A 112,170-nucleotide genomic window follows, 5' to 3' on the forward strand; every position below is an offset into this window, starting at 1 on the left:
GATAGCCGTTGAGCATGGGCAGGTCGGCGCCGTTCATGGCGTAGGCCAGCATGACTTCGCCGTCCAGCGCATGGGCGGCGTCCAGCGCCTTGATGAACTCCGGCGTGCCGGGCAGCACCGGGCGGTCCATGCCCTCGAACGTCACCTGGCGCGCGCCGGCGCGGATGCCGGCTTTTTCCAGCACGCGCTTGAGCGGGATGCCCAGCCAGCGGGCATTGCCCATGGCGCCGTTGCCCAGTTGCCCCCCGCCCACGCGTGGCGCGAAGAAGCCGCGGCTGTTGCCCGAGCACTGGGTGACAGCCACCAGTTCCACGGGCTTGCCGAACTGCTGCTTCAGGTCCGCCAGCGACAGCTCCAGGGGTTTGTCCACCAGCCCGCTGACCTTGATGCGGTAGGTGTTCAGGTCGATGGCGGTGGGGATGTTGCCCAGGTGGTAGCGCACGAAGAACGCGTCGTTGGGCGTGATGATGTTCTCATTGAAGACCGCGAACGGCGTTTCCAGCTGCGGCGGGCGCGAGGTCTGGCGGATCAGGGGCCGCTTTTGCGGATAGGCGATCAGGTCGCGCTCGCCGTTGGCGAACGGCAGCGTGACGGTGGCCGGCGCCGCCAGGCTGGTCAGCGCATGGCCGGCCAGCGTGCCGGTGGCGCCCAGCGTACAGGCCTGGCGCAGGAAGCGCCGGCGCCCATTCGGGTCGGATGTGCTCATCTTGGTGTCTCCTCGTTCTTGTCAGCGCCCTGCCCCGGCGCGTTCAGACGAGCCTACGCGCGGCGGCCTGACAAATGCGTTAACGTCCGCGCTGCCCGTTTCAATTTCCGCGTTTTTCGCACCGATGACCCTGACCTTCAACAAGCGCGCCTTTGCCGCGCTGCTGGCCGTAACCGCGCTGGAAGCGCTGATCGCCACCCTGGGCGCGCCCTATCCCCTGTTGCGGGGCTTCGTGGGCGACGTGGTGGCGGTGGGCTGGGCCTATCTGGTGTATCGCAGCTTCATCCGCGCCGGCGTGCTGCCGCTGGCGCTGGCCGCGCTGTGCACCGGCTACGCGGTGGAACTGGGGCAGTACCTGGCCCGGTATTTCGGCTGGCGGCTGGAGCAGCCGGTATTGCGCGTGATCCTGGGCAGCGTGCCCGACTGGTGGGACATGCTGGCCTATACGCTGGGATTCTTCCTGGTGCTGGCGCTGGCCGCCTGGAACCGGCGGCGGGGCGCCGCGTTGCGCGGCGCCTAGGCGCTTTTCGTCTTTGTGCCCGGCCGAATCAGCCGGGCTTCCATCAGGGAATCAGCCTGCCTGGCAGACCGGCCCGTCGTCGTGCGCGTGCGCGGCGGGCTTGGCTGCGCGCAGCGGCTGCAGGCGGGCGTTGCGGAACGGCGCGAAGAGCTCGGCCCAGGACGAAGGAAACAGCGGGGTGGCGTGGCGCACGGCGTCGCGGCGAGCGTAATGCGTCAGCAATTGTTGGCCGATCGGGGCGTCTCCCAGGGGATGGCGGGTATTCATGGTATTTCCGTATTGCATTGAAAGTGTATTCATTGTACCAGTGCGTGCGCATTCCGGCCAGCCCCCGCGTGCGCACGCCAAGTCATTGATCCATAAAGACTGTCCCTGTTTATTGGGCAGCGTTTGACCAATCTCCGGGATTGCCCTAGCAGTTCAAAATAGTAGACGGTATACAATGTTCAACATGCCCGGGCTTAGACCAGCCTGGAATCCTCACCAATGGACCTGGAGCGAGTCATGGCTGAACTGATGAACCGAGATGAATTCCGTACCGCGTTGGAAAACGCGATCAAGGGCAAGAGCGCCAACGCTTCGCCCTTTTCCATCGCCTGGGCAGAAGGCAAGCTCAGCCGCCAGCATCTGCAGCGCTGGGCCGAGAACCACTACCACTACGTGGGCCCGTTCGCCGACTACCTGGGCTATCTGTACGCCCGCACGCCCGACTCCTACACCGAGGCCAAGGACTTCCTGCTGGCCAATATGTATGAAGAGGAAATCGGGGGCGACCGCCACACGGACCTGCTGATCCGCTTTGCCGAAGCCTGCGGCACCACCCGCGAACGCGTCACCAACCCCGACAACATGTCGCCCACCACGCGCGCCCTGCAAAGCTGGTGCTACGCCGTGGCCATGCGCGAGGACCCCATCGTGGCGGTGGCCGGGCTGGTGGTGGGCCTGGAATCGCAAGTGCCGTCCATCTACCGCAAGCAGACCCCGACCCTGCGCGAGAAGTACGGTTTCACCGACGAGGAAGTGGAGTTCTTCGACCTGCACATCGTGTCCGACGAAATCCACGGCGAACGCGGCTACCAGATCGTGCTGGAGCACGCCAACACGGTGGACCTGCAGCAGCGCTGCCTGAAGATCTGCGAGATCGGCGCGCAGATGCGGCTGCTGTACACGACCGCGCTCTACACCGACTACGTGCAGCAGGAAATCACGCTGCCCGAACTGGGCCTTGCCGCCTGAGCACACCGCAAGGCCGTCTGGCGCTTTCGTGCCGGACGGCCGCGGCCCCGCAGAACCCAGAGCAGAGTATCCATGCCTACCATCGTGTTTCATAAGGGCGGCCAGACCTACACCGACGTGGTGAAGGACAACACCAACCTGGTGGTGCGGGCCGGCATCAAGCAGTTTCCGTATCCGCATCTGCGCTACGAATGCGGCATGGGCAAGTGCGCCAAATGCGCCTGCCGCGTGCTGGCCGGGGCCGAGCATCTGCCGCCGGTGAACTGGAAGGAAAAAAAGCAGCTGGGCGAACGCATCGACCAGGGTTACCGGCTGGCGTGCCAGCTCTGGCTTACCAGTGACATCGAGCTGGTCCAGGACGTGGAGGCATAGCGGCAATGGACCCGGTATACGTCATATTGACCACCAAGCCCGGCGTATTCCGCACGGAAGCGGACGATGGCGCGGTGGATATCCTTGAAACCTACGATTACGCGTTCTACGGCCGCGCGCTGGCCGTCTACCGCATCGCCCGCCTGCATGGCGACACCAAGCTCATCGTCACCGAGGAAACGCCGCCCTACGTGGTGAACCGCGTGCCCTCCAAATTCCTGGAGAAGTTCGCGTCGGTGGAAGCCGCCCGCAAGGAACTGGCCCACCTGACGCGCTTTGGCAGCATGGAATCGACCTTGACGCTGCGCTCCGGCGCGGTCGCCGCGGAGCACTGAACAACATGGTCCAGATCACATTCATCTCCAATGGCGGCAAGGTCGCCACGGCGCCCGAGAACAGCAATCTGCTGCGCGTGTCGCTCAAGGAAAAGGGCGGCATTCCCTTCAAGTGCGGCGGCGGCCTGTGCGGCACCTGCAAGTGCCGCATCGAGGAAGGGCTGGAAAACACCGACGCCATCAAGCCGAAGGAGCGCAAGCATCTGCGTCCCGAAGACTTCGAGGCCGGCTACCGCATGGCCTGCCAGACCTTCGTCAATGGCGATGTGAAGGTGTCGTGGGTGATCCAGAACGGCAAGGGCGTGGTGGTCGGCGCGGCGTCCGATCCCGTGGAAGCGGCGACCTGAGGGCTGCAAGGCCCTGGCCGACCGGCGCTGGCTCCTGGCCGCGCGGCCGGCTCGGTGTGATGAGTTTCAGGCGCGGTAGGCCCGTTCAGGCCACCGACGCGTGCGGCTGCTGCTGGGCTTCCGTATAGGCCTTGGCGGCGTTATGCACGTGCTGGCTGGCCAGCAGCGCGGCCAGGTCGCCGTTGCCGGCGATGACGGCGTTGAGGATCTGGGAATGCTCATCCCAGTTCTGCTTGGCGCGCAGCATATTGCTGGGCGCGAACAGCAGCGCCGTACGGTCGCGCAACGAACGCATCAGGTCGGTCAGCACCACGTTGCCGCCGATGGTGGCCAGCATTTCGTGGAACTGGGAATTCAGCGCCAGGAACTTGTCCAGCTGTTCGCCGCGCGCCGCTTCCGTGCCTTCGCGCAGGAAGGCCTGCAGGCGTTCCACGGTTTTCTCATCGCGGCGCTGCGCCGCGAGCTTGGCGTTCAGGCCTTCCAGCGTGGCGCGCACCTCCACCATGTCGTAGGCGACGGCGTCGGACAGCACCGACACGGACGCGCCGCGGCGCGGCTCGATGGTCACCAGGCCTTCGGCGGCCAATGCGCGCAGCGCTTCGCGCACGGGGATGCGCGAGACGCCCATTTCCTCGGACAGGCGGCCCTCGACCAGGCGGTCGCCGGGCGTGAACTCGCCGCTGAGGATGCGCTCGCGCAGCTTGTCGCGGATGACGGCAAACAACTGCGGATGCTGCTCGCCGATCTTCAGCGAGGCGGAATGCTGCGTTGCTGCGGCTTGCGGGCTGACGGGTGAGGTTGTCATGGCGAGCAGGTTTGGCTTAATGGATACAGTCTCCATTGTATTACCGGGTGTAGCTGCATGGCTTGGGGGGCGCACCGCATCAGTGTCCCCAAAAAGCCTTGGCCAGTACGCCCAGCGCGCCCAAGGCGCATACCGCCAGCAGCACGCCGCGCACCGCGCGCGGCGGCAGACGGTGGCGCAGCCGGTTGGAGACCGCAAAACCGGCCAGCAGGAAAGGCGCCAGGCTGAGCGCCAGTCCGGCGTGATAGCCCGTATACCGCTTGGCCCATGCCAGCATGGCCAGCGAGAAGATCGATCCCAGGAACAGCACCATGCCGAGCGTGGCGCGCAGGCGCGGCGGCGCCGCGTGCTGCATCACGATGGCGATGGGCGGCGCGCCCACCGAGGTCATGGTGCCCATGATGCCCGAGGCCACGCCCGCGCCGGACACGCGTCCGGGCGTGGCGGAAAAGTGCAGGCCGGCCGCGCTCAGCGCCACGGCCACCAGGATCAGGGCGGCGAACAGCACCCCCAGCGCCTGCGGCGCGAAGCGCGTCATGGCGTAGATCGCGATCAGCGTACCGACGGCGCGTCCCGCCAGCGCGTAGGACACCGAAGGCCAGTCGATGGCGGCCCGCTCGCGCAATGCGGTCAGCAGCGAAATGAAGCCGCCCAGCGTCAAGAGCGGCCCCGGCGCCAACTGCGGAAAGAACATGGCCGCCACCGGCGCGGCGAACATCGCGAAGCCCACGCCGCCCACGCCCTGCGCGATCGCGGCGCCGAACACCACGGCGGCCATGGTGGCGTACTGCAGAAGATCGGGATACGGCAGGGAGGATGGCATGCCTGGAGTAGTCTTTACTATGTATACGATAGTCTATCCAGGATTTTTCCGAATTTCATGAAGTGCTTCAAAAACTAGGGTAATCCCCTGATTTTTCGGCGCTATTCATGGATTTTTCAGAATTATCGCTTTCCCTAGGCGCTGCATATTTTGATTGGTATGGCTACAAACGAAATATAGTATACCGAATGTGGCGACATAACTGCCACGCATACAAGGGGAATAGCACATGCAAGCGGACGTAGTGCTCAACGCTGCTCACTGGATGTACCTGATCAGCGTGGCCGCCATCATCCTGACGATGATTCTGCGGGCCAACGTGGTGGTGCCGTCGGTCATCGGCACCTTTCTGGTGGTGCTGGCCATCACGGGCAATCCGATCAGCGCCCTGATAGGCATCTTCTCGGCCAGCTTCGTGGCGGCCAAGGAGCTGTTCAACATCTTCCTGGTGATCACCTTCATGACGGCGCTGCTCAATGCGCTGAAAACCCTGCAGGCGGACGTGCGCATGGTGCAGCCGTTTCGCCGCGTCATGCGGGGCGGGCATTCGTCCTTCCTGATCATCGCCCTCTGTACTTATGTGATCTCGCTGTTCTTCTGGCCGACGCCGGCGGTGCCGCTGGTGTCCGCCATCCTGCTGCCCGCGGCCATCGCGGCGGGCCTGCCGCCCTTGGCGGGCGCCATGGCCATCGCCATCGCCGGCCAGGGCATGGCGCTGTCCTCGGACTACGTGATCGGCGTGGCGCCCAGCATCAGCGCCAAGGCTGCCGGGGCGGCGGTTAGCGCCGCCGTGGTCGCGGACCGCGCGCTGGTGCTATCGCTCATCACCGGCGGGGTCGCGCTGGTGGCCGCTTACCTGCTGATCCGCAAGCACATCGTGCCGGCCGATGCGGGGCTCCTGTCCGCCTGGCAGGCCCGCGCGCAGGACGGCAGCCTGGCGCGCATCGAACAGTCCGGCTCCTTCGACAAGGCCGAGCTGGCCCGGGGCACCATGGGCGCGGACCCTGCCTTGCCCAGCGGCCCGGCCCTGAGCGACGAAGAGCGCCGCCGCGTGCGCTGGTCCAAGACCTTTGCCGTGGTGACGCCGTTGGCCTTTCTCGCGGTGATCGCGGTCATGGTGCTGCCGCGCCTGTTCCCGTCCCTGCCCGCGCTGCGCGGCGGCGATGCGGCGGCGCTGGTGGGCGGCGTGGCCTTTGTCGTGATGATGCTGGTGACCCTGGCCGCGGAAGGCCCGCGCAAGATGCTGGACGTCTGTCCGGAACACGTCACCGACGGCTTCGTGTTCGCCTTCAAGGCCATGGGCTCGGTGCTGCCGATCGCGGGTTTCTTCTTCGTGGGCGCCAATGAAACCGCCGCGCAGATCCTGGGCGTGCCGCAAGCGCAGGCGCCGGGCCTGCTGTTCGAGGTGATCTCCGCCGGCCAGCACCTGATCCCTGAAAACCATTTCCTCGTGGCGTTCGGCGTGCTGCTGGTCGGGATGATCACCGGCATCGACGGATCGGGCTTCGCCGGCCTGCCCCTGACCGGCACCCTGTCCGGCGCCCTGGGCCCTGTAGTGGGCGTGGACCCGGCGACGCTGGCGGCAGTGGGCCAGATGGGCGCGGTCTGGACGGGCGGCGGCACGCTGATCGCCTGGTCCTCGCTGATCGCGGTGGCGGGCTTTGCGCGGGTGAACGTGTTGTCGCTGGTGCGCGCCTTGCTGGTGCCGGTGCTGCTGGCGCTGTTCGTCTCCACGATCTGCGCCGTGCTGATCTGGAGCTGATACCTGTTTGTGGCGCTGCTTTGGGGGTCCCTGCGGGGACCCTTTTTTCCAGGTGGCGACCTGTCCGGAGCAGGGGTTTACACGTATCGATCCATATTGATTAAAGTATACAATGTTCATAAGCCAACCCGCCCAGGCACTCGCGGCCAGACGGGCGCAGACTAAGGAAGAGCTTCCGTGGACGATCTCTCGCAGCAAACATTCCTGAACCACATCGGCGGCAGCTGGGTGCCCAGCGGCACCGGCAAGACGGCGCCCAACATCAACCCGGCCGACACCAGCGACATCGTGGGCCGTTTCCAGGTGTCGGACGCCGAAGACGCCCGCCAGGCGGTGGCATCCGCCGAGGCCGCCTTCGCCGGCTGGCGCGATACGCCGATCTCCAAGCGCGCCGCCATCCTGTTCCGCGCGGCCCAGTACCTGGAAGACCACGCCAACGACATCGCGCGCGAATTGACCCGCGAAGAGGGCAAGAGCCTGAACCTGGCCCGGGACGAGGTGCTGCGTTCGGCGCAGACGATCCGCTTCTACGCAGTGGAAGGGCAGTCATTCACGGGCGAAACCTATCCCAACGACGATCCGGACATGGTGGTCTACAGCCAGCGCGAACCGCTGGGCGTGGTGACGGTGATTTCCCCCTGGAACTTCCCCATTTCCATCCCCGCCCGCAAGATTGCCCCGGCGCTCATCACGGGCAATACCGTGGTGTTCAAGCCCTCGTCCGACGCACCCATGTCGGGCTACCGGCTGACCGAAGCCTTCGTGCAGGCAGGCCTGCCGGCCGAGGTGCTGAACTTCCTGACCGGCCCGGCCGGCGCCGTGGGCGAGGCCATCACCGGTGCGCGCGCGGTACGGGCGATTTCCTTTACAGGCTCCACCGCCGCGGGCGAGCAGATCCACCGGACCGCCGGCCTGACCACCCGCACGCAGATGGAACTGGGCGGCAAGAATCCCTTGATCGTGCTGGCGGACGCCGACCTGGACCGCGCCGTGGACCTGACTGTGAAGGGCGGCTTTTCGCTCAGCGGCCAGGCCTGCACCGGCACCAGCCGGGTGCTGGTGGACAAGCGCGTGCGCCAGGCCTACACCGACAAGCTGCTGGCCCGCATCAAGACGCTGACCATAGGCAACGGCCTGGACGGCAACTTCGACCTGGGGCCGCTGGCCACCGCCAAGCAGCTGGACAACGTGCTGGGCTACGTGGCGGTCGGCAAGCAGGAGGCCACGCACCTGTACGGCGGCGACCGCCTGACGGGCGCCGGGTTCGAACGCGGCTATTACGTGTCGCCCGCGCTGTTCACCGACGTCACGCAGCAGATGCGCATCGCCCGTGAAGAGATTTTCGGCCCGGTGATCGCGCTGATTGAAGTGGACGGCTACGAAGACGCCATTGCCCGCGCCAACGACACCGAATACGGCCTGTCGGCCGCCATCGCCACCACCGATGCGCGCTATGCCCACCGTTTCGCCCGCGACATCCAGGCCGGCACGGTGAAGATCAATCGGACCACCACCGGCAACCTGATCAACGCGCCGTTCGGCGGACTCAAGCACTCCAGCACCTCCACGTTCCGCGAATCGGGGCGCGTGGGACTGGAGTTCTACACGCAGATCAAGACTGTCTACCGCGCCGGCTGAGGCTGCGGTCCCTACACGCAAGCAAAGGAGGTCATCCCCATGAAGCAGGTCTATCGTCTGGAACTTGAAGAAGCGCGCATGATGGTGCGCGCGGCCATCGCCAAATCGGAAGAGATCGGCGTGCTGGAGACGATTTGCATCGTCGACGACGGCGGCTATCCCATCGCGCTGGAACGCATGGACGGCGCCCGCATCACCGGCCCGCAGATTGCCTGGAACAAGGCATTCACAGCGGCCGGGCACAAGCGTTCCACGCATCTGTTCAACACGCCGCCCAACGGTCCCGCGCTGCCCGGCAACGAAGCGTTCGGCATCCAGTGGAGCTTTGACGGCAAGTTCGCCGTGTTTGTCGGCGGCTTTCCCATTGTGGTCAACAACGAAGTGATCGGCGGCGTGGGCCTGAGCGGCGGCAACGGCGAACAGGACACCAAGGCTGGTCTGGCCGCGCTTGCGGCACTGGCGACGCTGCTGGAGCCGCGCGGCATGAAAGTGCTGGTCGAGGCTGACATCAAGAAATAAGCGAGGCCGGCCATGGCATACCGCGTGCACATCCTGCAAACCGACGAGTCGTTCCAGGTCGAAGAAGGCGAATCCGTGCTGCAGGCCGCCGAACGCTCGGCGGTGAAGCTGCCGCACGAGTGCACCTTCGGCGGCTGCGGCACCTGCCGCATCAAGCTGGAATCCGGCGCCGTGGAGTACGAAGAGTTCCCCATGGCCCTGACACCCGAAGAAGCGGCCGAAGGCTACGCGCTGGCCTGCCAGGCCCGGCCCCTGGGCGATCTTTGCATCAGCGTGGCCAGCAGCCGGCAGTCGTTTCCCGAACCGCGCCGCCTGCCCGCCACCATCCACCGCATCGAGCGCTTCTGCGATGACGTCATCCACCTGACGCTGGCGCTGCCAGAAGCGGGCCTGGAGTACGTGCCGGGCCAGTACATGAACGTGGTGCTGCCCGACGGCGAGACGCGCAGCTTTTCCATGGCTTCCGCACCCGCCGGCAACCTGGTGGATTTCCATGTGCGTCGCATTCCCGGCGGCCGTTACACCGATCAGTGGCTGGGCCAGGCGCAAGCCGGCGCCGGCGTGGAGATCGAAGCGCCGCTGGGCGTATTCAGCTACCACGAGGAAGACTGGCGGCCGCTCATCATGATGGCCACGGGGACCGGCATCGCGCCGATCAAGGCCATTCTGGAATCGCTGCTGGACAACGAGGACTGCCCGCCCGTCACGCTCTACTGGGGCATGCGCACCGAAGCAGACCTGTATCTGCGCGACGAGATCGAAAGCTGGGCGGGGCGGCTGTACGAATTCAACTTCGTGCCGGTGCTGTCGCGCGCGGGCGCCGATTGGCAGGGCCGCCGCGGCCATGTGCAGCAAGCGGTCCTGGAGGACCACCAGGATCTGTCCGAGCACGCCTTCTACCTGTGCGGCGCGCCAGACATGATCCACCAAGCCAAGAGCCTGCTGGCCGCGCGCGGCGCCAGCCTGGATCACATGTACTCCGACAGCTTCACCTTCCAGCACGCGCTGGCCGCGGCCTGAGCGGCCGCGCCTAGCGGTACACCAGCACCGGCAGCTTGGTGCGCGCCAGCACGCGCTGGGTTTCGCTGCCCAGCAGGAAGCCCGTCATGCCGTGGCGGCCGTGCGAACCCATGACGATCAGGTCGCAGCCCTGGTTCTGCGCCGCCTCGACGATGGCTTCGTGCGGATGGTCGTTGACCGTGACCACGGCATTGCACGGCACCAGCGCGTGGCGCGCTTCCATTTCCAGGTTGTCCAGGTAGGTTTGCGCATTCTTGCGCGCCTGGTCGGTGTGGTGCGCCTGCGTGGTGCCCAGCATTTCGGCCTGGTAGACCAGCAGATGGTCCTCCGGAATGGCGCGGATGAGCGTGACGGTGGCTCCCATTTCCTTGGCGAAAACAAGAGCGCGCTTGAAAGCCGATTCAGACAGCAGGGAGCCGTCCACGGCGACGAGCAGGTGCTTATACATGTTGCCTCTCCTTTAGGAAAAGGAATCGGGAGCAACTAGCCAATCCAGTATAGGCTCGCCGCCAGGTGCAAGCCAGTCCTGCATACGGACGAGGCGTCCGGGCGGCAGTCTTCGCATATTTCCCAAAGCGGCCGAACCCGCGCTTCAACATAACCTCATATCGACTAAGTATTTTTCGGCGCCGCGCGGCGATGACAGAATCGGTTCGACTTCTTGAACCCACCGCCGGAAACGACCCTTCATGTCATCGCCACGTCACCAGGCTCACGCCCGCGTCCTTGCCATCGCCGGCAGTCCATCGCAGCGCTCCCGTTCCTCGGTGCTGCTGCGGCACGCCGCCGGGATCCTGCAGCGGCGGGGCTTGAGCGTGGGAGAACTGGGCTTGCGCGATATCCCCGCCGAAGACCTGATAGAAGGCAACTACGCCGGCCCCGCGGCCAACGCGCTGCGCGCACGCGTGGCGGCGGCAGACGCGGTGGTGATTTCCTCGCCGGTCTACCAGGCTTCCTTTTCCGGCGGGTTGAAGGCGGTGTTGGACCTGCTGGATCCCAAGGCGTTGGCCGGGAAGGTGGTGTTGCCCATCGCCACGGGGGGCAGCCCGGCGCATCTGTTGGCGCTGGAGTATGGCTTGAAGCCCGTGCTGTCAGCGCTGGGCGCGCGCCACATCCTGGCGGGCGTCTACGCCACCGATACGCAGGTTCGCCTGGACGAATTCGGCGCGCGCGAGATAGACGGGGAGGTCAGCCGGCGGCTGGATGACTCGGTGGAGCGTCTGTCCGAGCTGGTCTTGCCGCGCGTCGCCGTTTCCAGCCCATCCTACGATCTGGGCCGGCTCGCGTTGGCGGGCGCCTTCAGCGTCTGACCGATGCGCCGCGCCCACGCCCGCAACGCTCCCGACGCCCCGGCTCTGCGCTGGCTGGGAGGCGCGCTGCTCGCCGCACTTTGGCTGGGCGGCAGCGAGACGGCCAGGCCGGCGCTGCCGGCGTTGAGCCTGCTTGCGCCGCTCCTGTACCAGACGGTGCGCGGCATACGCGCGGCGGATCCGGCGCTGGTCGAAACCGGTCGGTCTCATGGCTTGAACGGCTGGGCGCTCTATTGGCATGTGCTGCTGCCGGGCGCATTGCCGTTCATCCTGACGGGCCTGAGGCAGGGGCTGGGACTTCTATGGCTGACCCTGATCGCATTGGAACTGTTCGCGACGCCGACGCGACTGGGAATTCCGCAATGGCTGGGCAGCGGTCCGCCGGGTGCGACGACGCTGTTGCTGGCGATTGCGCTCTACGCGGCTCTCAGCGTGGGCTCGGGGGCGCTGGTAAGCGCGCTGGAGCGCTGGCTGCTGCGCTGGAGGCCGCGATGATGTTCATCAATCCCAACGAATTCGAGCTATTGCAGCACCTGGACGTGCGCCAGCCGACGGAGCCGGACGAAGCGCCCGAGGCCGAGCCGCAGGCTGCGCTGCGCGTGACCTTGCGCAAGCTCGCCAAGCGCCACGGCGACCGCATTGCCTTGCAGCCGCTGGACCTGGAGATCGCGGCCGGCGAGTTCGTGGCCGTGGTCGGGCGCGCCGGCAGCGGCAAGAGCACCTTGCTGCATCTGCTGGCCGGCAAGCTTGCGCCCAGCGGCGAGCAAGGTGGCGAGCCGGGCCGTCCGCCGCTGCTGTTCGACAACTTTCCCGTCTGGGAGCCCGACGCCCGCGTGCGTCTCTTGCTGTCGGACTCACGCCTTTTGCCCTGGAAGACCGTGCTGCACAACGTCGCCCTGGGATTGCCCGACACGGGGCCGGCGGCCGAAGCGTTGCGGCAGGTCGGACTGGACGGCCGCGGCGGCGAGTGGCCCGCGCAACTATCCGAACCGCAGCGCCAGCGCGTGGCGCTGGCCCGGGCCCTGGCGCGCCGTCCCGGCTTGTTGTTGCTGGACGAGCCTTTCCAGGAGCTGGATTCGCTGAGCCGCATCGAGGCGCAGCGGCTGCTGGAGGATCTCTGGCGCCAGCAGGGCTTTACCGCCGTGCTGTCGACCGACGACGCGGCCGAGGCCGTGGCGGTGGCGGACCGCATCCTGGTGCTGGACGAAGGCGGCGTGGCGCTGGACGAGCGCGTCGACCTGGCGCGTCCCCGCGTGCGCGGTTCGGCCGCTGTCGCCGCCCTGGAGGCCCGCGTGCTGCGCGCCGCCTTGCGTCAACAAGACACGCCGGACGCTGGCCGTCCCTTGGCGCCCGTCATCCAGATCCGGCACCTGAGGCTGGCGGTCTGAGACCGCGCCCGGCGATTCCCCCATGGGCGGCATGACACCGCCCTTTACCCCAGGAGCAAGACCATGAGCATTCAATCCATCAACGCCCGCAACCAGTTCCGCGGCAAGATCAAGGAGATCATCCTGGGTCCGGTGGTGTCCGAGGTGGACGTGGATACGCCGGCCGGCATCGTGACCTCGGTGATCACTACGCGGTCGGTCAAGGAGCTGGGCCTGGAGGTCGGCACCGAGGTGCTGGCTTTCGTCAAGGCGACCGAGGTTTCCGTCGCCAAACTGTGAACCGAGGCAGACCCACGCCGGCGCTTCCCCTGCGCCGGGGTTAGGCATATATTGTCAGCGCGATATCCGGCAGTTCCTCCTGGCTTGTGGCTTTACGCTTGGCGATACACGGAGAACGGAAAATGCGTCGACTGCAACAATGGTTCATCGGCTGGTTATGCCTGGGGTTGGCGGTCTGCCTTCCCGCCACGGCGCAGACCAAGCTGGACAACGCGCAACTGGATCAGTTGATGGCGCCCGTGGCGCTGTATCCGGATTCGCTGCTCTCGCAAATCCTCATGGGTGCGACCTACCCCGACGATGTCGCGGCGGCCGCCAAATGGTCGGCCGCCCACACCTCGGAATCCGGAGACCAGGCCGTCAAGGCGGTCGAGGGCGAGTCCTGGGATCCCAGCGTCAAATCCCTGGTGGCCTTCCCCTCGGTCATGGACATGATGGGCCGCCAGCCTGACTGGGTGAAATCCGTGGGCGACGCCTTCCTGGCGCAGCCCGACGCCGTCATGGATTCGGTCCAGCGGCTGCGCGTCCAGGCGCAGAAGGCCGGCAACCTGAAGAGCACGCCGCAGCAGAAGGTCACCTCCAGCACCACCAACGACAAGACCGTCGTGGTGATCGAGCCGGCCGATCCGCAGGTGGTGTACGTGCCCAGCTACAACCCGACGGTGGTGTACGGCACCTGGGCCTATCCCTCCTATCCGCCTTACTACTATCCGCCGCCTCCGGGCTCGGTGTTCGCCACCTCGCTGGTGGCCGGCATCGGCTTCGGCCTGGGCGTGGCTGCGGTCAACTCCATGTGGGGCGGGTTCGACTGGGGGCATAACGACGTCGACATCGACGTCAACCGCTACAACAACATCAACGTCAACCAGCGCATCGACCGCAACAACATCAACAACAATAGAACGACCTGGCAGCACAACCCGGCCAACCGCGGCAATACGCCGTATGCCGACCAGGCCAGCCGCCAGCGCTTCGACAGCCAGCGTCAGGCCGGCGTGCAGAACCGGGCGCAGGGGGGCCGCGCGCCGGGCGCAGCGGCAGCGCCGAACTCCCGCGATGCCGCGCGCCAGCGCGCGGCGCAGTCGTTCGAAGGCCGTACCGGGCAGTCCATACCCGGCCATTCCGAACCGGGCGCGGGGCGCGGCCAGGGGGCGGGCAGGGGAGACGCCGCGGCCAATCGCGGGCAGGGACAAGGGCAGCGGGCCGGACAAGGCGGGCAGGGCGGACAAGGCGCCCGCGACCGGGCGCAGGGCGGCGGGCAGGCGCAGCACAGCCGGCCTGCCTCCAGCGTGTCCACGCAGGACCGCCAGGCCGCGGCCCAGCGCCAGCGCGCCGACGAAGTGGCCGCACGCGACCGCGGCCGCGCTTCCAATAGCGCCAACGCGCTGAGCGGCGCCGGCAACGGCGACCAGATGCGGCAGCAGCACACGCGCAGCGAGATGAGCCGCGGCGGCGGTGGCGGCCCGCGCGGCGGCGGACATGGGGGCGGCGGACGCGGCGGTGGCGGCGGCGGACATTTCGGCGGCCGGAGATAAGCATCATGGACAAGGGAACTCTCATGACCATTGCTCGTTTGCGCGCGCTGGGCGCCGCGTCGCTGCTGGCGCTGGGCCTTGCGGCCCCCGCCGCGGCGCAAAGCCTTTATCCGAGTCCGCAGGCCGCCGCCGACGCCTTCGTCGACGCCATGGCCACCAGTGACCTCGACAAACTGGCCAAGGTGTTGGGGCCGAATCATCGCAAGATCGTGCCGGGCGGCGTGGCGCAGGACGACATCTACCGTTTCCTGGCGGCCTGGTCGCGCAAGCACGAGATCGTGGCCGATGGCGGCCGTTCCTGGCTGGCGGTCGGGGATTCGGGCTGGACGCTGCCCGTACCCATCGTGCGCGCCGGGCAGGGCTGGCGTTTCGACCCGGCGGCGGGCACGGCGGAAATCCGCCGCCGCGCCATCGGCCGCAACGAACTGACCGCCATCGAAACGCTGCGCGAGCTGCAGGCCGCGCAGGGGCGATACAAGGACAGCGTGGGCCAGGGACGCTACGCGAGCCGCCTGGTCAGCCGTCCGGGACAACGCGACGGGCTGTACTGGCCCGAGGTGCCGGGCGCACCGCAGCAGGCCTACGGGTTGGACGCGCTCAGCATGGGGCCGGAGGTGCCGCTGGACGACGCTTACTACGGCTACCGGTACAAGGTGATACCGGGCGCGGACGGAGGCTCGTACCGAATCGTGGCCTGGCCGGCGCGCTACGGGCAGACGGGCATTGACTCCTTCGTCGTCGGTCCCGACGGGCGCGTGTTGGAAGCCGACCTGGGACCCGCGTCCGCGGCACGCGCCGCGGCCTTGCGGGAACGCGATATCAGTGCCGGAACCTGGACCGACGCCGACGCGCAACCCGTTGGCAGCAAATGATTTTTCCGGCTTCCGAAGAGTAATCGGGACACGCCTGTTGCTGGGTCGCAACAGGCGTGTCCGTTTGTCCGCATCGGGTAGCGCGACGCCCTTTTGTCAGCCCGCTGTGCCTAAAATGGCGAGCACCGGGACCCTGCCCGATACCCCTTTGCCGGACCTAGAAATTGAACCCCATGCATTTTGTCCGCTACGCCCTCTTCGGCGTAGGGATGGCGCTTAGCGCCGCGGCGGCCTCGGCCCCGATTTTCGTCCTGAACTCCCTGGACGCCAACGTCAGCATCGTCGATCCGGCCACCTACAAGGAATTGCGGCGCGTGCCCACGGGCAAGGAGCCGCATCACCTGTACCTGACTCCCGACGAAAAGTCGCTCATGGTGGCCAACGCCACCAGCGATTCGATCACGCTGATGGATCCCAAGACCGGTGAAGTGCAGCGCACGCTGACCGGCATCGTCGATCCCTACCAGCTGCAGTTCTCGCCGGACATGAAGTGGTTCGTGACCGCTGCCAACCGCCTGGACCACATCGACATCTATTCCTGGCATCCGCTGGAAAAAGGCTTCGACCTCAAACTGGTCAAGCGCATCCAGGCTGGCAAGACGCCCAGCCACATCATGATCGACAAGGCCAGCACCACGGCCTACGTGACGCTGCAGGACAGCGATCAGCTCATCGCCATCGACCTGGCCACGCAGACGCCGAAATGGACGGTGTCGGTGGGCAAGACGCCTGCGGACGTATTCCTGACGCCCGACCAGAAAACCCTGCTGGTGGCGCTGACCGGCGACTCCTACGTCGAGGCCTACGACGTCAGCAACGGCCCGGCCAAGCTGGTGACGCGCATCAAGACCGCCGCGGGCGCCCACGCCTTCCGCGCGCAGGGCGACCACCGCCACCTGTTCGTCAGCAACCGCACCGCCAACTCCATCAGCCGCATCGACCTGCAGACGCTGGCCGTCACCGACACCTTCCCGGTGCCCGGCGGTCCCGACTGCATGGACGTGCTGGCCGATGGCAAGACCCTGCTGGTCACTTCGCGCTGGGCCCGCAAGCTCACCGTGGTGGACCTGGAGCAGAAGAAGGTGGTCAATCAGGTGCCGGTGGGCAAGTCGCCTCACGGCGTCTGGACGCTGAACCATGCTCCTACGAGATAAGCGCGTCCACGCCGCGGTGATGCTTGCGCTGGCCTTTCCCAGCATGGGAATGGCAGCGCCAGCGACCTGCGACAAGCCTGTCTACCTGACGTTCGATACCGGCCACATGGGCGTGGCCCCGCTGATCGCGGACGTATTGGCCCGCCACAACGTCAAGGTCACTTTTTTCCTGGCCAACGAGCGCACGCTGACCGACGGCTCCAGCCTGGATGACGTGTGGGCGCCCTGGTGGAAGGCGCGCGCGGCGGAAGGCCATGTCTTCGGCTCGCACACCTATGACCACGTCTATTGGCAGGCGGATCTTCCTGGCGGCAAGTTCCGCGTCAAGCCCAGCGCCGGCCCGGACGCGGGCAAGCGCGCCGAATGGACGCCCGAGCAGTATTGCGCCGAGATCAAGCGGTCCGTCACCCGTTTCCATCAGATGACGGGCAAGAACATGCTGCCGATCTACCGCGCGCCGGGCGGCAAGACCTCGCCTGCGCTGCTGAAGGCGGCCAAGGCCTGCGGCTTCGAGCACGTGGGCTGGGCGCCCGCCGGTTTCCTGGGCGATGAACTGCCCAGTGACAAATACCCCAACGCCCGCCTGCTGGACCAGGCGCTGCGCACCATCAAGCCCGGCGACATCCTGCTGGCCCACCTGGGCATCTGGTCGCGCCAGGATCCGTGGGCGCCAGCCGTGCTGGAGCCGCTGATTGAAGGTTTGCAGCGCAAGGGCTATTGTTTTGCTACCTTGGACACGCACCCGTCCTATCGCGATTGGATCGCTAATCATCACTGATCATGGATACGCTTAGTCAATTGTTCGGAGAGTGCCAGCAATGGCTCTTCGAAACGGCGATTCAGCCCGCGCTGTTCCACCTGGGCATGAGCAACTTCATCGAGGACGGCTACGACGCCACCATGTGGCTGCTGGTCGGCCTGCTGCAGATTGTCGTGCTGGTCCTGGTGTTCGGTCCCCTGCAGCGTCTGCGCCCCGTGGAGGCGGTTACCGACCGTCGCCAGATCGGCATCGACGTGCTGTACACGCTGATCCACCGGCTGGGCGCTTTCCGCCTGCTGCTGTTCTTCACCATCGACCCATTGTGGGACAGCGTGTTTGGTCAGCTGCACGTCTGGGGTTTCGCGCCTTTCCAGCTGGATCAGTACTGGCCCGGCGTGACGGACAAGGCCTGGGTCAGCCTGATCATCTACCTGTTGCTGTTCGACGCGGTGGACTACATCTACCACCGTGCCCAGCACCGTTTCGGCTGGCTCTGGGCTTTGCACGCCGTGCATCACAGCCAGCGCCAGATGACCATCTGGAGCGACGACCGCAACCACCTGCTGGACGATATGCTGCGCGACGTGCTGGTGGTGTTCGTGTCGCAACTGGTGGGCGTGCCGCCGGCGCAGTTCGTCATGGTGGTGGCCATCACTCAGCTGGCGCAGAGTTTCTCGCACGCCAATCTGCGCATGCATTTCGGCGTCATCGGCGAGCGCCTGCTGGTCAGCCCGCGTTTTCACCGCCACCACCATTCCATCGCCTACGACGCCTCCACGCCGGGTCCGGTGGGCGGCTACAACTTTGCGGCGCTGTTTCCCATCTGGGACGTACTGTTCCGCACCGCCCGCTTCGGCGTGGGCTACGGCCCCACGGGCATTCATGACCAGCAGGCGGAACTGGGCGGGCGCGATTACGGCCGCGGCTTCTGGTCGCAGCAGTGGCTGGGCTTGAAACGCATGGTGGGCCGCGACCGCGAACCCGCCGCCGCGCCGCCGTCGCCTCCGGCCTCGGTTGAACGCGCCTGAAAGCGGCCTGGCCTCAAAGGCCGCGCATGAAAAAACGAGCCCGCTGGGCTCGTTTTGTTTTGGGCGGGCAGGGAATTCCGTTTCAGGGTTGCGCGTCGTGCGTGGTTTCGCGCTTGATCTCGCCGTGCCGGCGTTCCATTTCCTGGCGCAGTTCGCGGCGCAGCCGGGCGGCTTCCATGCGTTGCTTCTCTTCCAGGTTGCGCGGTTCCAGCGGCGGCACCGCGGTCGGCGCGCCCTGATCATCCACCGCAACCATCGTGAAATAGCAGCTGTTGGTGTGGCGCACGAGCTTCTTGCGGATGTCCTCGGTGACGACCTTGATGCCGATTTCCATGGACGTGCGGCCGGTGTAGTTCACCGCCGCCAGAAAGGTCACCAGTTCGCCCACGTGGATCGGTTCGCGGAACACGACCTGGTCCACGGACAGGGTCACCACATATTGGCCGGCGTACCGGCTGGCACAGGCGTAGGCCACCTGGTCCAGGTACTTGAGGATGGTTCCGCCGTGCACATTCCCTGAGAAATTCGCCATGTCCGGCGTCATCAGGATGGTCATCGACAATTGGTGGCTAAAGGCTTCGTCCATGGCGGGCGTTCAATCTTGGATAAAACGCCTATGGTAGCGGCAGGCGCCTGTCATGGCTGCGTCTTTTCAGCGGCTTCCGGGGTTTCTTGCGTCGCTTCTTCGGGCGGGGCGTCGCGCAGCAGGGCGGGGGGCGTCCACAATCCGTCCAGCAGGGCGGGTTCCGGCGCATACACGCGCAGCAGCACGCTGACCGCGCCGGCGGCAGGCAGCGGCAGCCAGTTGGACTGTTCCTCGGGCGCGGGCGGCGCATGGCTGATGCGCAGGTCCAGCGAACCGTCGGCGTTGTAGCGCAGCGGGTCGCGGTCGCCCAGCGCGTAGCGGTTCAGCGGATTGGCCGACGGCATGCCTTGCGCGTCATAGGCCGCCAGCGACCACAGCGCCGCGGCGGGCGGCAATTGGCCGCCTTCGAAATGCAGCGTGTAGCCATGCGCGCCATCCAGCGGTGCGCCCTGGCTGTCGGCCGCCAGCAGCAGCACGCTCAGGTCTTCGGGCAGGCCCGCGCCCGGCTGCGCCTGCGCCGCCAGGGCGCGCCGCAGATAGGAATTGCCGTAGACGCCGATGCTGGCGGTTTCCTGGTGCCAGCCGTTGACGCTGCGCACCGTGGCGCCGGCTGCCGCCGTCATGCGCTCGCGCGCCGCCCGCAGGCCGCGGCGCAAGCCCTGTTTGGCAGGATGGTCGAGCTGGGCGAAGTCGAATGGCCGGCCGGCGACCAGCCCGGCGCCGCGCAGCCTGGCCAGCACCGGCTGGTCGGTGGCATGCGGCGGGTTCTTGCGCAGCAGCTCCGCCGCATATTCGAAGTAGGCGTCGGTCGGCATGGATTCGACCTGCTCGCGCACGGGGATGCGCAGATTCAGGGAAGGATCGGCCTTCAACCGCTGCGCCTGCGCGGGCAGGTTCCATTGCGCCAGCGGCGTCACCAGGAAGCCGTCCTGCAAGGCGTGGACCGCGGGGTAATCGGCAGGCCCATCGGCCTGGATCAGATTCTTGGCCCAAACATAGGCGGTGGGCGCGTCGATGCGCGCCATGCCCGAGGGCAGCACGCCGTTCCAGCCCGGCGGAACGATCACGGTATTGCCCTTGGCCGTGCCGGTGCTGCGCTTGCCCAGCGTGGCGAACACGTCGGTCCACATGTCCAGCAGCGTCAGCGTATAGAGCCGGCCTTGGGTATCCGGCACCGACAGCACCACCGGCCCGGACGTCAGGTCCAGCCAGCCGACGCTGCGCAGCATGTCGGGGTTGGCCCAGGGCGTGGCGGCGCCCGGCTGCGGCAGCGCGCGCGCGTGCAGAAAGGTGTTGGCCGGCGCGCCGTCGTTGCCGCGGGACGGATGGGTGAACTGGCGGCGGGTCAGGTCCATCGTGACCAGCGGATAGAAGTACAGATAGCCTTCCATGCCCGCCTGGTGGGCGGCCTCGGTGGCCGCCGCCGCGGGAGTCAGCGCGGCCGGGGCCGCGCGGGTCAGCGTGGCGGGCGCGAGCGCGGCGGTGATGGACAGGGCCAGGGCAACAAGGCGGCGCATCGGCGCTCCTACGGTCATGCGGAAAACAGGAGGGAAGGCTGGAGGCGCGGCGTCCCCGAATGGGGAGCGTGGGGGCCAGTCCAGACAGCCGGGAATGGTAGCAGCCGCAGGATCATCCAAAATCTGCGAAAAAACCCTATTTCGCCGCCAAATTTCAGACATAAGGAAGCTCTCTTTGGGGCCGGATGCCATGGCGCGTCCGTCCCGCAAAGCCTATACTTGGAAAAATATCCTTGGAAACCGTAGGGCTTTTTGCTTCGGCCAGCCAACGGCTTCCTCCATTTCACCAGGAGAGGAGTGTTTCATGGTCAACATGAATCGCCGCCAGTTCTTCAAGGTGACCGGTGCGACGCTGGCAGGCTCCAGCCTGGCTTTGCTGGGGGCAGCCCCCGGCACGGCCATGGCCGAAGTCCGCCAGTACAAGCTTGCGCGCATGACTGAAACGCGCAACACCTGTCCCTACTGTTCGGTCGCCTGTGGACTGCTGATGTACGGCTTGGGCGACGGCTCCAAGAACGCCCGTGCCAGCATCATGCACATCGAAGGCGACCCCGACCACCCCGTCAACCGCGGCACGCTCTGTCCGAAGGGCGCTGCCCTGATCGACTTCATCCACAGCCCCAACCGCCTGAAGTACCCGGAATACCGGGCGCCGGGCTCGGACAAATGGGTGCGGATGTCGTGGGACGACGCCCTGACCCGCATCACCAAGCTCATGAAGGCGGACCGCGACGCGAACTTCGTCGAGAAGACCGCGGACGGCAAGACCGTCAACCGGTGGCTGACCACCGGCATGCTGGCGGCCTCGGCAAGCAGCAACGAGGTCGGCTACATCACGCACAAGACTGTGCGCAGCATGGGGATACTGGCGTTCGATAACCAAGCCCGTGTCTGACATGGCCCGACGGTGGCAGGTCTTGCCCCGACGTTTGGCCGTGGAGCGATGACGAACCATTGGGTCGACATCAAGAACGCGGACGTAGTACTGATCATGGGCGGCAATGCCGCCGAGGCCCACCCTTGCGGGTTCAAATGGGTCACGGAAGCAAAGGCCCATAACAAGGCAAAGCTGATCGTCGTGGATCCGCGCTTTACGCGCTCGGCATCCGTGGCGGACTTCTACGCGCCCATACGCACCGGCACCGATATCATCTTCTTGGGCGGCGTCATCAAGTATCTGCTGGACAACGACAAGATCCAGCATGAGTACGTGCGCAACTACACGGACTTTTCCTTCATCGTGCGCGAGGACTTCGCGTTCGACGCAGGCCTGTATTCCGGCTACGACGCCGAAAAGCGCACCTACAACAAGGCCAGCTGGGACTACGAGCGCGGCGACGACGGCTACGTCAAGACGGACCCGACGCTGGCGCATCCGCGCACCGTCTACCAGTTGCTGAAGAAGCACTACTCGCGCTACACCGAAGACATGGTCGAGCGCGTCTGCGGCACGCCCAAGGACAAGTTCCTGAAGGTCTGCGAGATGCTGGCTTCCACTGCCACCACCAACCGCGCCGCGACCATCCTCTACGCGCTGGGGTGGACGCAGCACTCCATCGGTTCGCAGATCATCCGCACGGGCGCGATGGTGCAGCTGCTGCTGGGCAACATCGGCATCGCCGGCGGCGGCATGAACGCGCTGCGCGGGCACTCGAACATCCAGGGCCTGACCGATCTGGGCCTGATGTCGAACCTGCTGCCCGGCTACATGACCCTGCCCAACGAGCCCGAGCAGGACTACGGCAAGTACATCGAGTCGCGCACGCAGAAACCCCTGCGGCCCAATCAGCTTAGCTACTGGCAGAACTACAGCAAGTTCCACGTGAGCCTGATGAAGGCCTGGTGGGGCAAGTCCGCCACGGCCGAAAACAACTGGGCGTTCGACTACCTGCCCAAGCTGGACAAGCTCTACGACATGCTGCAGGTCTACGAGCTCATGAACCAGGGCAAGATGAATGGCTACATCGCCCAGGGCTTCAACCCCCTGGCGGCCGCGCCCAACAAGGCCAAGCTGAACGCCGGTTTCGCCAAGCTGAAGTTCCTGGTCATCATGGATCCGCTGGTCACCGAGACCTCCGAGTTCTGGCGCAACGCGGGCGAGGCCAACGATGTGGATCCGTCCAAGATCCAGACCGAGGTCTTCCGTCTGCCGACCACCTGTTTCGCCGAGGAAGACGGCACGCTGGTGAACTCCGGCCGCTGGCTGCAATGGCACTGGAAGGGCGCGGAGCCTCCGGGCGAAGCCAAGAGCGACATCGAGATCATGGCGCTGCTGTTCACGCGCCTGCGCAAGATGTACCAGGACGAGGGCGGCAAGTATCCCGATCCCATCGTCAATCTGTCGTGGCCGTACTCCAATCCGCAGAATCCCACCGCCGAAGAGCTGGCCAAGGAATACACCGGCAAGGCACTGGTGGAACTGACCGACCCCAAGGATCCGTCCAAGGTCACCCGCAAGGCCGGCGAGCAATTGGCCGGCTTCGCGGAACTGCGCGACGACGGCTCCACCATCAGCGGCTGTTGGATCTTCGCGGGCGCCTGGGGCCCTGGCGGCAACCTGATGGCGCGGCGCGACAACAGCGATCCGACCGGCATCGGCCAGACCCTGAACTGGGCCTGGGCGTGGCCGGCCAATCGCCGTATCCTGTACAACCGCGCCTCCTGTGACGTGGCGGGCAAGCCCTTCGATCCACGCCGCAGCCTGATCTCCTGGAACGGCAAGTTCTGGACCGGCGCGGACATCCCCGACTTCAAGGGCGATGAAAATCCCGACGGCGGCATGGGTCCGTTCATCATGAACCCCGAGGGCGTGGCGCGCTTCTTCGCGCGGGCGGGCATGGCCGAAGGGCCGTTCCCCGAACACTACGAACCCTTCGAGACGCCGCTGGGCTACAACCCGCTGTATCCGAAGGCCAAGGGCGTCACCAGCAATCCGGCCGCGCGGGTCTTCAAGGACGACCTGGCCGCGATGGGCACCGTGGACAAGTTCCCCTACGTGGCCACGACCTACCGCCTGACCGAGCACTTCCACTACTGGACCAAGCACGTCCGCATCAACTCGATCCTCCAGCCGGAGCAGTTCGTGGAGATCGGCGAGGCGCTGGCCAAGGAATTGGGCATTGCCAACGGGTCGCGCGTGAAGGTGTCGTCCAACCGCGGCTACATCAAGGCGGTGGCGCTGGTCACCAAGCGCTTGCGCGCGCTGACCATCGAGGGCAAGACCGTGCACCACGTGGGCATCCCCATCCATTGGGGCTTCGTGGGCCTGGCCAAGCCTGGCTTCCTCACCAACACCCTGACGCCGTTCGTGGGCGACGGGAATTCCCAGACGCCGGAATTCAAGTCGTTCCTGGTGCAGGTCGAGAAGGCCTAAGGAGACCGACATGTCCATGCAATCCCTAGACATCAAGCGGCGCTCCGCCACCACCACGCCGCCGCCGGGCATCCGCGAGCCCGTCACGGGCTCGGTGGCCAAGCTGATCGACGTCTCCAAGTGCATCGGCTGCAAGGCTTGCCAAAGCGCCTGTATGGAATGGAACGATCTGCGCGACGAGATCGGCACCAACGTGGGCGTCTACGACAACCCTGCCGACCTGACCGAGCATTCCTGGACCGTCATGCGCTTCTCCGAATACGAGAATCCGCAAGGCGACCTGGAATGGCTGATCCGCAAGGACGGCTGCATGCACTGCGAGGATCCGGGCTGCCTGAAGGCCTGTCCCTCGCCGGGCGCCATCATCCAGTACAACAACGGCATCGTGGATTTCCACGAAGAGAACTGCATCGGTTGCGGCTACTGCATCACTGGCTGTCCGTTCAACGTGCCGCGCATCTCCAAGAAGGACCACAAGGCGTACAAGTGCACCCTGTGTTCCGACCGCGTGGCCGTCGGTCAGGAGCCGGCCTGCGTCAAGGCCTGTCCCACCGGCGCCATCGTCTTCGGCACCAAGGAAGACATGACGCAGCACGCCGAGGAACGGATCGTCGACCTCAAGTCGCGTGGCTTCGACAAGGCCGGCCTGTATGACCCGCAGGGCGTGGGCGGCACCCACGTCATGTACGTGCTGCATCACGCCGACCAGCCCGGGCTGTACCACGGGCTGCCCAAGGACCCGCAGATCAGCCCCATGGTTTCGCTGTGGAAGGGCCTGGCCAAACCGCTGGGCGTGGCCGCCATGGCCCTGACCGCGCTGGCGGGCTTCTTCCACTACGCCCGCGTTGGCCGCAACGAGGTGTCCGAGGAAGACGAACGCCGTGCCGAAGAGGAGGTGCGCCATGAGTGAAGACCGCCATCACCGCCGGATCAAGCGCTACACGCCAGGTGAGCGCACCAACCACTGGATCATCGCCTTCACGTTCATCCTGTTGGCACTGTCCGGGCTGGCGTTGTTCCACCCGTCCATGTACTGGCTGACCAACCTGTTCGGGGGCGGTCCCTGGACGCGCATCCTGCATCCCTTCATCGGGATCGTGATGTTCGTCTGCTTCGTCGTGTTCGCCGGCCACATGTGGCGGCACAACCTCATGACGAAGGCCGATCGCCAGTGGATGCGGCAACTGAACGACGTGGTCGAGAACCGCGAGGAAAAGCTCCCGGAAGTCGGCAAGTACAACGCCGGCCAGAAGCTGCTGTTCTACGTGTTGATCCTCTGCATGCTGGGCCTGTTCGTCAGCGGCATCGTGATCTGGCGCGAGTACTTCGCGTTCTACTTCCCGATCTGGGTCATCCGCGCCGCCTCGGTGGTGCATGCCGTCAGCGCGCTGGTGCTGATCTGCGCCATCATCGTGCACATCTACGCTGCCATTTGGGTCAAGGGTTCGCTGACCGCGATGCTGCGCGGGTATGTGACGGCGGGTTGGGCGTGGAAGCATCACCGCGCCTGGTTCCGCGAACAAATCAGAAAATAAAGCTGACGGGGCGCGCTGGCAGGCGCGTCCCGCTTGCTCTGCGGCAAATGGGCCTCTCCTGGCGCCCACGCATCCGCCCAACGGCTGCTATCCTTCTCCTTGAAGGCTGGCAGCCGTGTTTTTTTATCTGGAGACGCAAGTGCAGCGAATTCTTCCGCGCGGCGAGATCGAAGCGCTAGACCATAACCGCATTCCCCAAGTCAGCCTGCCGGACCGCGCGTCGGTTTTTGCCACGCGTGCAGCCCGCTTGCGGCAGCTGGCGGCGGATAGCCCGGTGGCCGACTACCTGCTGCTGATGGCGCATCTGGTCGACGCCCAGCACCGCGCCCTGCAGGATTGCGCCGCGCCCGCGGCCTCCGAGGAGCGCATTTCGCTGGCGCAGGCGCATGGCATGCCGCCCCTGCAGGCCGTGGGCTGGCCGCGCGACCCCTTGTGGCGCAACATCCTGGGCCAGCTGCTGGACCACGTCGCCAGCGCCAAGGACGTGCCGGCCGAGGCCATCGAAGTCTGCGCCGGCCTGCGCCGCGCGCTGACCGAGTCCCCGGAGTCGCTGGAGGATCTGGCCGAGGCCGTGCTGTCCGAGCAGGACCAGGGCGTGGACGGCGCCGCCGCTCCCTTCGTGATGGCGGCCCTGCAAGTCTATTGGACCGATCTGGCCAGCCGTTTCGACGAAAAGCAGTTGCCAGTGGCCAGTCCCTTCGGCGTCTGTCCCGTTTGCGCCAGCCTGCCGGTGGCCAGCGTGGTCCGCGTGGGCGGGCAGTTCGAAGGCTACCGCTACCTGTGCTGCAGCCTGTGCGCGACCCAGTGGCACATGGTGCGGGTGAAATGCTCGCACTGCGAAGACGTGGAATCGGTGGCCTACCAGGCCATCGAGGGCCGCACGCCCGCCATCAAGGCCGAAACCTGCGACCACTGCCACACCTATCGCAAGATCTTCTACCAGGACAAGGACCTGCAGGTGGAGCCCGTGGCCGACGACCTGGCCAGCCTGATGCTGGACGTGCTGGTCGGCGAGGCCGGCTATTCGCGGGCCAGCGGCAATCCGTTGCTGTGGCACGGATCGGAGCCGGGAGCAGAGCAGTAATGGCCGCGCCAGCGCCCGCAGACGGCGTGGCCGCGGTCTCGGAGATCCCGTCGCTGGACCGGTTGCTGAATGCGCCGGCCATGCGCGCCGCGCTGGACGGGCACGGCCGCACGCAGGTGGTGGCGGCCCTGCGCCGCGACCTGGACGCGATGCGCGAACGCGCGCTGGCCGGCGGGTTGCCGCGCCAGGAACTGGAAGCCGACGCCGTGGCGGCGCGCGTGGCCGCGGCCCTGGCCCGCGCCGCCGAGCCCAGGCTGCGGGCCGTGTACAACCTGACCGGTACGGTGTTGCACACCAATCTGGGCCGGGCGCTGCTGCCCGACGAGGCGGTGGCGTCGGTGCTGCGCGCCCTCACCACCCCCGCCAACCTGGAGTTCGATCTGGACACCGGCGGGCGCGGCGACCGCGACGACCTGATCGACGAACTGTTGTGCGAACTGACGGGGGCCGAGGCCGCCACCGTCGTCAACAACAATGCGGCCGCCGTATTGCTGATGCTCAATGCCCTGGCAGACCGGCGCGAAGTCGTGGTGTCCCGGGGCGAACTGGTCGAGATCGGCGGCGCGTTCCGCATTCCGGACATCATGAAGCGCGCCGGGGCCAAGCTGGTCGAAGTCGGCACCACCAACCGCACCCATGCCGCCGATTACGAAAACGCCATCGGCCCGCGTACCGCCATGCTGATGAAGGTGCATTGCAGCAACTACGCGGTCACCGGTTTCACCAAGAGCGTGAGCGTGGCCGAGGTGGCGGCGCTGGCGCACGCGCGCGGCCTGCCCGCTACCGTGGACCTGGGCAGCGGCACGCTGGTCGACCTGACCCAGTTCGGCCTGCCCAAGGAAGACACCGTGCGCGAAACCATCGCGGCCGGCGCGGACCTGGTCACCTTCAGCGGCGACAAACTGCTGGGCGGCCCGCAGGCCGGCCTGCTGGTGGGCCGCAAGGACCTGATCCGCAAGATCAAGAAGAATCCGCTCAAGCGCGCGCTGCGCGTCAGCAAGCTGACGCTGGCGGCCTTGGAGCCGGTGTTGGGCCTGTACCGCGCGCCCGAATTCCTGGCCGATCGCTTGACCACGCTGCGCTTGTTGACCCGCCCGCAACGCGACATCCAGCCGCAGGCCGAGCGCCTGCGCGGCGTCCTGGCGCATGCGGCGGGCGAGCACTACGCGGTAGAGGCCGTGTCCATGTTCAGCCAGATCGGCAGCGGCGCCTTGCCCGTGGACCAGCTGCCCAGCTACGGCCTGGCCGCGCGCTACACCGGCAGCGGCCGCGCCGGCCGGCACCTGGACAAACTGGAGACGCAATTGCGCCGCCTGCCCGTGCCCGTGATCGGCCGCATTGCGGACGACGCCCTATGGCTGGATCTGCGTTGCCTGGAAGCGCGCGACGAACCGGCCTTCGCCGCGCAACTCGCGGAGCGCCTGGCGTGATCATCGGCACCGCAGGCCATATCGATCACGGCAAGACCACGCTGGTGCGGGCGCTGACCGGCATCGATACCGACAGGCTCAAGGAAGAGAAGGCGCGCGGGATTTCCATCGAGCTGGGCTATGCCTACACCCCGTTGCCCAACGGCGACGTGCTGGGCTTCATCGACGTGCCCGGGCACGAGAAGCTTGTGCACACCATGGCGGCCGGCGCCAGCGGCATTGATTTCGGCCTGCTGGTGGTGGCGGCGGACGACGGCGTCATGCCGCAGACGCACGAACACCTGGCGATCCTGACCCTGCTGGGCGTGGAACGCGGCGCGGTGGCGCTGACCAAGACCGACCGCGCCGATGCCGGGCGGCTGCAGGCAGTGCGCGCGGAAATCGCCGAACTGTCCGCGGGTACCTTCCTGCAGGATGCGCCGCTATACGCCGTATGCGCGTCGCAGGCCGGCGACCCGGGCGTGGCGGAACTGAAAGACTATCTGCACGGCGAGGCTCAAGCCCTGCGCCAGCGCGACAGCGCGGGCCTGTTCCGGCTGGCCGTCGATCGCGTGTTCACCCTGGCCGGCCACGGCACGGTGGTGACAGGCACGGCCCATGCCGGACTGGCGCGGGCGGACGACGACGCTGCCGACCTGCGGCTGATGCCTGCCGGCACACGCGTACGCGTGCGCAGCATCCATGCCCAGAACCAGCGCAGCGAAACCGGCGCGGCCGGCCAACGTTGCGCCTTGAATCTCGCCGGCATGGACAAGAACGCCATCGCGCGCGGCGACTGGATCGCGGATGCGCGCTGCTTTTTGCCGTCGCGCCATGTCGACGTGGCGCTGACGCTGCTGGCAACCGCCGACGCGCCGGTGCGCGCATGGGCGCCGCTGCATGTGCACATCGGCGCCGCGCGCCACGTGGCGCACGTGGTGCCGCTGAGCGCGGAATCGCTTGCCCCGGGACAGTCCGGCTGGGTGCAGCTGGTGTTCGACGAACCCGTCTGCGTCATGCCGGGCGACCGCTACATTGTGCGCAACGCGCAGGCCACGCGCACGGTCGGCGGTGGCCGGGTGCTGGACCCGAACGCTCCTGACCGCAAGCGCCGGTCCGCCGCGCGCATGCAGTGGCTGCAGGCGCTGGCGGCCATGCTGGACGGCGCCGGCCTGCATCCCGTGCTGGAGCACGCTGCGCTGGGGCTGGACGAAGACGCCTTGCAGCGTCTGACGGGCAAACCGGTAAATGAGATCGCTGCGCCGCCCGTTGCGGTATGGCTGGAGGCGCGCACGCCGCAGGCGCCGCGCACCCTGATCCTGACTGCCCATTGGGATGCGCTGCGCGCGCGCGTGGAACAGGCGCTGGCGGCCTTCCATCAAGGCGCGCCCGACGAGCCAGGCCCTGACGGCCCGCGCTTGCGCCGCATGGCCATGCCCGTCGGCCCGGATGCGCTGTGGCAGGCGGCGCTGGACGATCTGCAGCGCGATGGCCGCATCGTGCGCAATGGCCCCTGGCTGCACCTGCCGGGTCATAGCGCAACCTTGGCGCCCGAGGAGTCGGCGCTGGCCGGGCGCGTGCTGCCTCTGCTGGCGGCCGGCGCTTTCGACCCGCCCTGGGTGCGGGATCTCGCCCGCACGCTGGGCGAGCCCGAGGACCGCATGCGGCAGCTGCTGCGCAAGCTGCTGCGGCGCGGCGACGTGGCCCAGGTGGTGAAGGACCTGTTCTATCACCGCGACCAGGTGGCGGCGTTGGCAGCGCTGGCGCAAGGCCTGGCGGCGCAGCCCGCGGGCTTGAACGCCGCGTCGTTCCGCGACGCTACGGGCCTGGGCAGAAAGCGCGCGATCCAGATCCTGGAGTTCTTCGACCGCGTGGGGTACACGCGGCGTTTGCGCGACACGCACGTGTTGCGCCAGGAAAGCGCCTACGGAAGCCCGCGGCAGGCGCAGTAACCCGGTATCATGGGCGGCCACCGTGGAAGGCATTCGTGCCCGGTGGCACGGCTGGGCTTCAAACCCAGTTGGGGGCGTCAGACGTTCCCAGGTAGGTTCGACTCCTGCTGCCTTCCGCCATCCCTTGCGCGGCGCGCTAAGCCCGCAGCATCCCTGTCACCACGCCGCCTACCCGGTCCGATTTCCAGTCCAGTTGTCCCAGATGCCAATATCGGACGGATCCGCCGCGGTCCACCAGATAGTTTGCGGGCAGGCCGACTGCATCCCATTGCTTTGACGCCGTGCTGTTCCTGTCGTGCAGCACGGTACCCGCGACCGGCCATTTCGCCAGAAAGGCGTTGATCCTGGCTGCCGAATCGCCGACGTTCACGGCCACCAGGCGCAGGCCTTCTTCGCGGTGACGTTTGGCCATGGCGGACATGATGGGGATTTCATCGCGGCAAGGGTCGCACGAGGTGGCCCAGAAGCTGACGATGATCACGTTGCCGCGCCAGGCGGCGAGCTTCTTTTCGCGGCCGGCCAGATCGGGCAGGGCCAGCGGCGGCGTGGATGCGGTCCAGGGCGCCCAGTCCGGGCCGGTGGCCTTCTTGAGCGCATCGTCGCTGGCGGCCCGGGCATACCAGGGCAGGGCCGCCAGCGACAGGCCGGACTGCAGGAGTAGACGGCGGCTGATCATGGCGGTCCCCGTGGGTGGGCAGCAGGCGGACTCAGAGGGAAAGCGGCCTGGCGCTGAGCTTGTAGCTGAAGCTGGCGGGATCCAGGCTGTCCAGCCGGCCGTCCGAGGTTTCGCCGTTGGGATACATCAGGAAAGGCACGGGACCGTGGGCAGCGCCCGGCAGAACCACGTCGTGGCCGTGGTTGTATGCCACCCAGTTCATCTCCCAGGCGCCGAACAGCATGACGCGCGCGGCGCGAACCTTGGCATCGGTCAGCGGCAGTTCGCCGGGAGGCTCTTCCAGCATGACCTTGCGCACATCGGCAGGGTCCACCGGCACCCAGCCGTAGCCCGCGGCATAGAACTCGGCGCGGCAATGCTGCGCCTTGGTGACGTCGCCCGCCTTGCCCAGGCTTTTGTAGCCGAACTCGGAATCCGCGACCCGCAGGCCATAGGCATCGCGGGCCGGTATGCCGGCGGCGCGGGCCAGTGCGACAAACAGGGAGTTGATGTCGGCGCACTTGCCGTTCAGATCATTGGCCGTGAGCATGTAGCGCACGTCGCCCACGCCGCAGCCGCGGGTGGACGCGGTTCTGCAGGTGTTCTCGACCACCCATTCGTAGATGGCGCGGGCCTGCGCCAGATCGCCGCGGTGGCCGCGGGTGATGCGGTCGGCGGTGCTCTTGACGATGCCGTCGGTAGGCAGCAGCGCGGTAGGCTGGAGGAATTCGCGTAGCGCGGCCGCGCTTTCACGGGGAACGTCGGCCGCGGGCGGCTGGCTCAGGTCCACGCGCCGGTTGCGGGTCTGGAAGCGGCTGGTGACCGTGACCTGGCGCGGCCCCTGCGCGTCCGGCCATTGCACGGCCAGCATCTGCACGCCGTAGCCGGGCGCCTGGGTCAGTTGGGCCACGCCGCCGCCGCTGACCTGCCAGGCGCTCTGCGCGCCGCGCTGGTAGGCGGTGTCAGTGGCGTAGGGTACCGGGATCCAGATGCGCGCGAGCGCGCCCGGATCCTGCACGGTGATGTCGGTGGTCAGTTCGAAGGCGCGCCATCCGGCGCTGACAGGGGCGAGTCCCGCGTGCGCCGCCCTGGGCAGGGCCGCGCTGGCGGCGCACAGGGCGCCCGAGAAACGGAGGAAATGTCGGCGATCCATATAGCCCTCACTCACGGTGAAGATTGGCTGTCGGTGCGCCCGGGGCCGGGCGGCCGTCCGTTGCTGCGTGCTGCCGGATCATCATAGGGCCAATCCCGGGGGCGGTGCTATCCTTTTCCACTGACCTATGGAGATTCAGATGACCACCCAGGATGTTGCCAGCGCGGCGGTGCCGCGATTGACTTCGCTTTCGCACGGCGGCGGCTGCGGCTGCAAGATCGCACCCGGCGTGCTGTCCGAGTTGCTCAAGCGCTTCGGCCCGGCGGTCAGCTACCCTGATCTGCTGGTGGGCACCGAGACGGCCGACGACGCGGCGGTCTACCGGCTGAACGACGAGCAGGCGCTCATCGCCACCACCGATTTCTTCATGCCCATCGTCGACGACCCCTACGACTTCGGCCGCATCGCCGCGACCAATGCGCTGTCGGACGTCTACGCGATGGGCGGCACGCCCATCATGGCGCTGGCCATCGTGGGCATGCCGATCAACGTGCTGCCGCATAGCGTCATTGCCGACATCCTGCGCGGCGGCGAATCGGTCTGCAAGGACGCCGGCATTCCGGTGGCCGGCGGCCACAGCATCGACTCCGTCGAACCCATTTACGGCCTGGCGGCGATGGGCCTGGTGCATCCCGGCCGCATCAAGCGCAATGCCGACGCGCGCGCTGGCGACGTGCTGATCCTGGGCAAGGCATTGGGCGTGGGCATCCTGTCGGCCGCGCTGAAAAAGAACCGGCTGGACGACGCCGGCTACCGCGCCATGATCACCGAGACCACGCGTCTGAACCGGCCGGGGCCTGCGCTGGCCGCCATGGAAGGCGTGCACGCCATCACTGACGTGACGGGCTTCGGCCTGTTGGGACATACGCTGGAAATGGCGCGCGGCGCGCAGCTGACGGCGCATGTGCGGCGCGATGCGCTGCCCTGGCTGCCCGGCGTGCAGGCCTTTGCCGCGGACGGCGTCATCACCGGCGCGTCCGGCCGCAATTGGGCTTCCTATGGCGCGTCCGTGCGCCTGGGCGAGGGCGTGAGCGACACGGAGCGGGCCTTGTTGACCGATCCGCAGACCGCCGGCGGACTGCTGGTGGCCTGCTCGCCGGACGCCGCGCAGGCCGTGCTGGACCTGTTCCGCCAGCACGGCTTCGAGCAGGCGGCCATCATCGGCGACATGCGGGCGGGCGAGCCGGAAGTGCGCGTCGACTGAAGGCCCCTGGCTGGCCTGGGCGCTAGCGCGCCTGGCCGGCGCGGCCCAATTCCTGCACCTGGTAGTTGATCTGCCAGTGCAGCAGCTCCGTGTAGGCGTTCAGGCGAACCTGCTCCGCCCATTGTTCCGCCGTCGCGTCCTGCTCTTCCTCCAGCGCCAGCCCTGATGGACCTGCCCAGGGCAGGATGCGGCCGGGTTTGCCCGGCCGGAATACGCCTTCATCGGTCAGCAGCACGTGCTTGCTGTTGAAGCCGAAGCACCAGGCCGGATCGGGCTGGGCGGCCAGCAGGTCGCAGCCACTGCGGAAGTAGGCTGTTTGCGGCAGGCTCAGGTGATACAGCGTGGGCAGAATGTCCTTGTGGCTGCCCACGCGCGCCGGGTCGTAGCGCGCCTGCGCCCGGTAGGCCGGCGGCACGTACAGGTAGAACGGCACCGCGCGCGCCAGCGCCGCGTCCTTCGGGTCCTGATAATCGATACCCAGGATGTTGTGGTCGCCGGTCACGGCGACGATGGTCCGGGACGCATAGTCCGATGCCTTCAGGCGCGTCAGGAAGCGACCCAGCTGATCGTTGGCGTAACGCAGCGTGTCGAATGCGGCAGCCAGCGCATCCCAGGTCTTGAAGTAGGGCAGGCTGGCCACATCGTCCAGGGGCAGGCCGCCGCGCTGCCCGCCGTCGGGCACGATGAACGGCGGATGGTGAGTGGTGGACAAGGCGACGATGAAGAGCGGCTGGCTGTCCTGAGTGCCTTGCGCCAGCCGTTCTTCGATATAGCGGAACATGTACTCGTCCGGTACGCCCCAGGTTCCGGTCCGTGCTTGGGGATAGCGCACCTTGAGGGTCTGCTGGTCCACGAATTCATGTGCGCCCAGCTTGGTGGCGAAGACGCCGAGGTTGCGCCATGTGGCGGCGCCGGACGTAACGAAGACGACCCGGTAGCCGCGCTGCAAAAAGGGCGTGAAGGCATTGCTGGCGAATGGCGCGTCCACCGCCGACGATTGGCCGACGGCCGCAATGGGGCTACGCACCAGCAGGAGGCTCAATGATTCGATGGTGCCGTTGCCTTCGGCCACGAAGCGCTCGAACACCCAGTCCTCGCTCCAGTGCGGACGCAGCGCGCCGAGCACGTCGCGCCCCGGACGGTCATACGAGTTCAGGTGTGCCCCCATGCTCTCCATGACCTGCAGCACCACGTGCGGAGGCCGCGCCGCAGCCGCCGGATTGGGCCCGGTTGCGGCCATGAAGGGCCGCAGGCCAACATCCGGCCAGCCCAGGAAGCGCTCATAGAGCTGGCGCCCCTCTCGCAAGGTGACGGGTTCGAAGCGCTTGTCGTTGCCGCGGTCGGACAGGGCCCAGGAAAAGGCCGAGACGCCATTGGGCGCGATGTCGTTGAGCAGGCGCAGCGACGAGATGCTGGTGTCGTCCTTGTTGAGCGGAAACTTGCCCAGTGATCCTCTGCAGGCCAGCACGGTGACGCCTATGATCAGCGCAAACCGCAACAGGCTGGGGATGAACGCGCGGCGCTTGAACAGCATGCCTTGCACCCAGCCACGCCAACGGCGGCCGAGCCACCAGGTTCCCGCCAGCACCGCCGCCAGCAGCAGGCCAGCCTGTGCCAGCGGGTAGCCATGCCACAGGGTCATCAGGATGGCCTGGGTGTCGTCGTCCACCAGCCCGAACACGAAGATGTCGATCGAACGGGAAAATGTGGCGAAGTAGAAGACGCTGATGATCGTGATGGCCGCGAACAGCGTCGCCATGGCTGCGCCCAGCCCCGGCAGATGGCGCTGCCAGCGCCGTTGCAGGCCGGGTCTGGCCGCCGCTGCCATGGACAGCAGCAGCAGCGCCGAACAGGCGATGCTGGCGACCTTGATGTCGAACAATAGCCCTGTCGCCAGGGTGCGCCGCACGTCCTGCGGCAACGCGTCATAAGTCCCCGGCGCGGCATAGCGCAGCAGCAGGTAGCCGCGCCCGGCGCTTTGCGCCAGGACGCTGATCAGCCAGGGGGCCAGCAGGACCAGAAAGGATCGTTGAAAATTGACGAACCAGTCTTGCCACCCGAACGCCGGACGGAAAAGCCTAATCAACATCTTGGGAGCAGGGTTACGGACCAGCGCCGCAATCTACCGGAGCAGCCATCCCAAGTTATGAAGATCTGTATGGATTTTGTAGCGCGGCGCGGCGCCTACACGGTTAGGTCGCGCGCGGTGGCTTCGGCCTGTTCGATCAGCCAGCGCGTGACGACCTCGGCGTCCGGCGTGGCGCGGCGTGTATTGCGCACCAGCCAATAGGCGTGCTCGGTGGCGCTGGCGGCCTGGCCGCCGACGGCCTCCAGCCGTTTGTCCGCCAGCATCGGCGCGATCAGCGCCAGCCGGCCCAGCGCGATGCCGTGGCCCGCCAGCGCCGCGTGCACGATCTGGTCATACTGGTTGAAGCGCAGCATGCCCCGGGCGGGCACCCGGGCAAGGCCGCGCGCATTCAGCCATTCCGACCATTGCAGCCAGGGGCGCGTCGGGTCGTCGAATTCCAGCAGCACATGGCGTTGCAGTTCCTCGGCATCCAGCAGGCGGGCCTTGAGCGAGGGGTGGGCCACCGGCACCACCGCCTCGCCGAACAGCCAGGCCGCGCTGTCTGGCACGCCATCGCGCAGGCTGTAGCGAATGGCGATGTCCACGCTTTCGCGGTCGATGTCGATCAGCCGGTTGTCGGCCGCCACGCGCACGTCGATGTGCGGATGCGCCGCCTGGAAGTCCCCCAGACGAGGCAACAGCCACAGCGAGGCCACCCCGATGGTCGTGGTGACGGTAACGGGCGTGCGGCGCTCGGGTGCGCGCAGCTGCTCGGTCAGGTCGCCCAGCTGGCTCAGCCACACGTCGGCCATTCGGAACAGCTGCGCGCCCTCGGAGGTGAACGACACGCTGCGGAATCCGCGCACCAGCAGGGCCACGCCCAGGTGGGCCTCCAGCGCCCGGATCTGGCGGCTCACGGCCGACTGGGTCACATGCAGATCCTGCGCGGCCAGCGTGATGCTCATGCGGCGGCCCACGGCCACGAAGCCTCGGACCAGATCAAGCGGCGGGAGTTTGGCCAGCGGATATGGCATTCGTAAAACTCATGCGTATCGGACGGAAATGTCGCTTGAGCAATAGTACCTCCAGGGCGTTCAATAGGACTCAGACGACGGGTGTAAGGGCGCAAAGCCCGGCAATCCGCCGCGATCGCCGCCGCCGCGGCCCAGGGGTACGCCATGATCCAGGTATGTTGCACTGCGGGAATGTCATTCCGTTTGGCCGGCGGCTCGACTATGCTGCTCAAGCACGCCTCGGGCGTCCGCATCGTGTGTCACGCCGGCACCTTGTGGCTTTCCGAGTACCGGCGCTTCGATGACAGCGTGCTTCAAGCCGGGGATTCCATCACCGTCGGCAGCGATCGCGATGTCGTTCTCAGCGGCCTGCCGGATGCGCAGGTCGCGCTAATTTCGTAGCAGCTTGCCCCGGAGCTCCAGTCATGACCGCGTCCCTGCCCGACACGCCCCGCATCGAGATGTGGTTCGATTTCGCCAGCCCGTACAGCTATCTGGCCATCGAACGCATCGACGCCCTGGCGCAAGAGGCCGGGGTGCGGGTCGATCTGCGCCCTTTCCTGCTGGGTCCTATCTTCCAGGCCCAAGGCTGGAACGACACGCCTTTCCGGCTGTTTCCGGGCAAGGGCGCCTACATGATGCGCGACATCGCCCGCCTGGCCGAAAAGTACGGCCTGGTCTACAACCGTCCCCGCCTGTTTCCGCGCATGAGCGTGCTGCCCGCCCGCATCGCGCTGCTGGGGCAGGACGAGCCCTGGGGCCGCGATTTCTGCGTGGCGGTGTTCCGCGCCAATTTCCAGCACGACCTGGACATCCAGTCCGAGGACGTAGTGCACGGGCTGCTGACGGACCTGGGGCTGGACGCCGCGGCGCTGATCGCCCGCGGCAAGTCCGAAGCGGCCAAGGAGGCGCTGCGCCGCCAGGTCGACCGTGCCCGCAACCTGGGCCTGTTCGGCGCACCCACGTTCTTTGTGGACGGAGAGATGTTCTGGGGCAACGACCGCCTGGAAGACGCGCTGGAATGGACCCGCCGCGAGGCGCCCGCCAGCGCCTGGAATGCATCGGCCACGCGCGCCTGAGCGCTGCGCAAACAAGTTTTTTCGTCAACCCAACTTCTGCAATGAAAAACGCCAGCAGTGCCTATCGCGGCGCGCCCATGCCGGGCGGCCGTTCGTTCACGCAATTCCGGGCCGCGCGCATCCGGCGCGTGTCGTTCCAGTGGAAACAGGCCGCAGCAGTCGGCATGCCGGACAAGGGCAGTCCGCAAGGCGGCTCGCGGGGCCGCTAGGGCCCCGCGCCGTACGCCGGCAGGGGCCAGTCAGCCCTTGCTGACGGGCGCCACCCGCGCCCACTCCTCGTCCGAGTACAGCCGCGAACGCAGCAGGAAGCGCTTGCCTTCCGCGCTGTCCAGCGAAAACGCGCCGCCCCGGCCGGGCACGGCGTCGATGATGAGCTGGGTGTGCTCCCAGTACGCGAACTGGTCCTCGCCCATGTAGAACGGGCAGCCTTCCAGTTCGCCGAGCAGCACGTCCGAACCGCCCACCATGAATTCGCCCTGGGCGTAGCACATGGGCGAACTGCCGTCGCAGCAGCCGCCGGACTGGTGGAACATCAGCGGGCCATGCTTGGCCCGCAGAGTCTCGATCAGGCTGCGCGCCTCGTCGGTGGCGACCACGCGCGGCGTTTGCTCTGCCATGTCAGGCTCCTTTGAGGCGCGCCGGGCCTCGCGGCCCGGCGCCAGGCCATGGCGGGGTCAGAAGAAACCCAGCTTCTTCGGCGAGTAGCTCACCAGCAGGTTCTTGGTCTGCTGATAGTGGTTGAGCATCATCTTGTGGTTCTCGCGTCCGATGCCCGATTGCTTGTAGCCGCCAAACGCCGCATGCGCCGGATAGGCGTGATAGCAGTTGGTCCACACGCGGCCGGCCTTGATCGCGCGGCCCATGCGATAGCAGGTGTTGGCGTCGCGCGACCACACGCCCGCGCCCAGGCCGTAGAGCGTGTCGTTGGCCAGGGCCAGCGCATCGTCGGCATCCTTGAAGGTCGTCACGGCCACCACCGGCCCGAAGATTTCCTCCTGGAACACGCGCATCTTGTTGTGGCCCTTGAACACCGTGGGCTGCACGTAATAGCCGCCTTCCAGCGCGCCCTGCATCTGCGCGCGCGAGCCGCCGGCCAGCACGTCGGCGCCTTCCTGCTTGCCGATGTCCAGGTACGACAGGATCTTCTCCAGCTGCTCGGTGGATGCCTGCGCGCCCAGCATGGTGTCCGCGTCCAGCGGATTGCCTTGCTTGATCTCGGCCACGCGCTTGAGCGCACGTTCCATGAACTTGTCGTACAGGGATTCCTGGATCAGCGCGCGGCTGGGGCAGGTGCAGACCTCGCCCTGGTTCAGCGCGAACATGACGAAGCCCTCGACCGCCTTGTCGAGGAAGTCATCGTCCTGCGCGGCCACGTCGGCAAAGAAGATGTTGGGCGACTTGCCGCCCAGTTCCAGCGTGACCGGGATGATGTTCTGCGAGGCGTACTGCATGATGAGCCGGCCGGTGGTGGTCTCGCCGGTGAAGGCGATCTTGGCGATGCGCTTGTTGGACGCCAGCGGCTTGCCGGCTTCCAGGCCGAAGCCCGTGACCACGTTCACCACGCCGGGCGGCAGGATGTCGCCGATCAGTTCCATCAGCAGCAGAATGCCCAGCGGCGTCTGCTCGGCGGGCTTGAGCACCACGCAGTTGCCTGCGGCCAGGGCCGGCGCCAGCTTCCATGCCGCCATCAGGATGGGGAAGTTCCAAGGAATGATCTGGCCGACCACGCCCAGCGGTTCGTTGAAGTGATAGGCGACCGTGTCGTGGTCGATCTCGGACAGCGAGCCTTCCTGGCTGCGGATGCAGGAAGCGAAATAGCGGAAGTGGTCGATTGCCAGCGGAATGTCGGCGGCGCGCGCTTCGCGGATGGGCTTGCCGTTGTCCCAGGTTTCGGCCGTGGCCAGGCGTTCCAGGTTCGCCTCCATTACATCGGCGATCTGCATCAGCATGCGGGCGCGCTGCGCGGCCGGGGTCGCTCCCCATTTGGGCGCGGCGCGGTGCGCGGCGTCCAGCGCCAGTTCAATGTCGCGCTCCTTGGAGCGGGCATTGCGCGTCAGCACCTGGCCCGTGACCGGCGTGACGTTGTCGAAGTATTCGCCGTCGGAGGGCTTCTGCCATTTGCCGTCGATGAAATTGTCGTACTGGGTTTTCAGGTCCAGGCGGGTGCCGTAGGAGTCGGGGGTGATGCGGGTCGCGATGTCCATGCTTGTCTCCGGTATTGTGGGGGTGCGGCAGTCGGCTGCCTGTCCCGTATCAAGCAAGGAGCGTGCCAGTCGGTGCTTCCCCGCTGGACAGCCCGCGGCTTGCATGCGAAAGTAGGTTTCAGAACGGGCAATATGCAGTAGAGCCCCTCGAGGGCCGGCCCGCCGCCGGGCCGTCCCAAGGCGGGCCAGTCCCCTTGGGGGCAGCAAGCCCGCGTAGCGGGTGCGGCGTGGGGGCCTTCCCTGTCGCTTTTTGCGACATCGTCGCGGAACAGGTGTCGCAGAACGCCTGTCCCAGGAGACATGCATGGCCACTCAATCCCGTCAGCATGCGCTGACGCAAGCGCGCCTGCTGTTCAACCAGCAAGGCGCGGTGCCCGGCGGCGTGGTCGCCGAGCCCATCCTGCGGTCGTGGCGGCGCTGCGCCGACCTGGGCTTCGACATGCGCGGCGTGCGCCGCGCCGAACTCATGACCCAGGGCGAGCTGCGCGAGGCCCAGCAGCGTAACGAGGCGCTGCGCCGGCTGTCCGAACCCGCCATGTCCATGCTGCGCCGCCAGGCTGGCGGCAGCGGCGGCCTGGTGATCCTGTCCGATGCCCAGGGCCTGGTGCTGGATTCCGACGGCGACACCGGTTTCGCCCAGCGCGCCTCGCGCGTGGCATTGATGCCCGGCGCGCCTTGGGACGAAGCGGCGGCAGGCACCAATGCCATCGGCACCGCCCTGGTGGAAGGCCGGCCCATCGCCGTGCACGGGGCGGAACACTATTTCGAACCCAACCGCATCCTGACCTGCGCTGCTGTCCCCATTACCGACAGCGAGGGCCGCACGCTGGGCGTGCTGGACCTGTCCAGCCCGGCGCGCGACCTGCGGCCCGACGTGCTGGAACTGGTGCGCGCCGCCGTCGACCTGATCGAGCACCGCTTGTTCGAACAAGCCTACGAGCAGCACGCCGTGCTGCGGCTGCATGTGGATCGCTCCGGACTGGGCGCGCCCGGCGAGGGCTTGCTGGCCTTCCAGGGCGACCTGCTGATCGGCGCCAACCGCCGCGCCTTGCAGGCGCTCGGCCTGGCGCCCACGGCTCTGGGCGTGTACCGCTACGGCGACGTGTTCGACGGCGACATGGAACGCTGCCCCGACGCGGCGGGCCGGGTGCAGGCGCGTTCGGGCGTCGTGTACCACGCGCGCTTGCGCTGGCCGCGCTCGCGCGCCCCGCAAGCGCCGTCACTGCCGTCACTGCCGCCCGCGGCCGGCTCGCGCCCCGCTGCGCCGAGTTTCGATGCCTCAACCCTGGGCGCGCTGGCGCGCGCCGTGCACTTGTCGGATGCGGGTGTGTCGATTCTGCTGCAAGGCGAAACCGGCGTCGGCAAGGAAGTGTTCGCGCGTCAGCTGCATGCGCGCAGCAAGCGCGCCTGCGGGCCGTTCGTGGCGGTGAACTGCGCAGCGTTGCCTGAGAGCCTGATCGAATCCGAACTTTTCGGCTACGAAGACGGCGCCTTCACCGGCGCGCGGCGCCAGGGCAGCAAAGGGCTGCTGCGCCAGGCGCACGGCGGCGTGCTGTTCCTGGACGAGATCGGCGACATGCCGCTGATGCTGCAATCGCGCCTGCTACGTGTGCTGCAGACGCGCGAAGTCTCGCCGTTGGGCGCGGCGAGGCCGGTGGCCGTGGACTTTGCACTGGTATGCGCGACGCACCGGCCGCTGGCCCATGAAGGGCCCGATGCGCCGGTGCGCCCGGACCTGTATTTCCGCATCGCCGAATACACCGTCACGCTGGAACCGCTGCGCGCGCGCGCCGACCGCCTGGAACTGCTGCGCGGCCTGTGGGCGGCGCAAGGCGCGGGGCCGGTCCTGCCGCCCGACATCGAAGCAACCCTGGTTGCGTACGCCTGGCCCGGCAATTACCGGCAACTGGTGGCCGTGCTGCGCACGCTGCACGTGCTGGCGGGACCTGCCGGTGTCGTCGAGGCCGACATGCTGCCTGCCGATATCCGCGGCGCTGCACCGCCGCCGCCCGCTGCGGGCGTCGATGCCCCGACCAATCTGCAAGCCATGACGGACGCCGCGATCCGCGACGCCCTGGCCGCCCACGGCGGCAATGTCAGCCGCGCAGCGCGCGCGCTGGGCGTACACCGCAGCACGCTTTATCGCCGCCTGCCGCGTCCGGTCTAGCGGAATTTTCCGTTCCTTGCGCGCGCGGCTGCGCCGATGTTTTCCACGTGTACGCAAGGCGTGCACAAAAACTATCTTTTGAAGATAGGTTAACTATCCCAGCACACGGGAAGAACTGCTTACGATGCCCGCATCCCCTTCAACCCAGGTGATGACATGGCAAGCAACGAGCTGTTCTACGACGACTTCGAAATAGGCCGTCTCTTTCCTCCCAGCCGCTACAGCATCGGCGCCGCAGACAGCGACGCTTTCATCGGCACCTTCGAACACACTCCGGTCCTCGACGGCAGCGGCCGCGCCGTATTGGCGCAAGGCGGCGCGCCCGTGCGCAGCGTGCATCCGGTGCTGGTCGGCAGCTTTCAACCGCAGCACGCGGCCTTTGCCTGGCCGACTGGCGTGCTGCACGCCCGCGAGAAAGTCCGTCTGCTGGCGCCCGTGTATCCAGGAGAGGAGCTGGAGGCCAGCGTGCTGGTGAAGGACAAGTACCTGAAGAACGACAAGCGCTTCGTGGTGCTGGAGATCACCGTCCGCAAGCTGGAAAACGCGCGCGTCGCTCTGGTGGCGGAGCGCAGCCTGGTTTGGCCCAACTGAGGAGGCCGGCATGGAATTCAAGGTAGGCGACAAGTTCCGTAGCGTTGCGCGCGGCGCGGAACAGGAAGACATCAACCGCTTCGGCGCGCTGCACGGTACCACCGGCAGGACGCACACCGATCCCGAATATGCGCGCAACAGCGTTTTCGGCGGAGTCATCGTGCAGGGGGCGCTGGTGATGGCGCCAGTTCTCGACATGGCCGCCGATCTGCTTGGCGATACGTGGCTCGACGGCAGTGAGATCGAGGCGAAGTTCGTGGCGTTCACGCGGCCGGGGGAGGCCGTGGACGTTGCATTCGAAGTGACCCGCAGCGAACCCGGATGGCTGGAGCTGGCCTACGCCTGCACCCTGGCTGACGGAAAGAAGGTCCAGGTGGGAACCATCACCCGCCGCCGCGGCTGAACCCGGCCGCAACACATAACAAGCATAAGGAGACAATCTTGAAACGCATCCTGCAGAGCCTTGCCCTCTCTTGCGCGGCCATGGCCGCGACGGCCGCCTGGGCCGCGCCGTATCCCGACAAGCCTATCCGCATGATCGTGCCGGCCGCGGCCGGCGGCGCCGCCGATACGCTGGCGCGCATGATAGGCCGTGGATTGACGGAGAAATTCGGCCAGCCCGTGGTCATCGAGAACAAGCCCGGCGCGGCCGCCATCGTGGGCATGTCCGCCATCGCCAAGGCGCCCGCCGACGGCTACACCCTGGGCATGACCTTCTCGGGCGCGATGTCCATCAATCCTTCGCTGTACCAGCAACTGCCCTATGACCCGGTCAAGGACTTCGCGCCCATCACCATCGTGGCGGTCTCGCCCCTGGTCATTGCCGTCAGTCCCAAGCTCGGACCGAAGTCCCTGGGTGAATTCCTGGCCCTGGCTAAGAAGGATCCTGGCAAGCTGACCTTCGGGTCGGCCGGCACCGGATCGACGCAGCATCTGTCCATGGAACTGCTCAAGTCGACTGCGGGCGTGGACATGCTGCACGTGCCTTACAAGGGCAGTTCGGCGGCGCTGGTCGACGTGCAGTCGGGCCTGATCTCCGCGGTCAGCGACAACGCGATCACGTTGGTGCCGTTGATCCAGTCGGGGCAATTGGTGCCTCTCGCGGTGGAAACCGCGCAACGCATCCAGTCGCTGCCCCAGGTGCCAACCGTGGCCGAATCCGGCTATCCGGGATTCCAGGCGGCAGGCTGGTATGGACTGCTCGCGCCCGCCGGCACGCCGCAGCCGATCGTCGCGCAACTCAACGCGGCGCTGCGCGAGATGGTGGACAAGCCCGACTTCACGCAATGGCTGCGGCAACAGGGTATGGAGCCGCAGACCGATACGCCCGAGGGCTTCGGGCGTTACATCAGCCAGGAAAAGGACAAGTGGGCCCAGGTCATCAAGACGGCCAAGGTGCCGCTGCAGGCATCGCGCTGAACACCGGCGGCGAGGCCGCCATCACTCCAGGACAACCATGCAAGCCGTAACTTCCACGCTTAGCGGAAACATCCGCGTCATCGTCATCGACAACCCTCCGGTCAATGCCACGTCCCAGGCGGTGCGCGCCGGCCTGCTGCAGGCCATGGAGCAGGCGGCAGGCGATGACGATACCCGGGCCATCGTCATCGCCTGCGCCGGCGCTACCTTCGTGGCCGGGGCCGATATCAAGGAGTTCGGCAAGCCGCCGCTGGACCCGCACCTGTCGCAGGTGATACACGCCATCGAATCCAGCGCCAAGCCGGTGGTCGCGGCGATCCACGGTTCCGCGCTGGGCGGGGGGCTGGAACTGGCCCTGGGCTGCCACTACCGGGTGGTGGATGCGCGAGCCCGCCTGGGCCTGCCCGAGTCCACCCTGGGTATCATCCCCGGGGCGGGCGGTATTCCTCGGCTGCTGCGCCTGGCGGGCGTCGAGAAGGCGCTGGACATGGCTGCGGGCGGCAAACCAATAGGCGCGGCCGAGGCGCTGGAAGCCGGTTTGGCGGACGCGTCAGCACAGGAGGATGTCCGGGCCGCCGCCATTGCGTACGCCCAGCGCTTGCTGGCGGAGGGCCAGGGCGCGCGGCGCACGCGGGAATTGCCGGTTCCGGCCTGCGAACCTCAGTTGTTCGAGGCCGCACGCGCCAGGTTCCAGGTCAGCCATCGAGGCCAGTTGGCGCCGCAGGCTTGCGTCGACGTGGCCATGTGCAGCGTCGCTTCGAGTTTCGAGGACAGCGTGGCCTATGGCCGCGAGCGCTTCCGGGAACTGGTGGCGTCGCCGCAGGCGCAAGCCTTGCGCCACGCGTTCTTCGCCGAGCGCATCGCGACCAAGCCCGCCGGCCTGCCCGCCGAGGACGCGGCGCCGGTGCGCAAGGCCGGCGTGGTCGGCGCCGGCACCATGGGCACGGGCATCGCCATGTGCTTTCTGAATGCGGGCATCCCCGTCGTGCTGGTCGAGCAGAACGAAAAGGTGCTGGCGTCCAGCGTCGAGACCATAGGCAAGACCTATAGCAACGATGTGGCGAAGGGCCGCATCACCGAAGCCACGCAGCGTGCGCGGAGCGGCGCGCTGACGCCGACGCAGCAATACGAGCCGCTGTGCGACTGCGACCTTGTGGTGGAGGCCGTCTTCGAGGACATGGGCGTCAAGCGGCAGGTACTGGCCAGCATCGAAGAGAACCTGCGGCCGGATGCGCTGATCGCCACCAACACCTCGTTCCTGGACATCGATGCGTTGGCGGCGGACCTGCGCCGCCCGGAGAACGTCGTCGGCATGCATTTCTTCAGCCCTGCCCACATCATGAAGCTGCTGGAAAACGTGCGCGGCGCGCGCAGTTCGCCGCGCGCGCTGGCCACGATCCAGGCCTTGGGCAAGCGCCTGGGTAAGGTGGCGGTGATGGTGGGGGTGTCCGATGGTTTCGTCGGCAACCGCATGCTGGCGCGACGCACCCGCGAGTGTTACTTCATGCTGGAGGAAGGCGCGTTGCCCGAGCAGGTCGACCGCGTGCTGTGCGAGTTCGGCTTTCCGATGGGACAGTTCCAGCTGAACGACCTGGCGGGCCTGGACGTGGCCTGGCGCAACCGCCAAAGCCGGCTGGACCGTTTGAGCCCACGCGAGGTGGCCTGCAACATCCTGGACGAGATCGTCGCGGAGGGACGGCTGGGGCAGAAGACCGGCGCAGGGTTCTATACCTATGATACGCAGCGCAAACGGTCGGTGGATCCGGCCATTTCCGAACTGATCGTGCGCAACGCGGAACGGCGCGGCATCAGGCGGCGCGAGATTTCCGACGGAGAGATCCTGGAGCGCTGCCTCTACGCCATGATCAACGAGGGGGCGCTGATCCTGGAGGAGGGCGTCGCCAGCCGGCCGGAGGACATCGACACCATCTGGCTCAACGGCTACGGCTTTCCGCGGTTCCGCGGCGGCCCGATGTTCCATGCGGACCAGATCGGCGCGGCGCGCCTCTGCGAGCGCATCCGCCATTACGCCAGCCTGGCAGGCGAGCAGTACTGGACGCCCGCGCCGCTGCTGCTCGCCCAGGCGCGCGACGGCGGCGGCTTCTACCCTCGCTGAGGCTTTCCCTTCTGTCATCCACGTACACACATCCTATGTCTAACAGAGAACCTCCGCTTAGCGGCATCACCGTGCTGGACATGACCCGCATCATGGCGGGTCCCTGGTGCACGCAGAACCTGGCCGACCTGGGCGCCGAAGTACTGAAGATCGAACGCCCGCTATCGGGCGACGACACCCGCGGCTGGGGGCCGCCCAACCTGATGGACGCCGAAGGCCGGCGCACGCAGGAGTCGGCGTATTACCTGGCCGCCAACCGCAACAAGAAGTCGTTGGCCCTGGACATCGCAACCCAGGCTGGCGCGGACGCGGTGCGCCGGCTGGCAGCCGGATGCGACATCTTCGTCGAGAATTTCAAGGTGGGCGGCCTGCGCAAGTACGGCCTGGACTACGCCAGCCTGCGGGAGCTGAACCCGAGGCTCATCTATTGCTCCATCACGGGGTTCGGCCAGGACGGTCCCTACGCGGAAAAGCCCGGTTATGACTTCGTGATCCAGGCGCTGGGCGGTCTGATGAGCATCACTGGGGAAAAGGACGCGCTGCCTGGCGGCGGTCCGCAGAAGGCCGGCAACGCCGCCGCCGACCTGATGGCGGGCATGTACGCCACCAGCGCCATCCTCGCGGCGCTGCATGAGCGCGGCCGCAGCGGCCTGGGCCAACAGATCGATATCTCCATGCTGGATTGCCAGGTGGCGGCGTTGGGCGTGCAGAACTTCAACTACTTTCTGTCGGGCGAGGTGCCCCGCCGTGAAGGCAACGCACATGTCAACCTGGCCCCTTATCAGGTGTTCGAGGCGGCGGACGGGCATGTGGTGCTGGGCGTTGGCAACGACGGTCAGTTCCAGAAATTTTGCGCCGCGGCGGGCCGGCCCGATCTGGCTGAAGATGAGCGCTACCTGACCAATACCGGGCGCGTGCTCGCCAAGGGCGTGCTCATTCCCGAACTCGAGCGGCTGTTTCTCACGCGAGGCCGCGACGAATGGGTCGGCCTGCTGGATGCCGCAGGCGTGCCGGTAGGCGTGATCAACGACATCGCCCAGGTTCATGAGGATCCGCAGGTGCGCGCCCGCGGCCTGAAATTCTCGTTGCCGCACCCAGTCTGCGGAAGCGTGCCGCAGGTCCGCAGTCCGATGCGTTTCTCGGAAAGCCCGGTCGCCTACCGCAACGCGGCTCCCTTGCTGGGAGCCGATACGCAGAGCGTCCTGAGCGCCAGGCTCGGATGCAGCGACACTGAAATCGCGGCGCTGCAGCAGCCCGCAAGCCAGGGAGAATCGCGATGAACAGCGCAGCCGCCAATGCAGGCACCCAGAAGCAGTACTTCGACCACCTGGCGCAGGGCCGCTTCCTGATCCAGCGCTGCGCCGATTGCGCGCGGCACGTGTTCCAGCCGCGCGAAATCTGCCCACATTGCGGCAGCGAGGCGCTGACCTGGGTCGCACCGACGGGTCGGGCCATTGTCTACAGTTGCACCACTGTCGCGCGCAAGCCCGAGGCCGGCGGCGACTACAACGTTGCGCTGCTCGATCTGGAGGAGGGCGTGCGGATGATGTCCAACGTCGTGGGCATGCCGCCTGACCAGGTGCGCATCGGCATGGCCGTAAGGGCCGTAATCGGCGAACGCGACGGCGCCGCCGCCGTGTTGTTCGAGGAGGCGCAGCAATGAACTACCGGCAATTGCGGGGTAAGACGGTCATCGCCGGCGTTGGCCACTTCGGCCTCGGCCAGGCGCCGGGCTACACGGACATGGAGCTGCTGGTGCGGGCCGCCCATGCGGCGGTGCGGGATGCGGGCTTGCAGATGCGCGACATCGACGGCATCGCGACCTCCAGCGTGGCGGCCAGCATGTGGCCTATGTCCGTCATCGAGACCCTGGGCATCCGCCCCACCTACATCGATGGAACCTGCCTGGGCGGCTCCAGCTTCATGTCCTACATCCTGGCCGCGGCCCATGCGCTGGATTCGGGGCAGTGCAATGCCGTGCTGGTCTGCTACGGCAGCGCGCAGAAGACCGCTGCCGTCGGACGCTCGGCGATTGCGACCACGCGCAAGGCGCTGGACCCTCAGCCTTACGAAATGCCGTATGAACCTTTGAATCCGCCCAGCGCCTACGCGCTGGCCGCCAGGCGCCACATGCACGAGTTTGGCACCCGGCGCGAGGATTTGGCCGAAGTTGCGGTGGCGGCGCGCCGCTGGGCGCAACTCAATCCCGAAGCATATTCGCGCGATCCACTATCAATTGATGAGGTGCTGAGCGCGCGCCGGGTATCGGATCCGCTGACTGTCCGCGATTGCTGCCTGGTGACGGATGGCGCGGGCGCCTTCGTGATGACGCGGGCCGACCGCGCCCGGGATCTGCCACAGCCTCCCGCCTACATCCTGGGCAGCGCGACCGCCGTATGGAACCGCCAGATATCCGCGATGGAGAGCCTGACCACCACCGCGGCGCGCCAGTCGGGCGCGCTGGCGTTCGAAATGGCCGGCTATCGTCCAGCCGACATCGACGTGGCGCAGCTATACGACGCCTTCACCATCAACACCATCCTGTTCCTCGAAGACCTGGGATTCTGCGCCAAGGGCGAGGGCGGGGCCTTCGTGCGCGGCGGCGGCATTGCGCCGGGTGGCAGGCTGCCGGTGAACACAAACGGGGGCGGGTTGTCCTGCGTCCATCCGGGCATGTACGGGGTGTTCCTGGTGATCGAAGCGGTGCGCCAGTTGCGCGGCCAGGCGGGCGAGCGCCAGGTCCGGGATGCGCGCCTGGCCCTGGCGCACGGCAACGGCGGCACGCTGTCCAGCCAGTCCACGGTCATCCTGGGCGCCGAGGGAACCTGCTGAGGCCCCGTCTCAGGCGGCCCGCGCGATCTCGTAGATTTCCTCGATCAGGGCGGCGCGGACCGATTGCCGGTTCCATAGCAGGCCGACGCTGCGGAAGTGCTCGTCGTCCGGCAGGGGGATCTTGCGCAGCCCGGAGTCCGGGCGCAGTTCGCCTGCGCCGTCCGGCACCAGGGACACGCCCAGTCCCTGGCCTACCAGCAGCGCGATGACCTCGATGGAAGCGGTTTCGATGCGTATCTTGGGCCGTATGCTGTGCTGGCGGAAGTAGTTGGCGGCGAGCTGCCCGCCCCACAGCTTGCGGTCATAGCAGATCAGCGGATTGGCGCGCAGCAGCTGGTGCGGGTCGGTCTCGGCGAGCGAGGCCGGCGCCAGCACCACCAGCGGCTCGTCACGCACCCGGCGCCATTCCAGGTTCTTGGGCATCTGGAACTGCGGCTGCAGTATCAGTGCCGCGTCCATCTCTCCGTCGCAGATCTTGCTGTAGAGATTGACGGAATAGCCCTTGACCAGGCTGATTTCGAGATTGGGATGCCGGTCGATGAGACGCGCCAGCAGCGTGGGCATCAGCGTGGTCATGGCCGAATCGAACGCGCCCAGGGTCAGGTGGCCGAACACCACCGGCCCCTGGGACGCGGCCTTCAGGTTGCGCACCTCTTCCATGACGTGCTTGGCCTGCGCCAGGATCTGCGCGCCTTCGACCGTGGGTTTGACGGTGCGGCCGGAACGCACCACCAGCTTGAAACCCAGTTCGTCCTCGACCTTCTTGATGCGCTGATTGACCGCCGCCGGTGTCAGGCCGTTCTTGCGCGCAACCTCGGCGATCGAACCCTGCTCGATGACCTGGATGAAATTGAGCAGGAAGGTGGTGTCCATGGGCTCCCGGGCCGGCCGGTCAGCCCATCAGGCGCGCAAGTTCCGCGCCCGGATCCTTGGCGCGCATGAAGGCTTCGCCCACCAGGAAGGCGTCGACCTTGTGCTGGCGCATCAGCTGCACGTCTTCCGGCTTGAGGATGCCGCTTTCGGTCACGACGCGCTTGCCCGCGGGAATCCGGGGCAGCAGGTCCAGGGTGTTCGACAGGCTGGTCTCGAAGGTGCGCAGGTTGCGGTTGTTGATGCCGAGCAGCGGAGTCTTCATGGTCAGCGCGACGTCCAGTTCCTTGGCGTCATGCACTTCCACCAGCACGTCCATGCCCAGTTCCATCGCCAGCGTTTCATAGTCGCGCAGTTGCGCCGGGCTGAGCGCGGCCACGATCAGCAGCACGCAGTCCGCGCCCATGGCGCGCGCGGCGATGATCTGGTAGGGATCGATCACGAAGTCCTTGCGCAGCACCGGCAGCGAGCAGGCCGCGCGCGCCTGGCGCAGATGGTCGTGGGAGCCCTGGAAGAACTGCACGTCGGTCAGCACCGACAGGCAGGCCGCGCCGTGCACCGCATAGGTGGCGGCGATTTCCGGGGGATTGAAAGGGTCGCGCAGCACGCCCTTGGACGGCGAGGCCTTCTTGATTTCGGCGATGACGCCGGGCTTGCCTTGCGAGATCTTGTCTTCGATGGCTTGGGCAAAGCCACGCACGTCCTGCCGCGCCTGCGCTTCGCGCAGGACTTCGGCTTCGCTGCGCATCTGGCGAGCGGCGGCGACTTCCTCGGCCTTGACGGCGAGGATCTTCGCGAGAATATCGTTCATTTCAGGAATTTCCGGGTATATGCGCAGAATTCTTCCAGCTTGGCTCGCGCCGCGCCGGTGGAGATAAGTTCAAATGCTAGAGCCAATGCCTCGGGAATGGAATCGGCCTTATTGCCAGCATAAATGGCGAGTCCCGCATTGAGCGCGACGATGTCGCGGGCGGTGCCCTCGACATTTTCGAGCGCCTCGATGACAAGCTCGCGCGATTGTTCGCGATTGGACACCTTGATGCTGCGGTTGGACATCATGGATAGCCCGTAGTCCTCGGGATGGATCTCATATTCGAGGACCTTTCCGTCCTTGAGTTCCCCGACCAGGGTGGCGCCGCCCAGCGAGGCCTCGTCCATGCCGTCCTTGCCGTGCACCACCAGCACGTGGCGCGAACCCAGGCGTTCCAGCACGCGCACCTGGATGCCGACCAGGTCGGGGTGGAACACGCCCATCAACTGGTTGGCGGCGCCGGCCGGATTGGTCAGCGGGCCCAGGATGTTGAAAATGGTGCGCACGGCCAGTTCCTTGCGCACGGCGGCCACGTTCTTCATGGCGCCATGGTGGGCGGGCGCGAACATGAAGCCGATGCCGGTGGCCTGGATGCACTCGGCCACCTGTTCGGGCGTCAGCACCAGGTTGGCGCCCAGGGCTTCCAGCACGTCGGCGCTGCCGCTGGACGACGAGGCGCTGCGGTTGCCGTGCTTGGCGATCGGCACGCCGGCCGTCGCCGCCACGAACATGGCGGTGGTGGAAATGTTGAAGGTATGGCTGCCGTCGCCGCCGGTGCCGCACATGTCCAGCAGGTCGGCGGGGTTGGGCGTGACCACGGGCGTGGCGAATTCGCGCATGACCTGTGCGGCGGCGGTGATTTCGCCTATGGTCTCTTTCTTCACGCGCAGGCCCATCAGCAAGGCGCTTGCGATCTGCGGCGACATTTCGCCGCGCATCAGCATGCGCATGAGATGCAGCATTTCGTCGTGGAAGATTTCGCGGTGTTCAATGCAGCGCGTCAGCGCTTCGGCGGGGGAAATAGTCACGATGCGTCCTTCTTAGGCGAGGTTCAGGAAATTGCGGAGCAGGGCATGGCCGTGCTCGCTGAGCACCGACTCGGGATGGAACTGTACTCCGTATAGCGGCAGGGTCTTGTGGCGCACGCCCATGATGTCGCCGTCCGGCGCGGTCGCCGTCACGGCCAGGCAGTCGGGCAGGGTGGCGGGGTCTATGGTCAGCGAGTTGTAACGGATCACGGTGTACGGGGTGGGCAGACCGGTGAAGATGTCCGTGCCGGTATGCGAGATCTGCACGGTCTTGCCGTGCATGATCTGCTGCGCGCGCACGATGTCGCCGCCGTAGGCCGCGCCGATGGCCTGATGGCCCAGGCACACGCCCAGGATGGGCTTCTTGCCCGCGAAGGCCTGGATCACGGGCACCGAGATGCCTGCCTCGGCCGGCGAGCAGGGGCCGGGCGACACGCAGATGCGGTCCGGGTTCATGGCGGCGATCTCTTCCAGCGTGATCTGGTCGTTGCGCGCCACGCGCACGTCTTCGCCCAGTTCACCGAAGTATTGCACCAGGTTGTAGGTGAAAGAGTCGTAGTTGTCGATCATCAACAGCATTTAATTCTCCTGTGGGGCCGCCCGGCGGCCCGGATATGTCCGGTGGGGGCGGGGCCTCAGATGGGCTCGTCCAGGCCGTGCTGCACCTGTTCGGCTGCGCGCAGCACCGCGCGGGCCTTGGCTTCGGTTTCGGCCCATTCGGCTTCAGGGTTGGAATCGGCCACGATGCCGGCGGCGGCCTGCACGTACAGCGTGCCGTCCTTGATGACGCCGGTGCGGATGGCGATGGCCACGTCCATTTCGCCGCCGTAGCTCAGGTAGCCGGCCGCGCCGCCGTAGATGCCGCGGCGCACGGGTTCCAGTTCGTCGATGATCTTCATGGCCTCGACCTTGGGCGCGCCGGTCAGGGTGCCTGCGGGGAAGGACGCGCGCAGCACGTCCATGCTGCTCATGCCCGGGTTCAGCGTGCCGGTGACGTTGGACACCAGGTGCATCACGTGCGAATAGCGTTCGATCACCATGGTGTCGCTGACCTTGACCGAGCCCACCTGGGCCACGCGGCCCACGTCGTTGCGCGCCAGGTCGATCAGCATCACGTGTTCGGCCACTTCCTTGGGATCGGCCTTCAGTTCGGCGGCCAGGGCGGCGTCTTCCTCGGGCGTGCCGCCGCGCTTGCGGGTGCCGGCCAGGGGACGGATCGTGATCTGCGACTTGGGTTCGCCGTTTTCCACCACGCGTTCCTGGCGCACCAGGATTTCCGGCGACGCGCCGACCACCTGGAAGTCGCCGAAGTTCCAGAAGTACATGTAGGGGGAGGGATTGAGCGACCGCAGGGCGCGGTAGAGGGAGAGGGGGGAATCGCGGAAGGGCTTGGCGATGACCTGGCCAATCTGCACTTGCATCAGGTCGCCGGCGGCGATGTGTTCCTTGGCGCGGTGCACGGCCGCCAGATAGTCTTCCTTCTTGAAGTCGCGCCGCTCTTCGGTCTGCATGCTGGCGTGGCTGTAGGGAATTTCCACCGGGCGTCGCAGTCGGGCGCGCAGGTCGTGCAGGCGCTGCTGGGCGCGGCTGTAGGCCTCGGGCTGGCCCGGGTCCGCGTAGACCATCAGGTAGATGCGGCCGGCCAGGTTGTCGACGATGACCAGCTCGTCCACGTGCATCAGCATCAGGTCGGGCGTGCCGCCTTCCATGCCGGCGGGGAACGGCTTGACCGCCGGGCCCAGGCAGGGCTCGATGTGGCGCACGGTGTCGTAGCCGAAGTAGCCCGCCAGGCCGCCGCAGAAGCGCGGCATGCCGGGACGCAGGGCGACCTTGAAGCGGCTCTGGTATTGCTCGATGAAGGCCAGCGGATCGCCGTCATGGGTTTCGGCGACCTTGCCGTCGTGCAGCACCTCGGTGCGGGTGCCGCTGGCGCGGATCACCGTGCGGGCCGGCAGGCCGATGAAGGAATAACGGCCGAAGCGTTCGCCGCCCACCACCGACTCCATCAGGCAGGTCATGCGTCCGCCCTGGGGGCCGGCGTGCGCCAGCTTCAGGTAGATGCCCAGCGGGGTGTCCAGGTCGGCATAGGTTTCGGCGACCAGCGGGATGCGGTTGTAGCCTTGTGCGGCGAGGGCCTTGAATTCGATTTCGGTCATGTCGGGTCTCGTGAGCGATTTATCTGCTATCGGACCAGGCGCGCAACAAAAAAGCCCGGTCCAGGTTACTGGTTCCGGGCTTGGCTCTGTGTTTACACAGCTACGGCACTAGGCGGCATACGCGTCCAGGGCCGGGAGGGATCATCGCCACCCGGAAGACAAACGCCACCAGCGCCACGAGGCGCCGAGCATTTGGTTCTGGATGGAAACGTTCATTGAGCTTTGTTCAGTATTGAATTCGCGGTGAGCCGCCGTTGTTCAGGAGCCTGTTTTTGCCGCGTTCTGGTTTTGATTCCAGAGCGCGACCCACTGGGCGGCGGCGACTAGCGTGTCAACTATACCATCGACATCCAGCTCGCGCACGTCCCGGCCTTCGTTGTAACCGTAAGGCACGACCAGGACCTGGGTGCCGGCGCTGCGGCCCGCCTGCGCGTCATTGACGGAATCGCCGATGGTCACGGCTTCGTGCGGAGCGACGCCGAGCAGGTCGCAGGCATGCACCACCTGATCCGGATCGGGCTTGCGGCGCTCGCAGGTGTCGCCGCAGACCACGGCATCGAAAAAGCCCGCCAGGCCCGTGCGTTGCAGCAGCGGCAGGGTGAATTCGGTGGGCTTGTTGGTGACGACGGCCAGCTTCAGCCCTTGCTCGCGCATGAGCTTCAGGCCGTCGATGACGCCAGGGTAGATCTGCGCTTTTTCGCCATTGGACAGGTGGTAATGGCGATAGAAGGCGGCGCGGGCGACATCGAACTCGGCGGCGGTGGGGTCGGCCGCGTCCAGGCTGCCGGCCAGGCTGCGGCGCACCAGATTGTCCACGCCCTTGCCCACGAAGGTGGCCACCACGTCTTCGCGCAGCGGCGACATGCCCAGCTCCACGCGCATGGCGTTGGCGGCGAAGGCCAGGTCGGGAATCGAATCCAGCAGGGTGCCGTCCAGGTCCAGCAGCGCGGCGCGAAAAGCGGTCATGTCGGTTCCCGGAGCTTAGATGGCGGTGGTTTCGCCGATGGCGATCTGTTCGCGCATGGACTTGATGATGCCGGCATAGTCCGGCTTGCCGAAGATGGCGGAGCCGGCCACGAAGGTATCGGCGCCGGCGCGGCGGATTTCAGCGATGTTGTCGATCTTCACGCCGCCGTCGACCTGCAGCACGATTTCCTGGCCGCCGGCCTGCGTCCAGGCGTCGATGCGCGCGCGCGCCTCGCGCAGTTTGGTCAGCGCGCCGGGGATGAAGCTCTGGCCGCCGAAGCCCGGATTCACCGACATGATCAGGATCAGGTCGATCTTGTCCATCACGTAGTCCAGGTAGGACAGCGGGGTGGCGGGGTTGAACACCAGGCCGGCCTTACAGCCGTTTTCGCGGATCAGCGACAGCGTGCGGTCCACGTGGCGGCTGGCGTCAGGGTGGAAGCTGATGTAGTCGGCGCCGGCCTTGGCGAACATCGGCACCAGGTCGTCCACCGGTTCCACCATCAGGTGCACGTCGATCGGCACCTGGACGTGGGGGCGGATGGCCGCGCACACCATCGGGCCGATGGTCAGATTGGGGACATAGTGGTTGTCCATCACGTCCACGTGGATCCAGTCGGCGCCGGCGGCGACGACGTTGCGGACTTCCTCGCCCAGGCGGGCGAAGTCGGCCGACAGGATGCTGGGGGTGATGCGGGTGGAAGCCTGTTGGGTAGACATGATGTTCGGGATCGGGGAGGGCATAATGTGCCATTATTGCAGTTTGAGGCGCGGTACCGGGAATGGCCCGGCCCGGCGGGTCCGGGAACCGCGTCTTTTCCAGCGTCCGGCGCCGTACCACGGCCGCCCGCCAGCACCACACAGGGAAGGACTGTGAAACCTTACGACCTGAGCGTCTCTGTCTCTCCGCGCTTCGTGCCTGAACAGTCCGATCCTGGCGAACAGCAGTTCGTGTTCGCCTATACCGTCCGCATCACCAATACCGGCGAGCATCCCGCCCAGGTGATCAGCCGCCACTGGATCATCACCGATGGCAACCAGCGCGTGCAGGAAGTGCGCGGGCTGGGCATCGTGGGCCAGCAGCCCTTGCTCGCGCCCGGCGAAACCTTCGAGTACACCAGCGGCTGTCCCCTGCCCACGCCGGTGGGCACGATGCGCGGCACCTACCACTGCGTCGGCGAGAACGGCATACCGTTCGAAGTGCCGATCTCCGAATTCGTCCTGGCCATGCCGCGTACCCTGCATTGAATGGCCCGGCCATCCGTCGCACGTTTTTTCATTTGCTCATGAAGCGCATTCTCAGTCTGTCCGTGCTGTCCGTATTGCTGGCGGCATGTTCCACCCCCTCTGACATTCCTCCCGACTCCGGTTCGACCGGCATCCCCGGCCCGTCCGCGCCCGCGGCCGACGGCCCGCTGGTGGTGCCGTCGCTGGCGTCCTTGCCCGATACTCCGCCGCGCGCGCTGGCTGGCAAGTACAAGGCGGCCAACTGGGCCGAGATGCCCGGCTGGACCAACGATGACCTGTCGCGCTTCTGGCCTCTGTTCCTGCGCAATTGCCGCGGCCTGATGCGGCCGACCAGCGGCAACCTGGCCGCGCCCGCGCGCGCCACGCCGCGGGCCTGGCAGCCGGTCTGCGCGGCCGCCGCGGATCCGTCCCGCGCGCCTGCCGCGGGCGATGGCGAGGGCGTGCGCCGCTTCCTGCAGACCTATCTGCAGCCCTGGCGTCTGAACGCCGCCGACGGCAAGCCGGCCACCAACATCGTGACAGGCTATTACGAGCCCCTGGTGCGCGGCTCGCGCCGCCAGGGCGGCAGCCATCAGTGGCCGCTGTACACCGTGCCCGCGGACCTGCTGACCATCGACCTGGGCTCGATCTATCCGGAACTGGCGGGCAAGCGCGTGCGCGGCAAGCTGGACGGCAAGCGGGTGGTGCCTTATGACTCGCGCGCCGCCATCGAGTCCTCCGGCCGGCGTCCGCCTGTGCTGGTGTGGGTGGATGACCCCGTCGACAACTTCTTCCTGCAGGTGCAGGGCTCGGGCCGCGTGCAGCTGACCGACGGCCCCGATTCCGGCAAGACCATCCGCGTGGCCTATGCCGACCACAACGGCCAGCCTTACGCCTCCATCGGCCGCTGGCTGATCGACCGCGGCGAGTTGTCGGCCGACCAGGCTTCCATGCAGAACATCCGCGCCTGGGCCCAGCGCAATCCCAAGCGCGTGCCGGAAATGCTCAACGCTAACCCGGCGGTGGTGTTCTTCCGCGAAGAGGCGGTAGTCGATCCGGAACAAGGTCCCAAGGGCGCCTACGCGGTGCCGCTGGCCCCCATGCGTTCGATCGCGGTCGACGCGGGTTTCGTGCCGCTGGGCACGCCGGTGTTCCTGGCCACGACCTATCCGGCGTCCGACCGGCCGCTGCAGCGCCTGGTGCTGGCCCAGGACACGGGCACGGCCATCCGCGGCGCCGCGCGCGCCGACTTCTATTGGGGCTACGGCGACGACGCCGGCCAGCAGGCCGGCCGCATGAAGCAACGCGGCCAGATGTGGGTGCTGTGGCCGAAACAGGCTGGGGAGCCGAGCGCAAGATGAGCCATCAGATCGTCGTTTGCGGGGCCGGCATCGTCGGCCTGTCCACTGCCCTGGCGCTGGCCCGCCGCGGCCAGCGCGTGGCCGTGCTGGCGCCGCGCGCCAGCGTGCCGCCGGCCGATCCCGACCGCTACCACCCGCGCGTCTATGCCATTTCGCCCGCCAGCCAGCGTTTCCTGGCCGAGCTCGGCGTGTGGGACGCCATGCCCGCGTCCCGGCTGACGCCGGTCAACGCCATGGAAATCCACGGCGACGCCGACGGCCAGGTGAACCTGAGCGCCTGGCAGGCGGCGCTGCCGCAGCTGGCCTGGATCGTCGAGTCCGGCGAAATCGAGCGCGTGCTGATCCAGGCGGTCCGCATGTTCGGCATCCCGTGGCTGGAGGACCGCTGCACGGGTTACCGCGACGGCGCCATCGGCACCGAAAGCGGCGCGCGCATCGAGGCCGAGCTGTTCGTGGGCGCCGATGGCGCGGCGTCGCCGCTGCGCGAGGCCGCCGGCCTGAAGCATGAATCCGTGTCCTACGACGACACGGGCCTGGTGGTGCACCTGGACGCTGAGCGTCCGCACCAGGGCACCGCTTTCCAGTGGTTCCGAGACGACGGCGTGCTGGCCCTGCTGCCGCTGCCCGATACCTCTGCCGGTCCGCAGGTTTCCATGGTCTGGTCCATGCGCACCGAGCTGGCCCAGGCGCTGCTGGCCCTGCCGCCCGAGGAGCAGGCCGCTCGCCTCGAAACCCTGCTGGCCGACGCCGCCGAAGGCCGCCTGGGCGCGCTGAAGGTCCGCAGCAAGCTGCATGGCTTTCCCTTGACGCTGGAGCGCGCCCAGATGGTTGCGCCGGGTATCGCGCTGGCGGGCGACGCGGCCCACCGCCTGCACCCGCTGGCGGGCCAGGGGCTGAACCTGGGCCTGGGCGACGTCGAGGCGCTGGCCCGCGTGGTCGCGGGCCGCGAAGCCTATCGCTCGGCGGGCGACCTGCGCGTGCTGCACCGCTACCAGCGCGCGCGCGCCGAGCCGGTGCTGGCCATGCGCCTGGCCACTGACGGCTTGCACAAGCTGTTCGCGTCGCGGGCGACGCCGCTGGTCTGGCTGCGCAATGCCGGCATGCACTGGGTAGAGCGGGCGCCTTTGATCAAGCGCCGCCTGATAACCGGGGCCTCGGCCAACTAGGGCCGGATCCGTCCCGCGGAACCTCGCCCGCGGGCGGATTGTCTGATCCTTAGGGGGAGCCTGCCCGCAGACCGGATTCGCCCAGGCGCGGATCGGTTACCCTTTCCGCACAAGAACACGATAGATGAGTACAGGAGTACCGATGAATTTCCGCATATCCGCCACCTTGGCGGCTTGTTTCCTGGCCGCGGGCCTGGGCATGTCCGCCGGCGCGGCGGCCCAGGGCGACAAGTCTGTCTCCACCCAGTCCGTGGGGCAGCCCGCCAAGGGCGACAAGAGCCACTCCACCACCCAGGTGGCGCCGGCCGATCCCGTGGCGGACGCGGTCAAGGAGCGTTTCCGCCAGCGTTTCGACGGCATGGACGTCACGGCCGTGCGCCGCACGCCCTACGGCCTGTTCGAAGTGCAGCTGGGCATGGACCTCATCTACACGGATGAAAAAGTGACGTGGGTCATGGAAGGTCCGCTGATCGACGCCATGACGCGCCGCGACGTCACCCGCGAAACGCAGGAACGCCTGAGCGCCGTGTCGTTCGACCAGTTGCCGCTGGATCTCGCCATCAAGCAGGTCAAGGGCGACGGTTCGCGCAAGGTCGCGATCTTCGAAGACCCCAACTGCGGCTACTGCAAGCAATTGCGCAAGACGCTGGAAAACGTCGACAACATCACCGTCTACACCTTCCTCTATCCCATCCTGTCGCCCGATTCCAAGGACAAGGTGCGCGATGTGTGGTGCTCGAAGGACCCGGGCGCCACCTGGGATGACTGGATGCTGCGCGGCAAGAAGCCCGCCACCGCCAATTGCGACGTGCCCGAGGACAAGCTGCTGGCCTTGGGCCAGAAGCTGATGGTGCGCGGCACGCCGACCACGTTCTTTGCAGATGGCTCGCGCGTCAGCGGCGCCTTGCCGCTGGAGCAATTCAAAGCCCGCTTGAACTGACCGGCGCGCGGCGCCGGCCGGGAGGCTGGCGCCACAGGCGCCAAGCCCCCGGAGACAGCTTTTGAAAATCGCAATACTCGACGATTACCACGACGTAGCCAAGCGCTATGCGGATTGGACCTCGCTGGGCGGTGACGCCGAGGTGCAGATCTTCAACAACTTCATTCCCGAAGAACAGGTCGAGCCCACGCTTGAACCCTACGACGTGATTGTCGCCATGCGCGAGCGCACGCCGTTCCCCGCGGAGCGGATCCGCGCCCTGCCGAACCTGCGCCTGCTGGTCACCACCGGCATGCGCAACAACGCCATCGACATGCGGGCCTGCGCCGAGCAGGGCATCATCGTCTGCGGCGCGCCCGGCAGCGCCGACGCCAACACCGCCACGGCCGAACTGGCCTGGGCGCACATCCTGGGCCTGTTCAAGCACCTGCCGGCCGAAGACGCGGCCATGCGCCGCGGCATGTGGCAGACGGCCATGCCTGAACCATTGGCAGGCAAGCGCCTGGGCGTGCTGGGCCTGGGCAAGCTGGGCGCGGCGGTCGCCAAGGCAGGCCTGGCCTTCGGCATGGACGTGGTGGCCTGGAGCCCCAACCTGACCGACGAGCGCGCCGAGGCGGCGGGCGTGAAGCGGGTGGACAAGCACGAACTCTTCGCCACGTCCGACGTGGTCAGCCTGCATCTGATCCTGTCCGAGCGCAGCCGCCATGTGGTCGACGCGGCCGCGCTGGCCGCGATGAAACCGACCGCGTACCTGGTCAACACTTCGCGCGCCGGCCTGGTGGACCAGGAAGCCTTGATGGACGCGCTGGTGAAGTTCCGCATCGCCGGCGCCGGCCTGGACGTCTATCCCGAAGAGCCGCTGTCGCCCACGGATTCCGTGCGGGACCTGGACAACGTGATCCTGACGCCGCACCTGGGCTACGTCAGCCGCGAGAACTTCGAAGCCTTCTATCAGAATGCGCTGGAAGCGGTGAAGGCGTGGAAAGCCGGCAAGCCCATCCGCGTGCTGAACGCGTAGGCGTAGCGCCTGCAAATGAAAAAGGCTGCGCAGGGCAGCCTTTTTCATTTCTGCGCGCAGTTTTCAGCTGCGCGTGAACGTCACCTTCTTTTCGACAATGGCGCCGGGCTCCAGCGCTTGCGGCGTATCGCCACAGGCTTCGCCAGCATCTTCCTGCGGATCCTCGGCGTCGAACGCCGTGTCGCCATTGGCGTCCGGCTGGCCAGTAGGCTTCAAACCCACGAAGTCGAACAGGTCGCGGTCCATCAAGTGCGAAGGCACCACGCGCGACAGCGCGTTGAACACGTTCCACGAGCGGCCCGGATGCTGCTTGTCCCATTCCTTGATCATGCGGCCCACTTCCTTGCGCTTCAGGTTCTCTTGCGAACCGCAGAGATTGCAGGGAATGATGGGGAACTGCTTGAGCTCCGCGTAGGCGATCAGGTCGGTTTCCGGCACATAGGCCAGGGGGCGGATCACCGTGTGGCGGCCGTCATCGGACACCAGCTTGGGCGGCATGCCCTTGGCCTTGCCGCCGTAGAACAGGTTCAGGAAGAACGTGCCCAGGATGTCGTCGCGGTGATGGCCCAGCGCGATCTTGGTCGCGCCCAGTTCAGAGGCGACGCGGTACAGGATGCCGCGGCGCAGGCGCGAACAGAGCGAGCACATGGTCTTGCCCTCTTCCAGCACGCGCGTGACGATGGAATACGTATCCTGCGTCTCGATGTGGAAGGGCACGCCCAGTTCCGTCAGGTACTGCGGCAGTATGTGGTCGGGAAAGCCCGGCTGCTTCTGGTCCAGGTTGACCGCGATCAGCTCGAACTTGAAGGGGGCGCGCTTCTGCAGCTGCAGCAGGATGTCCAGGAGCGCGTAGGAATCCTTGCCGCCCGACAGGCAGACCATGACGCGGTCGCCTGCTTCGATCATGTTGTAGTCGGACAGGGCGCGCGTGGTTTCGCGGGCCAGGCGCTTGGTCAGCTTGTTGCCTTCGTGGCGGGCCTTTTCTTCGGCCTCGGTGCGAAAGCGCACCTCAGGGGTAGCGATATCGTTCATGGTCAACGCGTGATCTGGATTTCCACGCCTACCGCCGCGCAGTCGGAAAAGGCCATGGGCTTGCTGATGCGCAGGCGCAGCGCGCGGATTTCCTGGAAGTCGGCCAGCAGGCGCGCCGCGACCTGCTCCGACAGGGTTTCGATCAGGTTCACGTGCGCCTGCGTGCATTCTTCCACGATGGCCTCGCGCAGCCGGCGGTAGTCCAGCACGCTGTGGATGTCGTGGTCGTCGACCGAGCGCTGGATGTCCACGTCGAAGTCGGCGTCGACATGCAGGGGCTGGGTGGCGCGGCGCTCGTGCTCGAGGATGCCGATGCGGGCGTCGAGCGCAAGCCCGGAAAGAATGATGCGGCGTGTAGGCATGATGAAAACCTGGGTGGGGTAGCCCGGAATTGTAAGGCGACAGCGGAACGGGGGCGGCGCGCTGGCTACAATCCGGCCATGTCCGGGCGTCCGTGAGGCGCCGGCGCAGTCAATAAGGGGTGAAATGCAACAGATGCACGATTCGGTCATTGTAGGCGGCGGCCCGGCCGGCGCTTCCTGCGCCCTGTGGTTGGCGCGCCTGGGCCTGTCCCCGCTATTGGTCGAGGCTGGCCCCCGGTTGGGCGGGTTGGGCAATGACAATCCCTTCGCTGACGACTGGATCGCCGTGCTGCCGGGCGTGACCGGACAGCAGGTGGCTGCCAACATCGACGCCAGCGTGCGCGCGGCCGGCGTGCCGCTGCGCCTGGAAACCCGCGTAACCGGGGTGCGTCCCTGCAAAGGCGGCATCGAGGCGACGCTGGCAGACGCAGACGGCGCCGAATCCCTGGTGCGCGGGCGCACCCTGGTGATCGCCTCGGGCGTGCGCGCCAAGGGGCTGCCGGACCACCCGCCGGGCGCATCCTGGCCCGGCGGGCTGATCGGCCCGGGCTCGCCCATCGTGGCGCAGGACTATTCGGGCCTGTCGGTGGCGGTGCTGGGCGGGGGCGACAACGCCTTCGAAAACTACGTTTACGTGCGCAACCGCGGCGCCCGCAGCGTGCATCTCTATGCCCGCAGCGTCCGCGCCCAACAGCAATGGGTGACGCGCGCCGGCCGCGAAGGCGTGCATATCGGCCCATACAAGGTGGACCCCGCCACCCGCAGCGTGGACGGCAAGCAGTACGACCTGATCCTGGTCTTCTACGGCTGGGAGCCTCAGGCCGGCTTTGCCGACAGCCTGCACCTGGCCCGCGACGAGCGCGGCTACATCCGCACGGACTTCGCCACCGCCGAGACCAGCGTGCCCGACATCTACGCCGTGGGCGAGGTGGCGCACCGCATGCATCCCTGCGTGGTGACCTCCATGGCCGACGGCGTGGTCGCGGCCAAGGCCATCCAGCGCCGTTGGGAGCGCGGCGCGGACTAGCTCTTCAGCCTTCGAGCAGGAACTCCAGCACCGCGGCCTCGAAGGCCTGGGGCAGTTCGATGTTCGCCAAATGCACGGCCGGCAGCGTCAGCAGCCTGGCGCCGGGGATGGTTGCGGCGATCTGCTCGCCGTGGCTGGCCGCGGTGACCGTGTCGTGCTGGCCGGCGATGACCAGCGTCGGATTGGGGATCAGCGCCATGGTGCGGCGCAGGTCGAAGTCCCGCACCGCGGCGAATGCGCCCGCCAGGCCATGCTTGTCGGTGTCCAGCAGCATGGCGCGGAACGGTTCGACGGCGGGATTGCTCTGCTGCAGCCAGGCCGCGGGAAACCAGTTCTTCAGGAAGGTCTCGGCCGTTTCCGACATGTTCTCTGCCTGTAGCGTGGCGGCGATGCGCTCGTCCCATTGCGGCGCCGGTCCCAGATAAGCCGAGGTATTGCTGAGGACCAGGCGGTCGATGCGCTGCGGCGCGTGCACGCCCAGCCATAGTCCGACGATGCCGCCCAGCGACAAGCCCAGGAAATGCGCGTGCTCGACGCCCAGCCCGTCCATCAGCTCCAGCACGTCGCGGCCCAGGCGGTCCAGAGAGTAGGGGTCTTGCGGCACGCTGGACGCGCCATGGCCGCGGTAGTCGTAGCGCAGCACACGGAAGTGGCGGGTCAGCGCGGGAATCTGCGCGTCCCACATGTGCAGGGTGGTGCCGATGGAGTTCGCCAGCACCAGGGTGGGCAGGTCCGCGCGGCCATCGTAGCGGTAGGCGATGCGGGCGCCGTCGCCGGCGGTGTAGTGGGAGATGTCTTGCATGATGATTCGCCTCTGGGTGATGGGTGTGAGGCAAATCGTAGTTGCGCGTCGTTAAAGAAAAAATTACAAAGTTCGCACAATCATTGTCGGAAAAACAGACATGAGCGAATTCACGCTGCACGATCTCCAATGCTTCGACGCGGTGGCGCGCGACGGCGGCTTCCAGGCGGCCGCGGCAACGCTGCACCGCTCGCACCCGGCGGTGTTCGCCGCCGTGGCCAAGCTGGAGCGGCAGCTGGGTCTGGCCTTGCTGGACCGCAGCGGCTACCGCGTGAGCCTGACGGCTGCGGGGCAGTCCTTCCATACGCGTGCGCAATCGCTGCTGCGCGAGCTGACCGCCTTGCGCGCGCACGCCGAGCAACTGGCCATGGGCGAGGAAACCGAACTGCGCATCGTGATCGGCGACTTCTGTCCGCGCCCTTATGTGCTGGGTCTCTTGAGCCGCTTTTTCGCCGACTGCCAGGCCACGCGCCTGGACCTGCACTTCGAGGCCGTGTCCGGGCCGCTGGAACGCCTTTACGACGGCGAGGCCGACCTCATCCTGCATCGCGTCGACAAGAACGATGCCCGCATTGAATGGGTCGACCTGGCCAAGGTGCCTTTCGTGCCCGTGGTGGCGCCCGGCTTTCTGCGTGAGCCCGTGCCGCGTGCTATCAAGCCCGCGCTGATGCGCGACTACACGCAATGCGTCATGCGCGACACCGCCAGGCATACGCCGCCGCAGGATTACTTCACCGTGGAAGGCGCGCGCCAGTGCACGGTGGCGGACCAGCTGATGAAGAAGGAAATCATCCTGCAAGGCATGGGCTGGGGCCACATGCCGCGCTTTCTCGTCGATGAGGAACTGCGGGACGGTCGTCTGATCTCGATTGCCAACCGCCATCTGCCGGGCAGCGTCGAAGAACTGGTCGCGGCGCGGCGCACGGACCGCGCGCAAGGCCCGGTCTCGAACCGCTTGTGGCGCTACATGCAGAATGCCGCGCCAGCCTTGCGCCGCGCCTTGGCAGCGAGCCGCGGCCGCTAAGGGAAAATACGCATGGCATAGCGCCACACGCTTCTTCAGAATGCCTTCCAGACGCAAGTTCGTCTTCAAATTTTCGCCGACTGCCAGTGTTGCCAGTCAGGCGTAGGGCAAAAAGGCCCGAGCCGGAATTTCCGGCTCGGGCCTTTTCGTTTTCCGTTTGTCCATCGCTTTTCTTCGAATGGCGTTTCGCTGCGCCGTGGGCGCAGCTTTGCCTGAAGAAACGTGGCAGGCAGCGGGCGGACGGCAGTCGTCGTGATGTGGTGGGCAAAGGCGCCTGCCCAATCCCGGGCAGTTCAGGGCTTGCGTGCAAGCCCCAGCCGGAGGCTTGCCTTCAGAAACGCACAGGAGCGCAACGATGAGCGTATACAACCGCCGCCGCTTTCTGCAGCACAGCGGCTCCATGGTCCTACTGAGCGCCGCGTCGGGGATGGCAGCCTTGCCCCGCCAGGCCTATGCCCAAGACACAGTCAAACTGGGCCTGCTGCATTCGCTGTCCGGCACCATCGCCATCGCCGAGGCGTCGCTGGTGGACGCGGAGAAGCTGGCGATCGAAGAGATCAACGCCTCGGGCGGCGTGATGGGGCGCAAGATCGAACCCGTGGTCGAAGACGGCGCGAGCGAGAATGCCGTGTTTGCCGAGAAGGCGCGCAAGCTGCTCGACCGCGACAAGGTGGCCGCCATCGTGGGCTGCTATACCTCGGCTTCGCGCAAGGCGCTGTTGCCGGTGCTCGCGCGCAGCAAAGGCTTGCTCTACTACCCCACCTATTACGAAGGCCAGGAACAGGACGCGCGGGTGTTCTATCCGTCGCAGGAAGCCACGCAGTCCGTGATCGCGGCGGTGGAGTGGATGGCGCGGGAGAAGGGCAAGACCTTTTTCCTGGTCGGCTCCGACTACATCTATCCGCGCACCTGCAACAAGATCGCCAAGCCGGCCATCGCCCGCATGAATGCCAAGGTGGTGGGCGAGGAGTACGCGCCGCTGGGCCACACCGAGTTCTCTTCCATCATCAACAAGATCAAGGCCGCCAAGCCCGAGTGCATCTACAGCACCGTGGTGGGCGGCTCGAATGTGGCGTTCTACAAGCAGCTGCGCGCGGCCGGCCTGGACGGCACGCGCGTCGTGCTGCTGTCCACCGTGGTGTCCGAAAACGAGATCGAAGGCATCGGCAAGGACAACGCGGCGGGCTACTACGCCTGCATGGGCTACTTCCAGAGCCTGCAGAATCCGGCCAACGAAAAATTCGTCAAGGCCTTCAAGGCCAAGTACGGCCAGGACCGGGTCATCGGCGACCCGATGGAGGTTGCCTACAACAGCGTGTATCTGTGGAAGCTCGGCGTGGAGAAGGCCGGTTCGTTCGATCCCGACAAGGTGATCGCGGCGTCCGCCGGGCTGACGTTGCAGGCGCCGGAGGGGACCGTGCGCGTGCACGAGACCAACCATCACGTCTGGAAGAAGGTGCGGGTGGGCCGGGCGAGGCCGGACGGGCAGTTCGACGTCGTCTGGGAATCGGCCGACCTGATCGAGCCCAATCCCTTCCCGAAGCTGTAGCCCGCGCTTGCCAATGCGCGCAAGCCCTTGGCCGGCGGCCTTGCCGCCGGCGCAGCCAGGAACGTGACCATGAATATCGACATCGCGGCAATGCAGCTATTCAACGGGATTAGCCTGTTCAGCATCCTTCTGCTGATGGCGATCGGCCTGGCCGTCGTGTTCGGCCTGATGGGCGTCATCAACATGGCGCACGGCGAGCTGATGGCCATGGGCGCCTACACCACCTATCTGGTCTCGGTGGCGTTCCAGCATTGGGCGCCCGGCTGGATGGACGTCTACCTGTTCGCGGCCATTCCGTTGGCGTTTCTGGTCACCTTCGCATTCGGCTATGTGCTGGAGCGCGGCTTCATCCGCTGGTTCTACAACCGTCCGCTGGACACGCTGCTGGCGACCTGGGGCCTGAGCCTGATCCTGCAGCAGGCCTATCGCTCGCTGTTCGGCGCGCAGGAGGTCAGCGTGCCGCTGGCCTCCTGGCTCAGCGGCGCGTGGGAGCCCACGCCCGACCTGCAGTTCCCGCTGAATCGCATCTTCATCCTGGGCCTGACGCTGCTGGTGGCGGTGGGCGTGTATCTGCTGCTTTACCGCAGCGCTTGGGGACTGCGCGTGCGCGCCGTCACCCAGAATCGCGCGATGGCGGGCGCCGTCGGCATCAACACGCGGCGCGTGGATGCGCTGACCTTCGCGCTGGGCTCCGGCCTGGCGGGCATCGCGGGCTGCGTCTTCACCATGATCGGATCGACCAACCCCGGCACAGGCCAGCTCTACATCGTGGATTCATTCATCGTCGTGGTGTTCGGCGGCGTGCAGAGCTTGCTGGGAACTGCGTTCTCCGGCCTTGCGATCGCACAGTCGCAGACCACGCTGGAGTACCTGATGAGCGGTTCGATGGCCAAGGTCACGATCCTCGTCCTGGTGATCCTGGTCCTCTATTTCCGCCCGAACGGGCTGTTCGCCAACAAGACTCGGGGGTGATGCGATGAAGACCCTGCATCGGAAAACCGAAGAGATCGCGATCCTGCTGGTCGCGGCGCTGATCCTGGCCGTCCTGCCCCTGTCGCTGGATCCGTTCCGGCTGAACCTGGTCGGCAAGTACATGGCGTTCGCCTTCGTGGCGATAGGCATCGTGCTGACCTGGGGCTATAGCGGCGTGCTGAGCCTGGGGCAAGGCATTTTCTTTGGGCTGGGCGGGTACATGATGGCTATGTTCCTGAAGCTGGAGGCGTCTGCGCCGGAGCTGCCTGACTTCATGGTGTGGAGCAGCGTGGAGAGCCTGCCTGTCTGGTGGCAACCGTTCCACTCGCTGACGTTGACGCTGCTGCTGATCGTGGTCCTGCCGGGACTGGCGGCCTATCTGTTTTCGTTGGCGATCTTCCGCAAGCGGGTCAGCGGCGTGTATTTCGCCATCGTGACCCTGGCCCTGGCGATGACGCTGACCGTGCTCATCATCGGCCAGCAGGGGGACACGGGCGGCGCCAACGGCATTACCGACTTCCGCACGCTGCTGGGCTGGGACATCGTCGGCGACGAAGGCAAGCAGGCGCTGTACTTCATCGAAGCCGGCGCACTGGTCGTGGCGATGCTGGCGGCGCTGGCCATCGTGCGCAGCCGGCTGGGCAAGATCCTGATCGCCATCCGAGACCGCGAAGATCGCGTGCGGTTCTCGGGTTACGACACCGCGCACGTAAAGGCCTGCATCTTTTGCGTGGCGGCGGTCCTGTCCTCCATCGGCGGCGCCTTCTTCACCCTGCAGGTAGGCCTGATCTCTCCGGGCGCCATTGGCGTGGTGGCGTCGATCGAGATGGTGATCTATGCGGCCGTCGGCGGCCGGCTGTCGATTCCCGGGGCCGTGGTCGGGGCCTTGCTGATCGGCTTTCTCAAGTCCTACCTGTCAGAGACGTTTCCGGAAGTCTGGCTGTATTTCCTGGGGGCCATCTTCATCGCGGTCGTCGTGGTCATGCCCAACGGCCTGGCCGGCGTGTTCGGCCAGATTCAGGCGCGCCGCGCCGCGGGGAGCGCGCGATGAGTGCCACCCTGGACCTGCAGGAGCCCGCCAGCATGGAAATGAGCAGCGACCGCCCGGCGCCCGGCGCCATCCTGAGCGTCGAGGACCTGACGGTCTCGTTCGATGGCTTTCGCGCAGTGGACGGCCTGAGCCTGCGCGTGGCGCAGGATGAGCTGCGCGTCATCATCGGCCCGAATGGCGCGGGCAAGACCACGCTGCTGGACATCATCTGCGGCAAGACCCGGCCATCGGCGGGCCGCGTTATGTTCCAGGGCCGCGATCTGGTGCGCATGGCGGAATTCGATATCGTGCGGGCCGGCGTCGGGCGCAAGTTCCAGACGCCGTCGGTTTATGAAGACCTGACGGTGCTGGAGAACTTCGAGATCTCGCTGCCGAACGCGCACGGGGTGGTCCGCTCGCTGCGGTTCCGGCGCACGGCGGAAATCCGCGAGCGCATCCAGGACATGGCCGCGCAGGTTTTCCTGCAGGACCGCCTGGCGGAGAAGGCTGGCCGCCTGAGCCATGGACAGAAGCAATGGCTGGAGATCGGCATGCTGCTGATGCAGAACCCGCAGCTGCTGTTGCTGGATGAACCCGTGGCCGGCATGAGTCCGCGCGAACGCGAACAGACGGCCGAGCTCCTGGCGCGCATCTCGCGCGGCAAGTCGATGGTGGTCATCGAGCACGACATGGATTTCGTCAAGCGCATCGCGCACAAGGTCACGGTGTTGCACCAGGGACGTTTGCTGAGCGAAGGCACGGTGGGCGAAGTGCAGGCCGACCCGCGTGTGCTGGACGTGTACCTGGGCCATTGAGAGGAGGACGCGCCATGTTCCGGATCGACAGGTTGAACGTGAGTTACGGCGAATCGCACGTCGTCCACGATGTGTGCTTCGAAGTTGCGCCCCGGGAATCCGTGGCCATCATGGGCCGCAATGGCATGGGCAAGACAACCTTGCTCAAGGCGCTGATCGGCATGCTGCGGTCGGGCTCGGGCAGCATCCGGCTGGACGGCGTGGAGCTGGCCGGCATGGAGAGCTACCAGCGCGTGCGCAACGGGTTGGCCTTCGTGCCGCAAGGCAGGATGATCTTTCCCTTCCTGACCGTGGAGCAGAACATCCTGACCGGCGCGGAGCGCAGCGGCCTGAAGGCCGTGCCGGAATACCTGTACCGCTTTTTCCCGGTGCTGCACGAGATGCGCCGGCGCAAGGGCGGCAACCTGTCCGGCGGGCAGCAGCAGCAACTGGCGATCGCCCGCGCGCTGATTTCCGATCCGCGCGTGCTGATCCTGGACGAGCCCACCGAAGGCATCCAGCCCTCCATCATCAAGGACATCGCACGGATCCTGAACGCGCTGCGCGAGGAGCGCGGCTTCGCCATCGTCGTGTCGGAACAGATGCTGAGCTTCGCGCTGGACCTGGCCGACCGCTTCCTGGTGATAGACCGGGGCCGCATCGTGCACGAGGCCTGCCGCGAGAGCCTGGACCAGGACAAAGTCAGATCTTTCCTGACGGTATGACCGTCAACCACCGAGGAGCATTGTCATGAGACACGGAGATATCTCCAGCAGCAACGATTGCGTGGGCGTGGCCGTCGTGAACTACAAGATGCCGCGGCTGCATACCCGCGCGGAGGTGATGGAGAACGCCCGCAAGATCGCCGACATGGTCGTGGGCATGAAGCGCGGCCTGCCCGGCATGGACCTGGTCATCTTCCCCGAGTACTCCACCCACGGCATCATGTACGACGCCAAGGAAATGTACGAAACCGCTTCGGCCATTCCGGGCGAAGAGACCGCTGTGTTCGCCGACGCCTGCCGCAAGGCCAACGTATGGGGCGTGTTTTCGCTGACGGGCGAGCGCCACGAAGAGCACCCGAACAAGGCGCCGTACAACACGCTCATCCTGATGAACAACAAGGGCGAGATCGTGCAGAAGTACCGCAAGATCATGCCCTGGGTGCCGATCGAAGGCTGGTATCCGGGCGATTGCACCTATGTGTCGGAAGGCCCCAAGGGACTGAAGATCAGCCTCATCATCTGCGACGACGGCAATTACCCCGAGATCTGGCGCGATTGCGCCATGCGCGGCGCCGAGCTGATCGTGCGTTGCCAGGGATACATGTACCCGGCCAAGGACCAGCAGGTCATGGTGTCCAAGGCCATGGCGTGGATGAACAACGTCTACGTGGCGGTGGCCAATGCCGCGGGCTTCGACGGCGTGTATTCCTACTTCGGCCATTCGGCCATCATCGGCTTCGACGGCCGCACGCTGGGCGAATGCGGTGAAGAAGACATGGGCGTGCAGTACGCCGAGCTCTCCACCAGCCTGATCCGCGACGCGCGCAAGAACATGCAGTCGCAGAACCACTTGTTCAAGCTGGTGCACCGCGGCTACACCGGCAAGATCAATTCCGGCGAAGAGGCCACCGGCGTCGCGGCATGCCCGTACAACTTCTACGCCAACTGGATCAACGATCCGGAGGGCACGCGCAAGATGGTCGAATCCTTCACGCGGTCCACCGTGGGTACGCCGGAGTGCCCCATGGACGGCATCCCCAACGAGGACGCCAAGCACCGCTAGGCGTGCCTGCCGACCATCCGGTCCGTCCGGCCCGCCGCGCCGGACGGACGATTCCCGAGGACATGAATCGTGCCGTCTCCGCTCGAAACCTACCGGATTGCGCAAGAACCCTTCTACCGTCCCTCCGGGCGGGAAACCGCGCTGTACGAACATGCGTACGCGCACCGGCTGCCCATGATCCTGAAGGGCCCCACCGGTTGCGGCAAGACGCGCTTCGTGGAGTACATGGCCTGGAAGCTGGGACGCCCGCTGGTCACGCTGGCGTGCAACGAGGACATGACGGCTTCCGACTTGGTGGGCCGCTACCTGCTGGACGCTGACGGCACCGCATGGCACGACGGCCCGCTGACGCAGGCCGTGCGCCATGGCGGCATCTGCTACCTGGACGAGATCGTCGAAGCGCGCCAGGACACTACGGTGGTCATCCATCCGCTGACCGACGCGAGGCGCATCCTGCCCCTGGACAAGAAGGGCGAGGTGGTGCGGGCCCATCCCGACTTCCAACTGGTGGTGTCCTACAACCCCGGCTACCAGAGCAGCGCCAAGGATCTCAAGCCCTCTACCCGGCAGCGCTTCGTGGCGCTGGATTTCGACTATCCGGAGCCCGGGCGCGAAGCGGAGATCGTGGCGCACGAGGCCGGCATAGACACCGGCTTGGCGCAGCGACTGGTGCGCATCGCGCACAGTTCGCGCGAACTCAAGCGCCATGGGTTGGACGAGGGCGTGTCCACCCGTATGCTGATCTACGCGGGCATCCTCATCCGCGACGGCGTCAGTCCTGCCGAAAGTTGCGACATGACCATGACCCGCGCGCTGACCGACGACCCCGACATGGCCGCGGCGCTGCGGGCGCTGGTCGACGCGAACCTGGAATGAACATGCGAGCCGTCCTGTCCGCGGGGGAAGGGGCTGGCGCCGGCGCAGGCCTGGCCGGGACGCTGGATGACAAGCTGCGCCGGCTGGCTGCGCGCAGCGGCGAGGACCAGGCGGTCCAAGCGCGGCGCTGGATCGACGCGCTGCACGGCGAAGACCCCGATTGCGCCGCCGCGGTGGCAGAGCGGTTCGACCAGTTGATGGCGAAGTTGACGGCCGGCGGGCTGGGGCGCTGGATGCTGGCGGGCCTGCGGCGCTACGAGCGCCAGCCCGGTCCTCTGCGCGCATATTTCCAACTGCGCGACGCCTACGCCCGCGAGGCCTTGAACGGCGAAGCAGGCGCGCCGGAACTGGAAGCCGCGCAGGCCAGGCTGGCGTGGCTCTTGTGCGGCCTGTCGGGCAGGGGCATGACGGTCGAAGCCTTGCGGCGTCCGGCGCTGGATGGCCCGCCGTCGCGCCCCATTCTCGCGCCCTCGCACCTGCTGGTGCCGGACAGCTACACCGTGCTGGACGGCGCCGACCGCTGGGCGCTGTACCGCGCGGCGGTGGCGCATGCGGCCGCCCATCTGCGTTACTCGCCAGTGGCGCAGCCGGTACTGAGCCTCAAGCCCATGGGCGTGGCGGTGGTATCCGCCATCGAGGATGCGCGGGTGGAGCGGCTGCTGGCGGCCGACTATCCCGGCGTGCGGCGCTGGTTCCTGCCCTTCGTGCCGCCGCCGCCCGATCCGGCGGACTTGGGATTCGCGGCCCTGATCCAGCGCATGAGTCGGCTGTTGATGGATCCGTCGCTGCACGACGACAACCATTGGGTGAACAAGGCGCGCACGTTGTTCGAGGCGCAGGCCGCCGACCTGCGTGACACGGCGGCCTTCCGTCGCCTGGCGTCGGTGCTGGCGAATGACCTGGGCCAGATGCGGGTGCGCTTCAATCCGCAGCAGTACGCCGTACCCGTGCCCTACCGCGACGACAACGCCTATCTGTGGGACTACGGCGACGCGGCAGAGCCGCCGCCTGAGCTGACCCTGGGGTCGCAGGGTGTGGCGCCCGAGCGGCGCGACGCCGCGCCGCAAGGCCAGGAGCAGCCCGCGCCAGCGGCCAGCGAAACGGAACTGGGACGCTACCGTTATCCCGAATGGGACTACAAGCTGGACCGAAGCCGGCCGGACTGGTGCACCGTGATCGAGAAGCTGCCGGGTTGGACCGGCATGCCGCCGCCCGCGCCCGCCGGACCCGCGCAGCGCCTGGCCCTGCCGCAGTCGCGCCGCCTGAGCCGCGCGCGCCGTCTGAGGCGCCAATGGGAGGGCGATGACATCGATCTGAACGCCGCGATCGAGGTCTTGATCGACCGGCGCCTGGACCTGGCGCCCGACGCCCGCTTCTTCATGCGCCCCGGCAGCCAGCCTTGCGCCAGCAGCACCCTGGTGCTGCTGGACCTGTCGGCCTCGGCCAACGACCTGGCGTCCGAAGCAGGGGCGACGGTGCTGGAGTTGGAGAAGCGGGCGGCGATGCTGCTGGCGCAGGCCACATCAGGCGAAGGCGACCTGATCGCCGTGCACGGCTTTTGTTCGGACACGCGGGCGGCGGTGTACTACTACCGCCTGCTTGAATCCGGCGCCCCGGTCGCGGCGGCGTTGGGCCGCATAGGCGGCGCCCAGGCCCGTTATTCAACGCGCCTGGGCGCGGCGCTGCGGCATGCCGGCGCGCTGGCGCTGCAGGCGCCGGGAGAGCGGCGCGCCATCATCGTCGTCACCGACGGCGAACCCTCCGATGTCGATGTGCACGACCCGCGCTATCTGGTGGACGATGCGCGCGAGGCGGTGCTGGAACTGCGCGGGCGAGGCGTCAGCGTGCATTGCGTCGCGTTGGACGCGCAGGCCGAACCGCAGTTGCGCGCGATGTTCGGCTTTCGCGGTTACCGGATCGTGACGAACCCGGCGGCATTGCCGCAGGCGCTGGTTCGCGCCTATGCCAGGACCGCGCCATGACCACCCCAGGAATCCACGTGTTGACGGCGGCTGCGGCTGTGCTGAAACTGATGAACTCGACAAAGGATGGATGTCCGCGCCAGCGGGCCTCCCGATCATGGCAAACAAAGATCCTATCCGCGTAGGCGTGCTGTTTTCCGAAACAGGTGCCACATCGACCATAGGCCGGTCCCAGCTGCATGGCACCTTGCTGGCCATCGACGAGATCAACGAGGCGGGCGGGGTCGACGGCCGCGAGATCGTGCCGGTGCGCTACGACCCGAGATCGGACCCCGCCACCTACAGCGTGCTGGCTGAAAGACTCATCACGCAAGACCGCGTCAACGTCATATTCGGCTGCTACATGTCCAGCAGCCGCAAGGCCGTGCTGCCGGTGGTCGAGAAATGGAACCGCCTGCTGTTCTACCCCACGCTGTACGAAGGGTTCGAGTTTTCGAACAACATCATCTACACCGGCGCCGCGCCCAACCAGAACAGCGTGCAACTGGCCGAATTCATGACTGCCAACTTCGGCGCGCGGGTCTACCTGATCGGTTCGGACTACATCTATCCCTACGAGTCCAACCGCATCATGGGCGAACTCGTGCTGCAGCGGCAGGACAGCGCCAAGCTGGGCGAACGCTATGTGCCTTTGACCGCGACGGAACGCGACTACCGGGAGATCCTGGACGACATCCGCAACAAGCGTCCGGACTTCATTTTCTCCACGGTGGTGGGCAATTCCACGGCCTGCCTGTACCGCGCCTACGCGGACGCGGGATTCGATCCGAAGACCATGCCCATCGCCAGCCTGACGACCTCCGAAGCGGAGATCTCCCAGATGGAGCCCGAGGTCGCCGCCGGCCACTTCACTTCCGCGCCGTATTTCCAATCCATCGATTCCGACATCAACCGGCGCTGCCTGGAACGATTGCGGCGGCGCTTCGGGCATGACTGCGTGCCCAATCTCTGCTGGGAAGCGGCGTACTTCCAGATGCACATCTTCGCCAACGCTTTCCGCGACACCGGCACCGACGAGATCGCGCAGATCCTGCCGCGCGTGCTGCAAAGCGAATTCCAGGCGCCCCAGGGCCGCGTGCGCATCGACCCCACCAACCACCACACCTGCCTGTATCCGCGCGTCGGCCGGGTCAACGGCAAGGGCCAGTTCACCATCGTGCGCGAGGCCACGCGGCCCGTGCATCCCGATCCGTACCTGGTCACCCATTCGTTGGGCGACTGGACGGCCACCCTGAGTTCGCTGGATATCTGATGGGCGATACCGCCAGCCGCCAGCGCGCGGAGCGCGCGACGCCATCCCTGCTCAAGGACCTGCGTACGCTGCGGATCGCCGTCTATCATCCCGACGACGCCGACGGCCGCCAACTGACGCAGCAGCTGCAACGGATCGGCTGTCAGGTGCAGACCTTCTGGCCTCCGGCGCCCACGTTGCCCGAAGGGCTGGACGCGGTGTTCCTGGCCGTGCGGCCAGATGTGATCGACCTGGGCTTCGAATGGGCCAAGAGCGAAGACGCGCCCATGGTCATCGCCATCGTCACCTACGAGAATCCGACCATCGTCGAGGCCGTGTTGCGCATCGGCGCGAAAGCAGTGCTGCCTTCGCCCGTGCGCTCGTTCGGCCTGTTGTCTTCATTGGTGGTGGCGCGCCAGGTCTACGACGACATCAAGTCGCATGCCCGGCGCCTGCGCAAGCTGGAGGGAAAACTCCTGGGCGTGCGCCGCATCGCGGAAGCCAAGAGCATCCTCATGCGCACGCGCAACGTCACCGAGGACCAGGCCTACGACCTGATCCGCGAGCAGGCCATGAACAAGCGCGTCACTACTGAAGAAATCGCGGGCGCCATCGTCAACGCCAACGAAATCCTTTCGCTGGGCAAGTAGGGCGCGCCGCGCAGCTTCAGTACTTGCCCGTCAGCAGCTCGCCCGCGTTGGGCACGCGCGCTTCCAGGTCCAGCACCTTCAGCATGCGATAGACGGTGGCCGCGGCCGCCGTCACCACCGGCAGACCCAGGCGGTCCTGCACCGGCTGAATCGACGCCAGGGACGGCATCTGCACGCAGGCGGACAGCACCACCGCGTCCACGCCGCGCGTGTTCAGGCGTTCCACGTGGCTGGCCGGCGCCATCGGATCCTGCGCGCCAACCTTCAGGTTGTCGGGAATCTCCAGCGACAGGCTGTCCTGCACCTCGATGCCTTCGTTCTCGATGTAGTCCACCACCAGCTTGGTCAGCGGCTTCATGTAGGGCGTCAGGATAGCGACCTTGCGCGCGCCGATGGCGTGCAGGCCCTCCACCAGCGCGCCTGCGCTGGAGATCACCGGCGCCGGCGCGCCGTTGTCCACCGTGGCCTGGTGCAGGCGTTCCTGCGAGACGCGGTGATAGCCGAGCCCTTGGCTCATGATCGCCACCAGGCAGGCATAGCCCAGCACGTCCACGCGCGCATCGGACAGTTCCTGTGCGCAACGGTCCGACTCCCGGTCCATCGACGCCAGTTCCGCCGCCGTCACCTGCTTCATGCGCATGCGGCTGGAATGGAAAGTGAAACGCTCCGGCGCGATGGTCTCGCGCAGGCGCAGCATGGCCGGGATTTCCGTTTCCATGGTGGTGTTGGAACTGGGGACGATCTGGCCGATGCGCAGGGCGCGGGGGGATGCGGTCATGGCGATGCTCCTCGAAAGGCGTAAGAGGGCCGGCCCGCGGCGGCGCGCGGGAACCCGGCAATGCGGAATACGGATGTCAGCCGGTGGCAGTGCCTGCGGCGGTGAGCGCTGGTCTCATGGCAGGTCCCCGGATGTTTGTCGTGTGCTCTATTGGCAAGGCTTATTCTGGTCGCCGGGAACGATATTTTCCAATATAGTTTTTATCTGGTTTGATATCTTTCCCAAATAACTGGCCGCCATGGAAATCCGCCAACTCCGTTATTTCGCCGTGCTGGCCGAAGAGCTGAACTTCACCCGGGCCGCCGCGCGCCTGCACATCTCGCAACCGCCGCTCAGCCTGCAGATCGCGCAGCTGGAGCGCGAACTCGAGGTCAAGCTGTTCGACCGCAACAACCGCCGCGTCACCCTGACCGAAGCCGGCGAAGCCTTTCTCAACGACGTGCGCGCGCTCCTCGCCAGCCTGAAGGACGCCACCGTCCGAGCCCGCGCCGTGGACCAGGGCCTGGCCGGCCGCATCGAGGTCGGCCTGTCCGGCTCGCACTTCATGGGCCCGGTTCCCGCGCTGATCGCCCGCTACAAGGCCTCCCACCCCCAGGTCTCAGTCCTGCTCAACGAAATGAACCCCGCCGCGCAACTGGACGCGCTGCGCGGCCACCGCATCGACGTCAGCATCTCCCGCACCGCCGTCGACGACGAGGAACTACAGTCCATGCCCCTATGGCCCGATCCCGTCGTGGCCGTGCTCCCCAAGGGCCACCCTCTGTCCGCCCGCAAGCGGCTGGCGCTCGGCGACCTCGCCGGCGAGGCCTTCGTCATGCTGCGCCAGGACACCTCCGCCTTCGCCCGCGCGCTGGCCGAAACCTGCGCGCGCGCCGGCCTGCCCCTGTCCGCCGCCCAAACCGTCGCCGAAGTCCCGGCCCAGCTGGCTCTGGTCGCCGCTGGCCTGGGCGTGGCTTTGGTGCCGCGTTCCACATGCCGCCATGCAACCGACCGCATTGCCGTTTGCACGCTGCCCGCCGACATCGCGCGCGCCATGGTCTACGCCGTCACACGCCGGCAAGGCAGGAGACGCGCGCTGGATACGTTTCTGCAGACGGCGGCGCAGATGAAAGACGAATGATGACGACCATGCGGCCATCGCATGCGCTGCGAGACAGTCAAAGCAAGCCAGCCCCCTGCTGCGCGCAGCGCCATCACCAATCGCAAGACACCGCATAAGCCCCAGAAGGCCGTCCGCGCGGCCGCCCTGGGGCGAACCCCGCAAGATCTCGCCACCCACCCAGACCGAGGCGAGAACCCCAAGCAAGCAACTCTTCCCAGCGCCCGCCGAGATTCAGACAGCACAGCCTGGCGCGGCGGCCTTAAGAAACAAAAAGGGCCGTCCCAAATAGACGGCCCCCAAAGACGAACAAAGAAAGCACTCAGCCCGTCAACACACAATCCAAAGCCTCCGGCGCACCCAACCGCACCCGGAACTCCCTCAACTCATCCCGCCGGAACACATGCACAGTCACCCGATCCCCCACCCGGTACTGCGCCAGCAACAGTTCCAGCCCCGCCGGCGCATCCACCCGCAAGCCGTCCACCGCCACCAGCACATCCCCGGCGGACAACCCGCCCTTATGCCCCGCGCCGCCCTCCAGCACTGTCGCCAGCACCAGCGATTCCCCCTGCTTGCGCGTACGCACATCTAGCGAAGGAATATTGGCCGCCGTCTTCCATTGCAGCTTGATGCCCTGCGGCTCCAGCAACTCCGCCAGCGGCACATCCGCCGTCCCATAGGCATGGCGCGCGATGAAGCGCCGCGTATCCACGCCAGTGGCTTCACGAATCAGCGCCGGCAGTCCATCTTCCGGCAACCCTTGCGGCTTGCCCTGATAGAAATCGCGTCCGTAGCGGCTCCAAAGCAAGCGCATCACATCATCCAGCGAGTGCGCGCCACCCGTTTCCCGGCGGATCAGCAGATCCAGTCCCAGTGCCACCAACGCGCCCTTGGTGTAATAGCTGACCAGCGCGTTCGGCGAATTTTCATCCTGCTTGTAATAGCGCGTCCAGGCATCGAACGAGCTCTCCGCCACCGACTGCTTCAACCGGCCCGGTGTACGCGCCACGCTGGTGATGGTCTTGGCCAGCAGCCGCAGATAGTCAGGCTGCGTGATCGCGCCCGAGCGCAACAGCAGCAGATCGTCGTAATAGGACGTGAAGCCTTCGAATACCCACAGCAGACGCGTCAGATCGGGCTGCGAAAGATCGTAGGGCACGAAGGCTTCCGGCTTGATCCGCTTCACGTTCCAGGTATGGAAGTATTCATGGCTTACCAGGCCCAGAAAGCCGCGATAGCCTTCGCCCTGGCCTTGCTGGCCCATCACCGGCAGATCCTTGCGGGCCGTCATCAGCGCGGTGCTGGCGCGATGCTCCAGGCCGCCATAGCCGTCGCCCGTCACCATGGTCATGAACACATAGCGGTCCGAGCTGTCCAGGAACGGCGCGCGCTTGCTGCGGGGCTCGAAGAACGCAATCTGCGTTTCGCAGATCTTGCGCACGTCTTCCGTGATCCGTGCCAGGTCCAGATTGGGTGCAACGCCCGTGAACACCAGTTCGTGTTCGGCGCCATGCGCCACGAAGCTCGAAACCTGTGGCGTGCCCATCTCCACCGGATGGTCGATCAGCGCGTCATAGTCCGGCGCCAGGTACAGCCCGAAACCGTGGCGGCGCGCGGCGCCCTTGTGGCCGCGCGCTTCAGGCAGGCTGGTGTAGACCTTCCAGCCCTGGATCGAGCGCGGCGGCGCCAGGTCCACCAGGCAGGGCAGATGGTCCTGGCCATGCACGCGCAGGAACACGCTGGTGCCGTTGAAAAAGCCGTGGGTTTCGTCCAGATGCGCGCCGCGCACCGACAGGTCCCAGGCATAGACCTCGTACTCCACCCGCAGCGGACCCTCGCAGGGCGCGGCCTGCCAAGTGTGGTTGTCGATCTTCTCGACAGGCACGCGCCGCGTGCCCGAATAGGCCGTCAGCGATTCGATCTGGCGCGAGAAATCGCGGATCAGGTAGCTGCCCGGAATCCAGGCCGGCAGCGACAGGCGCTGGCCGTCGGGGGAGGGCGCGGCGATGCTTAGGGTTATCCGGTAGCGGTGTCCGGCCGGATCATGGGGCGCGAGGCGGTAAAGTAGCGGCAAAGCGTAGTCTTTTTCCATGGCCATATCTTACTTTCATACTTATTCGGAGACATCAATGAGCGAGTCGTTTGTGCTGGTCGAAACCCGGGGCCGCGTCGGCCTGCTGACGCTGAACCGTCCCAAGGCCCTGAACGCCTTGAACGATCAACTGATGGATGAGCTCGGCGCGGCCCTGCTGGCGTTCGAAGCGGACGCCGATATCGGCGCCGTGGTCATCACCGGCAGCGAAAAAGCCTTCGCCGCGGGCGCCGACATCGGCGCCATGAAAGACTGGTCCTACATGGACGTGTATGGCAGCGAATACATCACGCGCAACTGGGAAACCCTCAAGCGCATCCGTAAACCCGTGATCGCGGCCGTGGCCGGCTACGCCCTGGGCGGCGGCTGCGAACTGGCCATGATGTGCGACATCATCATCGCCGCCGACACCGCCAAGTTCGGCCAGCCCGAAATCAAGCTGGGCGTGATTCCGGGCGCGGGCGGCACCCAGCGCCTGCCGCGCGCGGTGGGCAAGGCCAAGGCCATGGACCTGGCGCTGACCGCCCGCATGATGGGCGCCGAGGAAGCGGAACGCGCCGGCCTGGTGTCGCGCGTGGTTCCGGCCGACAAGCTCATGGAAGAAGCCATGGACGCGGCCACCGTCATCGCCTCCATGTCCCTGCCGTCGGTCATGATGGCCAAGGAATGCGTCAACCGCGCCTTCGAAGGCTCGCTCAACGAAGGCCTGCTGTTCGAGCGCCGCGTGTTCCATTCGCTGTTTGCGACCGAAGACCAGAAGGAAGGCATGGCCGCCTTCACCGAGAAGCGCAAACCGGACTTCAAACACCGTTAATCCTTGTTACGCCCGGGCGGCCTGTCCGGGTGCACCAGGATCCGCCCCGCGCGCCCTCCCAGGGCGCGTTTTTTTGCGCGCTTCCAGGCCCATGAGCGGAGTTGCGCCTTGAAACGGTTCGGCAGCACCTTGTTGCAGAGTTCGGCCCTATCCTGAAAAAGCGTCACCGCGAGGTGCCGCGCCAGAGAGGCTTGCCCGAACTGGCAAGCCCGGCGCGGCGGCTCGCTTGCAGACAAAATCAATAAGGAGCCTTGCATGCGTACATCCATCGCTACCCGCCGCTGGTCCGCCGCGGTCCTTGCTGGCGCACTGAGCGCCTGCTTCGTCACCGCCGCCCAGGCGCAATCGCCGCGGCCTACTTTGCGCCTGGTGTCCGAGACGCCGTACCCGGCCGCCTCCGCGCCCGCGGCGCAGATGAGCGAGCAAGAGCTGCGCGACATCGCCATCGACGCCTATGTCTATGCTTATCCGATGGTGCTGATGGAGTTGGCCCGCCGCAAGGCCACCGCCGTGCAGACGCCGCTGGATGGCAAGGCGCCGGTGAACCAGTTCGGCCACAAGACCGCCTTCCCCGATCCGCGCGCGGGCGACGTGCCCTGGCCCAGCGCCGACGCGCTCTATTCCAGCCTCTGGTTCGACGTGTCGCGCGCCCCGCTGATCGTGAACCTGCCCGCGACCGGCGACCGCTATATGGTGTTGTCGGCGTTGGACATGTGGAGCGACGTATTCGCCTCGCGCGGCACGCGCACCAACGGCAACGGCGCTCAGTCGTTCGCCATCGTCGGCCCAGGCTGGCAGGGCAGCGTGCCCCCCGGCATGGACGTGATCCACAGCCCTACGGCCACCGGCTGGTTGATCGGCTGGACCCAGGCGGGCGGCCCGCAGGACTACGCGGCCGTCAATCAGATCCAGGCCGGCATGACCGCCAGCCCGATGGCCGCGCCTGTGCTCGCCAGGCCCGCTGCCAACCGCGGTTCCCGCAGCGCCTATCCGCAAACGGGGCCCGGCGTGGGTTCGGCGCCGATCGGCAGCGACCTGCCGCCGCCTATGCCCGTGACGGTGCCCGACGGCACGCCGGCCGAACAGGCGGCCGGCATGGACGCCGCCTCGTTCTTCACGCTGTTCTTCGACGTGATGCGCAGCAACCCGCCGCACGCCAACGACACGCCCATTCTGGACCGCATGCGCCGCATCGGCCTGGACAGCCGCCAGCCGTTCTCGTATGGCCGCCTGAGTCCGGCCGTGCAGCAGGCGCTGGCGCAGGCCCAGCCGTTGGCCGGCCGGCGCATCGCTGATGGCGTGTCGCGCCTGGGTACGCCCATGAACGGCTGGAGCACCGTGCTGTCCGGCATCGGTACCTATGGCACCGACTACACGCGCCGCGCCGCCATCGCCTATGCCGGCCTGGGCGCGCCGACGCCGGAAGACGTGCTGTACCCGGTCACGGTGTCCGACTCCAAGGGCCGCGCGCTGAATTCCGATGAAGACTATGTATTGCACTTCGACAAGGGGCAGTTGCCGCCGGTCAACGCATTCTGGTCGCTGCACGTCTATGACGACAAGCACGGCTTCGCCGACAATCCGGCCAACCGCTACGTACTGCGCAGCACCGATGGCCTGAAGTACAACGCCGACGGTTCGCTGGACATCTACATCCAGCGCCGCGATCCCGGCGAGCGCAAGCGCTCGAACTGGATCGCCACGCCGGCCGCCGATGCGCCGTTCCTGCTCAGCATGCGCCTGTACTCGCCGCAGGATACGGCGTTGGACGGACTGTGGGCGCCGCCGCCGGTCAAGGAGGATTGATCCTGGTTTGATGGTATAAAGCGCGGCCTCCATGACGGAGGCCGCGGTTCATTGAGCAGGGTTTGCGCAGCATGCTGCGAGGGGTGATTCGCGTCCCTAATTTCGGCCGATCCAAGCGTTGTTTGCGCCTTACAAACGGCCGAAAGTTCATTTGCTAGGGTAAAAAGAATCACGCTATACTCTGCGGGTTTGACGCTTGCGGGATAAGAACACGTAGCGGCTGACAAGTAGCGGGCACGGTGTTGATGAGCCTTTTGAAATCAACGACTTGGCGCCGGCTATGGGGGCAGCTACGGGCAGCGAGACGCGCCGGTTCTGATAGGGGCAAAGAAGCAAAGCGAGGAAGTTTGATGCAACAGAACTCCATGCAGCATGAAGTGCGGCAGGGTCCGGTTGACGGTCAGGGTCAGCAGCAAGCAATGTTTGACCACGACATGACGGATAAAGTTCTGGTTCTCAGTGACGCGGATCGCGCGGCGCTGAATGCTCAAGCTAGCCGCGGGCTCCTGTTGGCATTGGCAGCGCAAGGTGCCATGGGGCTCGCAGCAGCAGTAATTGCGGGGGTTGTCGGAGGGGCGGCGGCAGGTTGGTCGGCGCTGGCGGGGGCGGGAGCGTATTTCATTCCCAATGCGTTGTTCGCATTGCGCCTGGCTGTCAGCGTACGGGCCGGTAAGGCCAGTCCCTTTACCTTTCTCTCTGGTGAGTTGATCAAGTTGTTCGCAACGGCGCTGCTGTTGTGGCTGCTTTCGCGTGTGACGCAGGATAGCCTCGTATGGCCTGCCGCGTTGCTCGGTCTGATACTCACATTGAAGGGCTATCTCCTGCTCTTGATGTTCCGCAAGTTGTCATAGCGCCGAGCAGGTTTACGGCAAACGAAATCGTGGAATCGTCCGGTTCGCAAGGGCCGGGCACAGCAAATAGGGTAGGATTCAAATGGCTGCTGCCAGCGACGTGTCGCCTCAGTCCGCGTATATTCAGCACCACCTGGTGCATCTGAACAATACGGGTGAGAAACAGAGCGCTATCGCTCAGTTCGACATCATCAACTACGACTCGTTGTTCTGGTCGGGCCTGATGGGTCTGATCGTCATTTTCTTCCTGTGGCGCGCTGCGCGCCGCGCCACCAGTGGCGTGCCGGGCCGTTTCCAGGCCTTCGTGGAAATGATCGTCGACATGGTCGACGACCAGGCCAAGGGCATCGTCCACAACGCCAAGAGCCGTCTTTTCATTGCCCCGCTGGCGCTCACCGTGTTCCTCTGGATCATCCTGATGAACGCGCTGGACCTGCTGCCCGTCGACCTGCTGCCCTCCATCTGGCGCCTGACCGGCCTGGGCGCTGAGCACGGCGATCCGCTCTACTACCACCGCATTCTGCCGACCGCCGACCTGAACGTGCCGATGGGCATGTCGCTGGGCGTGCTGCTGCTGATGTTCTACTACGGCATCAAGATCAAGCACCCGGGCGGCTTCGTCAAGGAACTGTTCACCGCGCCGTTCCACGCGCACGGCATCGGCGCCATCGTGCTGGCCCCGTTCAACCTGCTGCTGAACCTGATCGAATACGCCGCCAAGTCCGTGTCGCTGGGCATGCGGTTGTTCGGCAACATGTTCGCCGGCGAACTGATTTTCATGCTGATCGCCCTGCTGGGCGGCGCCTGGACCGGCTTCAACGGCGCCAGCATCGGCCTGGGCATCGGCCACATCCTGGCCGGCTCCATCTGGGCGATCTTCCACATCCTGATCGTTCTGCTGCAGGCCTTCATCTTCATGATGCTGACGCTGGTGTACCTCGGCCAGGCTCACGAAGGCCACTGATCCCCCGAATTTCCCATGCTGGCCACCCGGCCAGCATGGGATAGCAAGATTATCTTGCATTGAGCAGTACCCCTTATTTTTCAATTTTTGACTTCAGATTTCTAACCAAGGAGTTGTCATGACCAACGTCGCTTTCGTTGCCCTCGCTTGCGGTCTTATCATCGGTCTGGGCGCTATCGGCGCTTGCATCGGCATCGCACTGATGGGCGGCAAGTATCTGGAAGCCTCGGCTCGTCAGCCTGAACTGATGAACGCTCTGCAAACGAAGATGTTCCTGCTGGCTGGCCTGATCGACGCGGCATTCCTGATCGGCGTGGGTATCGCCATGCTGTTCGCCTTCGCCAACCCGTTCGTCGGCTAAGGCACCGCCCGCCGGCGAAAAGGCGGGTCATGACGCTGGCGGCGATGTGGGTGCAAGCTCCGTCGCCGACTAGCAAAGTATCGAGTGCTCCGTGACGCCCCTTTCCGGGTGCGGTCGGAGCCGCAAGGTGTTAAAGGAACGACCGTGAATCTGAACGCGACGATCATTTTCCAGATGCTCGTGTTCTTCGTTCTTGGCTGGTTCACGATGAAATTCGTGTGGCCTCCCCTGACGAAGGCGATGGACGAGCGCCGCCAGAAAATCGCCGACGGCCTGGCCGCCGCCGAGAAGGGCAAAGCCGATTTGGCTCAAGCCCAGGCGCGCGTCAGTCTGATCGAGGCTTCTGCCAAGTCCGAAAACCACGCCCGCATCATCGAGGCCGAGAAGCAAGCCGCCTCCCTGATCGAGCAGGCCCGCCGTGAAGCGGAAGCCGAACGCGCCCGTATCGTGGCGCAGGCTGCCCAGGATGCCGCGCAGGAAGTCCAGCGCGCCCGCGACCTGCTGCGCGACGACGTCGCTGCGCTGGCCGTCAAGGGTGCTGAACAGATCCTCAAGCGCGAGGTTGACGCCCGCGCACACGCCGAGCTGCTCAACCAGCTTCGCGCGCAGCTTTAATCCGGGACCGTCATGGCTGAACTTTCCACTGTTGCCCGGCCCTACGCTGAAGCGCTCTTCAGCGCGGCGCGCGACGACCGCGCCGGCTTGCCGGCCTGGTCCGATCTGGTCAGCGAACTGGCTCAGGTCGCCTCCAACCCCGACGTGCGCGAGGCCATGGCCGACCCGCGTCTGGGCGACAAGCAGCGCGTCGAGCTGTTCTCCGGCCTGGTAAAGGCCGAACTGCCTCAAGCCGCCCGCAATTTCATCGAGCTGCTGGTCGAAAACGACCGGCTGCTGCTGCTGCCCGACATCGCCGCGCAATTCGCGGTGCTGCGGAATCGTCACGACGGCACGGCGCAGGCGGAAATTACCAGCGCGTTCGAAATGAGCGATGCCCAGGTCAAAGAACTGGTCAGCGCGCTCGAACAAAAATTCGGCCTCAAGCTCAAGCCCAGCGTCACCGTTGATCCGTCGCTGATCGGCGGCGTGCGCGTGGCCGTCGGTGACCAGGTGCTCGATACTTCCGTACAAGCCCAATTGGCCCGCATGCGCGATCAGCTCGCCGCTTAAGGCAACTAACAGGATTCCAGGAGTCAATATGCAACTCAATCCCTCCGAGATCAGCGAACTGCTCAAGAGCCGCATCGAGGGCCTGGGCGCTTCGGCTGATGTCCGTACTCAGGGCACCGTCGTGTCCGTGACCGACGGTATTACCCGCATCCACGGCTTGTCCGACGTGATGCAGGGCGAAATGCTCGAATTCCCCAACAACGTTTTCGGTCTGGCGCTCAACCTCGAGCGTGATTCCGTCGGCGCCGTTATTCTCGGCGACTACACCGGCGTTTCCGAAGGCGACCAGGTCAAGACGACCGGCCGCATTCTGGAAGTTCCGGTCGGTCCCGAACTGAAAGGCCGCGTGGTCAACACGCTGGGCGAGCCGATCGACGGCAAGGGCCCGGTCAACGCCAAGGCCACCGACATCATCGAAAAAGTGGCGCCTGGCGTTATCGCCCGCCGCTCGGTGTCGCAGCCGCTGCAAACCGGCATCAAGGCTATCGACTCGATGGTGCCGATCGGCCGCGGCCAGCGCGAACTGATCATTGGCGACCGCCAGACCGGCAAGACCGCCGTCGCTGTCGACACGATCATCAGCCAGAAGGGCAAGGGCGTCACCTGCGTGTACGTCGCTATCGGCCAGAAGGCTTCGACGATCAACAACGTGGTGCGCAAGCTGGAAGAGCACGGCGCGATGGAATACACCATCGTCGTGGCCGCTTCGGCCTCCGACTCGGCCGCCATGCAGTACCTGGCCGCCTACGCCGGCTGCACGATGGGCGAATACTTCCGCGACCGCGGCGAAGACGCCCTGATCGTTTATGACGACCTGACCAAGCAAGCCTGGGCCTATCGCCAAGTGTCGCTGCTGCTGCGCCGTCCGCCGGGCCGTGAAGCCTACCCGGGCGACGTGTTCTACCTGCACTCGCGCCTGCTGGAACGCGCTGCCCGCGTGAACGAAGAGTACGTCGAGAAGTTCACCAACGGCGCCGTCAAGGGCAAGACCGGCTCGCTGACCGCGCTGCCGATCATCGAAACCCAGGCAGGCGACGTGTCGGCCTTCGTTCCGACCAACGTGATCTCGATCACCGACGGCCAGATCTTCCTGGAAACCGACCTGTTCAACGCCGGTGTCCGCCCCGCAATCAACGCCGGTATCTCGGTGTCGCGTGTGGGTGGCGCTGCTCAGACCAAGGTCGTCAAGAAGCTGTCCGGCGGTATCCGTACCGACTTGGCGCAGTACCGTGAACTGGCCGCCTTCGCGCAGTTCGCTTCCGACCTGGACGACGCGACCCGTCGCCAGCTGGAACGCGGCAAGCGCGTGGTGGAACTGCTCAAGCAGCCGCAATACCAGCCGCTGCAAGTGTGGGAACTGGCCGTCACGCTGTACACGGTCAACAACGGCTACCTGGATGAAGTGGACGTGGCCCAAGTGCTGTCGTTCGAGAAGTCGCTGAAGGATCAACTGAAGGCCAAGCATGCGGCCCTGATCCAGCGCATCGAAGACACCAAGGAACTGTCCAAGGATGACGAAGCCGAATTGGCCGCCGCCATCCAGGAATTCAAGAAGCACGGTGCTTTTTAAGAAAGTGATGGGTTAGGCGTCCGCGACGCCTCACCCATCCTTCCCGGATGGATGAGGCGCCAGCGGAACCCATCGGCCAGTCTTCACAGGAAAGCGCAATGCCCGGAATTAAGGAAATCCGAACCAAGATCAAGAGCGTGCAAAACACGCGCAAGATCACCAAGGCGATGGAAATGGTCGCCGCATCCAAGATGCGCAAGGCGCAGGAGCGGATGCGTGCTGGCCGTCCGTATGCCACCAAGGTGCGCGAGATTGCTGCGCACCTGATGCAGGCCAACCCCGAGTACAGCCACCCGTACCTGGTCGAACGCGAAGTCAAGGCGGTCGGCGTGATCATGGTCACGACCGACAAGGGCCTGTGCGGCGGCTTGAACACCAACATCACCCGCGTGACGTTGGGCAAGCTGAAAGAGTTCGAGAAGAACGGCATCGCCGTGCAAGCGACCGCTTTCGGCAACAAGGGCGTGGGCGTGCTGACCCGCATCGGCGCCAAACTGGTTTCCCAGGAAGTGCAACTGGGCGACAAGCCGCAACTCGACCGCCTGCTGGGCGCGATCAAGGTGCAGCTGGACGCCTACCTGGAAGGCCGCATCGACGCGCTGTACGTGGCCTCGACCCGCTTCGTCAACACGATGAAGCAGGAGCCGTTGTTCTTGCGCCTGCTGCCTCTGGCCAGCGGTTTGGATGATCCGTACCAGACGGGCGCTGATAGCCTGGCCAAGACCTCGGAAGTGAAGTCGGACTACAGCTGGGATTACATCTACGAACCCGACGCCCGTAGCGTGATCGACGACCTGCTGCAGCGTTACGTTGAAGGCCTGCTGTACCAAGCCGTGGCCGAGAACATGGCTTCGGAGCAGTCGGCCCGGATGGTCGCCATGAAGGCGGCGTCGGACAACGCCAAGAAGGTCATCGGCGATCTGCAACTGGTCTACAACAAGACCCGTCAGGCCGCGATCACCAAAGAAATTTCGGAAATCGTAGGGGGCGCTGCCGCCGTTTGAGGCAGGCAGCATCCCGTCAAAAGCTATCAAGCAAGGAATCGACATGAGCAACGGAACCATCGTTCAGTGCATCGGCGCCGTGGTGGATATTCAGTTCCCCCGCGATCAAATGCCCAAGATCTACGAAGCGCTTACCCTGGCCGACGAGGGTTCCTCGTTCGCCGAAAAGGGTCTGACGCTGGAAGTGCAGCAACAGCTGGGCGACGGCGTGGTGCGTACCATTGCGCTGGGCTCCAGCGACGGCCTGCGCCGCGGCATGAAGGTCACCGGCACGGGCGCCCCGATCTCGGTGCCCGTCGGCACCGGCACGCTGGGCCGCATCATGGACGTGCTGGGTCGTCCCATCGACGAAGCCGGCCCGATCCAGCACGACGAAAAGCGTGGCATTCACCAAGCGGCTCCCCGTTTCGACGAGCTGTCGCCGTCGGTGGAACTGCTGGAAACCGGCATCAAGGTTATTGACCTGGTTTGCCCGTTCGCCAAGGGCGGCAAGGTCGGCCTGTTCGGCGGCGCCGGCGTGGGCAAGACCGTCAACATGATGGAACTGATCAACAACATCGCCAAGCAGCACAGCGGCTTGTCGGTGTTCGCCGGCGTGGGCGAGCGTACCCGCGAAGGCAACGACTTCTACCACGAAATGGAAGAGTCGAACGTTCTGGACAAGGTTGCGATGGTGTTCGGTCAGATGAACGAACCCCCGGGCAACCGTCTGCGCGTGGCGCTGACCGGCCTGACCATGGCCGAGAAGTTCCGCGACGAAGGCCGCGACATCCTGTTCTTCGTGGACAACATCTACCGCTACACCCTGGCCGGTACCGAAGTGTCGGCACTGCTGGGCCGTATGCCGTCGGCAGTGGGCTACCAGCCCACGCTGGCCGAAGAAATGGGCAAGCTGCAAGAGCGCATCACGTCGACCAAGACCGGCTCGATCACCTCGATCCAGGCCGTGTACGTCCCTGCGGACGACTTGACCGACCCGTCGCCTGCCACGACGTTCCAGCACTTGGACTCCACCGTCGTGCTGTCGCGTGACATCGCCGCCCTGGGTATCTACCCGGCCGTGGACCCGCTGGATTCGTCCAGCCGCCAGCTCGACCCGCAAGTCGTGGGCGAAGAGCACTACGCCGTGGCCCGTGGCGTGCAGCAAACGCTGCAGCGCTACAAGGAACTGCGCGACATCATCGCGATTCTGGGCATGGACGAACTGTCGCCGGAAGACAAGCAGGCCGTGGCCCGCGCCCGTAAGATCCAGCGCTTCCTGTCGCAGCCGTTCCACGTTGCAGAAGTGTTCACCGGTTCGCCCGGCAAGTACGTTCCGCTGGCCGAAACCATCCGTGGTTTCAAGATGATCGTGAACGGCGAGTGCGATGCGCTGCCGGAACAGGCCTTCTACATGGTCGGCTCGATCGACGAGGCCTTCGAGAAGGCCAAGAAACTGCAATAAGGAACCGATATGGCTACCCTGCATGTGGATGTCGTCAGCGCAGAGGAAGCGATCTTCTCCGGTGAGGCGAAGTTCGTGGTGCTGCCTGGCGAAGCGGGTGAACTGGGCATTCTGCCCGGCCACACCCCGCTGATTTCGCGCATACGCCCCGGGACGGTCAAGATCGTTCGTGCCGACCAAGGCGAGGAAAACATCTTCGTCGCCGGAGGCATTCTGGAAGTGCAGCCGGGCAGCGTGACGGTTCTGGCCGACACGGCTATCCGTGCCGCCGACCTGGACGAAGCCCGCGCCCTGGAAGCGCGCCAGAAGGCCGAACAGGCCCTGGCCAACGCCAAGGACAAGGCGGACATCGCCGTGGTCGAAGCGGAACTCGCCATGCTGGCTGCGCAAGCCATCGCGGCGCGCAAGCTGCGCCAAGGCGGCCGTTCGCACTAAGCGGCGAAGCTGTGCCCCGGGGTTCGCCCCGGAATCGAAAGAAGCGGCCTCAGGGCCGCTTTTTTCATGCCTGTTTTTTCATTGCCGAGTGAAGGTCCGCCGTCCTTTGTGCGGGCCGCAATGCGATCACTACGAATAGCTGCACGCCGGTTGCAACAGTAGCCTTCAATCTTCCTAGTCAAGCGTAGGGGGAAGCGTGCGAGAAGTCCTGGATTGCGGGGTATTGCTGGCGCCCGGCCATGATGGGCCGATGCGCGATCTGGTCGCGCTGCACCCGGCCAGGCAGACGCGCGTGCGGCTCCATCTGGTGTCGCTGAGTCCGGTGCGCTATGCGACCGCGGGCATGGCGGCGCGCGATGCCGTGTCAGGCGCGCAGACCGACGCCGACGCGCAGGCCGACAGCCAGGAAGCGGACGTGCAGGCGCTGGCCCGGCTGGCGGTGGCGCTCAGGCGCTACGACTGCTGCATCCTGCCGGTGGCGCCATCATCGCTCGCCTGGACGCGCATGGCGCTGCAACAGGCGGGCAGCGCATTGAGCACGCCGGTGCTGTTGCTGATCTCCGATGTGAAGGCGCCCGCGATCGAAGACCTGCTGAGCCTGGGCGCGTCGGATTTCATCATGCAGCCGGCCTGCCTGGAAAGCATGCGGGTGCGGCTTGGCCGCCTGGCCGGCGCGGCGCACGGGCGTGGCGCGGCGCGGGCGGATATCCGCGAGCCCACGACGGCTTATCGCGAGGCGCGGATGGAACTGGGCGCGGACGGGGCGCCGAGGCTCGCTGCGTTGCACGCCCGGGTGCCACAGGATCTGGTAGAGCAAACCTTGTCGGGCATGCGCAAACCGCATCCGCGGCCTGCGCATGAATCCTTCCGCATCGCGAAGGCGCGGGTGGTGGACGGCTTCGAGCGCGACTATATCCGGCTTGCGCTGTCGCGCCATGGCGGCAACGTGGCGCAGGCGGCGCGGGCTTGCTGCAAGCACCGGCGGGCGTTCTGGGCGCTGATGCGCAAGCACGGCATCGAGGCGGCGCCGTACCGGCAGGCCGCGCAGGAGCGGGGGGCCTGAAGCGACGGACCTGCGGGCGGTCGGTCGACGCACGGCCAGCGGGCGGGGCGCCGCGCGCGCAGCCTTGCCCCTGAAAGCGCCCCGCTTGCGCGCCGGCAAGTCCGGCGCAGAGCCTGGCTGCGACTTGTCAGCCAGGGGAAGTAAAATCACGGCTTCCGATCATCGAGGATAGTCGTGTCTGCTTCCGTACTGAAGAACGATGTGTTCTTGCGCTCGCTGCTGCGCGAGCCCGTGCCCTATACCCCGATCTGGCTGATGCGCCAGGCCGGCCGCTACCTGCCTGAATACCGCCAGACGCGGGCCCGCGCAGGTTCCTTCATGGGCCTTGCTCAGAACCCGGACTACGCCTCGGAAGTCACGCTGCAGCCGCTGGAGCGTTTCGACCTGGACGCGGCCATTCTGTTCTCGGACATCCTGACGGTGCCGCACGCCATGGGCCTGGGCCTGGACTTCGCCGAAGGCGAGGGCCCGCGCTTCGCCCGTCCGGTGCGTACCGAAGAAGACGTGGCGCGCCTGGAAGTGCCGGACATGGACAAGCTGCGCTATGTATTCGATGCCGTGCGCACGATCCGGCGCGACCTGGACGGCAAGGTGCCGCTGATCGGCTTTGCCGGCAGCCCCTGGACCATCGCCTGCTACATGGTGGAAGGCCAGGGCAGCGACGACTATCGCCTGATCAAGACGATGCTGTATGCGCGTCCCGACCTGCTGCACCGCATCCTCGAAATCAACGCCGAAGCCACGCTGCAGTACTTGAACGCGCAGATCGCCGCCGGCGCCCAAGCCGTGATGCTGTTCGACAGCTGGGGCGGCGTGCTGGCCGACGGGCTGTTCCAGCAGTTTTCGCTGGCCTACACCCGCAAGGTCGTGGCCGGGCTGACCCGCGAACACGAAGGCCGCCGCGTGCCGGCCATCGTCTTCACCAAGGGCGGCGGCCAGTGGCTGGAACAGATCGCCGCTTGCGGCGCCGATGCCGTGGGCCTGGACTGGACGGTGGATCTGGCCGCCGCGCGGCGCCGCACCGGGGACTCGGTCGCGTTCCAGGGCAACCTCGACCCCATGGCCTTGTTCGGTGGCGGACCCGCCATCCGTGCCGAGGCGCGGCGCGTGCTGGACGCGTTCGGACCGGTCGGCAAGGGCGGCCACGTGTTCAACCTGGGCCACGGCATATCCCGCTTTACTCCGCCAGAAGCCGTAGCCGAATTGGTTGATGAAGTCCACCAGCACAGCCGTTCGCTGCGAGGGTAAGTGAGTGGACGCTTCGGTCTACAGGGCCGGAGCAGGAGGGTCCCTGATGACACTTGTGCACAGCAAGATTGCCCTCGGGGAAAACCCTTTAGATGCTAGTTTACAATCTCGGAAGCTCTCATAAGTCATTGTTTTAAATGGTGAAATGAGAGTTTTCAACAAGATTTCGCAAGTTTGCGCAATCTTGTCAAATTCCAATTTCCGATGTTGCTCCTGCCTTTTCCCCAAAGTTATCCACAGGCGGAAAATGGAGCGCGCCGGCATCATCCGGGATCATCCTTCTACATGCTCCGTCCTAGCACCCATGTCTGAAACGCTGTCGAACACGACCCCCGCGGTCTGCTGGGTGCGGGTGGCGCTGGACGTGCCCCTGCCGGGTCCGTTCGACTACCGCAGCGACGCGCCGGTGACGGTGGGCCTGCGGGTCATCGTGCCGTTCGGCCGCCGCAAGCTGATCGGCGTTGTGGTGGACAACCCGGCGGAGCCGTCCTTCGACCCCAAGCAGATCCGGCCGATCGAAGAGGTGCTGGATGACCTGCCGCCCTTCGACGAGGACTGGCTGCGCCTGGCCCGCTTTGCCGCTGACTACTACCAGCGGCCGCTGGGCGAGGTGATGCTGCCCACGCTGCCGCCGCCGCTGCGCAAGCCCACGGCCTACCAGGGCAAGCGCTCGGCGGGCGGACCCGTGGCGCGCCTGGACGGGCGCAAGCGCAAGACGGCGCGCGCGCCGGCCCAGGCCGACCAGCCGCCGGAGCTCAACGACGCCCAGCGCGAGGCGGTGGACGCCATAGGCGCGCTGGACGGGTTCAAGCCCGTGTTGCTGCACGGGGTGACGGGCAGCGGCAAGACCGAGGTGTACCTGCGCGCGGCCGAAAGGGTGCTGGCGGCGGGACGCCAGGTGTTGCTGATGGTGCCCGAAATCAACCTGACGCCGCAGCTCGAAGGCGCGCTGCGCGCGCGCCTGGAGGCACTCGTTGGACCGGACGGTCTGGCCGTCATGCATAGCGGCCTGTCCGATGGCGAACGCTTGCAGGCCTGGACCCGCGCCCAGCGCGGCGAGGCCCGCATGCTGCTGGGCACGCGCATGTCGGTGTTCGCGCCCTTGAGCCAGCTGGGCCTGATCGTGGTGGACGAGGAGCACGACGCGTCCTACAAGCAGCAGGACGGCTTGCGCTATTCGGCGCGCGACCTGGCGGTGTGGCGCGCCCATGACCTGAATATTCCAGTAGTGCTGGGGTCGGCCACGCCGTCCCTGGAGACCTGGCAGCATGCCGAGCGCGGGCGCTACCTGCGCCTGACCCTGCCGGGCCGGGCGCGCGCCAGCAGCCTGCCGTCCATGCGCCTGATCGACACGCGGCGCCTGCAACTGAAGCAGGGCATGTCGCCGCAACTGCTGGATGCCATCGGACAGCGCCTGGAACGCAAGGAACAGTCCCTCATCTTCCTGAACCGCCGCGGCTATTCGCCGGTGCTGCATTGCCAGTCCTGCGCGTGGGTCAGCAATTGCCCGCGCTGCACTGCATTTACCGTCCTGCACCGTACCGACGGCCGCGGCCATCGCCTGCAGTGCCATCACTGCGGCTACCAGGCCCCGGTGCCGCGCGCTTGTCCCGAATGCGGCGACCAGGACCTGGCGCCCATGGGGCGCGGCACGCAGCGGGTGGAAGAACATCTGGCGGAATTGTTTCCCGAGGCGCGCATCCTGCGCATCGACGCCGACAGCACGCGCAAGAAGGGCAGCGCCGAAGCGCTGTTCGCCTCGGTGCATGCCGGCGAGGTGGACATCCTGGTGGGCACGCAGATGGTGGCCAAGGGCCACGACTTCGCGCGCCTGGGATTGGTGGGCGTGCTGAATGCGGATTCCATGTTGTTCGCGCATGACTTCCGCGCGCCCGAGCGCCTGTTCGCGCAGCTGATGCAGGTGGCGGGCCGCGCCGGCCGCCATCAAGGCAACGGCGAGGTGCTGATACAGACCAACTACCCCGAGCAGCCGGTCTATCAGGCGCTGCTGCGGCATGACTACGCGGGCTTTGCCCGCCATGCCCTGCACGAGCGGGAAAGCACCGGCCTGCCGCCTTTCGTTTACCAGGCCCTGCTGACCGCGGAGGCGCGCGAGCTGAAGGTGGCGCTGGAATTCCTGGAGCGGGCGCGGGCCTTGCCCGAGGGTGAATGGGCGGCCGATTTTCCAGGCCTGGACGCCATCATGCTGTACGACCCGGTGCCGCTGCGCGTGGTGCGCGTGGCCAATATCGAGCGCGCCCAGTTGCTGGCGGAAAGCAGCAGCCGGCCGGCTTTGCAGGCCTTCCTGGCGTCCTGGTCGCACCACCTGCCGTACCTGGCCAACGAGGCCCGCGTGCGCTGGCAACTGGAAGTCGATCCGTTGGAAATCTGATCGGCTGCGGCCGGGGCCAATGCGCCGTCGATCCGATTGTTCTATGATCTTTCTCCTCTATCGCGCCGGCGCGGCAGGCCCGCCGTGGCGGCTGCGCCCGTCCCCTTTTTCTCGCGTGTTACCGGCCCGCTGACGGGCGGCCGCAAGCTTCGTGCTTGCTGGCCGCAGCTTCAATGCGGCCGCCGCGATGCATGATCACCTGACTCGAATGTCCGCCAGCGAACCTATAGCCCAAGGCATGAACCCCGCTCAACGCGAAGCGGTGCTGTACCTGGACGGCCCCTGCCTGGTGCTGGCCGGCGCCGGCAGCGGCAAGACGCGCGTGATCACGCAGAAGATCGCCTACCTGCTGCGCGAGTGCGGCTATATGGGGCGCAACGTGGTGGCGCTGACCTTCACCAACAAGGCCGCGCGCGAGATGGACGAACGCGTGAAGACCCTGGTGGATCGCAAGCTGTCCAAGGGCCTGATCATCAGCACCTTCCATTCGCTGGGCGTGAAGATGCTGCGCGAGGAGGCGCGCAACGCGGGCCTGAAGCCGACGTTTTCGATCCTGGACGCCGACGATGCCATGGCCATCATCCAGGAACTCTTGAACACGACCGACAAGGCCCGCCTGCGCCACGTGCAGGGCATCATCTCGCTGTGGAAGAACGGCTTGATGGAACCGGACGATGCCGCGCGCGAAGCCATCACGCCGGCCGACGTGGAGGCGGCCAACGTCTACCGCAGCTACGCCGCCACGCTGGCCGCCTACCAGGCGGTGGACTTCGACGACCTGATCCGCATCCCCGCGCTGCTGCTGGCCAACAACGAAGAAGTGCGTACCCGCTGGCAGAACCGCGTGCGTTATCTGCTGGTGGACGAATACCAGGACACCAACGTGTGCCAGTACCGCCTGGTGCAGCTCCTGACGGGTTCGCGCGCCATGTTCACGGCGGTGGGCGATGACGACCAGGCGATCTACGCCTGGCGTGGCGCAACCATCGAGAACCTGGCCAAGCTGACCACCGACTACCCCAACATCAAGCTCATCAAGCTGGAGCAGAACTACCGGTCGGTGCAGCGCATCCTGGCGGCCGCAAACCAGGTGATTGAAAAGAACCCCAAGCTGTTCGACAAGAAGCTGTGGTCCGATCTGGGCGTGGGCGAACCCATCCTGGTATCGGCCATGGACGGCGAGGAGCAGGAGGCCGAATCCATCGCCATGAAGGTGTCGGCTTCGCGCTTCGAGCGCCAGGCGCAGTGGAAGGATTTTGCCATCCTGTACCGCAGCAATCATCAATCGCGCATCCTGGAACAGGCGCTGCGCAACCTGAAGATCCCGTACACGATCTCGGGCGGGCAGAGTTTCTTCGACAAGACCGAAGTGCGCGACGTGCTGGCCTATCTGCGCATCCTGGCCAACGACGACGACGATCCGGCCTTCATCCGCGCGGCCACCACGCCCAAGCGCGGCATCGGCCAGGCCACCTTGCAGACGCTGGGGCAGTACGCCGCAAGCCGCGAGCTGTCGCTGCTGGCGGCCGTGGCCGAGACCGGCCTGGAAAGCCTGCTGGCGCCACGGCAGCTGGAGCCGCTGCGCACCTTCACCGAGTTCATCCGCCGCATGCAATGGCGCGCGGGCCGTGGCGCGGCCGATGCGAAGGACGCCGCGCCGTCCGAGCCCGCGGGCGTGCTGCTGGACGATCTGCTGGAAGCCATCCAGTACGAACGCCATCTGTACGAGCTGTTCGAAGAGCGGCCCGCGCAGACGCGCTGGCAGAACGTGCTGGAGCTGACCGGATGGCTCAAGCGCAAGGCCGAAGAAGACAACATGACGCTCTTCGACCTGGTGCAGCATGTGGCGCTGGTCACCATGCTGGAGCGCGGCGAGGAAGAAGAGCCCGATGCGGTGAAGATGTCCACCCTGCATGCTTCCAAGGGGCTGGAGTATCCGCACGTGTACCTCGCGGGCGTCGAGGAAGGCTTGCTGCCGCACCTGGGCAAGGATGACGAGGTCGGCGATCCGGCGCGCGCGGCCGAGAACCTGGCTTCGCGCATCCAGGAAGAGCGCCGGCTCATGTACGTGGGCATCACGCGCGCGCAACGCAGCCTGAACCTGAGCTGGTGCAAGCGCCGCCGCCGCGCGCGCGAGGACCTGGTGCGCGAGCCTTCGCGCTTCATCGAGGAAATGGGCCTGGGCGATGTGCGCATGCAGGAAGACGCGGCCACCGCCGCAATGAATCCCAAGGAGCGCATGGCCATGCTCAAGGCGTTGCTGAAGAAATAGGGGCGGGGCGGCGGCTTGTGGAAAGCCGCGGCCTGCTCCTACACTGGACTGCGCCCGCCCCGCCGTCCGGGGGCGGCAATTCCGTGGATCGAAGGAGCGCGCCATGTGTCGCTGGCTGGCTTATACCGGTAGTCCCATACAGATGGAGAGCGTGCTGTTCAAGGCCAAGCACTCCCTGATCGACCAGAGCCTGCACTCGCGGCTGGGCGCCACCACTACCAATGGCGACGGCTTCGGGCTGGGCTGGTATGGCCGTCAACACGAAGGCCGGCCGCCGGAGCCGCCGTTCCGCTACCGCAGCGTGCATCCGGCCTGGAACGACCGCAATCTGCGGGAAGCGGCGCGCGCGATCCACGCGCCGCTGTTCGTGGCGCACATCCGCGCCGCCACCGACACGCCCGCGCAGGAAACCAACTGCCATCCGTTTCGCCACGGCCAGTGGCTGTTCGTGCACAACGGCGTCATCCGCGACTATCCGTTGCTCAGGCGCGACCTGATGCTGATGATCGCGCCGGCCTATTTCGGCTCGCTGGAAGGGTCGACGGATTCCGAGGTGATGTTCCTGCTGGCTTTGAGCTTCGGCCTGGAGGAAGACCCGCTGGCGGCGCTGGCCCGCATGGTGGGCGCGGTGGAAGAGACGGGCAGGCGGCATGGCGTGGCGCAGCCCATCAACATGACGGTGTGCGCGCTGGACGGCCAGCGGCTGATCGCCGTGCGCTATTCCAGCGAGGCCGATTCACGCACGCTGTTCCACAACACCTGCGTGCGCCATCTGCGCCAGCTATATCCCGACAATCCGCAGATCGCGGCGCTGGATGATGACGCATTCCTGCTGCTGTCGGAGCCCTTGACCGAGATGCCCGGCGCCTGGGAGGAAGTGCCCGAAGCTACCGCCATCATCGCGGGCGGCGGCACGGTGGCGCACTATCCGTTCGTGCCGGTGCCGCCGGGCGCCTGAGCCGGGCCGGGCTTCAGTGGCCCGTATGCAGGGCCGGATTCAGCGTGCCCCAGGCGGCGGTGCGCACCAGACACTCCACGGCGCCGGTCTGAGAATTGCGGCGGAACAGCAGGCCTTGCTGACCCGCCAGCGAGGTGGCCTTCACCACCGCGCCTTCCGGCGTCAGCACGCGCGTGCCGGCGGTGACGTAGCAGCCGGCTTCCACCACGCAGTCGTCGCCCAGCGAAATTCCTATGCCCGAGTTGGCGCCCAGCAGGCAGCGCTTGCCGATGGATACCACCTGCTTGCCGCCGCCGGACATGGTGCCCATGATGGATGCGCCGCCGCCGATGTCGCTGCCGTCGTCGACGATGACGCCGGCGCTGATGCGGCCTTCGACCATGGACGCGCCCAGCGTGCCGGCGTTGAAATTGCAGAAACCTTCATGCAGCACCGTGGTGCCGGGCGACAGATGCGCGCCCAGGCGCACGCGCGCGGTGTCGGCGATGCGCACGCCGCTGGGCATGACGTAGTCGGTCATGCGGGGAATCTTGTCCACGCCGCGGATTTCCAGGATCTGTCCGGAGGCGCGCAGATGCCAGCGCAGCGCATCCACCTGATCCACCGCGCAGGGCCCGGCCGACGTCCAGGCGACGTTGGCCAGCACGTTGAACAGGCCGTCCAGGTTGGCGTCGTGCGGACGGATCAGCCGGTGGCTGAGCAGGTGCAGGCGCAGATAGGCGTCGTGCGCATCGACCGGCGGTTCGTCCAGCGACGAGATCGCGGTACGCACGGCGACGATGTCGACCTTGCGGCGGGTGTCGCGGACCAGGGCGGTGGGCACATGTTCGCCCAGCGCGGCGCGGGCTTCCTCGGGCGACAGGTGGCGGGTGCCGGTGGCCGGCGAGTTGTCGGCCAGCGAGGGACGCGGATACCAGGTATCCAGGATGGCGCCGTCGGCGGCCAGCGTGGCGACGCCATAGGCGATGGCGCTGAGGGGCTTGGGGGAATCGGCCATGATGAAAGAGGAAGTGCGCAGTCTGGGTGCGTAATTCTAAGGCGAAAGGGCCGCGGTTTTCAGAGGCTGCCGAAGGCCCAGCGCAGGCTCAGCGACCCGGTGTGTTCGCGGTTGCCGCCGCCATACTGGCCGCCGTAGGCCAGGCCGATGACGGCCGAGCGCGACACGGCGATTTCCAGGCCGGCGCCCGCCAGCGCGGCGGACCGGGCGATGGGCGCGCCGGCGACCGTCAGCACGCTGCCGCCGTCCAGCACCAGGGTGGTTTCAGGTTGTACGTCGCCAAAGGCGCGGCGCCAGCCCAGTGTCGCGTGCAGTCTGCCGAAGGTGGGGCCGAGCGCGAAGCCGGTCTGGCCGCGCAGGCCCAGCGTGGTGGTGGTCTGCCGGATCCGTCCCGCGTCGGCCGAGAGCGCGGTGAATCCGCCCGATTCGCTGAAGCTGCGCGTGCGCACGTTGCGCACCGCCAGGCCCGCGAATGGCTCGATGGTCGCGCTTTCCGACAGCGCCAGCTCGTAGCCCAGTTCCGAAAAGGCCTGCGCGGTGTAGGCGCTGAAGTCGGCGGTCAAGGTCTGCCGGGCGATGCCGGGCATCTCGAAATGCCGCCGGGTGTCGATGTCGTGCCAGGTGTAGGAGGCGGCCGTCAGCAGGTTCAGCTTGCCGGGGCCGGCGTCGAACGACTTCTTGCCGTAGATCCCCGCGGTATAGCTGTATACGTCCACCCGCGCATCGGCCGCGTCGATGCGGACGCGGCTGCGGGTGGCGCCCAGCGCGCCGCCCAGCCGCCAGCCGGCGCCCGCGTCGAATTCGCCGCCGCCATACAGGCCGGTGGTGCGTTGCTTGATGCGGGCCGTGTTGGCGCCGCCTTCCAGCGTCTGCCAATTGTCGACGACGACGAGCCAGCCCGGCTGGGCCGGCGCGGGACGGGCCGGACGGTCGGCCAGCAGGCTGCGGTCCGGTTCGGCCTGTCCGGCGTGCGCGTGCGCTGCGCCAGCCGCGAACAGGACCTGCATGGCGAACGCCCGCGCCAGCAGCCGCCGGCGCACGGCTATCGGTGGCGGCAAGGACTGTTTACGCCAGTTCTTTCAGCAGCAGTTCCCAGAATTTCATGCGCTGTTCCAGCGTCGAAACCAGGATGTACTCGTTCAAGGTGTGCGCGCCGTCGCCGTCGGCGCCCAGGCCGTCCAGCGTCGGGATGCCCATGGCGGACGTGAAGTTGGCGTCGCTGCCGCCGCCCGTCATGGGCGCGTCTTCCAGCAGGAAGCCGGCGCGTTCGGCATAGCCCTGCACCAGCGCCAGCAGATCGGCGGCGGCTTCGGTCTTCACCATGGGCGGACGGTTCAGCTCCACATCGATGTCCAGTTCCACGTCCGGACCCACGGCGCACAGCTCGCGCATGCGGCGCAGCACGTCTTCGGCGGCGCCCATGTCGGGCACGCGGAAGTCGACCACGCAGCGGCACAGCGCTGGCACGGTGTTGGTCACGGTGCCGCCGGCGATGGTGCCGACGCTCACGGTGATGCCGCGGTCATAGTCGGTCATGGCTTCCAGCGCCAGCACCTGATGGGCCATTTCGCGGATGGCGCTGCGGCCCTTCTCATGCTGCATGCCGGCATGGGCCGGACGTCCCTTGACGTTCAGGTTCAGCATGCCGGTGCCCTTGCGCGCCGTGACGCACTTGCCGCCGTTGGGGCGGGCGGGTTCGCAGACCAGCGCGTACTTGGCGTTGGCGGCAAAGCGCTCGATGTGCGCGCGCGACGCGTGGCTGCCGGTTTCTTCGTCGGGCACCACCAGAAAGTCCACCGGCAGCTGGGTCGCGCCGGGGCGCGCCAGGCCGGACAGCGCCGTCAGCGCCAGGTAGATGCCGGCCTTCATGTCGTAGCCGCCCGGCCCATAGAGGCGGTCGCCTTCGATGCGCACCGGGTTCTCCAGCAGCGTGCCCACCGGATGCACCGTGTCCATGTGCGCCAGGATCAGGATGCCGGGGCGCGTGTCGCCGGGGGCGCGGTTGGTCGCGTACAGCAGCGGACCCGTGGTCGGGCCCAGGGACGATAGCTCCACCGTCAGGCCGGCGGCCGCGGCGTAGTCGGCGATGATGCGCGCCATGGCGGCGATGCCCTCGGGGAAGTTCGAGGGCGATTCGCATTGCAGCCAGCTCTTGATGCCGGCGACGATCTGTTCAGTGCTCTGGGTGTTGGACATGACGGTATCGGATATCTGCAACGAAGAAAGTGGAGGCGGTCAGGCGACCTGCTGGCCGGCCAGGCGGGCCAGTTCGGCGGCGTCGGGCATCTTGCCGTCGAACCAGAGGCTGGCGCAGACGGCGGACATGGCGCGGCCGTCGTGGCCGATGCCCGGTACGACCTGCAGCTTCCAGCCGAACGGCACGCCGCGGCGCTCGGCTTCCTTGCGGCCGAACTCGAAGTAGTTCTGCGCGCGTGCGAAACGGTGCGGACCCTGGCGCATGGCGGCGGGTTCGGACGGCAGGTTGGGGTCGTCGGTGGCGATGTCCTGGTCGCCCGCCAGGATGGTCATCGGATAGGCCAGCAGCTTCACCAGGTGGTCTTCCGTCATGCCTACGCCGTCCATGCCTTCAGGGAAGGGATAGTCGAACGTGGGCAGCGTGTACCAGCCCGGGTTGCCGGCAGCCACGGCCTTGAACGGCGCGTGCGACTGGCTGCTCATCAGGCGGTGCACGAACTGGCCGCCGGCGGAGTGGCCGAACAGGTAGACGTTCTGGCCGTCGGTGATTTCGCCAGCGATCAGGTCCTTGATGACATTGCCCACCAACGCGTAGGTCCAGCCGTCGATGTGGCGCGGATTGCCGCCGGCCGAGAACACGCGGCCGTTGTTGTAGCTTTCCACGCCGGGCCAGATCTCGTTGGAGAAGGTCAGCGCCACGATCAGCAGCTTGTGCTTGTCGGCGGCTTCCACCCAGAAATCGCGGTACTCGTCGCCGTTGCGCAGCACGCCGTGCTGCACGATGACCACCGGCATGTCGGGCGTGTAGCCGTAGGGGCGGTAGGTCTGCAGCTTGAAGGGGCGGTCGGAGTTGCGGTCCTCGTCCACATACAGGATGGCGTTGCGGCCGGCATGGCCCAGTTCGATGGCGATGCGGTCGACGTTGGACATCTCGGAGGGTTTCATCAGGCGTTCGCCTCATTCAGGTGGCAGGCCGACCAATGGCCTGCCGAGATTTCTTTCAGGACCGGCGCCTGCTCGCGGCAGCGCGGCATGGCGTGGGGGCAGCGGGGATTGAAGGTACAGCCCGGCGGCGGATTCAGCGGCGACGGGATCTCGCCCTTGATCGGTGTGAACTTGCGGCCGCGGCGGCCCACGTCCGGCACCTCGGCCATCAGGGCCTGGGTGTAGGGATGGTTGGCGCGCGCGAAGATCTCGGCCGACGTGGAGATTTCCACGATCTTGCCCAGGTACATGATCGCCACGCGGTCGGAGATGTGCTTGACCACGCCCAGGTCATGGCTGATGAACAGGTAGGTGAAGCCGTGCTGTTCGCGCAGGTCCATGAACAGGTTGATCACCTGCGCCTGGATCGACACGTCCAGCGCGGCCACGGGCTCGTCGCAGACCAGGAACTTCGGCGCCACCATCAGCGCACGCGCGATGCCGATGCGCTGGCGCTGGCCGCCCGAGATCTGGTGAGGGAAGCGGTCGCGGTACTCGGGGTCCAGGCCCACTTCCTTCAGCGCCTGGTCGATGCGCGCGGGAATCTGGGCGGCGGGCGCCAGTTTGTGGACCTTGAGCGATTCGCCCAGGATCTGGCGCAGGCGCTGGCGCGGATTCAGCGAGGCCTGCGGATCCTGGAAGATCATCTGCACGCCCAGCGTGTAGGCCAGCTTGTCGGCGCCGCGCAGGCGGCGGGCTTCCTGGCCCTGGTACAGCAGCTGGCCTTCAGTCTGGCCATGCAGGCCGGCAACGACGCGGCCCAGCGTGGACTTGCCGCAGCCGGATTCGCCGACCAGGCCCACGACTTCGCCGCGCTTGATGGACAGGTCCACGCCGTTGACCGCATACACGGTGCGGCGGTCGATGGGACGGCCGGTCAGGGCCAGGATGCGCTGGGCCAGGTCGGGCCGCTGCTCGAAGCGCTTGTGGACGTTCTTGAGCTCGATGACGGGGGTATCGGCTTGGCTCATACCGGCTGGGCCTCGCGGGTAATCGGCACGTAGCAGCGGTAGTTGCGCGCGCCTTCGGTGGTGACAGTGGGGGCTTGTTCGGTGCAACGCGTGACCGCGCTGGTGCAGCGCGGGCGGAACGGACAGCCCGATGGGCGGCCGGCGAGGCTGGGCGCCATGCCGTTGATCTGGTGCAGGCGCGCGCCGGGCTGGGTGGCGCCGGGCATCGAATCCAGCAGGCCCTTGGTGTAGGGGTGGCGCGGCGCGTCCAGCACTTCTTCGACCGGGCCGCTTTCGACGATGCGGCCGGCGTACATCACGGCCACGCGGTCGGCCAGTTCAGCCACCACGCCCAGGTCGTGGGTGATCCAGATCAGCGCGGTGTTGTGTTCGCGGCAGATCTCCTGCATGCGGTAGAGGATCTGGCCCTGGATGGTGACGTCCAGCGCCGTGGTCGGCTCGTCGCAGATGATCAGGTCGGGCTTGTTCAGCATGGCGATCGCGATCGCCACGCGCTGGCGCATGCCGCCCGAGAATTCGTGCGGATAGCTCTTCAGGCGCTTTTCGGGCGAAGGAATGCCGACCATGGCCAGCGCCTCGCGGCAGCGTTCCTCGGCTTCGGCGCGCGGCACGTCTTCGTGGGTGAGGATGGCTTCCATCATCTGCTCGCCGATGCGCAGCACCGGATTGAGCGTCATCAGGGGATCCTGGAAGATCATGGCGATGCGGTTGCCGCGCAACTGGCGCATCTGCTCTTCGCTCAGCTTGCGCAGGTCCGTGCCCTTGAACTTCACTTCGCCGTCCACCACTTCCCCGGGCGGGTCGATCAGGCCCAGGAGCGAAAAGCCGGTGACGGATTTGCCGGAACCCGATTCGCCGACCAGGCCGACGATCTCGCCGCGGCGCACGGTCAGGTCGACGCCGTCGACCGCCAGCCACGCGCCGGCTTCGGTATGGAATGCGGTGCGCAGGCCGCGCACGTCAAGAATGTTTTCGCTCATTTCAGTTGCCCATTGCGCCAACCGCGGCGCATGTAATGGAGATAGCTCCATCGGGATGCCGCGGAGCCGGCTTTGCCGGTCCGCAGGCATGCCCCCTTGAGGGGGAAGCGCGCAGCGCTTCGGGGGTGGGCCTCATCTCTTCGGGTCCAGGCTTTCGCGCAGGCGGTCGCCCACGATGTTGATGGAGAGGATCAGCACCAGCAGGGCGATGCCCGGGAACAGGCTGATCCAGTAGTCGCCCGACAGCAGGTACTGGAAACCGTTGGAAATCAGCAGGCCCAGCGACGGTTCGGTGATGGGCACGCCCACGCCCAGGAACGACAGCGTGGCTTCCAGCGCGATCGCGGTCGCGATCTGGATGGTGGCGAACACCATGACGGGGCCCAGGCAGTTGGGCAGCAGGTGGAACAGCATGATGCGCCAGGCGGGGAAGCCCAGGTTGGCGGCGGCTTCCACGTATTCCTTGCGGCGTTCCTGCAGGGCGCGGCTGCGCATGATGCGGGCGTAATGCCCCCACTGCACCAGCACCAACGCCAGGATCACCTTGTCGACCCCTCGCCCCAGCACCACCAGCAGCACCAGCGCCACCAGGATGGTCGGAAAGCCCAGGATGAAGTCGACGATGCGCATGAGCACGGTATCGACCACGCCGCCGACATAGGCGGCTACCAGGCCGATGGCGCCGCCCACGGCGGTGGCCAGGACCACGGCGGACAGGCCCACCATCAGGCTGATGCGCAGGCCATACAGGATGGCGCTGAGCATGTCGCGGCCCTGGTCGTCGGTGCCGAGCCAGGCGATGCTGCCGTCCATCAGCGCCTGGCGCGGCGCCAGGCGGCCGTCCATCAGCGAAAGGTTGGCGAGGTCGTAGGGATTCTGCGGCGCGAAGAAAGGCGCGAAGACCACCAGGACGATCAGGATGGTCAGCGCGATGACGGAGCCGCGCACCGTCGGGCGTGCGTGCAGTTTCTTCAGGATGGAGGCGCGCTGGGGCGTCTCAGCCAGGGGCTGGACGGTGCGGGTGCGGCCGGGATTCGGAGTTTGAGCCATGGCGGATTATTGAGCGGGAGTCACGAGCTGCACGCGCGGATCGAGCGTGGCGTACAGGATGTCCACAACCAGGTTGATGATCACGAAGATCAGGGTGACCAGCATCACGTAGGCCACCACGACCGGGCGGTCCAGCTGGTAGACGCTGTCGATCAGCAGCTTGCCCATGCCTGGCCAGGCGAACACGGTTTCGGTGATGGTGGAGTAGGCGATGAGGGTGCCGAATTCCATGCCGATCACGGTGACCACGGGGATCAGGATGTTGCGCAGGATGTGGCGGCGCACGATGCGGCCGGGCTTGACGCCCTTGGCGCGCGCGAACTTCACGTAGTCCTGGCTGCGGGCCTCGACCACGCCGGACGCGGTCAGGCGCAGCACCAGGGCGATGTTGGCCAGCGCCAGGTTGATGGCCGGCATGATCAGGTGCGACCAGCCATCGGCAGTCAGGATGGACAGCGGCACGCCCAGCACGGTGACCGTGTCGCCGCGGCCGGTGGCGGGCAGCCAGCCCAGCCATACCGCGAACAGCAGGATCAGCATCATGCCTTGCCAGAAGTTCGGCAGCGAAAAGCCCAGCACCGAAGTGGCCATGATGCCGCGGCCCAGCGGCTGGTCGCGGTACAGGCCCGCGATCAGCCCCAGCGGAATGCCGAACACACAGGTCAGCATGATGGCGACCACCACCAGCTCGAACGTGGCGGGGATGCGCTGCACGATCAGCTCGATGGCGGGGATGCCGTGCACGAAGGATGTGCCCAGGTCGCCGTGCAGCGCGCGCCACAGGAATCCTGTGTATTGCTGCCATACCGGCAGGTCCAGGCCCAGGCGGGCGATCATCGCCTCGCGTGCGGCCTGGCTGGCTTCGGGGCTGACCAGCAGTTCGATCGGATCGCCCACGGCATAGACCGCGAAGAAGACCACGACCGAAACGGCCAGCAGCACGAACAGACTCTGTATCAGTCTGCGTAGGATGAACAAGGCCACGAGATTATTTCCTTGGTGGGCTCAGGGTTTGCGGGCGCCGCGTAGGGTCTTACTTGGCGGGCTTGGCCGACATGGCCAGGGTGTACTGGTCGGCGCGGCCTTCATAGGTCAGTCCCTTGCGGAACGCCCAGATGCTGCTTTCGAAATGCAGGGGAATGCTGGGCAGGTCGGCCAACGCCAGCGTCAGCGATTCCTGCAGCAGCTTTTCGCGCGCGGCCGGGTCCACGGTGACGAGGGCGCGCTTGAACACGCGGTCGAACTCGGGGTTGTCATAGCCGCCGTAGTTGCTGGTGCCCAGGCCGTGTTCCTTGTCGAACGCGCTGACCCAGTATTGCAGGAAGGACGAGGCCTCGCCGGTTTCCGACGACCAGCCGCCCATGGCGAAGCTGAACTCGCGCTTGGCGCGCTTGGGGAAGTAGACCGAGCGCGTCATGGTGTCGACGGTGGTCTTGATGCCCACGCGCGACAGGTATTGCGCCACTGCCTGCGTGACCTGCGCATCGTTGATGTAGCGGTCGTTGGTCGATGAGACGGTCAGCTCGAAGCCGTTCGGGTAGCCGGCTTCGGCCAGCAGCTTCTTGGCGGCGGCCGGGTCGTACTTCAGCGCGGGCGGGTTGGGCAGGGTGCCGAACATGCCGTCAGGCAGGAACTGGTTGGCCGGCGTGGCGGCGCCGTCCATGATGCGGTCGGCGATGGTCTTGCGGTCGATGGCCATGGAAATGGCGCGGCGCACGCGCACGTCCTGCAGCGGGTTCTTGCCGTCCGCGGCTTTCACGCCAGGGCTGGGATTGCGCGCCACGTCGGGCTGGAAATACACCACGCGCACCGACGGGGTGATGACGTGGCCGAAACCCGGCGTTTCCGAAATGCGCTTCACGTCGCGCGCGGCGGGATTTTCGATCAGGTCGAAGTCGCCCGCCAAGAGGCCGGTCAGGCGCGGGCCAGCGGCAGGCACCGGCACCAGCTTTACGTCCTTCCATGCCGGCTTCGCGCCCCAGTAGGCGTCGTTGCGCGTCAGTTCGATGGCGGTGCCCTTGACGTAGCTCTTGAGCGTGTAGGGCCCGGTGCCGATCACGGAGCGGCCGGTGTTGAAGTCGGCCACGGTAGGCCAGGAGCCGGTGACGCCGCACTTGTTCTTCAGGTCGAAGCTGATCGGGCCATGTTCTGCGATGCCGTTCCACAGCATGCCCATGCGGGTCAGGTCGTTGGGCAGCAGCGGATAGGGCTGGCGCGTCTTGATCACCAGCGTGTTGCCGTCGCGCACCTGCACGTCGGCGAACTTCTGCACGATGGAGGGGTACGAGCTGCTGATGGACTGCTCGTTGTTGACCACGCGACAGAAAGTGAACAGCACGTCCTGCGCCGTGAAGGGCTGGCCGTTGGAAAACTTGACGCCATCGCGCAGCGTGAATTCCCAGGTCGTGTCGTCCACCGGCTTCCAGGCCGTGGCCAGGCGCGGGATCAGGTTCATCTTGGCATCCTGCCCCACCAGCGTCTCGAACATGTGCGAGGTCATCGCATCGTTCGGCGTGGCCTGGTGGTAGTGCGGATCCATCGACGTCGGCTCGGACGACAGGCCGATCCGCAGAACGCCGGCGGCATCCTGGGCGATGGCCGCGGTGGTACAGGCGGCCATGGCGAAGGCCGTGAGCATGCTGCGGTAGAGCGTCTGGGCAGACATGGATTTTGTCCCTTTGTTGTATTGGTTATGGTGTTGCGGGGCGGCGTTCCTGGCGGGCCGCCGCGGGTCTTCAGGCGATGGGCTGCGCCAGCCGGACGACGGTCACGCCGGGCCGCAGATTGGCGGTGGAAGGCATGATCAGCACGCAATCGTCATAAGGCGTGACGACGGGCTCGCCCTCGGACCAGCCGATCAGGTCGCCGGCGCGGGCCAGCGTTTCCAGGCCCTTCCAGGGTTGGGCGAAGCGGAAATCGGCGCTCTTGGCGGCGATCGCATGCGTCACGCGCAGTGCGCGCTGCGTGGACGCGGCGGGGGCGAACCAATCCGCGGGCAGGTCGCCGCGGTCCACCGTGCCCGCTTCCACCAGGAAGCGCGCCATCTGGTCGACAGCCACGCCGCGCGCTTCGGGCGCGCCATGGAAGCCGCATTCGATCAGCAGGGAACGGGTGCCGTTGTCGCCGGCTTCGCCGAAGCGGCCATAGTCGCGCATGCGCACGCCCGCGGCGTGGCCGGCGTCGGCGATGATGGTGGCGGGGTTGCCCAGGGCCAGCGCCAGGTCGATATTGCGTTGCTCCATGCCGGTCAGCTGCAGCGGCACGTCGGAATTGCTCATCGAATGGAAATCCAGCAGCCAGTCGGCCTGCTCGACCCAGGGCTGGATCTCGGCGGCGCGGCGGCGTTCCTGGCTGGTCGGCACGCTCAGCTTGTCGTCGCTCCAGACGCGGTTCATGTCTTCGTCGACGAAGCGCGCGGGCGCGTAATTCGCAGGGTCGAAGCGATCGAACGCCGCCAGGTTGCAGAACGCCAGCGTCAGCGAACCGCGGCGCGGGCGCAGGCCCGCCGCCAGCGCGTCCTTCAGCGCCCAGGCGCCGCAGAGTTCATTGCCGTGGATCAGCGCGCTCAGCATGACGCGTTTGCCCGGCACGCCCGAATCGAAATGCCAGACCCCCGGGGTATCCGTGTTGCCCACCCGCTCTGCCGACAAGTTCGGACAGGCAAGTAGAAATGGACGCGGTGTGGACGCGGGGGCGGACGTGGGCATGGGAACTCCGATGAAGCGACGGGATTGTATAGGCGATGGCGCTGGGGGGGCGGCTAGCGGCCGGCATGAGCGGGCGCCGCGGCGCGACGGGCGCTGAAACAGGCTGCTAGCACGGGTTTTCCCTTATATATAGGGCGCATCAGGCGCGCGCCGCCTTTGAGTATTGGGCGAATTCTAGGAGCTTGGCTGCTTTCTCTACAATTAGAATATTTATCTCGAGCTTTGCAGAAAAGGCAAAGCTTGTTCCCCATTCCCATTCTCTGAGAACCGCGAGGGCTGACGTGCACGGCATCGCCTTGAAGTATTTTCTGGAGGTCGCCCAGGCGGGCAGCCTGAGCGGCGCGTCCGAGCGCCTGCATGTGGCGGTGTCTGCCATCAGCCGGCAGATCGCCAAGCTGGAGGAAGAGGCGGGCGCGCCGCTGTTCGAGCGCGCCGCGCGCGGCATGGTCCTGAGCGAAGCGGGCCAGTTGCTGCTGGCGCATGCCCGCCGCACCATGCTGGAAGCCGATTCCGTGCTGCAGGAAATCGCCGCCATCAAGGGCGCCGCGCGCAACGAGATCCGGGTGGCCTCGGTCGAGGGCGTGGCGCGGATCTTCCTGCCCTCGGTGATGGCGCGTTTTCGTCGCGACTGGCCCAACATCCGCTTCGACCTGCACGTGGGGTCGCCGGCCGAAGTCAGCCGCCGGGTGGCCGAAGGCAGCGTGGAACTGGGCATGGTCTTCATCGCCGAACGCATCGGCGGGGTCAGTCCGCGCTATTCGCGCCGCGCGCCGGTGCATGCGGTGATGGCGGCCGACCATCCGCTGGCGGGGCGCGCCAGCGTCAGCCTGCAGGATCTCAGCCAGTATCCGCTGGCGCTGACCGGGCCGGGCACCACCACGCGCCAGCTGTTCGAGATGGGCTGCGCGCTGGAGTCGGTGCAGCTGGAGCCAGCGCTGACCTGCAACGATTCCTCGCCCTTGCACGGCTTCGTCTTCGGGTCGGACGCCATCATGCTCAGCGGCTATATCTCGGTGGCCTGGAGCCTGCGGCGCGACGAGCTGATCGCCGTGCCGATTTCCAATGCCGAGCTGCAATCGCGCACCCTGCAGATCCAGGTCATGCCGGGCCGGGTGCTGCCGCCAGCGGCCGAGGCCTTTGTCGAATTGCTGGCGCGGGAGCTGGACGACGCGCTGCAAGGCAGGGCGGCCGCATAGTCCGCCAAGGATGCTGAAGTCCTCCGCCCAGGCAAAAAAAACGGCTGCCCTGGGGCAGCCGTTCTTCGTTCAGGCGGACCTGATTACTTCTTTTCGGGCGTGACCGAAGTGGCCAGCGTGTACTGGTCGCGGCGGCCTTCGTAGGTGATGCCCTTGCGGAAGGCCCAGATGCTGCTTTCGAAGTGCAGCGGGATCAGCGGCACGTTGTCCAGCGCGATCTGGGTGGATTGCTGCAGCAGCTTCTCGCGCTTGGGCGCGTCCACCGTCACGATGGCTTCCTTGTAGACCTTGTCGAAGTCGGCATTGCTGAAACCGCCGTAGTTGCTGGTGCCCAGGCTGTTGGGGGAATCCAGGGATGCCACCCACAGCTGGAACAGGGCCGAGGCTTCACCCGTTTCCGCCGGCCAGCCGCCCATCGAGAAGCTGAACTCGCGCTTGGCGCGCTTGGGGAAATAGATGGAGGCCGTCATGGCGTCCACATTGGTCTTGATGCCGACGCGGGCCAGGTACTGGGCCACGGCTTGCGCCACCTGGCCGTCGTTGACGTAGCGGTCGTTGGTCGACGACAGGGTCAGTTCAAAGCCGTTCGGGTAGCCGGCTTCGGCCAGCAGCTTCTTGGCGCCTTCCGGGTCGAACTTGATTTCCGGCGCCTGGGGCAGCGCGCCGAACATGCCGTCGGGCATGTACTGGAAGGCGGGCGTGGCCATGCCGTCCATGATGCGGGCGGTGATGGTCTTGCGGTCGATGGCCATCGAAATCGCCTTGCGCACGCGCAGGTCCTGCAGCGGGTTCTTGCCGTCGGCGCTCTTGACGAAGGGGCTCGGGTTGCGGCCCACGTCAGGCTGGAAGAACACCAGGCGGGTCGACGGGGTGGCGACGAAACCGAACTTGGGGTTGTCCTTCAGGCGCGGCAGGTCGCGGGCGGCGGGGTTTTCGATCATGTCGAAGTCGCCGGACAAGAGGCCGGTCAGGCGCGGGCCGGCCGACGGCACCGGCACGAACTTCACTTCCTTCCAGTACGGCTTGGGACCCCAGTAGTTTTCATTGCGGACCAGCTCGATGCCGGTGCCCTTGACGTAGGACTTCAGGGTGTACGGGCCGGTGCCGATGGCGTCCTTGCCGTTGTTGAAGTCGGCCACGGTGGGCCAGGGGCCGGTCACGCCGCAACCCTTCTTGGGGTCGAACGTGAGCTTGCCGTGTTCGACGATGCCGTTCCAGACGATGGGCAGCGAACGCGCCAGTTCGGCGGGCATCAGCGGGAAGGGTTCGCCGGTCTTGATGATGACGGTGTGCGCGTCCGGCGTCTGCACGTCGGTGATGCGCTTGGTCATGTCCATATAGGACTGCGACACGTTGGTTTCGTTGTTCAGCGTGCGGCAGATGGTGAACAGCACGTCTTCGGACGTGAACGGCTTGCCGTTGGAGAACTTGACGTCGTCGCGCAGCTTGAATTCCCAGGTCTGGTCGTCCAGCGTTTTCCAGGAGGTGGCCAGGGCCGGAACCAGCTTCATGTCGGCGCTGCGGCCCACCAGGGAACTGTAGACGTGCGCAGAGAAGGCGTCGTTCTGCGTCATCTTGTGGTAGTGGGGATCCGCCGAGGTGGGCTCGGCCGACAGGCCGATCTTCAGCGTCTGGGCTTGGGCGGCGGCCAGGGGAATGGCGGCGGCCGCAAGGGCCAGGGTGGTACGCAACTTCATGGTGACAACTCCGGATGGGGAACGAACCGGATCGCGCCTGCGTGTAAACCGGCCTGCGCCAGCCGCGCGGGCGGCCTCGCCTGGAAGGGGCTCAGGGGGTTTTGGCGCCGGGCACGACGGCAAGGGGCCGATTATCGGTAGGGGCTTCGCGCACTGTCAATGCGCAATGGCAAGCGTGGCGCTAGGGAAAACGCGGAGAGGGAGGGGGAAAGAGGGCGCCGCGCTGCCTCGTCTGGAGGCCTGCGCGGCGCGATGGCGCCCGGGTGAGGGGCTGGGCGCCGAAGAACCGCCGCAAGGGGCGCCGGGAAACCGGCGGGCGTTGCGGCGGGGTCGCGCCAGGCTGAATCGCGGGAGATCGATCGCGACTCAGGCCGGCGCGGCAGGGCTTACCACTGCGAACCGGAGAAGCGCGAGCTGGCGGCGCGGGCCTTGTTCATCGACTCGTTCACTTCGTCGATGAAGGAAAACACGGCGGCAACAGCTGCCACTACGGCTTGGCCGGCCTTCTTCAGGCTGGTCAGCGGATGGGAATTCGGTTGGTTCTCGAGGGCGCCGCGGAGCAGGTCACGCTCCAGCGCGTCGGTCAGGCGGGCAGTGTGGTTCAGGGTCAGTTCGCTCATGGTTTGCTCCAGTCCGTTTCGTCTTGGGGTAAACCATTATAGGGATAACCCTAGAACAAAAGCAATGCCATTTCTAGGGTAAACCCCTATATGTTGTAAAAATGTTTATGCCGCAGGGACTTAGCCGCCATTGCGCAGGGCGCGGGCGGCATCCGCCAGCTCTCCGGCGGTCAGTCCGATGGGGCCGACACCCTGGGCGACCAGCGCGTCGGCGGCCGCGCCGTGCAGCCAGACTGCCCCGGCGACCGCCTGCTCCAGCGGCAGCTTCTGGGCGATCAACGAGCCCAGCATGCCCGCTAATACGTCCCCCGTTCCGGCGGTGGCGAGCCCCGGATTGCCGCTGGTATTGACCCGCAGATCGCCATCCGGGGAGCAGACCACGGTGCCCGCGCCCTTCAGTACGATCCAGGCGCGGGAGCGCTG

Annotated in this window: 110 protein-coding genes and 1 tRNA gene (2 of these 111 running past the window's edge); 72 read left to right on the forward strand and 39 right to left on the reverse strand. The window is 66.5% G+C overall.

Translation table 11 applies throughout. The annotated features are described in order from the left end of the window. Positions 1-706: the 5' portion of a SorA family sulfite dehydrogenase catalytic subunit gene (gene sorA, locus HV766_RS00765; RefSeq protein WP_175180384.1), read on the reverse strand. It extends 530 nt beyond the left edge of the window; only the first 706 of its 1,236 coding nucleotides appear in the window; it begins with the start codon at positions 704-706; its stop codon lies off the left edge, out of view. Between the two features lie 124 nt (positions 707-830). Between sorA and HV766_RS00770 the strand changes: the two genes are divergently transcribed. After that, entirely contained in the window at positions 831-1,226 is a 396-nt protein-coding gene (locus tag HV766_RS00770; RefSeq protein ID WP_175162034.1) for a DUF2809 domain-containing protein, read from the forward strand. Positions 1,227-1,277: 51 nt separating this feature from the next. On the opposite strand, the gene HV766_RS00775 is transcribed toward HV766_RS00770, so the two are convergent. Beyond that, on the reverse strand, positions 1,278-1,493 hold the full coding sequence (locus HV766_RS00775; RefSeq protein WP_175180385.1) for a hypothetical protein: 216 nt from the start codon (positions 1,491-1,493) through the stop codon (positions 1,278-1,280). Positions 1,494-1,730: 237 nt separating this feature from the next. Between HV766_RS00775 and HV766_RS00780 the strand changes: the two genes are divergently transcribed. From HV766_RS00780 to HV766_RS00795, 4 genes are all read left to right on the forward strand, one after another. After that, positions 1,731-2,462 carry an iron-containing redox enzyme family protein gene (locus HV766_RS00780; RefSeq protein WP_054455904.1) on the forward strand — a complete coding sequence of 244 codons (732 nt, stop codon included), beginning with the start codon at positions 1,731-1,733 and terminating at the stop codon, positions 2,460-2,462. A gap of 72 nt (positions 2,463-2,534) precedes the next feature. Beyond that, the gene (locus tag HV766_RS00785) at positions 2,535-2,834 is read left to right on the forward strand and encodes a 2Fe-2S iron-sulfur cluster-binding protein (protein ID WP_054455328.1); all 300 of its coding nucleotides are present in this window, start codon (positions 2,535-2,537) and stop codon (positions 2,832-2,834) included. Between the two features lie 5 nt (positions 2,835-2,839). Next, positions 2,840-3,169: a hypothetical protein gene (locus HV766_RS00790; RefSeq protein ID WP_054455326.1), complete on the forward strand. Its 330-nt coding sequence runs from the start codon at positions 2,840-2,842 to the stop codon at positions 3,167-3,169. After that, on the forward strand, positions 3,166-3,516 hold the full coding sequence (locus HV766_RS00795; RefSeq protein ID WP_054455325.1) for a 2Fe-2S iron-sulfur cluster-binding protein: 351 nt from the start codon (positions 3,166-3,168) through the stop codon (positions 3,514-3,516). Before HV766_RS00790 ends, HV766_RS00795 begins: the two co-directional genes overlap by 4 nt. A gap of 85 nt (positions 3,517-3,601) precedes the next feature. Here the strand turns inward: HV766_RS00795 and HV766_RS00800 are convergent, their stop codons facing one another. Together HV766_RS00800 and HV766_RS00805 are read right to left on the reverse strand one after the other, a co-directional pair. Continuing rightward, positions 3,602-4,321 (reverse strand): GntR family transcriptional regulator, encoded by a 720-nt coding sequence (locus HV766_RS00800; protein WP_054455322.1) that lies wholly within the window; start codon positions 4,319-4,321, stop codon positions 3,602-3,604. 79 nt (positions 4,322-4,400) lie between these two features. Beyond that, the gene (locus HV766_RS00805) at positions 4,401-5,144 is read right to left on the reverse strand and encodes a sulfite exporter TauE/SafE family protein (RefSeq protein WP_054455320.1); all 744 of its coding nucleotides are present in this window, start codon (positions 5,142-5,144) and stop codon (positions 4,401-4,403) included. 229 nt (positions 5,145-5,373) lie between these two features. Between HV766_RS00805 and HV766_RS00810 the strand changes: the two genes are divergently transcribed. The 4 genes from HV766_RS00810 to HV766_RS00825 all read left to right on the forward strand — a co-directional run bounded on the left by HV766_RS00810 (position 5,374) and on the right by HV766_RS00825 (position 10,083). Next, positions 5,374-6,906 carry a hypothetical protein gene (locus tag HV766_RS00810; protein ID WP_175162036.1) on the forward strand — a complete coding sequence of 511 codons (1,533 nt, stop codon included), beginning with the start codon at positions 5,374-5,376 and terminating at the stop codon, positions 6,904-6,906. Between the two features lie 177 nt (positions 6,907-7,083). After that, positions 7,084-8,544 (forward strand): aldehyde dehydrogenase family protein, encoded by a 1,461-nt coding sequence (locus tag HV766_RS00815; protein WP_175180386.1) that lies wholly within the window; start codon positions 7,084-7,086, stop codon positions 8,542-8,544. A gap of 39 nt (positions 8,545-8,583) precedes the next feature. Then, positions 8,584-9,063 carry a GlcG/HbpS family heme-binding protein gene (locus HV766_RS00820; protein WP_119449912.1) on the forward strand — a complete coding sequence of 160 codons (480 nt, stop codon included), beginning with the start codon at positions 8,584-8,586 and terminating at the stop codon, positions 9,061-9,063. A 12-nt stretch (positions 9,064-9,075) separates the two neighbouring features. After that, complete coding sequence (locus HV766_RS00825; RefSeq protein ID WP_054455317.1) at positions 9,076-10,083, forward strand: 2Fe-2S iron-sulfur cluster-binding protein; 1,008 nt, start codon at positions 9,076-9,078, stop codon at positions 10,081-10,083. Between the two features lie 10 nt (positions 10,084-10,093). On the opposite strand, the gene HV766_RS00830 is transcribed toward HV766_RS00825, so the two are convergent. After that, positions 10,094-10,531: a universal stress protein gene (locus tag HV766_RS00830; RefSeq protein ID WP_054455315.1), complete on the reverse strand. Its 438-nt coding sequence runs from the start codon at positions 10,529-10,531 to the stop codon at positions 10,094-10,096. A gap of 241 nt (positions 10,532-10,772) precedes the next feature. Here HV766_RS00830 and ssuE point away from each other — a divergent pair, with 241 nt between their 5' ends. The 9 genes from ssuE to HV766_RS00875 all read left to right on the forward strand — a co-directional run bounded on the left by ssuE (position 10,773) and on the right by HV766_RS00875 (position 18,409). After that, a complete protein-coding gene (gene ssuE / locus HV766_RS00835; protein ID WP_054455313.1) occupies positions 10,773-11,393 on the forward strand; it encodes an NADPH-dependent FMN reductase in 621 nt (206 codons plus the stop codon). 3 nt (positions 11,394-11,396) lie between these two features. Beyond that, a complete protein-coding gene (locus HV766_RS00840; RefSeq protein WP_119449914.1) occupies positions 11,397-11,888 on the forward strand; it encodes an ABC transporter permease subunit in 492 nt (163 codons plus the stop codon). Beyond that, entirely contained in the window at positions 11,885-12,781 is an 897-nt protein-coding gene (locus HV766_RS00845) for an ATP-binding cassette domain-containing protein (RefSeq protein ID WP_175180387.1), read from the forward strand. The genes HV766_RS00840 and HV766_RS00845 overlap by 4 nt, the downstream gene beginning before the upstream one ends. Positions 12,782-12,844: 63 nt before the next feature. Continuing rightward, positions 12,845-13,060 (forward strand): TOBE domain-containing protein, encoded by a 216-nt coding sequence (locus HV766_RS00850; protein WP_054455309.1) that lies wholly within the window; start codon positions 12,845-12,847, stop codon positions 13,058-13,060. Between the two features lie 122 nt (positions 13,061-13,182). Then, positions 13,183-14,595: a DUF3300 domain-containing protein gene (locus HV766_RS00855; RefSeq protein WP_054455307.1), complete on the forward strand. Its 1,413-nt coding sequence runs from the start codon at positions 13,183-13,185 to the stop codon at positions 14,593-14,595. A 5-nt stretch (positions 14,596-14,600) separates the two neighbouring features. Beyond that, positions 14,601-15,467, forward strand: a complete 867-nt coding sequence (locus tag HV766_RS00860; protein ID WP_054455305.1) for a DUF2950 family protein — start codon at positions 14,601-14,603, stop codon at positions 15,465-15,467. A 173-nt stretch (positions 15,468-15,640) separates the two neighbouring features. Then, on the forward strand, positions 15,641-16,621 hold the full coding sequence (locus HV766_RS00865) for a YVTN family beta-propeller repeat protein (RefSeq protein WP_054455303.1): 981 nt from the start codon (positions 15,641-15,643) through the stop codon (positions 16,619-16,621). Next, complete coding sequence (locus HV766_RS00870; protein WP_166738279.1) at positions 16,605-17,399, forward strand: polysaccharide deacetylase family protein; 795 nt, start codon at positions 16,605-16,607, stop codon at positions 17,397-17,399. The genes HV766_RS00865 and HV766_RS00870 overlap by 17 nt, the downstream gene beginning before the upstream one ends. 2 nt (positions 17,400-17,401) lie before the next feature. Next, on the forward strand, positions 17,402-18,409 hold the full coding sequence (locus HV766_RS00875; RefSeq protein ID WP_175164513.1) for a sterol desaturase family protein: 1,008 nt from the start codon (positions 17,402-17,404) through the stop codon (positions 18,407-18,409). A gap of 82 nt (positions 18,410-18,491) precedes the next feature. On the opposite strand, the gene HV766_RS00880 is transcribed toward HV766_RS00875, so the two are convergent. Both HV766_RS00880 and HV766_RS00885 read right to left on the reverse strand, forming a co-directional pair. Continuing rightward, positions 18,492-18,995 carry an acyl-CoA thioesterase gene (locus HV766_RS00880; RefSeq protein WP_119451221.1) on the reverse strand — a complete coding sequence of 168 codons (504 nt, stop codon included), beginning with the start codon at positions 18,993-18,995 and terminating at the stop codon, positions 18,492-18,494. 50 nt (positions 18,996-19,045) lie between these two features. Continuing rightward, a complete protein-coding gene (locus tag HV766_RS00885) occupies positions 19,046-20,512 on the reverse strand; it encodes a DUF1254 domain-containing protein (RefSeq protein WP_175180388.1) in 1,467 nt (488 codons plus the stop codon). Positions 20,513-20,816: 304 nt separating this feature from the next. Between HV766_RS00885 and fdnG the strand changes: the two genes are divergently transcribed. From fdnG to HV766_RS00920, 7 genes are all read left to right on the forward strand, one after another. Further along, positions 20,817-23,885: a formate dehydrogenase-N subunit alpha gene (gene fdnG / locus HV766_RS00890; protein ID WP_147400263.1), complete on the forward strand. Its 3,069-nt coding sequence runs from the start codon at positions 20,817-20,819 to the stop codon at positions 23,883-23,885. A gap of 10 nt (positions 23,886-23,895) precedes the next feature. Further along, a complete protein-coding gene (gene fdxH / locus HV766_RS00895; RefSeq protein WP_054455293.1) occupies positions 23,896-24,795 on the forward strand; it encodes a formate dehydrogenase subunit beta in 900 nt (299 codons plus the stop codon). Then, on the forward strand, positions 24,788-25,420 hold the full coding sequence (locus HV766_RS00900; protein WP_119451218.1) for a formate dehydrogenase subunit gamma: 633 nt from the start codon (positions 24,788-24,790) through the stop codon (positions 25,418-25,420). Before fdxH ends, HV766_RS00900 begins: the two co-directional genes overlap by 8 nt. A 139-nt stretch (positions 25,421-25,559) precedes the next feature. Then, positions 25,560-26,504, forward strand: a complete 945-nt coding sequence (gene fdhE / locus HV766_RS00905) for a formate dehydrogenase accessory protein FdhE (RefSeq protein WP_054455896.1) — start codon at positions 25,560-25,562, stop codon at positions 26,502-26,504. Beyond that, complete coding sequence (gene selA / locus HV766_RS00910; protein WP_175180389.1) at positions 26,504-27,934, forward strand: L-seryl-tRNA(Sec) selenium transferase; 1,431 nt, start codon at positions 26,504-26,506, stop codon at positions 27,932-27,934. The genes fdhE and selA overlap by 1 nt, the downstream gene beginning before the upstream one ends. Further along, positions 27,931-29,865: a selenocysteine-specific translation elongation factor gene (selB, locus tag HV766_RS00915; protein ID WP_175180390.1), complete on the forward strand. Its 1,935-nt coding sequence runs from the start codon at positions 27,931-27,933 to the stop codon at positions 29,863-29,865. Before selA ends, selB begins: the two co-directional genes overlap by 4 nt. A gap of 24 nt (positions 29,866-29,889) precedes the next feature. Continuing rightward, positions 29,890-29,985 (forward strand) — tRNA-Sec (locus tag HV766_RS00920). Positions 29,986-30,001: 16 nt separating this feature from the next. On the opposite strand, the gene HV766_RS00925 is transcribed toward HV766_RS00920, so the two are convergent. Continuing rightward, positions 30,002-30,541 (reverse strand): TlpA disulfide reductase family protein, encoded by a 540-nt coding sequence (locus HV766_RS00925; protein ID WP_054455285.1) that lies wholly within the window; start codon positions 30,539-30,541, stop codon positions 30,002-30,004. A gap of 31 nt (positions 30,542-30,572) precedes the next feature. Continuing rightward, positions 30,573-31,673 carry a transglutaminase-like domain-containing protein gene (locus HV766_RS00930; RefSeq protein ID WP_175180391.1) on the reverse strand — a complete coding sequence of 367 codons (1,101 nt, stop codon included), beginning with the start codon at positions 31,671-31,673 and terminating at the stop codon, positions 30,573-30,575. 139 nt (positions 31,674-31,812) lie between these two features. Here HV766_RS00930 and selD point away from each other — a divergent pair, with 139 nt between their 5' ends. Next, a complete protein-coding gene (gene selD / locus HV766_RS00935; protein WP_175180392.1) occupies positions 31,813-32,877 on the forward strand; it encodes a selenide, water dikinase SelD in 1,065 nt (354 codons plus the stop codon). 22 nt (positions 32,878-32,899) lie between these two features. On the opposite strand, the gene HV766_RS00940 is transcribed toward selD, so the two are convergent. Continuing rightward, positions 32,900-34,966, reverse strand: coding sequence for an LTA synthase family protein (locus tag HV766_RS00940; RefSeq protein WP_175180393.1), 2,067 nt, complete (start codon positions 34,964-34,966; stop codon positions 32,900-32,902). A 95-nt stretch (positions 34,967-35,061) separates the two neighbouring features. After that, positions 35,062-35,979 (reverse strand): LysR substrate-binding domain-containing protein, encoded by a 918-nt coding sequence (locus tag HV766_RS00945; RefSeq protein WP_054455278.1) that lies wholly within the window; start codon positions 35,977-35,979, stop codon positions 35,062-35,064. Positions 35,980-36,150: 171 nt separating this feature from the next. On the opposite strand from HV766_RS00945, the gene HV766_RS00950 reads away from it, so the two are divergent. Genes HV766_RS00950 through HV766_RS00960 form a run of 3 tightly spaced genes read left to right on the forward strand, consistent with a single transcriptional unit; the run spans position 36,151 to position 37,246 of the window. Further along, positions 36,151-36,360, forward strand: a complete 210-nt coding sequence (locus tag HV766_RS00950; RefSeq protein ID WP_082401069.1) for a DUF2917 domain-containing protein — start codon at positions 36,151-36,153, stop codon at positions 36,358-36,360. A 23-nt stretch (positions 36,361-36,383) separates the two neighbouring features. Continuing rightward, complete coding sequence (locus HV766_RS00955) at positions 36,384-37,037, forward strand: 2-hydroxychromene-2-carboxylate isomerase (protein WP_054455273.1); 654 nt, start codon at positions 36,384-36,386, stop codon at positions 37,035-37,037. A gap of 41 nt (positions 37,038-37,078) precedes the next feature. Further along, complete coding sequence (locus tag HV766_RS00960; protein WP_166738452.1) at positions 37,079-37,246, forward strand: hypothetical protein; 168 nt, start codon at positions 37,079-37,081, stop codon at positions 37,244-37,246. A 30-nt stretch (positions 37,247-37,276) separates the two neighbouring features. Here HV766_RS00960 and HV766_RS00965 read toward each other — a convergent pair whose 3' ends face one another. Both HV766_RS00965 and adh read right to left on the reverse strand, forming a co-directional pair. Further along, positions 37,277-37,654 carry a DUF779 domain-containing protein gene (locus HV766_RS00965; protein ID WP_054455269.1) on the reverse strand — a complete coding sequence of 126 codons (378 nt, stop codon included), beginning with the start codon at positions 37,652-37,654 and terminating at the stop codon, positions 37,277-37,279. Between the two features lie 57 nt (positions 37,655-37,711). Next, complete coding sequence (gene adh / locus HV766_RS00970) at positions 37,712-39,241, reverse strand: aldehyde dehydrogenase (RefSeq protein ID WP_175180394.1); 1,530 nt, start codon at positions 39,239-39,241, stop codon at positions 37,712-37,714. A gap of 304 nt (positions 39,242-39,545) precedes the next feature. Here adh and HV766_RS00975 point away from each other — a divergent pair, with 304 nt between their 5' ends. The 8 genes from HV766_RS00975 (at position 39,546) to HV766_RS01010 (ending at position 48,366) form a co-directional block, all read left to right on the forward strand. Beyond that, entirely contained in the window at positions 39,546-41,408 is a 1,863-nt protein-coding gene (locus tag HV766_RS00975; protein ID WP_175180395.1) for a sigma-54-dependent Fis family transcriptional regulator, read from the forward strand. A 156-nt stretch (positions 41,409-41,564) separates the two neighbouring features. Further along, on the forward strand, positions 41,565-41,999 hold the full coding sequence (locus HV766_RS00980) for a MaoC family dehydratase (protein ID WP_054455264.1): 435 nt from the start codon (positions 41,565-41,567) through the stop codon (positions 41,997-41,999). A gap of 10 nt (positions 42,000-42,009) precedes the next feature. Next, entirely contained in the window at positions 42,010-42,402 is a 393-nt protein-coding gene (locus HV766_RS00985) for a MaoC family dehydratase (RefSeq protein WP_119451209.1), read from the forward strand. 38 nt (positions 42,403-42,440) lie between these two features. Then, positions 42,441-43,418: a Bug family tripartite tricarboxylate transporter substrate binding protein gene (locus tag HV766_RS00990; protein WP_175164097.1), complete on the forward strand. Its 978-nt coding sequence runs from the start codon at positions 42,441-42,443 to the stop codon at positions 43,416-43,418. Positions 43,419-43,455: 37 nt separating this feature from the next. Further along, positions 43,456-45,534 carry a 3-hydroxyacyl-CoA dehydrogenase NAD-binding domain-containing protein gene (locus HV766_RS00995; protein ID WP_175180396.1) on the forward strand — a complete coding sequence of 693 codons (2,079 nt, stop codon included), beginning with the start codon at positions 43,456-43,458 and terminating at the stop codon, positions 45,532-45,534. A 35-nt stretch (positions 45,535-45,569) separates the two neighbouring features. Then, the gene (locus HV766_RS01000; protein ID WP_119451206.1) at positions 45,570-46,814 is read left to right on the forward strand and encodes a CaiB/BaiF CoA transferase family protein; all 1,245 of its coding nucleotides are present in this window, start codon (positions 45,570-45,572) and stop codon (positions 46,812-46,814) included. After that, positions 46,811-47,197 carry a Zn-ribbon domain-containing OB-fold protein gene (locus HV766_RS01005; RefSeq protein ID WP_175180397.1) on the forward strand — a complete coding sequence of 129 codons (387 nt, stop codon included), beginning with the start codon at positions 46,811-46,813 and terminating at the stop codon, positions 47,195-47,197. Before HV766_RS01000 ends, HV766_RS01005 begins: the two co-directional genes overlap by 4 nt. Next, a complete protein-coding gene (locus tag HV766_RS01010; protein WP_175180398.1) occupies positions 47,194-48,366 on the forward strand; it encodes a thiolase family protein in 1,173 nt (390 codons plus the stop codon). Before HV766_RS01005 ends, HV766_RS01010 begins: the two co-directional genes overlap by 4 nt. A 9-nt stretch (positions 48,367-48,375) precedes the next feature. On the opposite strand, the gene HV766_RS01015 is transcribed toward HV766_RS01010, so the two are convergent. The 7 genes from HV766_RS01015 to rpe form a co-directional block, all read right to left on the reverse strand. Then, the gene (locus HV766_RS01015) at positions 48,376-49,239 is read right to left on the reverse strand and encodes a LysR family transcriptional regulator (RefSeq protein ID WP_054455250.1); all 864 of its coding nucleotides are present in this window, start codon (positions 49,237-49,239) and stop codon (positions 48,376-48,378) included. Between the two features lie 19 nt (positions 49,240-49,258). Beyond that, positions 49,259-50,047, reverse strand: a complete 789-nt coding sequence (gene trpC, locus HV766_RS01020; protein WP_054455247.1) for an indole-3-glycerol phosphate synthase TrpC — start codon at positions 50,045-50,047, stop codon at positions 49,259-49,261. Continuing rightward, a complete protein-coding gene (gene trpD, locus HV766_RS01025) occupies positions 50,044-51,075 on the reverse strand; it encodes an anthranilate phosphoribosyltransferase (RefSeq protein WP_175180399.1) in 1,032 nt (343 codons plus the stop codon). Before trpD ends, trpC begins: the two co-directional genes overlap by 4 nt. 12 nt (positions 51,076-51,087) lie before the next feature. Beyond that, a complete protein-coding gene (locus tag HV766_RS01030) occupies positions 51,088-51,654 on the reverse strand; it encodes an aminodeoxychorismate/anthranilate synthase component II (protein WP_054455244.1) in 567 nt (188 codons plus the stop codon). A gap of 56 nt (positions 51,655-51,710) precedes the next feature. Then, positions 51,711-53,231, reverse strand: coding sequence for an anthranilate synthase component I (gene trpE / locus HV766_RS01035; protein WP_054455241.1), 1,521 nt, complete (start codon positions 53,229-53,231; stop codon positions 51,711-51,713). Positions 53,232-53,489: 258 nt separating this feature from the next. After that, a complete protein-coding gene (locus tag HV766_RS01040; protein WP_054455239.1) occupies positions 53,490-54,197 on the reverse strand; it encodes a phosphoglycolate phosphatase in 708 nt (235 codons plus the stop codon). 15 nt (positions 54,198-54,212) lie between these two features. Beyond that, complete coding sequence (gene rpe / locus HV766_RS01045; RefSeq protein WP_054455236.1) at positions 54,213-54,941, reverse strand: ribulose-phosphate 3-epimerase; 729 nt, start codon at positions 54,939-54,941, stop codon at positions 54,213-54,215. Positions 54,942-55,070: 129 nt separating this feature from the next. Between rpe and apaG the strand changes: the two genes are divergently transcribed. From apaG to HV766_RS01070, 5 genes are all read left to right on the forward strand, one after another. After that, positions 55,071-55,445, forward strand: coding sequence for a Co2+/Mg2+ efflux facilitator ApaG/CorD (gene apaG, locus HV766_RS01050; protein WP_039882644.1), 375 nt, complete (start codon positions 55,071-55,073; stop codon positions 55,443-55,445). 38 nt (positions 55,446-55,483) lie between these two features. Beyond that, positions 55,484-56,785 carry a murein transglycosylase A gene (mltA, locus tag HV766_RS01055; RefSeq protein ID WP_175180400.1) on the forward strand — a complete coding sequence of 434 codons (1,302 nt, stop codon included), beginning with the start codon at positions 55,484-55,486 and terminating at the stop codon, positions 56,783-56,785. Then, the gene (locus tag HV766_RS01060; protein WP_175180401.1) at positions 56,782-57,951 is read left to right on the forward strand and encodes a UbiH/UbiF family hydroxylase; all 1,170 of its coding nucleotides are present in this window, start codon (positions 56,782-56,784) and stop codon (positions 57,949-57,951) included. The genes mltA and HV766_RS01060 overlap by 4 nt, the downstream gene beginning before the upstream one ends. 142 nt (positions 57,952-58,093) lie before the next feature. Further along, positions 58,094-58,891 carry a DsbC family protein gene (locus HV766_RS01065; RefSeq protein WP_415823432.1) on the forward strand — a complete coding sequence of 266 codons (798 nt, stop codon included), beginning with the start codon at positions 58,094-58,096 and terminating at the stop codon, positions 58,889-58,891. 61 nt (positions 58,892-58,952) lie between these two features. Further along, positions 58,953-59,909 (forward strand): D-2-hydroxyacid dehydrogenase family protein, encoded by a 957-nt coding sequence (locus HV766_RS01070; protein WP_175180403.1) that lies wholly within the window; start codon positions 58,953-58,955, stop codon positions 59,907-59,909. A gap of 63 nt (positions 59,910-59,972) precedes the next feature. Here HV766_RS01070 and ttcA read toward each other — a convergent pair whose 3' ends face one another. Both ttcA and folB read right to left on the reverse strand, forming a co-directional pair. After that, positions 59,973-60,941, reverse strand: coding sequence for a tRNA 2-thiocytidine(32) synthetase TtcA (ttcA, locus tag HV766_RS01075; protein ID WP_054455226.1), 969 nt, complete (start codon positions 60,939-60,941; stop codon positions 59,973-59,975). Between the two features lie 2 nt (positions 60,942-60,943). Continuing rightward, entirely contained in the window at positions 60,944-61,303 is a 360-nt protein-coding gene (gene folB / locus HV766_RS01080) for a dihydroneopterin aldolase (protein WP_008164827.1), read from the reverse strand. A gap of 124 nt (positions 61,304-61,427) precedes the next feature. Between folB and HV766_RS01085 the strand changes: the two genes are divergently transcribed. Next, positions 61,428-62,330 (forward strand): NAD(P)/FAD-dependent oxidoreductase, encoded by a 903-nt coding sequence (locus HV766_RS01085; RefSeq protein WP_175180404.1) that lies wholly within the window; start codon positions 61,428-61,430, stop codon positions 62,328-62,330. 4 nt (positions 62,331-62,334) lie between these two features. On the opposite strand, the gene pcaD is transcribed toward HV766_RS01085, so the two are convergent. Further along, positions 62,335-63,132, reverse strand: a complete 798-nt coding sequence (pcaD, locus tag HV766_RS01090; RefSeq protein ID WP_175180405.1) for a 3-oxoadipate enol-lactonase — start codon at positions 63,130-63,132, stop codon at positions 62,335-62,337. A 100-nt stretch (positions 63,133-63,232) separates the two neighbouring features. Here pcaD and HV766_RS01095 point away from each other — a divergent pair, with 100 nt between their 5' ends. The 11 genes from HV766_RS01095 (at position 63,233) to HV766_RS01145 (ending at position 75,028) form a co-directional block, all read left to right on the forward strand. Continuing rightward, on the forward strand, positions 63,233-64,156 hold the full coding sequence (locus HV766_RS01095; RefSeq protein WP_119451202.1) for a LysR family transcriptional regulator: 924 nt from the start codon (positions 63,233-63,235) through the stop codon (positions 64,154-64,156). Positions 64,157-64,511: 355 nt separating this feature from the next. Further along, a complete protein-coding gene (gene urtA / locus HV766_RS01100) occupies positions 64,512-65,705 on the forward strand; it encodes an urea ABC transporter substrate-binding protein (RefSeq protein WP_175180406.1) in 1,194 nt (397 codons plus the stop codon). A 69-nt stretch (positions 65,706-65,774) separates the two neighbouring features. Next, entirely contained in the window at positions 65,775-66,677 is a 903-nt protein-coding gene (gene urtB, locus HV766_RS01105; RefSeq protein WP_217472139.1) for an urea ABC transporter permease subunit UrtB, read from the forward strand. Between the two features lie 4 nt (positions 66,678-66,681). Continuing rightward, entirely contained in the window at positions 66,682-67,728 is a 1,047-nt protein-coding gene (gene urtC, locus HV766_RS01110) for an urea ABC transporter permease subunit UrtC (protein ID WP_175180407.1), read from the forward strand. Between the two features lie 32 nt (positions 67,729-67,760). Beyond that, entirely contained in the window at positions 67,761-68,522 is a 762-nt protein-coding gene (gene urtD, locus HV766_RS01115) for an urea ABC transporter ATP-binding protein UrtD (RefSeq protein WP_082401110.1), read from the forward strand. A 14-nt stretch (positions 68,523-68,536) separates the two neighbouring features. After that, complete coding sequence (gene urtE / locus HV766_RS01120; protein WP_054455212.1) at positions 68,537-69,226, forward strand: urea ABC transporter ATP-binding subunit UrtE; 690 nt, start codon at positions 68,537-68,539, stop codon at positions 69,224-69,226. A gap of 25 nt (positions 69,227-69,251) precedes the next feature. Then, positions 69,252-70,289 carry an aliphatic amidase gene (locus tag HV766_RS01125; RefSeq protein ID WP_054455211.1) on the forward strand — a complete coding sequence of 346 codons (1,038 nt, stop codon included), beginning with the start codon at positions 69,252-69,254 and terminating at the stop codon, positions 70,287-70,289. A 69-nt stretch (positions 70,290-70,358) separates the two neighbouring features. Further along, entirely contained in the window at positions 70,359-71,165 is an 807-nt protein-coding gene (locus tag HV766_RS01130; RefSeq protein WP_054455209.1) for a CbbQ/NirQ/NorQ/GpvN family protein, read from the forward strand. 2 nt (positions 71,166-71,167) lie between these two features. Next, positions 71,168-73,147 (forward strand): nitric oxide reductase activation protein NorD, encoded by a 1,980-nt coding sequence (locus tag HV766_RS01135; protein ID WP_254593259.1) that lies wholly within the window; start codon positions 71,168-71,170, stop codon positions 73,145-73,147. Positions 73,148-73,244: 97 nt separating this feature from the next. Continuing rightward, complete coding sequence (locus HV766_RS01140) at positions 73,245-74,399, forward strand: transporter substrate-binding domain-containing protein (RefSeq protein WP_054455892.1); 1,155 nt, start codon at positions 73,245-73,247, stop codon at positions 74,397-74,399. After that, entirely contained in the window at positions 74,399-75,028 is a 630-nt protein-coding gene (locus HV766_RS01145) for an ANTAR domain-containing response regulator (RefSeq protein ID WP_054455204.1), read from the forward strand. The genes HV766_RS01140 and HV766_RS01145 overlap by 1 nt, the downstream gene beginning before the upstream one ends. A gap of 16 nt (positions 75,029-75,044) precedes the next feature. On the opposite strand, the gene HV766_RS01150 is transcribed toward HV766_RS01145, so the two are convergent. Beyond that, positions 75,045-75,806: a maleate cis-trans isomerase family protein gene (locus HV766_RS01150; protein ID WP_054455202.1), complete on the reverse strand. Its 762-nt coding sequence runs from the start codon at positions 75,804-75,806 to the stop codon at positions 75,045-75,047. Positions 75,807-76,044: 238 nt separating this feature from the next. On the opposite strand from HV766_RS01150, the gene HV766_RS01155 reads away from it, so the two are divergent. Next, a complete protein-coding gene (locus tag HV766_RS01155; protein ID WP_175161210.1) occupies positions 76,045-76,926 on the forward strand; it encodes a LysR substrate-binding domain-containing protein in 882 nt (293 codons plus the stop codon). A gap of 301 nt (positions 76,927-77,227) precedes the next feature. Here HV766_RS01155 and HV766_RS01160 read toward each other — a convergent pair whose 3' ends face one another. Continuing rightward, positions 77,228-79,006, reverse strand: a complete 1,779-nt coding sequence (locus HV766_RS01160; RefSeq protein ID WP_370539839.1) for a M61 family metallopeptidase — start codon at positions 79,004-79,006, stop codon at positions 77,228-77,230. A 31-nt stretch (positions 79,007-79,037) separates the two neighbouring features. On the opposite strand from HV766_RS01160, the gene HV766_RS01165 reads away from it, so the two are divergent. Then, complete coding sequence (locus HV766_RS01165) at positions 79,038-79,814, forward strand: enoyl-CoA hydratase (RefSeq protein WP_054455195.1); 777 nt, start codon at positions 79,038-79,040, stop codon at positions 79,812-79,814. Here HV766_RS01165 and HV766_RS01170 read toward each other — a convergent pair. Continuing rightward, on the reverse strand, positions 79,811-80,071 hold the full coding sequence (locus HV766_RS01170; protein ID WP_119452131.1) for a hypothetical protein: 261 nt from the start codon (positions 80,069-80,071) through the stop codon (positions 79,811-79,813). The two genes, HV766_RS01165 and HV766_RS01170, sit on opposite strands and share 4 nt — an antisense overlap. Between HV766_RS01170 and HV766_RS01175 the strand changes: the two genes are divergently transcribed. The 15 genes from HV766_RS01175 to HV766_RS01245 all read left to right on the forward strand — a co-directional run bounded on the left by HV766_RS01175 (position 80,070) and on the right by HV766_RS01245 (position 97,349). Further along, positions 80,070-81,620: a DUF1254 domain-containing protein gene (locus tag HV766_RS01175; protein ID WP_088158394.1), complete on the forward strand. Its 1,551-nt coding sequence runs from the start codon at positions 80,070-80,072 to the stop codon at positions 81,618-81,620. The two genes, HV766_RS01170 and HV766_RS01175, sit on opposite strands and share 2 nt — an antisense overlap. Positions 81,621-82,054: 434 nt before the next feature. Then, positions 82,055-82,471 carry an ATP synthase subunit I gene (locus HV766_RS01180; RefSeq protein WP_367648175.1) on the forward strand — a complete coding sequence of 139 codons (417 nt, stop codon included), beginning with the start codon at positions 82,055-82,057 and terminating at the stop codon, positions 82,469-82,471. 82 nt (positions 82,472-82,553) lie between these two features. Then, positions 82,554-83,435, forward strand: a complete 882-nt coding sequence (gene atpB / locus HV766_RS01185) for a F0F1 ATP synthase subunit A (RefSeq protein WP_054455191.1) — start codon at positions 82,554-82,556, stop codon at positions 83,433-83,435. Between the two features lie 118 nt (positions 83,436-83,553). Then, the gene (gene atpE, locus HV766_RS01190) at positions 83,554-83,796 is read left to right on the forward strand and encodes a F0F1 ATP synthase subunit C (protein WP_003815363.1); all 243 of its coding nucleotides are present in this window, start codon (positions 83,554-83,556) and stop codon (positions 83,794-83,796) included. A gap of 144 nt (positions 83,797-83,940) precedes the next feature. Continuing rightward, entirely contained in the window at positions 83,941-84,411 is a 471-nt protein-coding gene (locus tag HV766_RS01195; protein WP_013391129.1) for a F0F1 ATP synthase subunit B, read from the forward strand. 12 nt (positions 84,412-84,423) lie between these two features. After that, entirely contained in the window at positions 84,424-84,963 is a 540-nt protein-coding gene (locus HV766_RS01200; RefSeq protein ID WP_054455189.1) for a F0F1 ATP synthase subunit delta, read from the forward strand. A 28-nt stretch (positions 84,964-84,991) separates the two neighbouring features. After that, positions 84,992-86,533 (forward strand): F0F1 ATP synthase subunit alpha, encoded by a 1,542-nt coding sequence (atpA, locus tag HV766_RS01205; RefSeq protein ID WP_054455187.1) that lies wholly within the window; start codon positions 84,992-84,994, stop codon positions 86,531-86,533. A gap of 98 nt (positions 86,534-86,631) precedes the next feature. After that, on the forward strand, positions 86,632-87,537 hold the full coding sequence (gene atpG, locus HV766_RS01210; RefSeq protein ID WP_054455186.1) for a F0F1 ATP synthase subunit gamma: 906 nt from the start codon (positions 86,632-86,634) through the stop codon (positions 87,535-87,537). A gap of 43 nt (positions 87,538-87,580) precedes the next feature. After that, a complete protein-coding gene (gene atpD, locus HV766_RS01215) occupies positions 87,581-88,981 on the forward strand; it encodes a F0F1 ATP synthase subunit beta (protein ID WP_054455184.1) in 1,401 nt (466 codons plus the stop codon). A 9-nt stretch (positions 88,982-88,990) separates the two neighbouring features. Further along, positions 88,991-89,416 (forward strand): F0F1 ATP synthase subunit epsilon, encoded by a 426-nt coding sequence (locus HV766_RS01220; protein ID WP_013391134.1) that lies wholly within the window; start codon positions 88,991-88,993, stop codon positions 89,414-89,416. Between the two features lie 250 nt (positions 89,417-89,666). After that, positions 89,667-90,479: a helix-turn-helix domain-containing protein gene (locus tag HV766_RS01225; protein ID WP_054455884.1), complete on the forward strand. Its 813-nt coding sequence runs from the start codon at positions 89,667-89,669 to the stop codon at positions 90,477-90,479. A gap of 174 nt (positions 90,480-90,653) precedes the next feature. Further along, positions 90,654-91,727, forward strand: a complete 1,074-nt coding sequence (hemE, locus tag HV766_RS01230; RefSeq protein ID WP_054455182.1) for a uroporphyrinogen decarboxylase — start codon at positions 90,654-90,656, stop codon at positions 91,725-91,727. A gap of 304 nt (positions 91,728-92,031) precedes the next feature. Next, positions 92,032-94,119 (forward strand): primosomal protein N', encoded by a 2,088-nt coding sequence (locus tag HV766_RS01235; RefSeq protein ID WP_054455181.1) that lies wholly within the window; start codon positions 92,032-92,034, stop codon positions 94,117-94,119. A gap of 208 nt (positions 94,120-94,327) precedes the next feature. After that, a complete protein-coding gene (locus HV766_RS01240) occupies positions 94,328-96,391 on the forward strand; it encodes a UvrD-helicase domain-containing protein (RefSeq protein WP_054455179.1) in 2,064 nt (687 codons plus the stop codon). A 103-nt stretch (positions 96,392-96,494) separates the two neighbouring features. Next, the gene (locus HV766_RS01245) at positions 96,495-97,349 is read left to right on the forward strand and encodes a class II glutamine amidotransferase (RefSeq protein ID WP_054455178.1); all 855 of its coding nucleotides are present in this window, start codon (positions 96,495-96,497) and stop codon (positions 97,347-97,349) included. Between the two features lie 13 nt (positions 97,350-97,362). On the opposite strand, the gene dapD is transcribed toward HV766_RS01245, so the two are convergent. The 10 genes from dapD to HV766_RS01295 all read right to left on the reverse strand — a co-directional run bounded on the left by dapD (position 97,363) and on the right by HV766_RS01295 (position 108,234). Then, positions 97,363-98,346 (reverse strand): 2,3,4,5-tetrahydropyridine-2,6-dicarboxylate N-succinyltransferase, encoded by a 984-nt coding sequence (dapD, locus tag HV766_RS01250; RefSeq protein ID WP_054455175.1) that lies wholly within the window; start codon positions 98,344-98,346, stop codon positions 97,363-97,365. Positions 98,347-98,405: 59 nt separating this feature from the next. Then, positions 98,406-99,404: an autotransporter outer membrane beta-barrel domain-containing protein gene (locus HV766_RS01255; RefSeq protein ID WP_254593260.1), complete on the reverse strand. Its 999-nt coding sequence runs from the start codon at positions 99,402-99,404 to the stop codon at positions 98,406-98,408. Positions 99,405-99,411: 7 nt separating this feature from the next. Beyond that, on the reverse strand, positions 99,412-100,542 hold the full coding sequence (locus HV766_RS01260) for a M20 family metallopeptidase (protein WP_054455173.1): 1,131 nt from the start codon (positions 100,540-100,542) through the stop codon (positions 99,412-99,414). A 39-nt stretch (positions 100,543-100,581) separates the two neighbouring features. Further along, entirely contained in the window at positions 100,582-101,487 is a 906-nt protein-coding gene (locus tag HV766_RS01265; RefSeq protein WP_054455171.1) for a prolyl oligopeptidase family serine peptidase, read from the reverse strand. Then, positions 101,487-102,497, reverse strand: coding sequence for an ABC transporter ATP-binding protein (locus tag HV766_RS01270; RefSeq protein WP_013391145.1), 1,011 nt, complete (start codon positions 102,495-102,497; stop codon positions 101,487-101,489). The genes HV766_RS01265 and HV766_RS01270 overlap by 1 nt, the downstream gene beginning before the upstream one ends. Further along, positions 102,494-103,477, reverse strand: coding sequence for an ABC transporter ATP-binding protein (locus HV766_RS01275; RefSeq protein ID WP_175180410.1), 984 nt, complete (start codon positions 103,475-103,477; stop codon positions 102,494-102,496). The genes HV766_RS01270 and HV766_RS01275 overlap by 4 nt, the downstream gene beginning before the upstream one ends. Positions 103,478-103,609: 132 nt before the next feature. Further along, positions 103,610-104,527, reverse strand: coding sequence for an ABC transporter permease (locus HV766_RS01280; protein WP_125473640.1), 918 nt, complete (start codon positions 104,525-104,527; stop codon positions 103,610-103,612). 6 nt (positions 104,528-104,533) lie between these two features. Further along, a complete protein-coding gene (locus HV766_RS01285; RefSeq protein WP_054455165.1) occupies positions 104,534-105,511 on the reverse strand; it encodes an ABC transporter permease in 978 nt (325 codons plus the stop codon). Between the two features lie 49 nt (positions 105,512-105,560). After that, on the reverse strand, positions 105,561-107,192 hold the full coding sequence (locus HV766_RS01290) for an ABC transporter substrate-binding protein (RefSeq protein ID WP_119452134.1): 1,632 nt from the start codon (positions 107,190-107,192) through the stop codon (positions 105,561-105,563). A 70-nt stretch (positions 107,193-107,262) separates the two neighbouring features. Next, positions 107,263-108,234, reverse strand: coding sequence for a M14 family metallopeptidase (locus HV766_RS01295; protein WP_054455161.1), 972 nt, complete (start codon positions 108,232-108,234; stop codon positions 107,263-107,265). Between the two features lie 281 nt (positions 108,235-108,515). On the opposite strand from HV766_RS01295, the gene HV766_RS01300 reads away from it, so the two are divergent. Further along, a complete protein-coding gene (locus tag HV766_RS01300; protein ID WP_054455159.1) occupies positions 108,516-109,430 on the forward strand; it encodes a LysR family transcriptional regulator in 915 nt (304 codons plus the stop codon). Between the two features lie 83 nt (positions 109,431-109,513). Here HV766_RS01300 and HV766_RS01305 read toward each other — a convergent pair whose 3' ends face one another. From HV766_RS01305 to HV766_RS01315, 3 genes are all read right to left on the reverse strand, one after another. Further along, positions 109,514-111,127, reverse strand: a complete 1,614-nt coding sequence (locus HV766_RS01305; RefSeq protein ID WP_054455157.1) for an ABC transporter substrate-binding protein — start codon at positions 111,125-111,127, stop codon at positions 109,514-109,516. Positions 111,128-111,513: 386 nt separating this feature from the next. Then, a complete protein-coding gene (locus tag HV766_RS01310; RefSeq protein WP_054455155.1) occupies positions 111,514-111,747 on the reverse strand; it encodes a hypothetical protein in 234 nt (77 codons plus the stop codon). Positions 111,748-111,867: 120 nt separating this feature from the next. Then, positions 111,868-112,170, reverse strand: partial view of an NAD(P)H-hydrate dehydratase gene (locus HV766_RS01315; protein WP_175180411.1) — the 3' end only. Its footprint extends 558 nt past the window's final position; 303 of the gene's 861 nt are visible here — the last part of the coding sequence; the start codon falls outside the window, past its right edge; it ends in the stop codon at positions 111,868-111,870.

Origin of the sequence: Achromobacter aegrifaciens (genome assembly GCF_902859735.1) — a bacterium.
In the GTDB taxonomy this organism is placed as follows: domain Bacteria; phylum Pseudomonadota; class Gammaproteobacteria; order Burkholderiales; family Burkholderiaceae_B; genus Achromobacter; species Achromobacter aegrifaciens.

Coding starts and splice junctions, on each gene's coding strand:
- HV766_RS01265 (WP_054455171.1), bottom strand. CDS start 101,487: ATGAAACCCTCCGAGATGTCCAACGTCGACCGCATCGCCATCGAACTG.
- fdxH (WP_054455293.1), top strand. CDS start 23,896: ATGTCCATGCAATCCCTAGACATCAAGCGGCGCTCCGCCACCACCACG.
- HV766_RS01030 (WP_054455244.1), bottom strand. CDS start 51,654: ATGCTGTTGATGATCGACAACTACGACTCTTTCACCTACAACCTGGTG.
- HV766_RS00945 (WP_054455278.1), bottom strand. CDS start 35,979: ATGCCATATCCGCTGGCCAAACTCCCGCCGCTTGATCTGGTCCGAGGC.
- ttcA (WP_054455226.1), bottom strand. CDS start 60,941: ATGAACGATATCGCTACCCCTGAGGTGCGCTTTCGCACCGAGGCCGAA.
- urtB (WP_217472139.1), top strand. CDS start 65,775: ATGAATATCGACATCGCGGCAATGCAGCTATTCAACGGGATTAGCCTG.
- HV766_RS00800 (WP_054455322.1), bottom strand. CDS start 4,321: ATGACAACCTCACCCGTCAGCCCGCAAGCCGCAGCAACGCAGCATTCC.
- HV766_RS01005 (WP_175180397.1), top strand. CDS start 46,811: ATGAACAGCGCAGCCGCCAATGCAGGCACCCAGAAGCAGTACTTCGAC.
- HV766_RS01200 (WP_054455189.1), top strand. CDS start 84,424: ATGGCTGAACTTTCCACTGTTGCCCGGCCCTACGCTGAAGCGCTCTTC.
- HV766_RS00865 (WP_054455303.1), top strand. CDS start 15,641: ATGCATTTTGTCCGCTACGCCCTCTTCGGCGTAGGGATGGCGCTTAGC.
- urtA (WP_175180406.1), top strand. CDS start 64,512: ATGAGCGTATACAACCGCCGCCGCTTTCTGCAGCACAGCGGCTCCATG.
- HV766_RS00980 (WP_054455264.1), top strand. CDS start 41,565: ATGGCAAGCAACGAGCTGTTCTACGACGACTTCGAAATAGGCCGTCTC.
- HV766_RS00900 (WP_119451218.1), top strand. CDS start 24,788: ATGAGTGAAGACCGCCATCACCGCCGGATCAAGCGCTACACGCCAGGT.
- pcaD (WP_175180405.1), bottom strand. CDS start 63,132: ATGCAAGACATCTCCCACTACACCGCCGGCGACGGCGCCCGCATCGCC.
- HV766_RS00780 (WP_054455904.1), top strand. CDS start 1,731: ATGGCTGAACTGATGAACCGAGATGAATTCCGTACCGCGTTGGAAAAC.
- HV766_RS01015 (WP_054455250.1), bottom strand. CDS start 49,239: ATGGACACCACCTTCCTGCTCAATTTCATCCAGGTCATCGAGCAGGGT.
- rpe (WP_054455236.1), bottom strand. CDS start 54,941: ATGCCCTCCCCGATCCCGAACATCATGTCTACCCAACAGGCTTCCACC.
- HV766_RS00840 (WP_119449914.1), top strand. CDS start 11,397: ATGCGCCGCGCCCACGCCCGCAACGCTCCCGACGCCCCGGCTCTGCGC.
- HV766_RS00950 (WP_082401069.1), top strand. CDS start 36,151: ATGTCATTCCGTTTGGCCGGCGGCTCGACTATGCTGCTCAAGCACGCC.
- HV766_RS00850 (WP_054455309.1), top strand. CDS start 12,845: ATGAGCATTCAATCCATCAACGCCCGCAACCAGTTCCGCGGCAAGATC.
- HV766_RS01225 (WP_054455884.1), top strand. CDS start 89,667: ATGCGCGATCTGGTCGCGCTGCACCCGGCCAGGCAGACGCGCGTGCGG.
- HV766_RS01165 (WP_054455195.1), top strand. CDS start 79,038: ATGAGCGAGTCGTTTGTGCTGGTCGAAACCCGGGGCCGCGTCGGCCTG.
- HV766_RS01180 (WP_367648175.1), top strand. CDS start 82,055: ATGACGGATAAAGTTCTGGTTCTCAGTGACGCGGATCGCGCGGCGCTG.
- adh (WP_175180394.1), bottom strand. CDS start 39,241: ATGGACATCGCGACCCGCATCACCCCCGACTCCTACGGCACCCGCCTG.
- urtD (WP_082401110.1), top strand. CDS start 67,761: ATGGAAATGAGCAGCGACCGCCCGGCGCCCGGCGCCATCCTGAGCGTC.
- urtE (WP_054455212.1), top strand. CDS start 68,537: ATGTTCCGGATCGACAGGTTGAACGTGAGTTACGGCGAATCGCACGTC.
- atpB (WP_054455191.1), top strand. CDS start 82,554: ATGGCTGCTGCCAGCGACGTGTCGCCTCAGTCCGCGTATATTCAGCAC.
- HV766_RS00955 (WP_054455273.1), top strand. CDS start 36,384: ATGACCGCGTCCCTGCCCGACACGCCCCGCATCGAGATGTGGTTCGAT.
- HV766_RS00770 (WP_175162034.1), top strand. CDS start 831: ATGACCCTGACCTTCAACAAGCGCGCCTTTGCCGCGCTGCTGGCCGTA.
- HV766_RS00830 (WP_054455315.1), bottom strand. CDS start 10,531: ATGTATAAGCACCTGCTCGTCGCCGTGGACGGCTCCCTGCTGTCTGAA.
- HV766_RS00985 (WP_119451209.1), top strand. CDS start 42,010: ATGGAATTCAAGGTAGGCGACAAGTTCCGTAGCGTTGCGCGCGGCGCG.
- HV766_RS00805 (WP_054455320.1), bottom strand. CDS start 5,144: ATGCCATCCTCCCTGCCGTATCCCGATCTTCTGCAGTACGCCACCATG.
- HV766_RS01140 (WP_054455892.1), top strand. CDS start 73,245: ATGGCAAACAAAGATCCTATCCGCGTAGGCGTGCTGTTTTCCGAAACA.
- HV766_RS01145 (WP_054455204.1), top strand. CDS start 74,399: ATGGGCGATACCGCCAGCCGCCAGCGCGCGGAGCGCGCGACGCCATCC.
- folB (WP_008164827.1), bottom strand. CDS start 61,303: ATGCCTACACGCCGCATCATTCTTTCCGGGCTTGCGCTCGACGCCCGC.
- HV766_RS01000 (WP_119451206.1), top strand. CDS start 45,570: ATGTCTAACAGAGAACCTCCGCTTAGCGGCATCACCGTGCTGGACATG.
- HV766_RS01085 (WP_175180404.1), top strand. CDS start 61,428: ATGCAACAGATGCACGATTCGGTCATTGTAGGCGGCGGCCCGGCCGGC.
- atpA (WP_054455187.1), top strand. CDS start 84,992: ATGCAACTCAATCCCTCCGAGATCAGCGAACTGCTCAAGAGCCGCATC.
- HV766_RS01095 (WP_119451202.1), top strand. CDS start 63,233: ATGAGCGAATTCACGCTGCACGATCTCCAATGCTTCGACGCGGTGGCG.
- HV766_RS00930 (WP_175180391.1), bottom strand. CDS start 31,673: ATGGATCGCCGACATTTCCTCCGTTTCTCGGGCGCCCTGTGCGCCGCC.
- HV766_RS01155 (WP_175161210.1), top strand. CDS start 76,045: ATGGAAATCCGCCAACTCCGTTATTTCGCCGTGCTGGCCGAAGAGCTG.
- HV766_RS00820 (WP_119449912.1), top strand. CDS start 8,584: ATGAAGCAGGTCTATCGTCTGGAACTTGAAGAAGCGCGCATGATGGTG.
- HV766_RS00845 (WP_175180387.1), top strand. CDS start 11,885: ATGATGTTCATCAATCCCAACGAATTCGAGCTATTGCAGCACCTGGAC.
- atpG (WP_054455186.1), top strand. CDS start 86,632: ATGCCCGGAATTAAGGAAATCCGAACCAAGATCAAGAGCGTGCAAAAC.
- HV766_RS00825 (WP_054455317.1), top strand. CDS start 9,076: ATGGCATACCGCGTGCACATCCTGCAAACCGACGAGTCGTTCCAGGTC.
- ssuE (WP_054455313.1), top strand. CDS start 10,773: ATGTCATCGCCACGTCACCAGGCTCACGCCCGCGTCCTTGCCATCGCC.
- selA (WP_175180389.1), top strand. CDS start 26,504: ATGGCCGCGCCAGCGCCCGCAGACGGCGTGGCCGCGGTCTCGGAGATC.
- HV766_RS00870 (WP_166738279.1), top strand. CDS start 16,605: ATGCTCCTACGAGATAAGCGCGTCCACGCCGCGGTGATGCTTGCGCTG.
- HV766_RS01170 (WP_119452131.1), bottom strand. CDS start 80,071: ATGCAAGGCTCCTTATTGATTTTGTCTGCAAGCGAGCCGCCGCGCCGG.
- HV766_RS01040 (WP_054455239.1), bottom strand. CDS start 54,197: ATGACCGCTTTTCGCGCCGCGCTGCTGGACCTGGACGGCACCCTGCTG.
- HV766_RS01175 (WP_088158394.1), top strand. CDS start 80,070: ATGCGTACATCCATCGCTACCCGCCGCTGGTCCGCCGCGGTCCTTGCT.
- HV766_RS00965 (WP_054455269.1), bottom strand. CDS start 37,654: ATGGCAGAGCAAACGCCGCGCGTGGTCGCCACCGACGAGGCGCGCAGC.
- HV766_RS01150 (WP_054455202.1), bottom strand. CDS start 75,806: ATGACCGCATCCCCCCGCGCCCTGCGCATCGGCCAGATCGTCCCCAGT.
- HV766_RS01060 (WP_175180401.1), top strand. CDS start 56,782: ATGAGCCATCAGATCGTCGTTTGCGGGGCCGGCATCGTCGGCCTGTCC.
- HV766_RS01275 (WP_175180410.1), bottom strand. CDS start 103,477: ATGAGCGAAAACATTCTTGACGTGCGCGGCCTGCGCACCGCATTCCAT.
- HV766_RS00860 (WP_054455305.1), top strand. CDS start 14,601: ATGGACAAGGGAACTCTCATGACCATTGCTCGTTTGCGCGCGCTGGGC.
- HV766_RS00940 (WP_175180393.1), bottom strand. CDS start 34,966: ATGTTGATTAGGCTTTTCCGTCCGGCGTTCGGGTGGCAAGACTGGTTC.
- HV766_RS01280 (WP_125473640.1), bottom strand. CDS start 104,527: ATGGCTCAAACTCCGAATCCCGGCCGCACCCGCACCGTCCAGCCCCTG.
- HV766_RS01245 (WP_054455178.1), top strand. CDS start 96,495: ATGTGTCGCTGGCTGGCTTATACCGGTAGTCCCATACAGATGGAGAGC.
- HV766_RS01065 (WP_415823432.1), top strand. CDS start 58,094: ATGAATTTCCGCATATCCGCCACCTTGGCGGCTTGTTTCCTGGCCGCG.
- trpC (WP_054455247.1), bottom strand. CDS start 50,047: ATGAACGATATTCTCGCGAAGATCCTCGCCGTCAAGGCCGAGGAAGTC.
- HV766_RS01295 (WP_054455161.1), bottom strand. CDS start 108,234: ATGCCCACGTCCGCCCCCGCGTCCACACCGCGTCCATTTCTACTTGCC.
- dapD (WP_054455175.1), bottom strand. CDS start 98,346: ATGGCCGATTCCCCCAAGCCCCTCAGCGCCATCGCCTATGGCGTCGCC.
- HV766_RS01235 (WP_054455181.1), top strand. CDS start 92,032: ATGTCTGAAACGCTGTCGAACACGACCCCCGCGGTCTGCTGGGTGCGG.
- HV766_RS01135 (WP_254593259.1), top strand. CDS start 71,168: ATGCGAGCCGTCCTGTCCGCGGGGGAAGGGGCTGGCGCCGGCGCAGGC.
- HV766_RS00885 (WP_175180388.1), bottom strand. CDS start 20,512: ATGCGCCGCCTTGTTGCCCTGGCCCTGTCCATCACCGCCGCGCTCGCG.
- HV766_RS00875 (WP_175164513.1), top strand. CDS start 17,402: ATGGATACGCTTAGTCAATTGTTCGGAGAGTGCCAGCAATGGCTCTTC.
- HV766_RS00975 (WP_175180395.1), top strand. CDS start 39,546: ATGGCCACTCAATCCCGTCAGCATGCGCTGACGCAAGCGCGCCTGCTG.
- HV766_RS00790 (WP_054455326.1), top strand. CDS start 2,840: ATGGACCCGGTATACGTCATATTGACCACCAAGCCCGGCGTATTCCGC.
- atpD (WP_054455184.1), top strand. CDS start 87,581: ATGAGCAACGGAACCATCGTTCAGTGCATCGGCGCCGTGGTGGATATT.
- HV766_RS00960 (WP_166738452.1), top strand. CDS start 37,079: ATGAAAAACGCCAGCAGTGCCTATCGCGGCGCGCCCATGCCGGGCGGC.
- selD (WP_175180392.1), top strand. CDS start 31,813: ATGACCACCCAGGATGTTGCCAGCGCGGCGGTGCCGCGATTGACTTCG.
- HV766_RS01160 (WP_370539839.1), bottom strand. CDS start 79,006: ATGGCCATGGAAAAAGACTACGCTTTGCCGCTACTTTACCGCCTCGCG.
- HV766_RS00810 (WP_175162036.1), top strand. CDS start 5,374: ATGCAAGCGGACGTAGTGCTCAACGCTGCTCACTGGATGTACCTGATC.
- atpE (WP_003815363.1), top strand. CDS start 83,554: ATGACCAACGTCGCTTTCGTTGCCCTCGCTTGCGGTCTTATCATCGGT.
- trpE (WP_054455241.1), bottom strand. CDS start 53,231: ATGACCGAAATCGAATTCAAGGCCCTCGCCGCACAAGGCTACAACCGC.
- HV766_RS00880 (WP_119451221.1), bottom strand. CDS start 18,995: ATGGACGAAGCCTTTAGCCACCAATTGTCGATGACCATCCTGATGACG.
- HV766_RS00855 (WP_054455307.1), top strand. CDS start 13,183: ATGCGTCGACTGCAACAATGGTTCATCGGCTGGTTATGCCTGGGGTTG.
- HV766_RS01290 (WP_119452134.1), bottom strand. CDS start 107,192: ATGTCTGCCCAGACGCTCTACCGCAGCATGCTCACGGCCTTCGCCATG.
- mltA (WP_175180400.1), top strand. CDS start 55,484: ATGAAGCGCATTCTCAGTCTGTCCGTGCTGTCCGTATTGCTGGCGGCA.
- HV766_RS00925 (WP_054455285.1), bottom strand. CDS start 30,541: ATGATCAGCCGCCGTCTACTCCTGCAGTCCGGCCTGTCGCTGGCGGCC.
- HV766_RS00785 (WP_054455328.1), top strand. CDS start 2,535: ATGCCTACCATCGTGTTTCATAAGGGCGGCCAGACCTACACCGACGTG.
- HV766_RS01220 (WP_013391134.1), top strand. CDS start 88,991: ATGGCTACCCTGCATGTGGATGTCGTCAGCGCAGAGGAAGCGATCTTC.
- HV766_RS00995 (WP_175180396.1), top strand. CDS start 43,456: ATGCAAGCCGTAACTTCCACGCTTAGCGGAAACATCCGCGTCATCGTC.
- HV766_RS01310 (WP_054455155.1), bottom strand. CDS start 111,747: ATGAGCGAACTGACCCTGAACCACACTGCCCGCCTGACCGACGCGCTG.
- HV766_RS01010 (WP_175180398.1), top strand. CDS start 47,194: ATGAACTACCGGCAATTGCGGGGTAAGACGGTCATCGCCGGCGTTGGC.
- HV766_RS01125 (WP_054455211.1), top strand. CDS start 69,252: ATGAGACACGGAGATATCTCCAGCAGCAACGATTGCGTGGGCGTGGCC.
- urtC (WP_175180407.1), top strand. CDS start 66,682: ATGAAGACCCTGCATCGGAAAACCGAAGAGATCGCGATCCTGCTGGTC.
- HV766_RS01270 (WP_013391145.1), bottom strand. CDS start 102,497: ATGAGCCAAGCCGATACCCCCGTCATCGAGCTCAAGAACGTCCACAAG.
- HV766_RS01240 (WP_054455179.1), top strand. CDS start 94,328: ATGTCCGCCAGCGAACCTATAGCCCAAGGCATGAACCCCGCTCAACGC.
- HV766_RS00775 (WP_175180385.1), bottom strand. CDS start 1,493: ATGAATACCCGCCATCCCCTGGGAGACGCCCCGATCGGCCAACAATTG.
- HV766_RS01305 (WP_054455157.1), bottom strand. CDS start 111,127: ATGAAGTTGCGTACCACCCTGGCCCTTGCGGCCGCCGCCATTCCCCTG.
- HV766_RS01260 (WP_054455173.1), bottom strand. CDS start 100,542: ATGTCCAACACCCAGAGCACTGAACAGATCGTCGCCGGCATCAAGAGC.